Annotated in this window: 109 protein-coding genes and 5 tRNA genes (1 of these 114 only partly in view); 59 read left to right on the top strand and 55 right to left on the bottom strand. The window is 67.1% G+C overall.

Annotated elements, in window-relative coordinates:
- Positions 1–264: the beginning of an MBL fold metallo-hydrolase gene (locus Q0044_RS13895; protein WP_298163043.1), read on the bottom strand. 450 nt of this gene lie to the left of the window's left edge; 264 of the gene's 714 nt are visible here — the first part of the coding sequence; its start codon is at positions 262–264; the stop codon falls past the left edge of the window.
- Positions 265–443: 179 nt separating this feature from the next.
- Between Q0044_RS13895 and tig the strand changes: the two genes are divergently transcribed.
- The 4 genes from tig (at position 444) to Q0044_RS13875 (ending at position 3,904) form a co-directional block, all read left to right on the top strand.
- Positions 444–1,787 (top strand): trigger factor, encoded by a 1,344-nt coding sequence (gene tig, locus Q0044_RS13890; protein ID WP_298163041.1) that lies wholly within the window; start codon positions 444–446, stop codon positions 1,785–1,787.
- 62 nt (positions 1,788–1,849) lie between these two features.
- Positions 1,850–2,752 carry a hypothetical protein gene (locus Q0044_RS13885; RefSeq protein ID WP_298163040.1) on the top strand — a complete coding sequence of 301 codons (903 nt, stop codon included), beginning with the start codon at positions 1,850–1,852 and terminating at the stop codon, positions 2,750–2,752.
- A gap of 112 nt (positions 2,753–2,864) precedes the next feature.
- On the top strand, positions 2,865–3,506 hold the full coding sequence (locus tag Q0044_RS13880; RefSeq protein WP_298163039.1) for an ATP-dependent Clp protease proteolytic subunit: 642 nt from the start codon (positions 2,865–2,867) through the stop codon (positions 3,504–3,506).
- A 77-nt stretch (positions 3,507–3,583) separates the two neighbouring features.
- Positions 3,584–3,904, top strand: a complete 321-nt coding sequence (locus tag Q0044_RS13875; protein WP_298163038.1) for a hypothetical protein — start codon at positions 3,584–3,586, stop codon at positions 3,902–3,904.
- Here the strand turns inward: Q0044_RS13875 and Q0044_RS13870 are convergent.
- Positions 3,901–4,557, bottom strand: a complete 657-nt coding sequence (locus Q0044_RS13870; RefSeq protein WP_298163037.1) for an HAD-IB family hydrolase — start codon at positions 4,555–4,557, stop codon at positions 3,901–3,903. The genes Q0044_RS13875 and Q0044_RS13870 overlap by 4 nt on opposite strands.
- A gap of 186 nt (positions 4,558–4,743) precedes the next feature.
- Here Q0044_RS13870 and clpX point away from each other — a divergent pair, with 186 nt between their 5' ends.
- The 6 genes from clpX to Q0044_RS13840 all read left to right on the top strand — a co-directional run bounded on the left by clpX (position 4,744) and on the right by Q0044_RS13840 (position 10,721).
- The gene (gene clpX / locus Q0044_RS13865; RefSeq protein WP_298163036.1) at positions 4,744–6,009 is read left to right on the top strand and encodes an ATP-dependent Clp protease ATP-binding subunit ClpX; all 1,266 of its coding nucleotides are present in this window, start codon (positions 4,744–4,746) and stop codon (positions 6,007–6,009) included.
- A gap of 70 nt (positions 6,010–6,079) precedes the next feature.
- The gene (locus tag Q0044_RS13860) at positions 6,080–6,643 is read left to right on the top strand and encodes a cupin domain-containing protein (RefSeq protein WP_298163035.1); all 564 of its coding nucleotides are present in this window, start codon (positions 6,080–6,082) and stop codon (positions 6,641–6,643) included.
- Positions 6,644–6,665: 22 nt separating this feature from the next.
- Positions 6,666–7,514 (top strand): AraC family transcriptional regulator, encoded by an 849-nt coding sequence (locus Q0044_RS13855; protein WP_298163033.1) that lies wholly within the window; start codon positions 6,666–6,668, stop codon positions 7,512–7,514.
- A 180-nt stretch (positions 7,515–7,694) separates the two neighbouring features.
- Complete coding sequence (gene lon, locus Q0044_RS13850; RefSeq protein ID WP_298163032.1) at positions 7,695–10,097, top strand: endopeptidase La; 2,403 nt, start codon at positions 7,695–7,697, stop codon at positions 10,095–10,097.
- A gap of 98 nt (positions 10,098–10,195) precedes the next feature.
- Positions 10,196–10,272, top strand: a tRNA-Val gene (locus Q0044_RS13845).
- Positions 10,273–10,352: 80 nt separating this feature from the next.
- Positions 10,353–10,721, top strand: a complete 369-nt coding sequence (locus Q0044_RS13840; RefSeq protein WP_298163030.1) for a hypothetical protein — start codon at positions 10,353–10,355, stop codon at positions 10,719–10,721.
- 6 nt (positions 10,722–10,727) lie between these two features.
- On the opposite strand, the gene Q0044_RS13835 is transcribed toward Q0044_RS13840, so the two are convergent.
- Complete coding sequence (locus Q0044_RS13835; protein ID WP_298163028.1) at positions 10,728–13,931, bottom strand: autotransporter outer membrane beta-barrel domain-containing protein; 3,204 nt, start codon at positions 13,929–13,931, stop codon at positions 10,728–10,730.
- A gap of 197 nt (positions 13,932–14,128) precedes the next feature.
- Between Q0044_RS13835 and Q0044_RS13830 the strand changes: the two genes are divergently transcribed.
- The 8 genes from Q0044_RS13830 (at position 14,129) to Q0044_RS13795 (ending at position 22,638) form a co-directional block, all read left to right on the top strand.
- Positions 14,129–15,025 carry an SPFH domain-containing protein gene (locus tag Q0044_RS13830; protein ID WP_298163026.1) on the top strand — a complete coding sequence of 299 codons (897 nt, stop codon included), beginning with the start codon at positions 14,129–14,131 and terminating at the stop codon, positions 15,023–15,025.
- Positions 15,026–15,055: 30 nt separating this feature from the next.
- Positions 15,056–15,211, top strand: coding sequence for a type II toxin-antitoxin system antitoxin (locus tag Q0044_RS13825; RefSeq protein ID WP_298163025.1), 156 nt, complete (start codon positions 15,056–15,058; stop codon positions 15,209–15,211).
- A 112-nt stretch (positions 15,212–15,323) separates the two neighbouring features.
- Positions 15,324–16,574, top strand: coding sequence for a glycosyltransferase (locus tag Q0044_RS13820; RefSeq protein WP_298163024.1), 1,251 nt, complete (start codon positions 15,324–15,326; stop codon positions 16,572–16,574).
- A 348-nt stretch (positions 16,575–16,922) separates the two neighbouring features.
- A complete protein-coding gene (locus tag Q0044_RS13815; protein WP_298163023.1) occupies positions 16,923–17,948 on the top strand; it encodes an NAD-dependent epimerase/dehydratase family protein in 1,026 nt (341 codons plus the stop codon).
- 52 nt (positions 17,949–18,000) lie between these two features.
- Positions 18,001–19,158, top strand: a complete 1,158-nt coding sequence (locus tag Q0044_RS13810) for a glycosyltransferase (protein ID WP_298163021.1) — start codon at positions 18,001–18,003, stop codon at positions 19,156–19,158.
- 182 nt (positions 19,159–19,340) lie between these two features.
- Positions 19,341–20,642: an O-antigen ligase family protein gene (locus Q0044_RS13805; RefSeq protein ID WP_298163020.1), complete on the top strand. Its 1,302-nt coding sequence runs from the start codon at positions 19,341–19,343 to the stop codon at positions 20,640–20,642.
- The gene (locus Q0044_RS13800) at positions 20,632–21,795 is read left to right on the top strand and encodes a glycosyltransferase (RefSeq protein WP_298163018.1); all 1,164 of its coding nucleotides are present in this window, start codon (positions 20,632–20,634) and stop codon (positions 21,793–21,795) included. The genes Q0044_RS13805 and Q0044_RS13800 overlap by 11 nt, the downstream gene beginning before the upstream one ends.
- 81 nt (positions 21,796–21,876) lie before the next feature.
- Positions 21,877–22,638, top strand: coding sequence for an O-methyltransferase (locus tag Q0044_RS13795; protein ID WP_298163017.1), 762 nt, complete (start codon positions 21,877–21,879; stop codon positions 22,636–22,638).
- Here the strand turns inward: Q0044_RS13795 and Q0044_RS13790 are convergent.
- Together Q0044_RS13790 and Q0044_RS13785 are read right to left on the bottom strand one after the other, a co-directional pair.
- Positions 22,635–24,137 (bottom strand): MBOAT family O-acyltransferase, encoded by a 1,503-nt coding sequence (locus Q0044_RS13790; RefSeq protein WP_298163016.1) that lies wholly within the window; start codon positions 24,135–24,137, stop codon positions 22,635–22,637. The genes Q0044_RS13795 and Q0044_RS13790 overlap by 4 nt on opposite strands.
- Positions 24,138–25,052 carry a hypothetical protein gene (locus Q0044_RS13785; RefSeq protein ID WP_298163014.1) on the bottom strand — a complete coding sequence of 305 codons (915 nt, stop codon included), beginning with the start codon at positions 25,050–25,052 and terminating at the stop codon, positions 24,138–24,140.
- Between the two features lie 258 nt (positions 25,053–25,310).
- Between Q0044_RS13785 and Q0044_RS13780 the strand changes: the two genes are divergently transcribed.
- The 4 genes from Q0044_RS13780 (at position 25,311) to Q0044_RS13765 (ending at position 29,949) form a co-directional block, all read left to right on the top strand.
- Positions 25,311–26,507 carry a glycosyltransferase family 4 protein gene (locus Q0044_RS13780; protein WP_298163013.1) on the top strand — a complete coding sequence of 399 codons (1,197 nt, stop codon included), beginning with the start codon at positions 25,311–25,313 and terminating at the stop codon, positions 26,505–26,507.
- Positions 26,504–28,018, top strand: a complete 1,515-nt coding sequence (locus Q0044_RS13775) for an oligosaccharide flippase family protein (RefSeq protein ID WP_298163012.1) — start codon at positions 26,504–26,506, stop codon at positions 28,016–28,018. Before Q0044_RS13780 ends, Q0044_RS13775 begins: the two co-directional genes overlap by 4 nt.
- A 40-nt stretch (positions 28,019–28,058) precedes the next feature.
- Positions 28,059–29,216, top strand: a complete 1,158-nt coding sequence (locus Q0044_RS13770; protein ID WP_298163011.1) for a glycosyltransferase family 4 protein — start codon at positions 28,059–28,061, stop codon at positions 29,214–29,216.
- A 73-nt stretch (positions 29,217–29,289) separates the two neighbouring features.
- On the top strand, positions 29,290–29,949 hold the full coding sequence (locus tag Q0044_RS13765; RefSeq protein ID WP_298163010.1) for a class I SAM-dependent methyltransferase: 660 nt from the start codon (positions 29,290–29,292) through the stop codon (positions 29,947–29,949).
- A gap of 17 nt (positions 29,950–29,966) precedes the next feature.
- On the opposite strand, the gene Q0044_RS13760 is transcribed toward Q0044_RS13765, so the two are convergent.
- The 6 genes from Q0044_RS13760 to Q0044_RS13735 form a co-directional block, all read right to left on the bottom strand.
- Entirely contained in the window at positions 29,967–30,620 is a 654-nt protein-coding gene (locus Q0044_RS13760; RefSeq protein ID WP_298163008.1) for a class I SAM-dependent methyltransferase, read from the bottom strand.
- A 252-nt stretch (positions 30,621–30,872) separates the two neighbouring features.
- Positions 30,873–31,538, bottom strand: a complete 666-nt coding sequence (locus Q0044_RS13755; RefSeq protein ID WP_298163006.1) for an OmpW/AlkL family protein — start codon at positions 31,536–31,538, stop codon at positions 30,873–30,875.
- A 104-nt stretch (positions 31,539–31,642) separates the two neighbouring features.
- A complete protein-coding gene (hemN, locus tag Q0044_RS13750; RefSeq protein WP_298163004.1) occupies positions 31,643–33,025 on the bottom strand; it encodes an oxygen-independent coproporphyrinogen III oxidase in 1,383 nt (460 codons plus the stop codon).
- A complete protein-coding gene (cydX, locus tag Q0044_RS13745) occupies positions 33,009–33,158 on the bottom strand; it encodes a cytochrome bd-I oxidase subunit CydX (protein ID WP_298163002.1) in 150 nt (49 codons plus the stop codon). The genes hemN and cydX overlap by 17 nt, the downstream gene beginning before the upstream one ends.
- A 19-nt stretch (positions 33,159–33,177) precedes the next feature.
- Positions 33,178–34,326, bottom strand: a complete 1,149-nt coding sequence (gene cydB / locus Q0044_RS13740; RefSeq protein ID WP_298163001.1) for a cytochrome d ubiquinol oxidase subunit II — start codon at positions 34,324–34,326, stop codon at positions 33,178–33,180.
- Between the two features lie 21 nt (positions 34,327–34,347).
- Complete coding sequence (locus Q0044_RS13735) at positions 34,348–35,946, bottom strand: cytochrome ubiquinol oxidase subunit I (RefSeq protein WP_298163000.1); 1,599 nt, start codon at positions 35,944–35,946, stop codon at positions 34,348–34,350.
- Positions 35,947–36,066: 120 nt separating this feature from the next.
- Here Q0044_RS13735 and cydD point away from each other — a divergent pair, with 120 nt between their 5' ends.
- Together cydD and Q0044_RS13725 are read left to right on the top strand one after the other, a co-directional pair.
- A complete protein-coding gene (gene cydD, locus Q0044_RS13730) occupies positions 36,067–37,689 on the top strand; it encodes a thiol reductant ABC exporter subunit CydD (RefSeq protein ID WP_298162999.1) in 1,623 nt (540 codons plus the stop codon).
- Complete coding sequence (locus tag Q0044_RS13725) at positions 37,689–39,350, top strand: amino acid ABC transporter ATP-binding/permease protein (RefSeq protein WP_298162998.1); 1,662 nt, start codon at positions 37,689–37,691, stop codon at positions 39,348–39,350. The genes cydD and Q0044_RS13725 overlap by 1 nt, the downstream gene beginning before the upstream one ends.
- A gap of 2 nt (positions 39,351–39,352) precedes the next feature.
- Here Q0044_RS13725 and Q0044_RS13720 read toward each other — a convergent pair whose 3' ends face one another.
- Positions 39,353–40,090, bottom strand: coding sequence for a cyclic nucleotide-binding domain-containing protein (locus Q0044_RS13720; RefSeq protein WP_298162997.1), 738 nt, complete (start codon positions 40,088–40,090; stop codon positions 39,353–39,355).
- Positions 40,091–40,130: 40 nt separating this feature from the next.
- On the opposite strand from Q0044_RS13720, the gene Q0044_RS13715 reads away from it, so the two are divergent.
- From Q0044_RS13715 to Q0044_RS13700, 4 genes are all read left to right on the top strand, one after another.
- On the top strand, positions 40,131–40,622 hold the full coding sequence (locus tag Q0044_RS13715; RefSeq protein ID WP_298162996.1) for a hypothetical protein: 492 nt from the start codon (positions 40,131–40,133) through the stop codon (positions 40,620–40,622).
- 58 nt (positions 40,623–40,680) lie between these two features.
- Entirely contained in the window at positions 40,681–40,806 is a 126-nt protein-coding gene (locus tag Q0044_RS13710; RefSeq protein WP_298162995.1) for a hypothetical protein, read from the top strand.
- A gap of 87 nt (positions 40,807–40,893) precedes the next feature.
- On the top strand, positions 40,894–42,426 hold the full coding sequence (gene scpC / locus Q0044_RS13705) for a succinyl-CoA:acetate CoA-transferase ScpC (RefSeq protein WP_298162994.1): 1,533 nt from the start codon (positions 40,894–40,896) through the stop codon (positions 42,424–42,426).
- On the top strand, positions 42,423–43,109 hold the full coding sequence (locus tag Q0044_RS13700) for a hypothetical protein (RefSeq protein WP_298162993.1): 687 nt from the start codon (positions 42,423–42,425) through the stop codon (positions 43,107–43,109). The genes scpC and Q0044_RS13700 overlap by 4 nt, the downstream gene beginning before the upstream one ends.
- A 68-nt stretch (positions 43,110–43,177) precedes the next feature.
- Here Q0044_RS13700 and Q0044_RS13695 read toward each other — a convergent pair.
- From Q0044_RS13695 to tipF, 3 genes are all read right to left on the bottom strand, one after another.
- Positions 43,178–43,253, bottom strand: a tRNA-Thr gene (locus tag Q0044_RS13695).
- Between the two features lie 227 nt (positions 43,254–43,480).
- Positions 43,481–43,915: an HIT family protein gene (locus tag Q0044_RS13690; RefSeq protein WP_298162992.1), complete on the bottom strand. Its 435-nt coding sequence runs from the start codon at positions 43,913–43,915 to the stop codon at positions 43,481–43,483.
- A gap of 10 nt (positions 43,916–43,925) precedes the next feature.
- Positions 43,926–45,200, bottom strand: a complete 1,275-nt coding sequence (gene tipF / locus Q0044_RS13685; RefSeq protein ID WP_298162990.1) for a flagella assembly cyclic-di-GMP phosphodiesterase TipF — start codon at positions 45,198–45,200, stop codon at positions 43,926–43,928.
- A gap of 109 nt (positions 45,201–45,309) precedes the next feature.
- Here tipF and Q0044_RS13680 point away from each other — a divergent pair, with 109 nt between their 5' ends.
- Together Q0044_RS13680 and Q0044_RS13675 are read left to right on the top strand one after the other, a co-directional pair.
- A complete protein-coding gene (locus Q0044_RS13680; RefSeq protein WP_298162988.1) occupies positions 45,310–46,080 on the top strand; it encodes an SDR family NAD(P)-dependent oxidoreductase in 771 nt (256 codons plus the stop codon).
- The gene (locus Q0044_RS13675) at positions 46,070–47,002 is read left to right on the top strand and encodes a lysophospholipid acyltransferase family protein (protein WP_298162987.1); all 933 of its coding nucleotides are present in this window, start codon (positions 46,070–46,072) and stop codon (positions 47,000–47,002) included. Before Q0044_RS13680 ends, Q0044_RS13675 begins: the two co-directional genes overlap by 11 nt.
- A 4-nt stretch (positions 47,003–47,006) precedes the next feature.
- On the opposite strand, the gene Q0044_RS13670 is transcribed toward Q0044_RS13675, so the two are convergent.
- From Q0044_RS13670 to xseA, 4 genes are all read right to left on the bottom strand, one after another.
- On the bottom strand, positions 47,007–47,540 hold the full coding sequence (locus Q0044_RS13670; RefSeq protein ID WP_298162986.1) for a response regulator: 534 nt from the start codon (positions 47,538–47,540) through the stop codon (positions 47,007–47,009).
- Between the two features lie 86 nt (positions 47,541–47,626).
- Positions 47,627–48,487 carry a M23 family metallopeptidase gene (locus Q0044_RS13665; protein WP_298162985.1) on the bottom strand — a complete coding sequence of 287 codons (861 nt, stop codon included), beginning with the start codon at positions 48,485–48,487 and terminating at the stop codon, positions 47,627–47,629.
- Positions 48,484–48,678: a DUF2093 domain-containing protein gene (locus Q0044_RS13660; protein ID WP_298162984.1), complete on the bottom strand. Its 195-nt coding sequence runs from the start codon at positions 48,676–48,678 to the stop codon at positions 48,484–48,486. The genes Q0044_RS13665 and Q0044_RS13660 overlap by 4 nt, the downstream gene beginning before the upstream one ends.
- Before the next feature lie 39 nt (positions 48,679–48,717).
- On the bottom strand, positions 48,718–50,310 hold the full coding sequence (gene xseA, locus Q0044_RS13655; RefSeq protein ID WP_298162983.1) for an exodeoxyribonuclease VII large subunit: 1,593 nt from the start codon (positions 50,308–50,310) through the stop codon (positions 48,718–48,720).
- A gap of 26 nt (positions 50,311–50,336) precedes the next feature.
- On the opposite strand from xseA, the gene Q0044_RS13650 reads away from it, so the two are divergent.
- Together Q0044_RS13650 and purD are read left to right on the top strand one after the other, a co-directional pair.
- Positions 50,337–50,528, top strand: coding sequence for a hypothetical protein (locus Q0044_RS13650; protein ID WP_298162981.1), 192 nt, complete (start codon positions 50,337–50,339; stop codon positions 50,526–50,528).
- Between the two features lie 47 nt (positions 50,529–50,575).
- The gene (purD, locus tag Q0044_RS13645; RefSeq protein WP_298162979.1) at positions 50,576–51,853 is read left to right on the top strand and encodes a phosphoribosylamine--glycine ligase; all 1,278 of its coding nucleotides are present in this window, start codon (positions 50,576–50,578) and stop codon (positions 51,851–51,853) included.
- 3 nt (positions 51,854–51,856) lie between these two features.
- Here the strand turns inward: purD and Q0044_RS13640 are convergent, their stop codons facing one another.
- Positions 51,857–52,537: a murein L,D-transpeptidase catalytic domain-containing protein gene (locus Q0044_RS13640; protein WP_298162978.1), complete on the bottom strand. Its 681-nt coding sequence runs from the start codon at positions 52,535–52,537 to the stop codon at positions 51,857–51,859.
- 128 nt (positions 52,538–52,665) lie between these two features.
- On the opposite strand from Q0044_RS13640, the gene Q0044_RS13635 reads away from it, so the two are divergent.
- The gene (locus Q0044_RS13635) at positions 52,666–53,985 is read left to right on the top strand and encodes a metal-dependent hydrolase family protein (RefSeq protein WP_298162977.1); all 1,320 of its coding nucleotides are present in this window, start codon (positions 52,666–52,668) and stop codon (positions 53,983–53,985) included.
- Here the strand turns inward: Q0044_RS13635 and lpxK are convergent.
- The 5 genes from lpxK to Q0044_RS13610 form a co-directional block, all read right to left on the bottom strand.
- Positions 53,970–54,977 carry a tetraacyldisaccharide 4'-kinase gene (gene lpxK, locus Q0044_RS13630; protein ID WP_298162976.1) on the bottom strand — a complete coding sequence of 336 codons (1,008 nt, stop codon included), beginning with the start codon at positions 54,975–54,977 and terminating at the stop codon, positions 53,970–53,972. The two genes, Q0044_RS13635 and lpxK, sit on opposite strands and share 16 nt — an antisense overlap.
- Positions 54,974–56,260: a 3-deoxy-D-manno-octulosonic acid transferase gene (locus tag Q0044_RS13625; RefSeq protein ID WP_298162975.1), complete on the bottom strand. Its 1,287-nt coding sequence runs from the start codon at positions 56,258–56,260 to the stop codon at positions 54,974–54,976. Before Q0044_RS13625 ends, lpxK begins: the two co-directional genes overlap by 4 nt.
- Positions 56,257–56,943, bottom strand: coding sequence for a lysophospholipid acyltransferase family protein (locus Q0044_RS13620; RefSeq protein ID WP_298162974.1), 687 nt, complete (start codon positions 56,941–56,943; stop codon positions 56,257–56,259). Before Q0044_RS13620 ends, Q0044_RS13625 begins: the two co-directional genes overlap by 4 nt.
- Before the next feature lies 1 nt (position 56,944).
- Entirely contained in the window at positions 56,945–58,774 is a 1,830-nt protein-coding gene (locus Q0044_RS13615; RefSeq protein ID WP_298162972.1) for an ABC transporter ATP-binding protein, read from the bottom strand.
- 69 nt (positions 58,775–58,843) lie between these two features.
- Entirely contained in the window at positions 58,844–59,407 is a 564-nt protein-coding gene (locus Q0044_RS13610; protein ID WP_298162971.1) for a COG3650 family protein, read from the bottom strand.
- Positions 59,408–59,490: 83 nt separating this feature from the next.
- Between Q0044_RS13610 and Q0044_RS13605 the strand changes: the two genes are divergently transcribed.
- Positions 59,491–60,156, top strand: a complete 666-nt coding sequence (locus Q0044_RS13605; RefSeq protein WP_298162970.1) for a protein tyrosine phosphatase family protein — start codon at positions 59,491–59,493, stop codon at positions 60,154–60,156.
- 3 nt (positions 60,157–60,159) lie between these two features.
- Here Q0044_RS13605 and Q0044_RS13600 read toward each other — a convergent pair whose 3' ends face one another.
- The 17 genes from Q0044_RS13600 to folE all read right to left on the bottom strand — a co-directional run bounded on the left by Q0044_RS13600 (position 60,160) and on the right by folE (position 73,162).
- A complete protein-coding gene (locus tag Q0044_RS13600; RefSeq protein WP_298162969.1) occupies positions 60,160–60,372 on the bottom strand; it encodes a hypothetical protein in 213 nt (70 codons plus the stop codon).
- Positions 60,369–60,617, bottom strand: coding sequence for a hypothetical protein (locus Q0044_RS13595; protein WP_298162968.1), 249 nt, complete (start codon positions 60,615–60,617; stop codon positions 60,369–60,371). The genes Q0044_RS13600 and Q0044_RS13595 overlap by 4 nt, the downstream gene beginning before the upstream one ends.
- 72 nt (positions 60,618–60,689) lie before the next feature.
- Positions 60,690–60,935, bottom strand: a complete 246-nt coding sequence (locus Q0044_RS13590; protein WP_298162966.1) for a DUF4170 domain-containing protein — start codon at positions 60,933–60,935, stop codon at positions 60,690–60,692.
- 22 nt (positions 60,936–60,957) lie between these two features.
- Positions 60,958–61,752, bottom strand: a complete 795-nt coding sequence (locus Q0044_RS13585; protein ID WP_298162965.1) for a 3'(2'),5'-bisphosphate nucleotidase CysQ — start codon at positions 61,750–61,752, stop codon at positions 60,958–60,960.
- The gene (locus Q0044_RS13580) at positions 61,749–63,095 is read right to left on the bottom strand and encodes a TldD/PmbA family protein (RefSeq protein ID WP_298162963.1); all 1,347 of its coding nucleotides are present in this window, start codon (positions 63,093–63,095) and stop codon (positions 61,749–61,751) included. The genes Q0044_RS13585 and Q0044_RS13580 overlap by 4 nt, the downstream gene beginning before the upstream one ends.
- A 39-nt stretch (positions 63,096–63,134) precedes the next feature.
- Positions 63,135–63,557 carry an MAPEG family protein gene (locus Q0044_RS13575; RefSeq protein WP_298162961.1) on the bottom strand — a complete coding sequence of 141 codons (423 nt, stop codon included), beginning with the start codon at positions 63,555–63,557 and terminating at the stop codon, positions 63,135–63,137.
- Positions 63,541–65,400, bottom strand: a complete 1,860-nt coding sequence (locus Q0044_RS13570; RefSeq protein ID WP_298162960.1) for a M14 family metallopeptidase — start codon at positions 65,398–65,400, stop codon at positions 63,541–63,543. The genes Q0044_RS13575 and Q0044_RS13570 overlap by 17 nt, the downstream gene beginning before the upstream one ends.
- A 46-nt stretch (positions 65,401–65,446) precedes the next feature.
- On the bottom strand, positions 65,447–66,064 hold the full coding sequence (locus Q0044_RS13565; RefSeq protein WP_298162958.1) for a hypothetical protein: 618 nt from the start codon (positions 66,062–66,064) through the stop codon (positions 65,447–65,449).
- 31 nt (positions 66,065–66,095) lie between these two features.
- Positions 66,096–67,625, bottom strand: coding sequence for a UbiD family decarboxylase (locus tag Q0044_RS13560; RefSeq protein WP_298162956.1), 1,530 nt, complete (start codon positions 67,623–67,625; stop codon positions 66,096–66,098).
- A gap of 51 nt (positions 67,626–67,676) precedes the next feature.
- Complete coding sequence (locus Q0044_RS13555; protein WP_298162954.1) at positions 67,677–68,327, bottom strand: helix-turn-helix domain-containing protein; 651 nt, start codon at positions 68,325–68,327, stop codon at positions 67,677–67,679.
- 386 nt (positions 68,328–68,713) lie between these two features.
- Positions 68,714–69,379, bottom strand: coding sequence for a Pr6Pr family membrane protein (locus Q0044_RS13550; protein WP_298162952.1), 666 nt, complete (start codon positions 69,377–69,379; stop codon positions 68,714–68,716).
- Positions 69,379–69,627: a helix-turn-helix domain-containing protein gene (locus tag Q0044_RS13545; RefSeq protein ID WP_298162951.1), complete on the bottom strand. Its 249-nt coding sequence runs from the start codon at positions 69,625–69,627 to the stop codon at positions 69,379–69,381. The genes Q0044_RS13550 and Q0044_RS13545 overlap by 1 nt, the downstream gene beginning before the upstream one ends.
- Before the next feature lie 39 nt (positions 69,628–69,666).
- The gene (locus tag Q0044_RS13540) at positions 69,667–70,512 is read right to left on the bottom strand and encodes an aldo/keto reductase (protein ID WP_298162950.1); all 846 of its coding nucleotides are present in this window, start codon (positions 70,510–70,512) and stop codon (positions 69,667–69,669) included.
- Positions 70,513–70,574: 62 nt separating this feature from the next.
- On the bottom strand, positions 70,575–71,441 hold the full coding sequence (locus Q0044_RS13535; RefSeq protein WP_298162949.1) for an alpha/beta hydrolase family protein: 867 nt from the start codon (positions 71,439–71,441) through the stop codon (positions 70,575–70,577).
- Between the two features lie 52 nt (positions 71,442–71,493).
- Positions 71,494–71,835: an MmcQ/YjbR family DNA-binding protein gene (locus Q0044_RS13530; protein WP_298162948.1), complete on the bottom strand. Its 342-nt coding sequence runs from the start codon at positions 71,833–71,835 to the stop codon at positions 71,494–71,496.
- 87 nt (positions 71,836–71,922) lie between these two features.
- The gene (locus Q0044_RS13525) at positions 71,923–72,363 is read right to left on the bottom strand and encodes a biopolymer transporter ExbD (RefSeq protein WP_298162946.1); all 441 of its coding nucleotides are present in this window, start codon (positions 72,361–72,363) and stop codon (positions 71,923–71,925) included.
- 184 nt (positions 72,364–72,547) lie between these two features.
- A complete protein-coding gene (gene folE / locus Q0044_RS13520; protein WP_298162945.1) occupies positions 72,548–73,162 on the bottom strand; it encodes a GTP cyclohydrolase I FolE in 615 nt (204 codons plus the stop codon).
- Between the two features lie 156 nt (positions 73,163–73,318).
- Between folE and cysS the strand changes: the two genes are divergently transcribed.
- Positions 73,319–74,728, top strand: coding sequence for a cysteine--tRNA ligase (gene cysS, locus Q0044_RS13515; protein ID WP_298162944.1), 1,410 nt, complete (start codon positions 73,319–73,321; stop codon positions 74,726–74,728).
- A 170-nt stretch (positions 74,729–74,898) separates the two neighbouring features.
- Here cysS and Q0044_RS13510 read toward each other — a convergent pair whose 3' ends face one another.
- Complete coding sequence (locus Q0044_RS13510; protein WP_298162943.1) at positions 74,899–75,978, bottom strand: ABC transporter ATP-binding protein; 1,080 nt, start codon at positions 75,976–75,978, stop codon at positions 74,899–74,901.
- A 248-nt stretch (positions 75,979–76,226) separates the two neighbouring features.
- Positions 76,227–78,356 carry a DEAD/DEAH box helicase gene (locus Q0044_RS13505; RefSeq protein WP_298162942.1) on the bottom strand — a complete coding sequence of 710 codons (2,130 nt, stop codon included), beginning with the start codon at positions 78,354–78,356 and terminating at the stop codon, positions 76,227–76,229.
- A gap of 220 nt (positions 78,357–78,576) precedes the next feature.
- Between Q0044_RS13505 and Q0044_RS13500 the strand changes: the two genes are divergently transcribed.
- The 4 genes from Q0044_RS13500 to Q0044_RS13485 all read left to right on the top strand — a co-directional run bounded on the left by Q0044_RS13500 (position 78,577) and on the right by Q0044_RS13485 (position 84,727).
- Positions 78,577–80,979, top strand: coding sequence for a pre-peptidase C-terminal domain-containing protein (locus Q0044_RS13500; protein ID WP_298162941.1), 2,403 nt, complete (start codon positions 78,577–78,579; stop codon positions 80,977–80,979).
- Between the two features lie 30 nt (positions 80,980–81,009).
- Positions 81,010–81,390 (top strand): hypothetical protein, encoded by a 381-nt coding sequence (locus Q0044_RS13495; protein ID WP_298162939.1) that lies wholly within the window; start codon positions 81,010–81,012, stop codon positions 81,388–81,390.
- 46 nt (positions 81,391–81,436) lie between these two features.
- Positions 81,437–82,981 carry a methyltransferase regulatory domain-containing protein gene (locus tag Q0044_RS13490; RefSeq protein WP_298162938.1) on the top strand — a complete coding sequence of 515 codons (1,545 nt, stop codon included), beginning with the start codon at positions 81,437–81,439 and terminating at the stop codon, positions 82,979–82,981.
- Positions 82,982–83,089: 108 nt separating this feature from the next.
- Entirely contained in the window at positions 83,090–84,727 is a 1,638-nt protein-coding gene (locus Q0044_RS13485) for a M28 family peptidase (RefSeq protein ID WP_298162937.1), read from the top strand.
- Between the two features lie 84 nt (positions 84,728–84,811).
- Here Q0044_RS13485 and Q0044_RS13480 read toward each other — a convergent pair.
- The 3 genes from Q0044_RS13480 to Q0044_RS13470 form a co-directional block, all read right to left on the bottom strand.
- A tRNA-Val gene (locus Q0044_RS13480) sits at positions 84,812–84,886 on the bottom strand.
- Positions 84,887–84,949: 63 nt separating this feature from the next.
- Complete coding sequence (locus Q0044_RS13475; RefSeq protein WP_298162936.1) at positions 84,950–86,239, bottom strand: dicarboxylate/amino acid:cation symporter; 1,290 nt, start codon at positions 86,237–86,239, stop codon at positions 84,950–84,952.
- Positions 86,240–86,347: 108 nt separating this feature from the next.
- Complete coding sequence (locus tag Q0044_RS13470; RefSeq protein WP_298162935.1) at positions 86,348–87,094, bottom strand: SDR family oxidoreductase; 747 nt, start codon at positions 87,092–87,094, stop codon at positions 86,348–86,350.
- Between the two features lie 106 nt (positions 87,095–87,200).
- On the opposite strand from Q0044_RS13470, the gene Q0044_RS13465 reads away from it, so the two are divergent.
- On the top strand, positions 87,201–87,602 hold the full coding sequence (locus Q0044_RS13465; protein WP_298162934.1) for a winged helix-turn-helix transcriptional regulator: 402 nt from the start codon (positions 87,201–87,203) through the stop codon (positions 87,600–87,602).
- Between the two features lie 197 nt (positions 87,603–87,799).
- Here Q0044_RS13465 and Q0044_RS13460 read toward each other — a convergent pair whose 3' ends face one another.
- On the bottom strand, positions 87,800–88,516 hold the full coding sequence (locus tag Q0044_RS13460) for an HAD-IA family hydrolase (protein WP_298162933.1): 717 nt from the start codon (positions 88,514–88,516) through the stop codon (positions 87,800–87,802).
- A gap of 66 nt (positions 88,517–88,582) precedes the next feature.
- On the opposite strand from Q0044_RS13460, the gene glmU reads away from it, so the two are divergent.
- Together glmU and rpiA are read left to right on the top strand one after the other, a co-directional pair.
- The gene (gene glmU, locus Q0044_RS13455) at positions 88,583–89,932 is read left to right on the top strand and encodes a bifunctional UDP-N-acetylglucosamine diphosphorylase/glucosamine-1-phosphate N-acetyltransferase GlmU (RefSeq protein WP_298162931.1); all 1,350 of its coding nucleotides are present in this window, start codon (positions 88,583–88,585) and stop codon (positions 89,930–89,932) included.
- Complete coding sequence (gene rpiA, locus Q0044_RS13450; RefSeq protein WP_298162929.1) at positions 89,929–90,612, top strand: ribose-5-phosphate isomerase RpiA; 684 nt, start codon at positions 89,929–89,931, stop codon at positions 90,610–90,612. Before glmU ends, rpiA begins: the two co-directional genes overlap by 4 nt.
- A gap of 9 nt (positions 90,613–90,621) precedes the next feature.
- Here the strand turns inward: rpiA and Q0044_RS13445 are convergent, their stop codons facing one another.
- The gene (locus tag Q0044_RS13445) at positions 90,622–91,602 is read right to left on the bottom strand and encodes a hypothetical protein (protein ID WP_298162927.1); all 981 of its coding nucleotides are present in this window, start codon (positions 91,600–91,602) and stop codon (positions 90,622–90,624) included.
- A 334-nt stretch (positions 91,603–91,936) separates the two neighbouring features.
- On the opposite strand from Q0044_RS13445, the gene gor reads away from it, so the two are divergent.
- The 4 genes from gor to Q0044_RS13425 all read left to right on the top strand — a co-directional run bounded on the left by gor (position 91,937) and on the right by Q0044_RS13425 (position 96,364).
- Positions 91,937–93,316 (top strand): glutathione-disulfide reductase, encoded by a 1,380-nt coding sequence (gor, locus tag Q0044_RS13440; protein ID WP_298163051.1) that lies wholly within the window; start codon positions 91,937–91,939, stop codon positions 93,314–93,316.
- Positions 93,317–93,356: 40 nt separating this feature from the next.
- Positions 93,357–94,727, top strand: a complete 1,371-nt coding sequence (locus Q0044_RS13435; RefSeq protein WP_298162925.1) for a class II 3-deoxy-7-phosphoheptulonate synthase — start codon at positions 93,357–93,359, stop codon at positions 94,725–94,727.
- Complete coding sequence (locus Q0044_RS13430; protein ID WP_298162923.1) at positions 94,724–95,311, top strand: prephenate dehydratase domain-containing protein; 588 nt, start codon at positions 94,724–94,726, stop codon at positions 95,309–95,311. Before Q0044_RS13435 ends, Q0044_RS13430 begins: the two co-directional genes overlap by 4 nt.
- 282 nt (positions 95,312–95,593) lie before the next feature.
- Positions 95,594–96,364: a chorismate mutase gene (locus tag Q0044_RS13425; RefSeq protein WP_298162922.1), complete on the top strand. Its 771-nt coding sequence runs from the start codon at positions 95,594–95,596 to the stop codon at positions 96,362–96,364.
- Position 96,365: 1 nt separating this feature from the next.
- On the opposite strand, the gene Q0044_RS13420 is transcribed toward Q0044_RS13425, so the two are convergent.
- On the bottom strand, positions 96,366–96,866 hold the full coding sequence (locus Q0044_RS13420) for a cytochrome c (RefSeq protein WP_298162920.1): 501 nt from the start codon (positions 96,864–96,866) through the stop codon (positions 96,366–96,368).
- 65 nt (positions 96,867–96,931) lie between these two features.
- Positions 96,932–97,786: a pantoate--beta-alanine ligase gene (panC, locus tag Q0044_RS13415; RefSeq protein WP_298163050.1), complete on the bottom strand. Its 855-nt coding sequence runs from the start codon at positions 97,784–97,786 to the stop codon at positions 96,932–96,934.
- 111 nt (positions 97,787–97,897) lie between these two features.
- Between panC and Q0044_RS13410 the strand changes: the two genes are divergently transcribed.
- From Q0044_RS13410 to Q0044_RS13375, 8 genes are all read left to right on the top strand, one after another.
- Entirely contained in the window at positions 97,898–98,542 is a 645-nt protein-coding gene (locus Q0044_RS13410; RefSeq protein WP_298162918.1) for an SPOR domain-containing protein, read from the top strand.
- Between the two features lie 226 nt (positions 98,543–98,768).
- Entirely contained in the window at positions 98,769–99,602 is an 834-nt protein-coding gene (locus tag Q0044_RS13405; RefSeq protein ID WP_298162917.1) for a division plane positioning ATPase MipZ, read from the top strand.
- A 13-nt stretch (positions 99,603–99,615) separates the two neighbouring features.
- The gene (locus Q0044_RS13400; RefSeq protein WP_298162916.1) at positions 99,616–100,035 is read left to right on the top strand and encodes a J domain-containing protein; all 420 of its coding nucleotides are present in this window, start codon (positions 99,616–99,618) and stop codon (positions 100,033–100,035) included.
- A gap of 222 nt (positions 100,036–100,257) precedes the next feature.
- Complete coding sequence (locus Q0044_RS13395) at positions 100,258–101,850, top strand: carboxyl transferase domain-containing protein (protein WP_298162915.1); 1,593 nt, start codon at positions 100,258–100,260, stop codon at positions 101,848–101,850.
- Between the two features lie 14 nt (positions 101,851–101,864).
- On the top strand, positions 101,865–102,764 hold the full coding sequence (locus Q0044_RS13390; RefSeq protein ID WP_298162914.1) for an enoyl-CoA hydratase-related protein: 900 nt from the start codon (positions 101,865–101,867) through the stop codon (positions 102,762–102,764).
- Positions 102,765–102,993: 229 nt separating this feature from the next.
- Positions 102,994–104,994 carry an acetyl/propionyl/methylcrotonyl-CoA carboxylase subunit alpha gene (locus tag Q0044_RS13385; RefSeq protein WP_298162913.1) on the top strand — a complete coding sequence of 667 codons (2,001 nt, stop codon included), beginning with the start codon at positions 102,994–102,996 and terminating at the stop codon, positions 104,992–104,994.
- Positions 104,995–105,167: 173 nt separating this feature from the next.
- On the top strand, positions 105,168–105,566 hold the full coding sequence (locus Q0044_RS13380) for a DUF1489 family protein (protein ID WP_298163049.1): 399 nt from the start codon (positions 105,168–105,170) through the stop codon (positions 105,564–105,566).
- 209 nt (positions 105,567–105,775) lie between these two features.
- Positions 105,776–107,125 carry an MATE family efflux transporter gene (locus tag Q0044_RS13375; RefSeq protein WP_298162912.1) on the top strand — a complete coding sequence of 450 codons (1,350 nt, stop codon included), beginning with the start codon at positions 105,776–105,778 and terminating at the stop codon, positions 107,123–107,125.
- 289 nt (positions 107,126–107,414) lie between these two features.
- On the opposite strand, the gene Q0044_RS13370 is transcribed toward Q0044_RS13375, so the two are convergent.
- Positions 107,415–107,783 carry a bleomycin resistance protein gene (locus tag Q0044_RS13370; protein ID WP_298162911.1) on the bottom strand — a complete coding sequence of 123 codons (369 nt, stop codon included), beginning with the start codon at positions 107,781–107,783 and terminating at the stop codon, positions 107,415–107,417.
- Between the two features lie 84 nt (positions 107,784–107,867).
- On the opposite strand from Q0044_RS13370, the gene metG reads away from it, so the two are divergent.
- Both metG and Q0044_RS13360 read left to right on the top strand, forming a co-directional pair.
- A complete protein-coding gene (gene metG / locus Q0044_RS13365; protein WP_298162910.1) occupies positions 107,868–109,571 on the top strand; it encodes a methionine--tRNA ligase in 1,704 nt (567 codons plus the stop codon).
- A complete protein-coding gene (locus Q0044_RS13360) occupies positions 109,568–110,281 on the top strand; it encodes a 2OG-Fe(II) oxygenase (protein ID WP_298162909.1) in 714 nt (237 codons plus the stop codon). The genes metG and Q0044_RS13360 overlap by 4 nt, the downstream gene beginning before the upstream one ends.
- Here the strand turns inward: Q0044_RS13360 and Q0044_RS13355 are convergent, their stop codons facing one another.
- The 3 genes from Q0044_RS13355 to rlmB form a co-directional block, all read right to left on the bottom strand.
- On the bottom strand, positions 110,282–110,734 hold the full coding sequence (locus Q0044_RS13355; RefSeq protein ID WP_298162908.1) for a hypothetical protein: 453 nt from the start codon (positions 110,732–110,734) through the stop codon (positions 110,282–110,284).
- A gap of 112 nt (positions 110,735–110,846) precedes the next feature.
- Positions 110,847–111,653, bottom strand: coding sequence for a TerC family protein (locus Q0044_RS13350; RefSeq protein ID WP_298162907.1), 807 nt, complete (start codon positions 111,651–111,653; stop codon positions 110,847–110,849).
- A gap of 28 nt (positions 111,654–111,681) precedes the next feature.
- Positions 111,682–112,596: a 23S rRNA (guanosine(2251)-2'-O)-methyltransferase RlmB gene (gene rlmB, locus Q0044_RS13345; RefSeq protein ID WP_298162906.1), complete on the bottom strand. Its 915-nt coding sequence runs from the start codon at positions 112,594–112,596 to the stop codon at positions 111,682–111,684.
- Between the two features lie 147 nt (positions 112,597–112,743).
- Between rlmB and Q0044_RS13340 the strand changes: the two genes are divergently transcribed.
- The 3 genes from Q0044_RS13340 to Q0044_RS13330 all read left to right on the top strand — a co-directional run.
- A tRNA-Tyr gene (locus Q0044_RS13340) sits at positions 112,744–112,827 on the top strand.
- 88 nt (positions 112,828–112,915) lie between these two features.
- Positions 112,916–112,989 (top strand) — tRNA-Gly (locus Q0044_RS13335).
- Positions 112,990–113,041: 52 nt separating this feature from the next.
- On the top strand, positions 113,042–113,160 hold a 119-nt coding region (locus tag Q0044_RS13330; protein WP_293345763.1), incomplete at its 3' end, for a GTP-binding protein.

The following is a 113,160-nucleotide window of genomic DNA, read 5'->3' as shown; positions in this document are numbered from 1 at the left end:
GATGATCGGCGCCCCCGACTTCTCCGCCATCTCCGCCGCACCCGCGGCATGATCGAGATGACCGTGGGTGATCCAGATCTGGTCGAGGGTCAGGCCGCGGCGCGCCACCTCGGCGATGATCTGGTCCACCGAACCGCCCGGATCGATCACGGCCGCCTTGAGGGTAGCAGTGCACCAGACAGTGGTGCAGTTCTGCTGCAACGGGGTCACCGGCGTCACGAACACGCCGACGGGGGAGGGGGCCTGGGAGGCGGACTGGGTCATTCCTCCGACATAGCGAGCCTGTGCGTCCGGTCAAACAGCCTCCGCGTTGACCTTTGGAGCCCATCTCGACATAAGGGCGGGCTTCGAGGCGCCGCTCCGGAAGGGGCGGCCCTTTCTGCATTTCCCATCTTCGCGTGCGCCGACCTTCCGGCGCCGCCCCAGAGCGTCAGATACGTCCCATGCAAGTCGTCCAAAACACCACCGAAGGCCTGAGCCGCGTCATCACCGTGACTGTGCCGGTCGCCGAACTGAACGCAAAGCTGGACGCCAAACTGGCCGAGATGGCCCCGAAGATGAAGCTGAAGGGCTTCCGTCCCGGCAAGGTGCCCGCCTCGCACGTCAAGAAAACCTTCGGCCGCGACATGATGGGCGAGATCGTCAACGACGCGATCAATCAGTCGAGCCAGGCCGCCCTGGACGAGATCAAGGTGCGTCCGGCCGCCCCGGCCGACATGAAGCTGACCTCGGACATGGAAAAGGTCCTGGCCGGTTCCGACGATCTGGCGTTCGAGATGGCCCTGGAAGTCATGCCGGACTTCACCCCGGTCGACCCCAAGACCCTGAAGCTGGACCGTCCGGTGTATGAAGCGTCGGACGAGGACCTCGACGAGGCCCTGAAGGAACTTGCCGGTCAGGCCAAGTCCTATGAGGACAAGAAGGGTAAGGCCGTGAAGGCCGCCGACGGCGACCAGGTCACGATCGACTACCTCGGCAAGCTGGACGGCGTCGCCTTCGACGGCGGCACCGCCGAAGACGCCGACCTGGTCATCGGCTCGAACCGCTTCATTCCCGGCTTCGAGGAGCAGCTCAAGGGCGCCAAGGTTGGCGAAGAGAAGACCATCGAGGTCACCTTCCCCGAGAACTACCAGGCCGCCAATCTGGCCGGTAAACTGGCGACCTTCGACATCAAGGTGAAGGCCATCAAGGCCGAGGCTGAAAGCGTCGTCGACGATGAGTTCGCCAAGCGCATTGGTCTCGAGTCCCTGGACAAGCTGAAGGACCTGCTGCGTCAGAACCTGAACCAGCAGTATGCCGGCGCCGCCCGCTTCAAGCAGAAGCGCGCCCTGCTGGACCAGCTGGATACGGCCCACAGCTTCGACCTGCCGCCAAAGATGGTCGAGGCCGAGTTCGACGGCATATGGAAACAGGTTGAGGCCGACAAGGAAGCCGGCAACCTGACGACGGAAGACGCCAAGAAGTCCGAGAAGACGCTCAAGGAAGAGTACCGCAAGATCGCCGAGCGCCGCGTCCGCCTGGGCCTGGTGCTCGCTGAAATCGGCCGGACCAATAACGTCGGCGTGACGGATCAGGAACTGAACCAGGCGATCATGGCAGAGGCCCGCAACTATCCGGGCCAGGAGCGTATGGTGCTGGACTTCTACCGCCAGAACCCGAACGCCGCCGCCCAGATGCGTGCCCCGATCTATGAGGAGAAGGTCGTCGACCTGATCTTCGATCAGGCCACGGTGACCGATACGCCGATCACCAAGGAAGAGCTGCTCAAGGAAGAAGACGAGGAGTAATCCTTGCACGCGCGACCGGCGGATCGGTAGCGTCTCTGCGCGTATAGGTAGTGAGGTTTCGCGTGCTGGTATCGGCTCTCTCGATCGCTCTGATGCTTGCGGGGGCCGGGACCCCGCAGGCGCAGGGGCAGGACTCTTCAACGGCATTGCCGACGATTGAGGTCCAGGGGCAGCGGCGCACGGCCTATGAAGCCGCTCGCGCCTTCACCAATGAAATTCTGGTCATGCCGCCCCGGCGCGGCATTGCCCGCTGGCGCACGACCGACGCGATCTGTCCGGGCGTCGTGAACATGCAGCGGGAGGTGGCGCAGGCCCTGGTCGACCGTATCGTCGACCGGGTGATCGAACTTGGCCTGCAGGCCGGCGAGCCCGGTTGCAAGGCCAATGTGATCATCGTCGGCACCGACGACGGGGCGGCCATGGCCAGCAGTCTCATCGAGGCCCGACCGAGGGCCTACATTACGGGGATCGCAGGGACTTCGCTGACCTACCGCGCCCTGAATGCCTTCCGCACCTCCGACGCCCCTGTGCGCTGGTGGATGCTCACCCTGCCGCTCGATGCCCGAACCGGCGAACTGACCGTTCGAATTCCAGGCCAGGAGCCGCAGCGGCGCGCCATTGACGGCGCCAGCCGGCTGCGCACCCAGGACATCAACGCCATCTCTCGGGTCATGGTCATCGTCGACGTGAACCGCATCGGCACGGTCGATGTCAGACAGCTCGGCGACTATATCGCCATGGTCAGCATGGCCCAGGTCGATCCCGAATCTGACGTCTCAAGCTTTGAATCCGTCCTGAACCTTTTTGACGACCCGGGCGGCGTCCCGGGCATGAGTGACTGGGATCTGCTCTATCTGCGCGAACTCTATTCCGCAGAGCTGAGCGCTCTGCAGGTCTCGCGTCAGGTCGGCGCGATCGCCGGCGGCATGGCCCGCCAGGACGATGAGGATCAGGGCGAACAGTAGGGATTGAGCGGGTTTCCAGACCACGCCCGCTTGTATCGCTTGCGCCGGACCGCAATATGAGACCGGAACCGCGATCGACCTGAGTCGCGGGCCCCTGCATCAGCGAGATTCCATGCGCGACCCGATCGACTACATTTCCTCGAACCTCGTTCCCATGGTGGTGGAGCAGTCCAGCCGTGGCGAGCGGGCCTTCGACATCTTCTCCCGCCTGCTGCGCGAGCGGATCATCTTCCTGACCGGCCCGTTCGAGGACGGGATGGCCAGCCTGATCTGCGCCCAGCTGCTGTTCCTGGAATCGGAAAATCCGAAGAAGGAAATCAGCATGTACATCAACAGCCCCGGCGGCCAGGTGACCTCGGCGCTCGCGATCTACGACACCATGCAATACATCAAGTCGCCGGTCTCGACGGTGGTCATGGGCATGGCTGCGTCGGCCGGCTCGCTGATCCTCACGGCCGGCGAGGCGGGCCAGCGTATCGCCCTGCCGAACGCCCGCGTCATGGTGCACCAGCCCTCGGGCGGCTTCCGGGGCACGGCTTCGGACATCGAGCGTCACGCCGAGGATATCATCGCCACCAAGCGCCGCCTGAACGAGATCTACGTCCACCACACCGGCCGGACCTATGAGGAAGTCGAGCGCACCCTGGACCGCGATCACTTCATGACTGCCGAGGAAGCCAAGGCCTGGGGCATCGTCGACCACGTCTACGACAAGCGCACCGAGGCCGAGGCCGACGGCATCAAGACCGTCTGATCGAACCCGCCGACGATTGAACAGGGAAGGGCGCGTCGGGATCGGCGCGCCCTTTTCGTTTGTGCTATCAGCGCCCCATGCAGCACACGCGAGACCTCAAAGGCGTCGTCCAGGTCGACGGCGAAGACTATGAATGGGAGGTCCGCCGCCAGCCCCAGCGGACCACGGGCAACAATTGGGACGGCATCGGCATCGCCCTGAAGCTGGTCGAGGGCCAGCGTGAAGCCATCGTCCTGTTCCCCATGGTGATGCGCGCCAACGGCACGCCGAATTTCGAACGCCAGCGGATCAATATCGAGAGCGTCAGGAACGCCGTCGCATCCGCCATCGCAGCCGGCTGGGACCCGACTTCGCGCGGCAAGGCCGTGGTCTTCGATGTGGACGCGAACGGCCACTAGATCCGCGCGGGGCGTCCCTTGAACACGCGGAAGCCCGGCAGTTCCGCGATCGCGAGCATTTCGGTGTCGCCCGACGTATCGCCATAGGCCGCCGCCAGCTTCAGATCGGGACCAAAGGCCTCGTGCAGGCGGCGCACCTTCTCCTCGCCGCGACAGTTGGGACTGGAGAAGGCGCCGGTGATCCGGTCCTGGTCGTCGAAGGTCAGATGGGTTCCCAGAAGATCCTCCGCACCAAGTCGTCGGGCGAACGGAGCCACGGTGATCTCGGGCGATGCGGTCACGATCACGCGATGAGCGCCCCTGCTTCCCCAGTCATCCCAGACCTTGAGCGCGTCGGGCCGCATGAATTTGTCCCAGTTCGCATCGGCGAACCGGGCGGCGTCTGCCTCAAGCGCGGTCCGGGTCACGCCTTTCAGGAAGACCTTCACTGATGCGGCCTTGATCGCCCCCCGGTCCCGATCCCGCGCATAGGCTGTCGTGGCCTTGCCCATCCTGACCAGTCCAAGCGCCCAGCCGCCTGCGCCCGCCCGCCAGCGCAGGAACTGGGTGAAGCTGTCGCGAACCGTCAGAGTACCGTCGAAATCGAACGCGACGATGGGCCGCGCAGGGTCATCGGACTGGCGAAAGCCCGCCGTGGCGCCCATGTCACCCATTCGCCGTGATCTCCATCCAGCCTGAACAGTCCACGTGAGTCGCACTTCGCCGGTCGTCGGCGGGGTTGTGGCGAGCGTTCGGATGGGTGATTGTCATTTTTTGAATATCTTCGCGTCCATAGTGGTGGAATCAACGCGTGGAAAGCGCGCCCGTCTCCCAGAACGGCGCGAGAGTGAGAAGGGTCTATGACCAAAGCAGCCGGCACCGACGCCAAGTCGACGCTCTATTGCTCGTTCTGCGGCAAGAGCCAGCACGAGGTGCGCAAGCTCATCGCCGGACCGACCGTGTTCATCTGCGATGAATGCGTCGAACTGTGCATGGATATCATCCGCGAAGAGCACAAGATCGGCTTCGTGAAATCCAAGGACGGCGTTCCCACGCCGAAGGAAATCCGCGAAGTCCTCGACGACTATGTGATCGGCCAGAGCCACGCCAAGAAGGTGCTCTCGGTCGCAGTCCATAACCATTACAAGCGCCTGAACCACGCGACGAAGAACAACGACGTCGAGTTGGCCAAGTCGAACATCATGCTGATCGGGCCCACGGGCTCGGGCAAGACGCTGCTGGCACAGACGCTGGCCCGCATCATCGACGTGCCCTTCACCATGGCTGACGCCACCACCCTGACCGAAGCCGGTTATGTGGGCGAGGACGTCGAGAACATCATCCTGAAGCTGCTCCAGGCCTCCGACTACAACGTCGAGCGGGCCCAGCGCGGCATCGTCTACATCGACGAGATCGACAAGATCTCGCGCAAGTCCGACAATCCCTCGATTACCCGCGACGTCTCGGGCGAGGGCGTGCAGCAGGCCCTGCTGAAGATCATGGAAGGCACGGTCGCCTCCGTGCCGCCCCAGGGCGGCCGCAAGCACCCGCAGCAGGAGTTCCTGCAGGTCGACACGGCCAACATCCTGTTCATCGTCGGCGGCGCCTTCGCCGGGCTGGAGAAGGTTATCTCGGCGCGCGGAGCGGGCGCCTCGATCGGCTTCGGCGCCAAGGTGTCGAACGTCGACGAACGCCGCACCGGCGACATCCTGAAGGGCGTCGAGCCCGACGACCTGATGCGGTTCGGCCTGATCCCGGAGTTCATCGGCCGTCTGCCGGTTCTGGCGACGCTGGAAGACCTGGATGAAACAGCCCTGGTCACCATCCTGACCGAGCCGAAGAACGCCCTGGTCAAGCAGTACAGGCGACTGTTCGAGATGGAGAACGTCAATCTGACGTTCACCGACGACGCTCTTAATGCCATCGCCAAGAAGGCCATCACGCGCAAGACCGGCGCGCGCGGCCTGCGTTCCATCCTGGAAGGCATCCTGCTGGAGACGATGTTCGAACTGCCGACCTTCGAGGGCGTCGAGGAAGTCGTCGTCAATGCCGAGGTCATCGACGGCAAGGCCCAGCCCCTTCTGATCTACGCCGAGAAGAAAAAGGCGGCCGACGGAGCCGCCTGACGTCCGATCCTTACCAACCGGTCTTCCGGACCGGGTCTAGACTTTCCGCCACCAACAGATGGAGGCGGACATGGATCGTAGACAGTTTTCGGCATTGCTGGTGGGCGGGGCTGTCGGCTCGGCGGGCGTCTCCGCGGCAGATGCACGCGAAGATGCCGGCAAGGGGTTCGTCACCGCTGCCGGAGAGGGGCGGTTTCGCGAGCGGACCCGCCTTTTCGGCGGCACCAGTCCGAACGACATCAAGGTGTCGGGGCGCGACACCGGCGGGCGACTGGCTGTCTTTGAGTACGTCGGCCACGTCCCGGGCGGCCCGCCTCTGCACGTCCATCCCGATCAGGACGAAATGTTCTATATCCACGGTGGCGACTATCTGTTCCAGGTCGGAACCGAGCGGCGGCGTCTGCGGGCGGGCGATACGATCTTTCTGCCGCGAGGGGAGCCCCACACCTTCGCCCAGTTGAGCGACATCGGCCGGATGCTGTTCATGTTCACCCCGGCGGGCGACATGGAGAATTTCTTCCGCGCCATGGCAGAGCTGGCCGGCCCGCCGTCGGAGGCCGAAGAGGCGGCGCTCTTCGCCGCCCACGGCATGAGGCGGCTTGGACCGGGGCTCGATCCGATCGAAGGTGTTTGACCAAGGTCGAAAGGACATCACCGTGAAGCCAGTGTTTCGGGACGCGCTGCCTGCGCCGGCCCTTCGGGGTTGGGTCAGCCGTTACCAGATCATTCAACTGGATTTCCGCTCGGTCGCGGCGGCGCCGGCTAAGGCCTATTGGCCACGTCCCGCCTGCGCGCTGGCCTTCTATCCGCGCGACCCGGAGATCGTGAGCCGCCCGAGTGCGGGCTTGTCGGTGACCAAGCCCAGAGCGGTCCTGATCGGACAGGCGACGGCGATGGAGTACCGTTGCGGCGGACGGGATTTCTGCGTCTTCCAGGTCGAATTCAGGCCGGGAGCCCTTTTTCGTCTGACGGGCGGTCTCAGGTCGGTAGAGCTGACCGATGGCTTCGTAGATGCCGAAGTCGTGCTGGGCCGGGACGTGGCATCCGCCGCATCGGCGCTGTCGGCCGTTGATACCGCTGACGCCATGGTTCCGATTGTAGATGAATTGATGTCCCGGCTTGTCGCGCGAGCGGAACAACGACGACGCATCGATGGGCACGCGGCCGATTGGGCGGCCCATCAGCTGGGTGTGGGGGCGACGGGATCGTTGTCTCGACTGGCGGATCGAGCCGGTTTGAGCACTCGCCAACTTCACCGCAGTTTCCTCGACCGGATCGGCGTCGAGCCCAGCGTTTTCGGGCGGATCGCACGCTTCGATCGCCTGTTACGGGCCCGCAATACGCACCACGACTGGGACTGGCTCAGCCTGGCGCTGGACGCCGGCTATCATGATCACCGTCACATGGCCCGGGATTTTCAGGCATTCACCGGCCTGAGCCCGAGCGCCTTCTACCGGCAGGAACTGGAGGCGCCCGAAAGACATTTCGGGCACCTCGAGATGTGAATCGCCCCCCAGCCCGGACGTCAGACCCGTTCGCCAGCGCACCGCTTGAACCCGGGGGCCAAGGGGCCACATACTCACTCGAACGCCGTCGGAATCGACGGGCCTCTCCAGGGTGTCGCTGCATATCGCGGGACGTCGGGGGCGGCGGGCCGGAGATCGTCAATGGCCCAGGAGCGCATAATGTCCGAGAGTAAAATTCTGCCCGTCCTGCCTCTGCGGGACATCGTCGTCTTTCCCCATATGGTCGTGCCGCTCTTCGTAGGGCGCGAGAAATCCGTGCGGGCGCTCGACGAGATCATGAAGGGTGAAAAGCAGATCCTGCTGGCCACCCAGAAGAACAGTGTCGACGACGATCCGTCGCCGGACGCCATCTATCCGGTCGGCGTGCTCGCCACCGTGCTGCAACTGTTGAAACTGCCCGATGGCACCGTGAAGGTCCTGGTCGAAGGCAAGGGCCGCGCGCGCCTGACCCGGTTCACCGATCGCGCGGACTATTTCGAGGCCGAGGCGGTGGAGATCGAGGACGACCTGGGCGAGCCGGCCCAGGCCGAGGCCCTGCTGCGCGCCGTGGTCGAACAGTTCGAGAGCTATGTGAAGCTGAACAAGAAGGTGCCGCCCGAGGCGCTGTCTTCCATTCCCCAGATCACTGACGCCTCGAAACTGGCCGACAGCGTTGCAGCCCATCTGTCGGTCAAGATCGCCGACAAACAGGCCCTGCTGGAAACCATCGCGGTCCCCGCCCGCCTGGAGAAGGTCTACGGCCTCATGGAAGGCGAGATCTCCGTCCTGCAGGTCGAGAAGAAGATCCGCTCGCGCGTGAAGCGCCAGATGGAGAAGACCCAGCGCGAATACTATCTGAACGAGCAGATGAAGGCGATCCAGCGCGAGCTGGGTGAGACCGACGACGCGCGCGACGAGATCATGGAGCTGGAGAAGCGCATCCGTAAGACGCGCCTGTCCAAGGAAGCCCGCACCAAGGCCGAGGCCGAGGTCAAGAAGCTGCGCAACATGAGCCCGATGTCGGCCGAGTCGACGGTGGTCCGGAACTACCTCGACTGGCTGCTATCCATCCCGTGGGGCAAGACCAAGCAAAAGCCGATCGACCTGAACAAGGCCGAGGCCATCCTCGAGGAGGACCACTACGGTCTCGAGAAGGTCAAGGAACGCATCATCGAGTATCTGGCGGTGCAGGCGCGCACCAACAGCCTCAAGGGCCCGATCCTGTGCCTCGTCGGCCCTCCGGGCGTCGGCAAGACCTCGCTGGCCAAGTCGATCGCCAAGGCGACCGGGCGGGAATACGTCCGCATGTCTCTGGGCGGTATGCGCGACGAGGCCGAGATCCGCGGTCACCGCCGCACCTACATCGGGTCGATGCCGGGCAAGATCATCCAGTCGATGAAGAAGGTGAAGACGACCAACGCCTTCATCCTGCTGGACGAGATCGACAAGCTGGGGGCCGACTGGCGCGGGGACCCGTCCTCGGCGCTGCTGGAGGTGCTGGATCCGGCACAGAACAACGCGTTCGGCGACCACTATCTGGAGGTCGACTACGACCTGTCGAACATCATGTTCGTCACCACCGCCAATAGCTTGAACATGCCCCAGCCCCTGATCGACCGGATGGAGATCATCCGGGTCTCGGGCTACACCGAGGACGAGAAGGTCGAGATCGCCAAGCGTCACGTCCTGCCCAAGGTCACGACCGACAACGGCCTGACGCCGGCCGAGTTCGTGGTGCCCGACGAGCAGATCCGCAACCTGATCCGCTACTACACCCGCGAAGCCGGTGTGCGGTCGCTGGAACGGGCCCTGGGCGGCCTGGCCCGCAAGGCCGTGCGCGAGATGTCCAAGCAGAACCTGCTCTCCATCACCGTCGACGAGGCCAAACTGGCCGAGTACGCGGGGGTGAAGAAGTTCCGTTATGGTGAGACGGATGAGGAGGATCAGGTCGGAATCGTCACCGGCCTGGCCTGGACCGAGTTCGGCGGCGACATCCTGACCATCGAGGCGATCAAGATGCCGGGCCGCGGTCGCATGACCGTCACGGGCAACCTGAAGGACGTGATGAAGGAGTCCATCTCCGCCGCCGCCTCCTACGTCCGGGCGCGCTCGCTCAGCTTCGGCGTCAAGCCGCCGGTGTTCGAGAAGACCGACATCCACGTCCACGTGCCGGACGGCGCCACGCCCAAGGACGGGCCGTCCGCCGGCGTCGCCATGACCGTGGCCATGGTCTCGGTCCTGACGGGCGTGCCGATCCGCAAGGACATCGCCATGACCGGCGAGATCACCCTGCGCGGCCGCGTCACCGCCATCGGCGGCCTGAAGGAGAAGCTGCTCGCGGCCCTGCGCTCCGGCGTGAAGACCGTGCTGATCCCGCAGGAGAACGAAAAGGATCTCGCCGACGTGCCGGACAATGTGAAGGGCGCGCTGGAGATCATCCCGATCTCTACAGCGGACGAGGCCCTGAAATGGGCCCTGACCGGCTCCCTGACCGCCGTGGAGTGGGATGAGGTGGCGGAGCCGCTGAACCCCGCTCCGCAGGCCCCTCCGGCCCCCGACGGATCGACCGTCGTCAGCCACTGACCGGAACAGCCTCCCCGCCCACCGGCGGGGAGGTTTTCTTTGAGCTGAAGCGGCTTGAACCGACGAGCGTGTGAGGGCACAACCCGCGTCCGTGGTGAGGGCGGCTAGCTCAGCTGGTCAGAGCATCTCGTTTACACCGAGAGGGTCGGCGGTTCGAACCCGTCGCCGCCTACCACCCCTTCGCTGGTTGACCGAACGCTGTTTTCATCCTCTTCTTTCCGCGCGCTGTCGTGCGCAAGTGGGAAGGGGACTGTGATGATCCATCTGGTTGCGGCAATGACGCTGATCGGCGCCGATGAACCGGCGACGCCGCCGCTCGATCCGTCGTGTTTCGCTGCGGTCGCATGGGTCGTAGATCCGGCGGCCGAACCCATTCAGATCTTCGGCTGTCGCGAGAGCAAGGACATTCCTGCTCCCAACGCTCAGGGCTGGGTGACCTATGAGCCCACAGACGGTGGCTTCGTCTGGGGCAGGCTGGATTCCATCAGCCCGTCGGGCGAGTGGAAATTCCACGTCATGTACAACGGAGGCGGCTCCGGCAATTTCGAGTACATCGTCACCGGCGAGCCTGACATGAACGGCATCATCCAGTCGCCCAAGGTCGAGGCCCTTCCGGGCGACTGACCCCTATCAGAACCGGAAGCTCGCCCGCAGCAGCAGGGTGTAGCGGACGTAGTCCTCGATCATTTCGGCATCGGCGCTGATCGAGATCTTGCCGAGATCGTTGCCGACGCTGAGGTGGAAGCCCGCGATCGGGCCTCCGCCTTCGATCGAGTCCGGCGTCAGGGTGAATTGCGAGCCGCCCGAGGCGAAGCGGGCGATGGTCTCGCCCGGATCGACCGAGAAGTTCTGGCGCCAGCCGAGGCGGACCTCGGGACGGATCCAGCCGTTCTCGCCGAAGCCGTAGCCGATGTTCACGGCGGCGACACCGGAGAACATGTGGCCGTTGCGGTCTTCGATGTTCAGGTTGAAGCCGGGTTCGACGCCCTCCTCGGTATGGGCGTCCTCGTTCAGCGAGAAGTACTCGGCATAGGCTTCCGGGCGGATGCTCAGGCGACCGAAATTGCGCTCGTAGGAAGCGCCGCCGCCCAGCGACAGGGTGAACCCGTTCCAGCTGGAGGTGTTGATGAGGTTGATGTTCTGGGTCACCAGCTGGCGCGTCGAGTCGAAGGTGGCGTAGCCGCCCGCAGCGCGCGCCCAGGTGCTCCAGGCCTGGCCCTGGGCCCGCCAGTAGAGACCCAGCTCGACCAGGTTGGCCGACAGGATTTCCTCGGCCTCCGCTTCGGGATCCTCGATATCCGATGAGGTAAAGGCGAGGGAGACGCCGACGGCGCCGAGGCCCGTGCCTCTTTCGACGCCGCCGGCGACGCCGAAGCCCTCGGACCGGAAGCCGTAGGTGTCGGTCTTGTCCTTGTCGGCGTAAAAATTGATTTCCTGCAGCCAGGCGCTGGTCTCGCCCGGTTCGACCGTGGCGTTGCGGCCGGTCAGGGCGCGGGTGACGGCGTCGACGCCCGAGGCCAGCGAGAGCAGCGGTCCGCCCGAGTGGTCCGGCAGAAGCTGCTCATAAAGCTCAATGAAGCCTTCACGGCCGGTCTGGGAGATGAAGGCGTTGCGGAGCGCCGTGCTGGAGCTGAGTGCGCCATAGAAGGAATCGAAGATCTGGGCTTCGACCGGGATCAGGCTGGCCTCGGCCGCCGTGCGGCGACGGGCATCGATATAGACGTCGCCAGCCGCAACATCGGCGCCGGCGCTGACCACGTACAGATAGGGCGAGTTGGCCTGTACGGCGGTCTGGTCGATCGTCCCGATGGTCAGGGTATTGGCGTCGATGACGGTGAAACGCTGGGGGCCGGTGATCAGGGAGTTAAACCGCACGCCGAGGCCCGCCCCGGTCGCGAGACTGGCCGCTCCGTTGACGCGGAACCCGGCGTTGGTCGAGGTCGCAGGATCGACCGTAACGATCAGATCGCCGGCTGCGCCGACGTTCAGGCTGGTCACGTTCGTGCGGGTCAACTGGCGCGCATCCAGCGTGCCGTTGGTCACATTGATGTCCAGGCGGCCGTCGCTGTCGGTGATCGCGCCGGTCAGTATGCCGCCACCCGTGATGTTCAGCCGGTCTGCGCCCGCGCCGAACGACACGTCGCTGTTCATGAAGCCGTTTTCCAGGCTGATCAGGTCCGCGCCCGATCCGAAGCGGATGGCTCCGACAAGAGCCGGCTCGTTCGAGTCGGTGACCCCGTCGCCGTCGGTGTCGGGATCGCTGGTGGAGGGCGTGCTCGTCTCGCCGTACTGGCGATAGGTGACGCCGGTGGTGTTGGCCGAGACGTCGATGGCCGTGACCGTGCCGGTGAGCGGATCGCCGGCCGCATTGGCGAGCAGCGACACCTGGATGGCGCCTGCGTTGTTGATCGACCTGAGAGTGCCGGACAGATCGCGAATGCCTGTGACGTTCGACACGCCCCCGCCTGCCGTGGCGAGGATCGACCCGTTATTGAAGATGTTGGGCAGGTTCGCACCGGCCGCGATGTCGATACCGATCGCCGGAGAGTTCGCAAGCGTGCTCGAAACACCCGCCGTGATGTTCGAGATGTTGTCGAACCGGTTTGTGGTGACCCCGGCCCTGATCGAGACGGCCGTCGCGCCTCCGTTGCGGCCGATCGCGGTGATTGCGCCCTCGTTGCGAACGCCGCCGTTGATGGTCACGCTCTGGCCGCCGGCGACGCCGAGCTGCATGCCCAGGCCGTTGACGTTGTTGTAGACGCCGTCGGCGTTGATCGTGCCCCGGTTGATCAGGCCGTAGTTGGTAGTCGCCGTGGTTCCAGCGACACCGAGGGTGACGCTGCGAGTGCTCGAACCGACGGTCAGGGCCGCGCCCCCGCCGTAACTGTTGATAACGGAGTTGCTCTCGGACGCATCGGCGACGCCGTCCCCGTCCTCATCGGTCGTGGTGGTGTTGCCCGTCACGTCGGTGATCAGATCGGCGGGGCGGATATCCAGGACCACGCCGCCGGCGACATTGCCGCCGATGACGACGGCTGAACCACCCTGAAGCAGGTCGTCGGCATCGAGCAGCGCCAGGGCGGTGTCGCCGGGGCGGGTCGTATAGCGATAGCCGGTTGCGGCGATGTCGCCCTGGAGCGTCAGACGTCCGCCGATGTCGCCCTGGATGTTGACGGCGTTGGCGCCAAGGCCCTGTGCCGTGATGGGGCCGCCCAGATTGACCGCGCCCGAAACGTTGCCCGCCTGGGAGTAGGCGATCGCATTGTCGCCGACTGCGCGTAGCGAGCCGTAGGTGGTGACGTTGCCGGTCAGGGCGCGTTCGATCGAGATGGCGCGTGCGTTGGCGCCCTCGGCCAGGATGGCGCCGGTGTTCTCGACCAGGATATTGCCGGTCAGGGCTGTCGTGCCGACCAGGCGCAGTCCGTATCGATTGGCGCCGGCCGCGATCGGACCGTCCAGATCGCCGTCGTTGTCCGAGTCGGTGTAGGTATCGATGTTGTCCTGGACCGAGATGGTCCCGCCGATGATGATGTTGGCAGCCGTGGCGCTGGGCCCGACCAGGATCGCGGTCGATCCATCGGCCGAACTGGCCATGGTGATGTTGGTGCCGCTGTCCAGATCGATGTTGTTGTTGGAATCGACCGTGATCGCCGCGCCGGTGTTCACGGCGATGGAGCCGCCTGTTCCGATACGGATGTCGTCGCGTGCCGTACCGGTCGCGAGAGAGGTGACGATGGGCGTCGTGCGGGCGGTCGAAATCACGACCTCGGCATGCGCTCCTGCGGCCATCATGAGAGGGGCAAGCGCTACCGCGGTCGCAAGCAGTCTACGCATTCGGAAATTCACCCCAAGTGGACACGCGCACGGGCGCCGGGCGCCTTCTAACAGGGGCGTCGCGACCTGTCTCAAGTTTCGCGAATTTGAGGCGAATGCAAGGCCGAAAGCGATGTGTCGGATGACCGGAGGTCGCCGAAAGCGTTGCAGGGCGCTCTCAAAAGTGATATCACTTTCATATCGAAATGGAGGGCGCGATGACCGACCAACGCACAATCTCACAGGAACGGCCTGCAACGACGACCAACGGCATACTGATGTTGCTGGTCGGTCTTGGGCTGATCATCCTGGGTCCTGTAGGAGTCGCGCAAAGCCCCGATACGGCGCTGTATGTCGTGGGAGGCATCTTCCTCGCCATGGTCGGCCTGTTCCTGCTGTGCGGACTCTATGCGCTGCAGCCGAACGAGGGCGCGGCCATCATGCTGTTCGGCGCCTACCGCGGTACAGACCGGACCACGGGCCTGCGGTGGGTCTTGCCCTGGTACACACGGAAGAAGATTTCGCTCCGCGCGCGGAATGTCACCAGTGACAAGCTGAAGGTGAATGACAAGCGGGGCAGCCCCGTCGAAATCGCCGCCAATGTCGTCTGGCGGGTCGAGGATTCGGCCCAGGCGTTGTTCGACGTCGACGACTACCAGGCCTTCGTGAACATCCAGATCGACACCGGCCTGCGCGATATCGCGTCTCACTACGCCTACGACCACGGCGAGGAGCAGGACGGCGTAGAGCAGGAGCTGACCCTGCGCGCCGACGCAGAGGACGTCGCCGGACGTCTGCGCGATGAGCTGGCCAACCGGGTCCGGGTGGCGGGCGTCGCCATCGATGAGGCGCGGCTGGCTCATCTGGCCTATGCCCCTGAGATCGCCGGAGCCATGCTGCGACGCCAGCAGGCCGAAGCCATCCTGTCGGCGCGCCGCCTGATCGTGCGCGGCGCGGTCGGCATGGTCGAGAGCGCGCTCAAGGATCTGGGCGAGCGGGAGGTTGTTCATCTGGACGAGGACCGGAAGGCCGCCATGGTGTCCAATCTGCTGGTCGTGCTGTGCGCCGACCGCGAGGCCCAGCCTGTCGTCAACACCGGCACCCTCTACGGTTAGGGCGTGGCGAGGGTTCGCAAACCCTTTCTGATGCGCGCGTCTGCGGGCGTGATGACGGCGGTCGAGCGGCTGGCGTCGGCGGAGCTTCGTTCCGTCAACGCCCAGCTGGAGATTCTGCTGAGGGAATCGCTGGAGCGCCGGGGTATCCGCATCCCGCCGCCCGGCGATACCGATGATGAGGCTTGAGCTTCATTGTCGGCGGGCGTAGGGGCGCTTCATGGCCCGGCCCAAACCGTCCGCACGCATCCCTAAGTCCCGGACGCGCGTTCAGCCGCAGCAGTCCCCGGAGCACGACGCCATGAGCATGACGGACCTCGACGTTCACGAAGGTGAGTTGCGGCTCATTCCTGGGTGGGACGAAGAGGTCGCCGAGACGCTCAGAGTTCTGAAGGCTTCCACACAGGATCCGCGCCCCCGCATGGTGGACACGACCATGCTCTATGCGCCGCGCTCCGGCGGCGTGAAGCGCTACCTGTTGTCCAAAAAAGCCTGGCTTGAGGCGAACCGTCCGGGGGTGGCCCACTCCTTGGTCGTGCCGGGCGCCCAGCACAAGGCAGGGCGCGATGGCGTGATCCAGCTGCACGCGACCAAGTTGCCTTTCGGCGACGGCTATCGCTGGCCCAGTTCGGTCAAGCGTTGGGGCGCCTGGGTCGCGTCAATGAAACCTTCGCTGATCGAGGCGGGCGATCCCTATACGCCGGGGCAGGGCGCTCTCGAGGCGGGCCAGAGGGCGGGGTGTCCGGTCGTCGGATTCTGCCACTCAGATCCTGCAGGCCTTGCTGCATTGCATTTCGGCGAATGGGCCAAGAAGCCGGTCGAGAAGCGCTGGGCCCGTCTGTTCGGCCAGTTCGACCGCGTCATCTCGCCGAGCCGTTTCATCGCGCGCCGCCTCGAAGAGGCCGGCATCCGGGACATCGTCATCCGTCCTCTGGGCGTGGAGATCGACACCTTCCGTCCGGATCGCCGCGACCGTGACTGGCTTTTGAAGAAGCTCGGCCTGCCGGCCAGCGCTCGCCTGCTTTGCTTTGCCGGTCGACCGGCGCGCGAGAAAAACATCGACGTCCTGATCGAGGCCGTCCAGAAGCTGGGCGCGCCCTATCACCTCGTACTCGTCGGGGCGGGGCAGGGAATGCCGGCCGAAGATCGCGTCATCGCCCTGCCTTATGAGCGTGATCCGAGGGCCGTCGCCCGGATCATCGCCAGCTGCGACGCCTTCGTGCATGCCAACGACAAGGAGCCGTTTGGCCTGATCGTGCTCGAGGCCATGGCCTGTGGCCGCCCGGTCGTCGGCGTCAACGCCGGCGGGGTGGCCGAGACCGTCAACGACAGCGTGGGCCAACTGTCGCGTAGCGCCGATCCTGACGACTACGCCCAGGCCATTGAGGCCCTTTTCGCTCGCGATATCGAGGCCATCGGGGCAGCGGCGCGGGTCCACACCGTCGAACGGTTCTCCTGGAACCGCGTGTTCGAGGACCTGTGCATGACCTACGGCGAGGTCAGCGGCCGGGCTGAGTTCGTCCAGTCGGGCGACGAACTGGCGGTTCACTAGGCGGCGCGCTGCACGATCAGGACCTGACCTGATCTCCACTGCTCTTCGCCCGCAGTCTGAAAGCAGGCTGCCACCGGCTTCGCACGGGTTGCGCTCGTCCTTGGTTGACGTGTGACTGCTTCAGCAGTCGCCTATCTACCCGGCGGCAAGGCCTTGGCAGTCCGGCGCTTGGTTCATGGTCGGAAGGGCGGCGGAACGTTGTTCCGTGGTCTGAGATAAGTAAACTATTTCAGCGCATTGTCGTTGGTAGAGGGGCGCCGATCTCAGGACCGGAAGAAGGCGCGCCTCGCTCTGCCGTTCTTAGCGACCCGTGATCCATATTCTGTTGCAACGCAACATATTGTCGGTATGTGTTTCCTGAACGCTTTTGATGCGCCCGCCTTTCGCATCGCCTGCGTCAGCGCCGGGGGGAGCATGGACGGGACGATTGTCGTGTTCGGAGGGAGCGGGTTTATCGGGACCCATTTGCTCCGAAGGTTGGCCGTCGATCATCCTGGCGGGCTGGTCAGCGTCGATCGACGCCGACCAGGGACTGAAGTCGCGGGCGTTGACTACGTGGTCGCAGACGTTCGAGATTTGTCACGGCTCGCAATCGAAGGCCCGATTTCGACGATCTACAATCTGGCTGCGGTACACACGACGCCGGGCCATCCCGAACACGAGTACTACGAGACGAACGTCGGGGGCGCGACAGCGATCACCGCGTTCGCTCGACGTTGCGGCGTGCGAGATATCGTCTTTACCAGTTCCATATCGGTCTACGGTCCCGGCGAGGATCCGAAGCTTGAAGGGACGCCGCCGGCTCCCGAGTCCGCCTATGGCTGGTCCAAATGGCTGTCAGAGGCGATCTTCCGCGCCTGGCTGGATGAACAGGACGACCGCCGGCTCGTGATATGCCGTCCCGCCGTCATCTTCGGCGCGGGAGAGGGCGGCAACTTCACCCGCCTGGCGAAGCTGATGCGGGCAGGACTGTTCGTCTATCCGGGCCGAAAGGACACCGTGAAGGCCTGCTTCTACGTGGAGGACCTCGTCGAAGCGCTGCTCTATGCCCATGGCGAGCATGAGAGGTACGTCCTTTTCAACGGCTGCTATCCGGACCGGTATACGCTCGAGCAGATCGTAGAGGCGTTTGCCCCTCATTTCCCGAAGATGCGCACCATGACCCTGCCGCGGGCGGTCGTGAATGCTGCCGCAGCGGTCCTGACGCCGATCTCGGCGCTCAACCTTGGCATCCATCCCGACCGGGTCACCAAGCTCGTACGCTCGACCGACATCCGGCCCGGATGGCTGATGGAGCATGATCGGGCCAGGGAAGGCCAGCTCGCGCCGGCTCTGTCCAGATGGGCGGAACAATCCGGGGGACTATGGGCATGATGCCTCCGCCTGACGGCCGGCTATGCCGCCACAAGAGCGGAGCGGGTTTCGGATGCGGGCCGTCATCATGATGATCGTTCATGTGATGACCCGACTCATGCGCGGCGGCGCGGAAGAGAACACGCTCCGAAGCTGTCGAGCCCAGATGGCAGCAGGGCACCGGGTCGTCCTTGTGCATGGCGCCGAGTATGATCCGGCGGCGCGCGAGGAAGCCGCCGGGGTGGTCGAGGTCCGCACCGTCGAACGCATGTTCCACCGCATCTCGCCTGCGGACGATATCGCTGCCGTTCGCGCGCTTCGTGACCTCTATCGGGAAGTCGGGGCAGACGTCGTCCATACTCACCAGAGCAAGGCCGGCGTCCTCGGGCGGCTTGCGGCCAGGCTGGCCCGGACGCCAACGGTCATTCACGGGATCCACATCCTTCCGTTCGTCAACGTCGGCCCGGTTGAGGAGGCGGTCTACGTCGCGGCCGAATGGATCTGCGCGCCGATCACGCACGGCTTTATCAGCGTCAGCCCGTCGGTTCGCGACGAGTGTGTCAGACGAGGCCTCGGGCGACCCGAAAAGCATTTCGTGGCCATGAGCGCGATGGATGTCGAGCGCTTCAAGACTGCCGCGCCGCCTGCCGACTGGCGAACGCTTCTCGCCTTGGCGCCCGGGCAGGATCAGCCTCCCACGGCCGTCATGCTGGCGACGTTTGAGCCGCGCAAACGGCAGCTTGAGTTCATCAAGGCGGTGCCGGACGCCTTCGCCGGAGTACCGGACTGGCGCATCCTGTTCGCAGGCAGGGGAGAAACCTTGGACGAAGCGCAGGCTTTGGTCGAGGAACTGGGTCTGACCCATCGGATCAGGTTTGCGGGCCATCGCCCTGATCCAGAAGCGATAATTGCGATGGCAGACATCGGAGTCCTGACGTCGCTGAGAGAAGGCCTGCCTCGCGTGCTTGTCCAGTACGCTGCAGCCGGCAAGCCGGCGGTCGTCTCCTGTCTGCCGGGTATCGGGGATGTCGTGACGGATGACGTCAATGCGATCATCACTCCGACGGACGACATAGCCGCAGCCGCCAGGGCGGTTGCCCGGCTACTCGGAGACGTCGTGCTGCGCCAACGCCTGTCGGCGGGAGCCCTGAATGTGGACGTCGACGCCTGGTCTCCGGAACGCATGGATGCGGCCGTGGACGAGGCCTATCGGCGGGTTCGAGCCGCGTGAGCTGACGGCTCTCATGTTCCTGTGGCTGTGCGGCAACTCCTGATACCAATGGTCTTCCGGAATGGAATCTTCGTTGCGCTGCAATATGAGCCGGGGTCTAGATCGGGACAGCGGCGAGCGGGGGTTGAAGTGAGGAGTGATCGCTGCGCCGCCGATGGTGAGGCCCGCTCGGGACCAATGCCGTGAACAGCATCGTCTCGCTGGCCCTTCTCAGCCTCTTCCTGCCGCTGAAGATGATCCTCGGGCCCGTTCAACTGAGGCCGTTTGACCTGATGGTCGTGGTCCTCTGCGCGATGACGGCCGTGATCGCGCCGAGGCTCCCTGCGCGTCCCCGACCTGTCGCAGGCTTCTACCTGTTCTGCGCCTATGCGGCCTGGCACGCGTTCTCCGCCTTTCTGGTCTCGTCCGGGAACGGGATCAGGGAGTTGCTGCAGGTCACGATCATCCTGGCCTTCGGCGGATGCGTCATCGCCCTGCTTCCGGTCCTGAATCTCAAGCGGATCGGCATGTTTCTGCTCATCGGTATGGCGGCCGTGACCGCGTGGAGCATCGTCTGGCATCTCCAGCACGGGTTCCTGACCGGCTGGAAGCGCCTCGATGACCCCAAGACGACCTTCACCTTCCTTCCGACGGCGCTCGGTTGCGCGCTGCTGTTCGCCGCCCGGAACCGGAAGCGCGTCTATATCGGGCTTTGGGGGCTGCTGGGCGTGATCATCCTCCTCTCGGGTGAGCGAAAGGCGCTGGGAATCTACGTGCTGATCACGGCTGCCTTCCTGGCCAGGGGACGGTTCTCGCCGGCGCCGATCCTGCTCGTCGGTGCGGCCGCTGCGGCCTCGATCTCCCTGCTCGCCGCCAGCAACGCCTATATGGCCACCCAGCTTCAGTCGTTCATGGATCCCTTGGACTCCCGAAACAGCTTTGAGTCCGTGGTCCGGGGAGGGACGCCGCAGTCCTTCAGCAACTCCCAGCGACTGTTCGCCGTCAATCTGAGCAGGCAGTTGATCGCCGAGAGCCCGATCATCGGCACAGGCACCAACGGCTATACCGACCGCCTCGCACAGGAATTCTACTACGTCCCTGCGTTCTTGCGGGTGAACATCCACGGCGAGCCGCTTCGTGTGCTCGTGGAGAACGGTCTTGTCGGGCTGCTGCTGTATCTCTCGTTCTGGATCGTCAGTCTTCGCGCGACTCTGAGGAGCTGCCGTCAGCTGATCCATGCCTGGCCGCTTCCGCCAGCCTCGGCATTCATCCTTCTCGCGATCCTTGTGGCTCCCCTGGTGTTCTACGCCCTCTTCGAAGGCAGCGGGACCCACATGTTCATCGTCGGCTTGCTGGTGACCCTGTATCCGGCGCTGATCAATGAGATGGCCGTCCGGCGCCGGCCCGACCTGTTGCGCGCCTTTTCGGCAAGCCGTCCCGTGGGGAGTTCGTTCCCGCGCCAACAGCCGCCGGGCTTCCGCCGAGGGCGTGGACATGTCGCCTGACCCCTCCGGAACCTGGACCGGGCGCGAGACCTGCCCCGGGGACAAGACGGACCGGCGCAGGGTCGTGTGGCTCATCAACGATTTCGATCGTGGCGGTGCGCAGCAGGGTCTCGTCACCCTTGCCCGGAACGGGGCTTTCGCGGGCGTGGCTCTGACGATCGTCCCGGTCGTTCGCGGCTCCGGCGCCTTCGTCAAGGACCTCGAAGGTCCGGATATCCGGGTCCTGGCGCTGGACGATGCCGAACGGATGAAGGTCATCCATCTGGTGTCCGGAGCATGGCGCCTGTGGCGCCTGCTGGGCGCAGTGCGACCGTCTGCGCTCATTCTGTCCCTGCCGCAGGCCAACATTATCGGTCGGATCGTCGGGCGACTGAGAGACGTGCCGGTGATCGCCTCGTTCGAGCACAACACTCATCTGGCCAAGCCGGTCTATGAGCTGGCCTACCGTTGGACGTCACCCCTGGTGGACTGGACTCTGGCGGACTGTGACGCGACGGCGGACGAGGCGACGCGGCGCCTCTACGTCCGGAGGGCGACGCGTAGAACCATCCTGCCGCTCGCCAGCTTTTCCATCGAACCCCCCACGTCTGAACCGGAAGCGGCAAGGACTGGGCCCTTCCGGATCGTGAATGCCGGACGGCTCACGGCCGTCAAGAACCAGACCGCCTTGATACACGCCGTCCGACTGCTGCGGGATCGAGGCCATGACGTCTCGCTCCGCCTCTACGGTGAGGGCAGGGAACGCCAACGGTACGAGGCCCTCGTCCAGAAACTGGCGCTTCAGGATCGCGTTCATTTCATGGGGCATGTGACCGGCTGGTGGACGCAGGGTGCCGATCTGTTTGTGCTCTCCAGCCGTCACGAGGGTCTCTGCATCGCGCTGCTGGAGGCGATGGCCGCCGGCATACCCGCGGCGGCCCCCCTTGTTGGAGGCGTGCGGGACTACGGGGCCGACGGGGCCGTGGACATCCTGGAGGACGTCCTGCCTGAAACCATCGCCTCGGCGATAGAAGGCCTTATGGCCGCGCCGGAACGAAGGCTGGAATTCTCCAGGCGAGGCCGTGCGGTCGTGGTTGAACGTTTCGGGGATGAGGCCATTGGGGCGCGATACAAGGCCTTTGCAGCCGAACTGCGAGCCCTGCCATGCCGCTGACTCTCGACCGGGATCTGCTGAGGAAACGCCGATGACTGTGACCGACGCCCAGTGCTGCCGACCATGCGCATGGGGGTTCCAATGAAGGCTCTGCTCAACACGCTGAAGTTTGCGGTCCGCAACGACGGATGGCGGGTGATCGGCCAGAAGCTGAGGGCCAGGATGAGCTCGGCCAGCGAGGCGCGCGACCGGGCCGAGGTGCTGGAGTGGTGTCGCTCGATCGCCGAACCCTATGCCGAATGGGCGGAAAGCGTCTCGCCCGAGCTGTGGGCCGAGGCTTCGAGGTTCGGCGAGGATCTCGTGGCTCGTGCGACCACTGAACTGGCCACAGCGAAGACGCGTTTCGGGGGAGGCGGGGCCTATGCGCTGCTCTACTTCATGGTCCGGCTTCATCGCCCGTCGGTAATCGTCGAAACCGGCGTCGCCGCCGGCTGGTCCAGCACGGCCTTCCTGTCGGCCCTTGAGGCGAACGGCCACGGGGAACTCTGGTCGAGTGACCTGCCCTATTTCCGGCAGGGCGCGAAGGTTGAGGAAATCGGGGTTCTGGTGCCCGAGTCTCTTCGGGGCCGGTGGCGCCTTTTCGTCGAAGGCGACCGGGTCAACCTGCCCAGGATCGTGGACCAGGTGACCGGCATCGATCTCTTCCACTACGACAGCGACAAGACCGGAGCGGGGCGTGACTACGCACTGGAGATCGTGTCACCGCTGCTGTCGGAGGACGCGACTGTCCTGTTCGACGACATCCTGGACAACGGCCATTTCCGCGATCTGGCCCTGCCCGGCAAGCGGGTGCTGAGCGATCATCGTCGGTTTGTGGGCATGGTCAGTCCCGGTCGGCGCTAGAACTGGAAGTAGATGAATTCGCTGTAGCCGCCGATGCTGCGCGCCGCGACCGCGAAAAGAACACCAAGTGCGATCGCCCAACGCCAGGTCAGGCGAACAGAGATCGCCGGCACCCGGCCCACGGTCTCGTAACCGGGGGACTGCAGTCCCATCCTGAAGCGACGCATCAGCTCCTGGCTGTTGGGGGCGAGCGCCGCCAGCACCAGTGCCGTTCCAATCAGCAGAAGGTCCGGGACGTCGAAGCGGATCTGATCCGGAACGATGTGCAAGGCCTCATAGACGGGCGAGAGCGGGCCGAGGGCCGGGAAGGAGAAGCCGCTCACGCCCAGCATGCCCGCCCACAGGGTGGTGGCGATCTCCATGGTCGGCGCCCGGAACGGCACCCAGGCCATGACGACCAGAAACAGCGTCAGGGCGTAGCTGAGGACTGGCGGCACCCGGGGCATCCGGAGATCGCGCCAGCTGTGGGCGAGGGCAAGAGCGGCCCCGTGGATCGCGCCCCAGACCAGGAAGGTCCAGCCCGCTCCGTGCCACAGCCCGCCCAGAACCATGGTGACGGCCAGATTGAGATACCTGCGGGCCTTGCCTTTCCTCGATCCCCCGAGGGGGATGTAGAGGTAGTCGCGCAGGAAGCGCGACAGGGTGATGTGCCAGCGCCGCCAGAACTCGACGATGCTCCGGCTCTTGTAGGGAGAGTTGAAGTTGTACGGCAGTCGGATCCCCATCATGCAGGAGATGCCGATGGCCATGTCCGAGTAGCCGGAAAAGTCGTAGTAGATCTGACCCGTATAGGCGAGGGCTCCGACCCAGGCAGAGACGAACTGCACCGGTCCTAACTCCGCTGAAGTGAAGATTTCGGAGGCTATCCGCCCGCAAGGATCGGCCAGAAGGGTTTTCTTCGCCAGCCCGACGGCGAACATTCCGACACCCGCATAGAGGCGAACCGGCAGATGGGTGACGCGCCCCCGCATGAACTGGGGGACCATCTCACGATGATGAAGGATCGGCCCGGCGATCAGGTGCGGGAAATAGGTGACGAACAGGCCGTATCGGACGGGATCTGTCCTGTCGGCGTGGCGAGCGTAGCAGTCACAGAGAAAGGCGATCTGGGTGAAGGTGTAGAATGAGATCCCGATGGGCAGCGACAGGCCGGGATCGGGAATCTGCACGCCCGACAGCAGATTGATCTGGCTGACAAAGAAGCCGGAGTATTTGAAGGCGAACAGGACCCCGAGATTGGCGACCAGTCCAAGGATCAGCCAGGGCCTTCGTGTCCCGGGGCCCGCGCCCAGAATGGCGTGGCCGACCAGGAAGTTGAACGCGATCGAGACGAAGATCAGCCATTGATGGCTGTGTTCGCCCAACAGATAGAAGGCCACCGAAAACGCCAGGGCCACGGCCGACGCGGCAAACGGCCCGGCCATCCTCATCGCCAGGAGATAGGCCGCCACCGCCAGGGGCAGGAAGGCGAATATGAAGGCGTAGGAGTTGAACAGCACTCAGTTCACCAACACGGCTCTGGTTGTCGCAGTGACGGCGAGCCGGCCGGACTCCGACAGGTGCCCACAGGCGCACCATCGATCCGCAAACTGCTCCGGGCCGAACGGGCCGATCTCGGTCATCACCACGCCGAGTGCGGCGGCCCGCCGGACAATCTCGGCACGCCGGGCGTCGACCTCCGCTGCCAGCCCGGCGTCGAGTTCACGCAGGCCGGCCATGTCGTTCGGCAGGAAGATGACGACGAGCCGCTTGCCCCGCGCGGCGGCCTGCCGCTGGAGATCCCCGATGTCTTCCAGCAAGGGCCAGAAGGGCTCCGGCCGCACCAGATTGGTCCAGAAATTGGCCTCGATGAACCGCAGGTCCTGTCCCAGTGTCTCGGGGCAGCCCTGCCTCGCCTTTTCATCGGCGAACCAGGTCATCTGGATCTGGTCGTAGGCGGGATAGTCGATGCCCTTGTATTGAAACGGAAGTCGGGCTGTTGCAGGGCCAGGCAAGATCCCTGTTCCCCGTGAGAATCGAGCCCACAGGTCGTTCACGCGACGCGGTCCGGCGACCAGTCGCAGGAAGGCGGTTGTCTGCACGTCGTTGGGGTCAGGATTGGCCAGAGACCCCTGACCGAGATAGAGAACGACCGTGCTGATCCCGGCTTGCTGCAGTGCAATGGAAGCGTAGCTGATCGACTCCGCCAGCGGCTCCCCGCCGTAGCTCAAGTCCACAACCTTAGATTCAAGCGTGTCCTGCAGTATCGCGGGTATGCCACGCCGATCGACGTCACACTTTGAAACGTGGGTGACGACGGAATTGCCGACAACGGCCAGCTCGGCGTCGCCGGCTCCGAGAGCGGCAAGGGTGACCTCGCCAACCCTCTGTCGTGGCACAGGAAACAGGAAAACTACGCAGAAGGAGGCGGCCATCAGAAGGACCAGCCACCGCCGTCGCGATCCGATTTTCTTGTCCCCCATGGACCTCACCCGACCACCCCCGCCAAGCTATGGCAACGACCGCCCAAAGATCAAGTCAAGGTTCAACCTGTGGCAGTTTTGTGAAACCCGCGATGCGAAGCCCCATGCGGCCGGATTTTCCGGAAAACAGGGTTGCGGCGCCGCAGCATTTGCTGCCTGATCAGATCGCACCCTCACGCGGAAGTTCCGGGGGCAAAGGCGCTTTCCAGAGTGGTTGGATCCAGGGTGGACGTCGGCATGGAGGGGGAGGGCAGGGACCGCGCAGTCCACGGGACGATCTGTGTTTTCACGCGGAGCTGGCGATATGCCACCGGCCCCTTCGCTCAGAAGCTCGCTGACTCCATCGCCCTGCAGGGGGTGACGACTTTCCTCGTCGCGCCTCCACCGGAGACCGCCGGGTTTATCGCCCGCCATCCCAATGTGGTTCAGAGGCGGACACCCCGGGGATTGGCAGGGCAAGGCTCGCTGGCGGCAAGGATCGTCGCCACGGTCCGGCGGATGGGATCGGGCGTCTTTCAGGTCCTGAGGGCCCGTTTGCACACCCGGCGTTTTGTCATCACCGCGCCGGAAATCCTCCCCGTCACCCTGCCACTTGTCGTCCTGCTTCGGTTGAGTGGGGGGCGGGTCGTGCTGGTCGTGCACGATCCGACGCCTCACCGCCGTCGCAACGCCCTGATCGGTGCGCTTGAACGGCTCATGCTCAACGTCCTGTACGGCCTCGCCTCGGAGTTGGTGGTGCTCAGCGAGTCCACCCGCCGGGCTCTATCCGACAGCTATCGGCTGCGGCTGAAGACGATCAGCGTCATTCCGGAGGGGATGCCGATCCTCGACGCGCCGCCACTGAGCGGTTCAGGGCGGCTGCTCCTGTTCGGAACGATCCGCGCCAACAAGATGGTCGCCGAGGCTGTCGAGGGCGTCGAGATGGCCCGGAACACAGGCCTGGATGTCCAGTTGACGATCGCGGGGTCGGCCTCGGAGGGCGAGGAAGACTATTTCGCGGCCATCGCCGAAAGCGTTTCAGCCAAACCTCACGTCCGGGCTGAGCTCGGCTATGTGGACGACGCCAGACTCCCCGGGCTTTTCGCGGAGTGCGACGCGCTGTTGCTGCCCTATCGAAATTTCGAGTCTCACAGCGCCGTGGCCCTGCTGGCGGCCGCCGGGCGACGCCCGATCATTGCCACCGCCTCCGGCGGAATAGCGGACCTGTTCAGGGAAGGGATCGCAGGCGTCGAGATCGAAGAAAACACGCCCGAAGCCATCGCCAGGGCGATCGAGAGCTTCTTCGGCCACCCGATGTCCTGTTGGGTCTCACACGCGGAGAAGGCGAAGGGCGAGCTGGAAGGAAGGTACAGCTGGGCCGCAGCGGGCGAACGATATCTGGCCCTGCGGAGCATGAGAGCGGGGTGAGCCGCTTTCAGGACAGCGAGCAGACGCAAGAACCCGGCGAGGGCAGTCACATGCTGACCGGCGTGCGCTGGCTCGTGTTCGGCCGCCTGTTGGTCATGGCCCTGTCGCTGATCGGGACGGCGGTTCTCAGCCGCCTCCTGACCCCGCTGGAATTCGGCATGATGGCGGCCGCGCTTGCCGTGATCGGCTTCGCCGATTCCATGTTCGAAGGCGCATTCGGCCTGAACCTGATCCACGCGCAGGGGATCGACGAGGATGATGTCGCAACGTCGTTCTGGTCGGTCTTCGCGCTGTCGGTGGTTCTCGCCGCGGCGATTGTCCTGTTCGCCCCGCTTATCGAGCGCTTCTACTCAACGAGTGGGATCGCGGTCACCATCGCCTTCGGCAGCCTGGTGGTCGTGGCGCGGGGGATCGGCGCCATCCCGCGCGCGGTCATGCAGCGTTCCGGCGACTTTCGCGGCCTGGTCGGCTCCAACACCGTCGCCTATCTGATCGGCCAGTTCGCCCTGTCCATCGGGCTGGCCCTTCTGGGCTTCGGCGTCTGGTCCCTCGTGTGGGGCAGTGTCGTTACCGGAGCCATCGAAGCGGGGCTGAACCTCGTCCAGTCCCGTATCAAGCCGTGGCGGCGGGTATTCCCCGGAGCGGCCGTCGCCCTGGTTCGCGACAGCAGCCCCTATGCCTTGTCCCAGCTGCTGAGCTGGGCCGCCAACAACGGGGCCAATATCGTGGTCGGACGTACTCTGGGAATCGTCTCCCTGGGCCTGTTCAGCCGGGGTTGGCGGTTGGTCGAGATCATCAACGCCCTGGTCTCGACGCCGCTGCAACGCGTGCTTTTTCCCGCCTTTGCGACTCTGAGGGGCGATAGCCGTCGTGCCGGAGCCGTCATGGCGAGCGCCTTGCGATCAGGGCTTCCGGTCTTCGGGCTGGCCGCCGTGGCCGCGGCTCTGCATGCGTCCGCCATTGTGCGGCTCCTGCTGGGACCGGCCTGGGTCGAGGTGATTCTGATCCTGCAGCTGCTGGCGTTGGGCCTGCTGCCCCGGTGCGCCTACAAGGTGACCGAAAGCGTTGCCTTCGGGATGGGGAACTCGGCCGGGACGGCTGTGCGATCCGCCATCCAGGCCGTCTTGCTGGTGGGTGCCGCCTTCGTGGGTGGCATGTTCGGCCTGCTGCCCGTCGCCGGCTTCCTGTCAGCGGCGATGTGGATCTACTACCTGATTTCCCTCGGCTACGCGGCCTCCTTGGTCATTGCTACGGTGGGCGATCTTCTTCGCCTTCATGCGAAGGCGATGTTGCCGGTTGCTGTTTTCGCGATCGCCGACAGCCTGGCGGCGAGCGCGGTCCCTGAAGCCTGGTTCTGGATCAGTCATTTCGTCGGAGGCGGCGCCGGGCTGTTGGCCGTCCTCCTGTTCATGGCGCTCGTTCCGAGGACCTGGCTCGGTCCCGAATGGTCCACCGCCCGGGATCATCTGACGCGCCCTGTCGTCGGCGTTTTCCGCCGTCCGGGCGCGTAGACATGTCCCTCGAACCCCTTCCTTCCGGGAGCGACCGACCATGCATATCGCGCTGATCGTTCCTGGCAGTCTTCGGGAAAACTACGGGGGAGCGGAGCGACAGGCCGAGCTTCTGGCCGGCGCAATGGCGGCTCAGGGCGTCCGGGTGACCATCGTGGCGCCGTGCAGGCTGTCCGGGTCCGCTGAAGTCGAAACGGAGTTCGGCGCGAACCTGACCGTGAAACTGCGGGACTACCCCAATTTCGGGGGCCGTCGCATGGGGTCCACCCTCGCATGGACCGCCAGGGTGTTGGCCTGGCTGCGGCGACGCCACGACATCGACGCCGTCTATGTGTTCCACGCCCGCCTTCACACCCTTCCCGGGCTGATGGCCAGGATGGTCCTCGGCAAGCCCCTGTTCATCAAGCTTGGAGGCGGCGGAAAGGTCGGTGATTTCAGGGCGCTGGAGTCAAAGACGGGCGGCTACGGGCGTGTGGTCGCGCGTCTGATCCGCGCGCGCGCCGACGGATTCGTGGCCAACAGTCGGGAAATTGTCGCCGATCTGAAGGGCTATGGCGTGCCGGTCGAAAAGATCATCGAGATCTCCAACGGCGTCCTGGCGCCGACGCGGGAGCAGTTCGAGGCGTTCCGGGCGGCAAGGTCGGGGTACAGGTTTCTGTATACCGGCCGCATCGAGCCGGACAAAAACGTGCCGGTGCTCGTCGAGGCCCTGGCGCTGTGTCTTGCACAGGGAGCCGTCGCCGATCTCACCATCGTCGGCGACGGCTCCGATCTTTCGAATGTGGCGGAACGCGCCTCGCGTCTGGGCATCTCGGCGTTCGTTCACCTGCCCGGCAGGCAGGACGATGTTCGGCCCTATCTGACGCAAAGCGACTTCTTCCTGTCGGCGTCCCAGGCCGAGGGGCAGTCCAACTCGCTGCTCGAGGCCATGGCCTATGGGCTCATCCCCATCGTTGCCGAAGCGAGCGGCGTGCGGGATCTGGTCTCCGACGGCGAATGGGGCTTCGTCGCTGCGTCGGCGGATCCCGCAGAACTGTCCGTGTTGATGCTGCGTGCCCTGGCGGTTCCGGAAGCCGGGCGCGGGACGATGGCGGCGAAGGCCCATGGCTACATCGCGAGGCAATTCGGGATTGACCACGTGGCCAGGCAGACGATCGACGTCATTTCCGCGCGCCTGCGTGCGACGCAAAACGGTTGAAGACCGTGGGTCTCTGAACACAGCCGGGGCGGCCGATATGGCCTATGCTGGCGCAATTTTTGGGGACTGGATCATGTCGGTCGCAATAGAGCGCTACACCGGGTCCGGCGGGGCCGACTATCATTCGCGCAGGGCGGCCGGACGGTCAGCCGCGGAACAGCAGGTCCGTGCGGTCTATTTCGAAGGGGTCACCACGGCCTCCGATGTCGTCCTGGACTTCGGCTGCGCGACAGGCGGTATCCTGTCGTCCTTGCCGGCCGCGATGCGGATTGGCGTCGAGGTCAGCGAGGTGTCCAGCGCGGAAGCGCGCAAGGTTCTGGATCGGGTTGTCGCCCATCTGGACGAGATCGAGGACGCCAGCATCGATGTGGCGATCAGCTTCCATGCGCTGGAGCATGTCCCCAACCCGCAGGCCGTGCTGCTCGGCCTCCGTCGTGTCTTGCGTCCCTCAGGGCGGCTCCGTCTCATTGTGCCTTATGAAAATGTGCTGCTGAACCGCCAGCATCGCCAATGGTCGGCCGGCGACCCCGATCAGCACCTGTTCGCCTGGACGCCCATGGCGCTGGGCAATCTTCTGTCGGTCAGTGGCTTCAGGGTCGAGCAGGCCAAGTGCACCCACTGGGCGCGACCGGGTAGACTGGGGCGGCTCGTCGGCGCCGAGCAGGCCCGATGGTTCAAGGCCATCCGGGCCGGGCGGCTTCAGGTTGTCGCGGACGCGCGCTGCGCGGGGTAGCCCATCGGCTTTCGGGCCTATGGCTTTTGAAGAACTGCGACCGACACCTGATAGGGTCTGAAGAGGAATGTCAGTCGGTGAAGCCGCGAAAGGCTCTCTCTCCAGCCGCCCCGGAGCAGCAGGACGCGGGCTAGTGACTTCAGGACCCCGACAGGCCTCCGGTCGAGGTCGGTCCAGAACGAGCCACCGGTCACGCGTTCCGCAACCTGGACCCTGTAGCCCGGGAACAGATCGACCAGCTCTTGCGGCGCGGGCCGATACATCGTGTCGATAGGGTCGAGGTGATACGGGTAGCGGCAGGGGACGCTGACGATCATGAATCCGCCCGGCTGCAGGATTTGGTCGCAGATCGATGCGAAACGCGATCGGTCGGACACGTGTTCGAAGATGTTGCAGCAGAGAACGGTTCTCGCGCCCAGCGCCGTCAGACGGTCCTGGACATCCGCCGTGTAGATGTCGCCGCTGACGTCTATGCCGTCGCCGTCCCTAAGGTCCGTGTGAACGACCTCGACGTCACGCACCCGCAGGGGCGCATGGATGAACCGGTCGATGTGAGGTTGTTGAACCGTGCGGAACGAGGCGGTTGACGAACCCAGCTCTATGACAGGGCCGATCTCCCCTGGAAGCTCCGCCAGCAGCCGGCCGATTGTTTCGGCTTCTTCATGGCGCATGACCAGGCCTTCCTGAACGGCGGAAGCGTAGACACACGCTCCAGCAGTGTGAGACGGTGCCGCGATCGGTGCGTCGGCGTCACAATTTCGCACTGCTCCAAGCAGTCTGTATAACGTCTATATGCAACCATGGGAAGGTCTTCTCTCCAGCGCGCGCACTGGTTGTCCGTCCGGGCTGATGGTCGTCAGACAGGGAGATCCCGGCAGCCGCTGCGCCGTTCCAGATGCGGAACGACGCAGCGTTCGCGATGCTCAGAACTTCCTGCCGAGCCCGAGCGAGATGACCCAGGGGTCGAGGTTGACGTCGCTCTTGAGCGTCCCGCCGTTGATGTCGGCGTCAGTGTTGAACCAGACCTTCTTGACGTCGAGGTTGACGGTCCAGGGGCCTGACACGGCGATATCGGCGCCCGCCTGCAGGGCATAGCCGAACCCGTTGTCCAGATTCACGTCGAAGCCGTTCCGGTTGTCGCCGTTGAAGAACACCATGTAGTTCAGACCGGCGCCGACGTAGGGACTGACCCGTGCTTCGGGCGCGGGGCGATACTGAACCGTCACGACCGGGGGCAGGACCCAGGTTTCGTGAACGGCGAGGTCGGTGGCCGGCCCCTGGGCCCGGATCTCGTGCCGGGTGGCGCCCAGAATGGCCTCCACCGAGATGTGATCCGTGACGAAATAGGTGAAGCCGAGGGTCGGCATCACGCTGTCGCCGACATCGACGCGCAGACCTGTGGCCGCGCCGGCTGCGGTGGTGATGGCGTCATCGGCCCCCGAGGCCACATCGGTGACCCGGCCCGTGACAATCCAGTCTCCCTTGCGGGCGACCTGCCAGTCCTGCGCCGACGCAGGCGCGGAAGCGAGGGTGAGGACAGCGAAGCCGGCCCCGAGGGCGGCGATCCGGGAAGAGGGGTTCAGGCGCATCTTGGTGGTCCACGACGCGGTCCGGCGGCGGGATGCGGCCGGTTGGAGGCGTCATGGAGGGTGTGGTCCCGATGACGCCGCCCGGCCTTGATCCAGCGCAATTCTCAGATCAATCGCCCATGTCTCGATGGCGAGGTCGAGAGAGTTGTATCGAACGCGGCGCAGACCAGACGGACGAACGGCCGACCGGCGTCGGTCACTCCGACGACGTCTCCGTCGCGTCGCGCCAGCCCGTCATCCACCAGCGGCTGCAGTCTGGCGAAGGCCGCAGAGAAGCGATCCGGAGCCGGGCCGTGTTTCCGGTCGATGTCCTGGAGGTCGACCCTGAAGTCGCACATCAGACGTTCGATGATATCAGCGCGCCGGCGATCGTCCGTCGTCAATCCGAGGCCGCGCGCGACCGGCAGACGACCTTGGCCGACCGCCGCGCGCCAATCGCGTTCAACGGTGTGGTTCTGGACGTACCCCTCGCGGGTGCGGCTGATCGACGAGGCGCCGAGGCCGATGAGGGTTTCGGCGACGTCCGTGGTGTAGCCCTGGAAGTTGCGGTGCAGCCTCCCGGTGCGTGACGCGATCGCGAGGCTGTCTGTCGGCAGGGCGAAATGATCCAGTCCCACAGCCGCATAGCCCTGATCGAGCAGAAAGGCCGAAGCCGCCTGGCTCTGGGCGAAGCGGTCTTCCGGCCCCGGCAGATCCGCCTCGTTGATCAGCTTCTGATGCGGCTTCATCCATGGAACATGGGCATAGCCGAACAGGGCGATGCGCCCGGGACGCAGGGTGGTCACCTGGTCCAGGGTCGCCAGCAGATCATCGCGGGTCTGAAGTGGAAGGCCGTACATGAGGTCGAGGTTGAGAGACTTCACCCCGGCCTGCGATAACCAGTCGGCGGCCTGGGCCACTGTGGAGAAGGGCTCGATCCGGTTGATCGCCTTCTGCACCTGCGGCGACAGGTCCTGAACCCCGAGGCTGGCCCTGTTGAGCCCATGATGCGCCGCCCGCTTGACCCAGGCGTGCGACAGGCTGGCCGGGTCCAGCTCCGCCGCGATCTCGATGTCCGGGGCGAAGTCGAAGACGTCACGCAGGCCCGAGAACAGTCGATCGAGGTCGTCCGGGGACAGCATGTTCGGCGTGCCGCCGCCCAGATGCAGCCGGGCGACCCTTTGGCGACGGCCCAGCCGATCCGCGACGAGACCCGCCTCGGTCAGCAGCAGATCGACATAGGTCCGGATCGTCTCGGTGCGGTTCACCGCTCGCGTGTTACAGGCGCAATACCAGCAGAGCGTTCGGCAAAACGGGACGTGGACGTAGAGTGAAACCGCCTCGTCCGCCGCGACCGCCTCGAGCCACCGTCCTCCGTCCTCGGGACCCACATCCGGGGTGAACCGGGCCGCGGTCGGATAGCTGGTGTAGCGGGGGACGTTGCTGTCGTAGCGCCGGATTAGCGCGGCCGTTCTCACCAGACGGCGGGTCTCAGCGCAGGCCGACATCGGTCGCATCGGTCTCTGGCGCCGACAGGCCCTGGTCGCCTTCGTCGGAGAGGTGGAACTCGTGCCAGAGGCCGTTCAGCACGCCGAAGCCGACGGCGAGGCCTACGCCCAGTATCCAGGTGAAATACCACATGGGTCAGGTGTCCTTCGGATCAGTAGAGATCGGGATTGGTCTTGAGCGCGGTCGTAGACGTCCGGCCCCACAGCACGCGGTAGACCCAGGCCGTGTAGATCAGGATCAGGGGCAGGAAGACGATGGTGACGCCGAGCATGATGAACAGGGTGGTCTGGGTCGACGAGGCGTTCCACACCGTCAGGCTCGAACCCGGATGGATCGAACTGGGCAGGATGAAGGGGAACATGGACAGGCCCACGGTCGAGATGATCCCGACAACTGCGATCGAGGAGCCGGCGAAGGCCAGGGGCTCGGACCGGCGCCACAGTCCCAGCAGGGAGATCACGGTCCCCACGAAGCCCAGCACGGGCGCCACGATCATCCAGGGATAGGCGGCGTAGTTGTCGAGCCAGGCGCCCGGAGCGGCGACAACGGCGGTCCGCAGCGGGTTGGAGAAGCCCGACGGATCCACGGCCCCGACGATGCGGTAGCCGAGATCTCCGAAGGCCACGAACAGGCCGCCGGCCGCGAACAGGACGAGGCTGAGGAGGGCCGCGATGGTGCCGAAGGTCCGTGCCCGACCCTGGACCGGCCCAAGCTCGGCCTTGAGGCCCAGCCAGACCGCGCCGTGCAGCACCAGCATCGAGACGGACAGCAGACCGCAGAGCAGGCTGAACGGGGTGAACAGACCGAGCAGCGTTCCCTCGTAGAAGGACCGCAGATCACCATCCAGGCGGAAGGGCGCGCCCAGCAGGACGTTTCCAACCGCCACGCCAAACACCAGGGCCGGGACGAACCCGCCGATGAACAGGGCCCAGTCCCAGGCCGAGCGCCAGGTCTTGCCGGGACGTTTCGAGCGATATTTGAACGCGACCGGCCGGAGGATCAGCGCGGACAGGACCAGGAACATGGCCAGGTAGAAGCCCGAGAAGCTGACGGCGTAGACAAAGGGCCAGGCCGCGAAAATCGCGCCGCCGCCGAGGATGAACCAGACCTGGTTGCCTTCCCAGGTCGGGCCGACGGTGTTGATGACCATCCGGCGCTCCTCGTCGGTCCGGGCGACGAAGGGCAGAAGCGCGCCGACGCCCAGGTCGAAACCGTCGGTCAGGGCGAAGGCGATGAGCAGCACGCCCAGCAGTCCCCACCAGATCAGGCGGAGGGTGGCGTAGTCGAGGGGGATATCCATCTCGGTTTCCTAGCGATCAGGTCAGGCGAGGGCGGGAGCGACAGCGGGCGGGGTGTTGGGAGCGTGAGGACCAGGCTCGTCGGCAGGGCGATCCGCGAACTCCTCCTGCTCGGCGAACGGGCCGCGCTTGATCGTCTTCAGGATCAGCCCGACCTCAATCACCGCCAGCCCGCCGTAGAGGGCCGTGAAGCCGATGATCGTCGCCCACAGCTGGGGCACGCTCAGGCTTGAGGCGCCCAGGAAGGTGGGCAGGATGCCGTCCACAGCCCAGGGCTGACGCCCGACCTCGGCGACGATCCAGCCCAGCTCTGCGGCGATCCAGGGCAGGGGTATCGCGAGCACGGCCAGCCAGAGGAACCAGCGGGTTTCATGCTTGCGCAGGGTGGACAGGATGAAGGCCGTGGCGAACAGGACGATCATGGCGAAACCGATCGCGGCCATGAACCGGAAGGTCCAGAACATCACCGGCACGTTGGGCACGGTGTTCCAGGCGGCGACGACAATCTGGTCGGGGGTGGCCTGGCGCGGGTCGGCGACCAGTTGCTTGAGCATGAGGCCATAGCCGAGGTCGTTGCGGTGCAGCTCGAAATCGCCGCGCGCCACCGGATCGTTCGGGTTCGCCTTGATCCGCTCGAGCGCGTCATAGGCCAGGACGCCGGATTCGATGCGGGTCTGGGCCGTGGCGACCAGGGGCAGGATGCCCTCGACTTCCCCGTCCAGGCTTCGCGTCGCCATCAGGCCGAGCGCCCAGGGGATGGTCACCGCAGCCTCAGTGCGATGCGTTTCCATGTTGGGGAAGCCGAAGGCCGTCAGGCCGGCGGGCGCCGCTTCGGTGTTCCACATGGCCTCGATCGCGGCCAGCTTCATTTTCTGGTTGTCGGTCAAGGTGTAGCCGCTCTCATCGCCAAGGACGACGACCGACAGTGAAGCCGCCAGCCCGAAGGCGGAGGCCACAGTCATCGAGCGTCTGGCGAAGGCCCGGTGCCTGCCCTTGAGCAGGTAGAAGGCGGACACGCCGAGCACGAACACCGAGGCGATGACATAGCCCGCGCTGACGGTGTGGACGAACTTGGCCTGGGCGACCGGGTTCATCAGAACGGCCATGAAATCCGACACCTCCATTCGCATGGTGTCCGGATTGAAGGTCGCGCCGACCGGGTTCTGCATCCAGCCGTTGGCGATCAGGATCCAGAGGGCCGACAGATTGGTGCCGAGCGCGACCATGAAGGTCACGAACAGGTGGGCGACCCGGCTCAGCGTTTCCCAGCCGAAGAACATCAGCCCGACGAAGGTCGCTTCCAGGAAGAAGGCCATGAGACCTTCGATCGCCAGGGGGGCGCCGAATATGTCGCCGACGTAGTGGCTGTAGTAGGCCCAGTTCATGCCGAACTGGAACTCCATGGTGATGCCGGTCGCGACGCCCAGCACGAAGTTGATGCCGAACAGGGTCGCCCAGAAGCGGGTGATGGTTCGCCAGATCGGCCGGCGGGTCATCACATAGATCGACTCCATGATGACCAGCATGAAGGACAGGCCGAGCGTCAACGGCACGAACAGGAAGTGGTAGAGGGCTGTCAGCGCGAACTGCAGCCTGGAGAGGTCGACGACCGCCAGGTCCATGGGAAAGCTCCGGATCGCCGGTCCCCACGACCGACGAGACCCTCCGTCTAGAGACCGGCCCGTGGACCGGCTTTGATCTCGATCAAAGCCGGTCCAACGGCCTCCCCTTATGGCTGCGGCATGACGCTCGCTCCCCTCACAGGGCAGATCACCCTGCCTCCCGAACGTCGGCTGGCGCTGTGGGCGCGGTCACACCGTCGCGGGCGGACGCTGGCGGACCTGCTGACCGTCCTGGATGCGACTCCCGCCATCGGCTTCGCTGCGGGATTGGCCGGGGCCTTGGGGCAATTGGCCAACGGGGAGGGACAGATCGGGCTCTGGCTTGCGCTGGCGCTGCTCAGCCTGGGCGTCAGGGCAGGGCTCGCCCAGATGGCTGTGCGCGTCTCCGCGTCGACGGCGATGGGGGTCAAGCGCGGCGTGCGGCATTCCGTGCTTGAGGAACTGTTCGCGGGACGGCGCGACGGAGCGGGCGGCGTGTCGTCGGCGGTCGAGGGCGTCGAAGCCCTGGACGGCTATTTCGCCAGGTTCACCACCCTGCGGAAGGCCGCGGCGATCGCCCCGTTGCTGATCATTGCGGCGGTCGGTTTCGCCAGTCCCGTGGCGGCGGGCATCCTGCTGTCCACCCTCGTGCCGTTCGCCGTCGGCATGGCCCTGGCCGGGATGGCCGCCGCCGCCGAGAGCCGGCGTCAGTTCGAAGCGCTGCAGCGACTGTCCGTCCTGTTTCTTGATCGCATCCGGGCCTTGCCGGTCCTGATCGCGTTCCAGGCCGAGTCGCGGACGGTCTCGGAGATCGGTCGCGCTTCGTCGGAGCTGGCCCATCGCACCGGACGCGTCCTGAAGGTCGCCTTCCTGTCCTCAGGCGTGTTGGAGTTCTTTGCGGCTCTGTCGGTCGCCCTGGTGGCTGTCTACTGCGGGTTCAATCTCCTTCGTCTGCTGCCGTTTCATGCGCCGGAGACGCTGACGCTCACACGCGCCTTCTTCGTCCTGGCCCTCGCACCCGAGGTCTATGCGCCGCTCCGGCGGCTGGCTGCCGCCTACCACGATCGTCAGGCGGCGGAGGCGGCGGTTCCCGCGCTCGTCGGAGACGCGGACCAGGGGCCGCGGCGGCCCCATGCCCGGATCACCTGGGCCGAGCCGCCCATGATCCGGTTCAGGGACGTCGAGATCCGCTACGAAGGCGGCGCGGCGGTCCTGAGCCGGTTTGATCTCGATGTCCCGGCGGGCGCTGTCGTCGCGATCACCGGCGCGAGCGGGTCCGGCAAGAGCAGTCTGCTGCATCTTCTGCTGGGCCTTGCGCCGCTGTCGGCAGGCGAGGTCGAGATCGGCGCGCAGCGACTGTCGGAAGTCGGGGACTTCGCGGGCTCGGTCGGCTGGGCCAGCCAGGCGCCGATCGTCATTCCCGGGACCCTGGGCGGGAACGTCGCCCTCGCAAGGCAGGGCGCATCGTCCGGGGCGATCCTGCGCGCCGCCGGCCGGGCCGGGTTGCACGGTGATCTTGCGCGGACGCTCGACGAGCGGGGCGGGGGACTGTCGGGCGGGGAACGGCGCCGACTGGGTCTCGCCCGCGCCCTGCTGTCGGAGTCGCGGGTTCTGCTCTTCGACGAGCCCACAGCCAACCTCGATCGCGACACGGAGACGGCCTTGATCGGTGCCCTGCGTCAGGCCTGCGAGGGCCGCACCGTCCTGATCGCCACCCACTCCGAAGCAGTTCTGGCCTTCGCCGATCATGTGGTGCGGCTCTGATGACAGGACGTCTTCGGCTTCACGCCTTGCTGGCCGGCCAAAGGCGCGCCCAGCGCGTCAGCCTGGCGACGGCGGCGGCGTGCGCGGTCGTGGCGGCCGCAAGCGCGGTGCTCCTCCTGGGTCTCTCGGGCTGGTTCATAACCGGGGCCGCGCTGGCGGGACTGGCAGGCGTGGGCGCGGCGCAGACCTTCAACGTCCTTCTGCCGAGCGCAGCGATCCGGCTGCTGGCCATCCTGCGGACCGGGGGCCGCTACCTCGAACGGGTGAGCGGCCACGACGCGGCGCTGAAGGCCCTCGCGTCCCTGCGGCCGGCCCTGTTCGCGGAACTGGCCTCCGCCGCGCCGGACAAGGCCCTGGCGCTGTCCAGCGGAGAGGCCTCTGCCCGGTTCGTCCAGGACGTGGATGCGATCCAGACCCTCTTCGTGCGTCTCAGCGGCCCCTGGGGCGCGGCGGCGGGGGCCGTGGCGGCCGTCGGTCTGGCGGGTCTGGCCGATATCAGGGCCGGGATCGTCGTAGCGCTCGGTCTGACGATCTCGGTGGCCGGATCGCTCCTCATCGGCCGCCAATGGATCGATCCCGCGGGCCGTGAGGTTCAGGTCGCCGTCGGTCGGCTGAAGGATCGTCTGTCGTCGCTACAGGCCTCGGCCGCTGAACTGCGCGCCTATGGTCTGGAGTCCTGGGCCGTCGACGAGACCGATCGCACCGCATCCGCCCTCGATCAGGCGACGCGCCAGGTCTCGATCGCCGGAGGCAGGATCGCGGCCTGGCAGACGCTCGTCATGGGCGTCGCCGCTGTCGGCGTGTTCGCGGTCCTGATTCACCACCCGCCGGCGCTTGTCGCCCTCGCCGTGCTCGCGGCCGTCGCGTCCCTGGAAGCCGCCTCATCCCTGTCTGTGCATTTCCGATCCGCGGGTGCGGCGGATCAGGCGCTGATCCGGCTGTCGGAGCTTGTCCCTGATCCGGCGGTTCCTTCGCTGGATGTCCTGCGTATGGGATCGGTCTCGAAGCTGGGGTTCCGGTCCGTCGCCCTGGGTCTCGAGCCGCCTCAGCGACTGGCCGTCACGGGCGCGACGGGCCGCGGCAAGACCACCTTGATCGAACGGCTGATGGGCCTCCGTCCCTGTCCGGATCGGAGCCTCACAGTGGCCGGAGTCCCCTCCTGCGATCAGGACCGCGCCGTGCTTCGCCGACAGTTCGCGTACGCGGCCCAGGAGGTCCGGCTGCTCGACGGCACCATTCGCTCCAACCTCCGCGTCGCCGATCCGGAGGCCCGCGATCAGGACCTCTGGGGCGCACTTGGAGACGCAGACCTCGCGGACCGGGTTCGTCTTTCTCCCCTCGGCCTCGACATGCCGCTGGGCGAGAACGGCGCCTGTCTGAGCGGCGGAGAGCGGCGGCGCCTCGGCCTCGCCCGCGCCTACCTTCGCAGCGCCCCCTGGCTCGTTCTCGACGAACCGACCGAAGGTCTGGACGCGGCCTGCGAAGCCCGCGTGATCGAGGGCTTGAGGCGCCGGCTCGACCGCAGCGGGCAGGGCCTGATCGTGATCAGCCACAGACCTGCCGTCCGATTGCTGTGCGACGCGTCCATCGAAGTCATGGGCCTGCAGGCGAGCGGAGAGCTTGTGCTGACGACAGGCTTACGGCGCGCTGTCGCCGCCTGAGATCAGGCTTCGCCTTCCGCCATGGCCTTGAGCACGGCGGGCTGTTCGATCCGCAACTCGGTCAGGGACAGCAGACGGATGACGCCGCTTGTCTTCAAACGTGTCAGCACGCGACTGACGGTTTCGATGGTCAGCCCGAGATAGTCCGCGATTTCGAGGCGGGTCATCGGCAGATGAACATGACCGGCGACCGTCGCGCGGACCGGATCATGGTCCGGCAGATCCAGCAGGAAGGTCGCGACCCGTTCAAGGGAGGTCTTCCGTCCAAGCAGCATCATCTGGTTCTGGGCCGCGGCCAGCTCGTGGTTGGCGCGATCCAGCAAGGCGGCTTCCAGCGCCGGCGTCTCGCGGATCAGGGTACGATAATCGCTCTTTCGGAAGCGGCAGGCGGTCGCCGGCTCGATCGCCTCGGCGGAGAAGACGTAGGTCTCTCCGGTCGCGAGGCCCAGGAAATCGCCGGCGAAGAGGAAGCCGGTGATCTGACGCCGACCGTCGGAGAGCAGCTTGTAGACCCGAACCGAGCCAGAGGTGACATTGAACACATGCCGCGCCGGGTCGCCTTCGCGGATCAGGGCTTCGCCCGGTTGCAGGACGAGGTGCTCCGCCAGGGCGTCGAGGCGACCCAGATCAGCGTCGTCGATGTTGCCGCAAACGCTGAACGGACGTGCGCCGCAACCGGCGCAGGCGTTGCTGCGGCGACGGTCTGCGCATCCGACGGGAAGAGCCTTGAGCTCGAGCATGATCTTGTCCTGACCGGGGCGATCCTAAGGCGTGCGACCGGTGACGGCAAATGTCGAATTGATCGAGATCAAGGCGGATCGCGATGGCGTGACCCTAGGCTGGGCCATGACCGAGGTGCGCGTTCATCCTCTCCGTGAGGCCGATCTGGACGAGGCGGTCGTTCTTGCCAGCCTCGGATCCGGCGCACTTGATCCTGATCACTGGCGGCTCGGCGCTCTGACGCGGCTGCAGGACCCTGCGAAGGGAGGTGTTCTGGTCGCCAGCACCGGTTCGGGGCGACTGTGCGGACTTCTGACCTATCGAATTATCCCCGGCGGCGAGGCCAGGCCGAGTCTGGAGGTCGAACGGCTTGTGGCCTTCGATCTGATTCATCCTCGCGCGATCGCCGACGCCCTCATCGCCGAGGTCGTGGTTCTGGCTCGGGGGCAGGACTGCGACAGCCTGCGCCTGGTCCGGCCGTTCGATCCGCCCGCCGACACGACCGCGTTCGTGCTCGCCTCCGGGGTCGGCGATCTGCACAGCGTGTTTTGATCTCGATCAAGGCGGTGGCGGCGTCATGGGTCCATCAAGGTCCGCAAGGAGAAACACCATGCCCCTGGACGCCATTCCCTTTGTCGGAGCGGTCATCGCCGCCTTCGCCCTGTTCATCGTCTCAGTCGGCGGCGCCGCCGCCTGGACTGCTTTTCCGCGACGCGACCCGCCTCTCGAGCGCTGAGCGCCCCCGACGAGGCATTGATGCGGATCAATGTCGGCTTCCGCCTGAGGCTTCAGACTGCCCGATAGCAGGGGCAAGGGCGACTTCATGACGGACAGACGGATCGCGAGCCTCGGCCACCGGACCAGGGTCATGCCGGCGGCGGCGGCGGCGGCCCTGATCGCGCCGAATACGACCATAGGTCTCAGCGGCTTTACCGCTTCCGGCTATCCGACCGCCGTGCCCTTGGCCCTCGCTGCGCGGATTGAGTCCGAGCATGCTGCGGGCAGACCCTTCAAGCTGCGGATCTGGACCGGCGCCTCGACAGGACCCGAACTGGACGGCGCCCTGGCCAAGGCCGACGGCATCGAGTTCAGACTGCCCTACAACTCCGACCCCACATGCCGCGACAAGATCAATCGCGGGCAGATGGAGTATTTCGACATGCACCTCAGCCAGGTGGCGCCCGCCGCCTGGCAGGGCATCCTCGGGCCGCTCGACACGGCGATCATCCAGGTGACCGGCATTCGCGAGGACGGGGGGCTGATCCCTGCGTCCTCCGTCGGCAACAACAAGACCTGGCTCGACCGGGCGGGACAGGTGATCCTGGAGGTCAACCGCTGGCAGAGCCCCGAACTGCTGGGGATGCATGACATCTACTATGGTGCAGCCCTGCCGCCGAACCGCGTGCCGATCCCCCTGATCCGCCCCGGCGACCGGATCGGCGAGCCTTGTTTCCGCTGCGATCCTGACAAGATTGTCGCCATCGTCGAGACCGATCGACCGGATCGCAATGCCGGCTTCACGACCCCTGGGGCGGACGATCTGGCGATCGCCGGCCATCTGCTGGAGTTCTTCGAACACGAGGTGAAGAAGGGGCGGCTGCCCCCGTCGCTGCTGCCGCTGCAGTCGGGTGTGGGCAACACCGCCAACGCCGTGCTCACGGGCCTGATCGACGCCCCGTTTGAAAACCTGAGCGCCTATACGGAAGTGATCCAGGACGGGATGCTGGCCCTGCTGGACAGCGGCAAGCTGAGGATGGCGTCCTCCACCGCGCTCAGTCTCAGCCCGGACCTGAGCGAGAGCGTCAACCGGCGTATGGGCGAGTATCGCGACCGCATCATCCTGCGCTCGCAGGAGATCACCAATCACCCGGAACTGATCCGCCGCCTCGGCGTCATCGCCATGAACGGGATGATCGAGGCCGACATCTACGGCAACGTCAACTCGACCCATGTCATGGGTTCGCGGATCCAGAACGGTATCGGCGGCTCGGGCGACTTCGCCAGAAACGCCTACATCTCGATCTTCATGAGCGCGTCGACCGCCAAGGGCGGGACGATCTCGACGATCGTCCCGCACGCGTCCCACGTCGATCACATCAATCAGGACGTCCAGATCATCGTCACTGAACAGGGACTGGCGGATCTGCGCGGCCTGTCGCCGAAACAGCGGGCGAAGGTGGTCATCGAGAACTGCGCCCATCCAACGTACCGACCGGTCCTGGCCGACTACTACCGGCGGGCGCTGGCCGGTTCGTTCGGGCTGCAGACGCCCATGCTTCTCGATGAGGCCCTGTCCTGGCATTCGCGATATGTCCGCACCGGATCCATGGCGTCCGGACCGGGAAGCGCGGCATGACCGGGCCCGCTCCGATCCAGGCGCGTATCGAAGAAATCGCGTCCGAGATCGTCCGGCTTCAAAGCGAACTGGATCGGGAGATTTTCCGCCGTCGCGAGGCCCTCGGCTGGCGGCTTCACGAGGGGCTGGTGGAGTTCGAGCACGGGGTCGTGGCGGAACACCGACGCCTGAAGCGGGGCGCCGCTGCCTTCATCGCCGGCGCGCCGCCAGCGACGGTGCTGACCGCCCCGGTGATCTATTCCCTGATCCTGCCGCTGGCGCTGATCGACCTTTGGGCCTCGGCCTATCAGGCGATCTGCTTCCGCGCCTATCGCCTGCCTCGTGTCCCCCGACGCGACTATATGATCTTCGACCGCGAAGCCCTGGCCTACCTCAACTGGATCGAGCGCCTGAACTGCTGGTTCTGTGAATATGCCAACGGGGTCGCCGCCTATGTCAGCGAGATCGCCAGCCGGACCGAACAGTACTGGTGTCCCATCAAGCACGCGCTCAAGGTCACCAGTCCCCACCAGCGCTACCAGGCCTTTGTCGAGTTCGGCGATGCCGAGGGTTACCGGGATCGTCTGGGGCGATTGAGGGCGAACCTTCGGGCCGAGCCGAACGGGAGCATGCTGGGTGTTTCGACCCGCTCGCCAGACGCAGAGTCGGGCGGGTCTCCGCCGCCAGTTTCGCCGGACCGTTGACGCGCCGCCACGCCTGCGAGCGCCCGCTTCCGGGTGACCCGCCATCGTCAAAAGGCAATCTGAAATGATGGTGCCGGCTGCAGGAATCGAACCCGCGACATCCAGTTTACAAAACTGGCGCTCTACCAACTGAGCTAAGCCGGCCCAGATACCCCCTGGAGGGGTGATCAGGCGCGGGGTTTAGCTGGCGTGAGGGCGAGCGCGCAAGCCATCAAAACACATGCCGAGCCCGACCTGCATCCTGCCTGTGGCCATGCTGGTGCTGCCGAAGGACTTCGCGTTGAGCGCGCCGGGCGCGAAGCTGACGTGACACACGCCTGCCGCTTCGCCCTGATCTTCGCCGGCGCGTGGTTCGTGTTCCTGGGCTCGTTCTAGAGGGCGGCCGCGATCCTCGCCGCCGTGGCCTTCAGATCCTCGACGTCGGCCATTCCGGCCTGGCCGTGGCCCTTCAGCGGTCGGTCGGCCCAACGCGGAATGACGTGGAAATGCAGGTGGAAGACGGTCTGGCCCCCGGCCTCGCCGTTGAATTGCATGATCGAGAAGCCGTCGGGAGACAGGGCCTTCTCGACCGCCCGGGCGATCCGCTGAGTTGCGGCGGCGAGGGTCGCCAGGGTCTCGGGCTCGACCTCCAGCAGATTGCGTGCGGTGGAGGTCTTGGAAATGATGAGGACGTGGCCCTCGGACTGGGGGAAGACGTCCATGAAGGCGAGGACGGCGTCGTCCTCCCACACTTTCACGGCGGGGATCTCCCCGCGCAGGATTTTGGCGAAGATGTTGGACGGATCGTAGGGGGCGTGCAGGGTCATGAGGCTCGGCCTAGGCGTAGCGCCTGCGCTTCTCGGCCGAGATCAGCGTGGACCGCACGAAGTCGGCGGGCGGATCGGTTTCGGCCAGCACGGCTTCCTTGATGGCGCGGGGTTCGCCGAACAGATGGCCCTGGCCCATGGAGATGTCGAGTTCGAGAATGTCGACGATCTGGCGCTCGCTCTCGCACTTCTCGGCGATGACCTCGATGCCGTAACGGCGGGTCAGCTGGGCGAAGTCGGCGGCCTGGATATCGCGCAGGGACGGGATCGGCGAGCCGCCGTCGAGATCCAGCAGCTGTTCGATCAACAGGTCGGCAGAGACCTTCACGAAGCGGACATCGGAGCGTTGCAGGTCGTTGAAGTCGAGGTCCAGGGTCTGGACCTTGTCGATCGAGAAGCGGAAGCCGAGGTCGGCCAGCTTGGCCATATTGCGCGCCTCGACGGCGCCGCGGGCGTCGAACGTCGCCTGACCCAATTCGAAGATCAGGGCCTGGTTCAGGTCGCGGTTCTCGGACAGGAACTCGAGGAACTGGGGGAAGAAGGTCTCGTCGCCGAGGGACGACAGGGCGACGTTGCAGAAGACTCCGACCTTCCTGTCCTGACGCGCCAGACGACGCACGATCTGGGCGCAGCGGAACAGCAGCAGGTTGTCGATGGCGGGGACCAGACCCTCGCCCTCCGCGATCGACAGATACTCGGCCGGCATCATCACCCGGTCGGTCGAATCGCGCAGGCGGGTGAAGCTTTCGTAGAAGACCGTCCGGCGCTGGGGCAGGGTAACGACGGGCTGGAGGTACAGGTCGACGCGGTTCTCGCTGAGCGCGTCGTGGACGGTCTTGAGCAGCAGGTTCGACTGATGGTGACGTCGTGCCTCGGCGCTGTCCGGAGCGACCATGGGCGCGACCTTGAGCCGTTCGTCGATCGAGACGCTCATCTGCTGGATCAGGTCTTCCAGCATCCGGACTTCTCCGGTCAGTTCGTCGGTGCGCGACAGGGCGCCCGCCTCGATGGCCGTGGCCAGGTCGCCGAGCGCGGACTGGGTCTGTTCCATGGCGTCCGCGAGCAGGCGGTGGGCCTCGCGGACCTGGCCGATCTCGGCGCGCAGGGCCCTGCGTTCGCCGATGCCGGTGAAGATGGCGTGGATCGCGGTCAGGACGCCGAGAACGCCCAGCGTCGCGGCCACGCCCGGACCGATGCCGAGGCCCGCACGCCACAGGAAGGCGCCGACCGTCATCGCCAGGAAGACGTAGCCGAAGAACAGGAAGCCGTTGGTCAGTGCGCGCATGGGAACGGTGAAGTCCGACTTCCCGGATGGAATCGTTTCAGTATCGGGGTATCAGGGCGAAACAGCTAGGGTGTGCGGAACAGAAAGCACGCCGAAACAGGGGATACGCATGGAATTGTTCGATCTGGGCGGCAAGGTCGCCGTCATCACGGGTTCGTCCAAGGGCATCGGCAAGGCCATCGCCGAGCGGATGGCCGAGCATGGCGCGAAGGTCGTGATCTCCTCGCGCAAGGCCGGACCCTGTGAAGAGGTCGCCAACGAGATCAACGGCAAGTACGGCGAAGGCCGGGCCATGGCCATTCCAGCCAATATCGCCTCGAAGGAAGACCTGCAGAGGCTGGTCGACGAGACCAACGCCGCCTGGGGCAAGATCGACATCCTGGTCTGCAACGCCGCCTCCAACCCCTACGCCGGTCCGATGGCGGGGATCGCCGACGAGCAGTTCGAGAAGATCTTCCACAACAATGTGCTGGCCAACCACTGGCTGACCCAGATGGTCGCGCCCCAGATGCTGGAGCGGAAGGACGGGGCGATCGTGATCATCTCGTCGATCGGCGGCCTGCGCGGCAACGCCCTGATCGGCGCCTACAACGTCTCCAAGGCCGCGGACATGCAGCTGGCGCGCAACCTTGCCGTCGAGTGGGGGCCATCGAACGTCCGGGTCAACTGTATCGCGCCCGGCCTGATCCAGACCGACTTCGCCCGCTATCTGTGGGAGAATGAGGAGGTGTTGAAGGTCACGGTCGAGCCGAACCCGATGAAGCGGATCGGCCAGCCGGACGAGATCGCGGGCACCGCCGTCTATCTGTGCTCGAAGGCGGGGTCCTATGTGAACGGCCAGACCCTGGTGGTGGACGGCGGACTGACGATTGCCTGGTGAGGCGGCCAGACGCCCGGGCTTCCGCCAGGACCTGATCTGGCGGCTGGAGGCGGCGGCGTTCGCGGGCTTCATCGGCCTGATGCGCCTGATCGGGCTGGAGGCGGCGTCGAACTTCGGCGGCCTTGTGCTGAAGACGCTCGGGCCGGTCACCGGAACGCAGAAGACGGTGCTGCGCAACCTCCGCATCGCCTTCCCCGGGATGAGCGAGGCTGAGCGCAGCATTCTGGCTCTGGCGCAGTGGGAGCAGACGGGGCGGACCTTCGCCGAAACGGCGGTGATGGACAGACTGACCCCCGCGTCCGGGCGGATCGACATCGTCGGGGCCGAACGGCTGGAGGCGATCCGCGCCTCCGGCAAGCCGGTCGTGTTCGTGTCCGGCCACATGGCCAATATCGAGACGATGGCGGCGGTTCTGGTGGCCTCGGGCGTGCCGGTGCAGGTCACCTACCGCGCGGCCAACAACCCCTATGTCGACGCCCAGATCATTGCCGCCCGGGCGCGCTACGGGGTGAAGCTGTTCGCCCCCAAGGGCGGAGACGGCGCCCGTGAACTGCTGGCCGGGATGGCGCGGGGCGAGAGCGTCGCCCTGATGAACGACCAGAAATTCTCCGAGGGGCCGGAGGTGAGCTTCTTCGGTCAGCCGGTGAACGCGGCGCCGGGGCCGAGCCGGCTCGCGCTGAGATTCGGGACCGTGCTGCAGCCGATGTCGGTCGTTCGGCTGCCTGGCGTGCGGTTCCGGGTGACGGCGCACGAGCCGATTGAACTGGCCAGCACCGGCGACAGAAGCGGAGATATCGCTCGCGGGGTGCAGGCGATCACCACCTTCATCGAGGAGAGGGTGCGCGAGCATCCGGTGGACTGGTTCTGGGTCCACAGGCGGTGGCCGGACCGGGTCTACAAGGCTCTGGAGCCGGAGGCCTGAGCGATCAGGCGTTGCGGACGCCGTCTTTGCCGGTTGAAACGTCCTCGGCCACATCGCTCGCACGGCGGCGCGGTCCCTGGTAGTGATTGGCCGCCGATGTTCGCCTGCGGTCCGGGCCGAAATAGCCGTCGGTCTTCACGAACGGACGCGGGCGCAGGATGACGGCCTGGATGCGGTCGAAGACGGCCTTGGCGGTGATCGGCTTGACCACGAACTCCGTCACCCCGGCGTCACGGGCCTCGACCACGCGATGCTTCTCCGAATGACCGGTCATCATGATGATCGGCAGATAGGGGTTGGCGCTGTCAGGACTGTTCCGGACCAGGCGCGTGAACTCCACCCCGTCCAGCGGGAACATGTTGAAGTCGACAATGGCCAGATCGATCTCGTGATCGCGCATGACGTCGAGCGCCATGGCTCCGTCCGAGACCTCGCGGATCTTGCGGATGCCGGCCGACTGCAGGATCGCGGAGGTGATGGCTCGCATGTGCTGGTTGTCGTCGACCAGCAGAATGTTGAGCGTTTGAAGGGCGGACATGGAGTGACAGGCCGAGACCACCCCGTCGGCGGTCTAATACTCAATTCTAGGGTGAAAGCGCTGCAAGGTCCACGCGGAACCGCAGGCTAGCGGGTCCGGTAACCCATTTCCGGAGCCGATTGCCCCACCATCAGCGATGGATCGCAGTTCCGGTCTCTCCATTTCATGCGCCAGCACAGGTGCGGACCAGTGGCGCGGCCGGTCATTCCGACCCGGCCGATGACGTCGCCGCGCGTGACGCGCTGGGTCGGAACGACCTCGATCCGGGATTGATGAAGATAGGCCGTGATCAGACCCTGGCCGTGATCGATCAGGGTCAGGCCGCCCTCGAAATGCATGCCTTCACGGGCGAAGGTGACGACGCCGTTCGCGGGAGCCCGGATCGGCGACCCGGCCGGTGCGGCCAGATCGATGCCGAAATGCGGCCGGGCGGGCGTGCCGTTGAGGATCCGCTGTGAGCCCCAGAGACTGGTCACGCGATAGGTATCAAGCGGCCAGCTGAAGCCGGACTGGAAGTCGTCGGCGTCGACGCGGCTGGCGAACCCCTCCGTCTTGAGCGCGATCTCCTGCTGGATGCGGGCGAGAAGAGCGGGGTCGGAGGGCTCGACCGTGGACTGGGGCAGGCCGTTGATCCGGGTCGAGGGGAAGGTTCCCCGGTCGATGGTCAGGGATCGTCGGGCGACGCGGTTCTGGCTGCGGACCTCAAGCTGAACCGAAGGCGGGGCGTCGCGGTCGAAGCCGACGATGAACAGTCCGGCTGCAGAGGCCGTCGTCAGGGCTTCTCCGTCCACGAAGACCATGGCGCGTGGCGCAGACCGGCCCATGGCGAACCCGCCCTGGATGAAGCGACCGTCGAGGGCGAGGCCGTCGTCAGTCCCGGCGAAGACTGAACCGCCCAGCGTCGCGGCGCCGGCGCCCAGAATCAGGCCGCGCCGCGAAGGGCTCACGGATCGACCATCCGCGACAGGGACTCGGTCGGACCGAAATAGGGCTCCTGATGCTCGACGGACCAGTAGCGCAGGGTCTCGAGCGGGATCGGGCGGCCGGAGACGGCGCACAGGACGAAGGGGCCGGGTTTCAGGACGGCGAACTCGCCGTCGCCGTAGTGGAGCGTCGCGGGGGAGGGGGCGGAGGTCATGGGGTGAGATTAGCGGCTTCGTCGGTTGCAGACCACTGACTAGAACAGATCGCCCTGCGAGGCGGGCGATGGTCTCGGCCGGGCGACCGGCCGGGGTCGCGGCGCGTCTTCGCCTTCGATCCGCGCGCCCTTTGAGCCATCGGGGAACACCAGCGTCACTGCCTGCCCGGGCGACAGCAGAGCAGCGGACGAAACCATGGCGCCGGTCTCGTCGTCGATACGGGCGAACCCCGGCTTGGGGCGTTTCGGGTCGAGCGTGGCGAGGGCGCGGGCAAGGGCGGCTAGGCGGGTCTCCGCGCGCTCCAGCGCCTGCGGTACGGGTCGGGACAACCGGTCGGAGACGGTCTCCATGCGGGCGGCGCGCTGGTCGAGGCGGCGGTGGATGGAGTCGAGGGACAGTCGGCCGGCGATGCGCAGCAGGCGGCGCTCGTGCACGGCCGCGTTGGCGCCCAGCCCGGCCGCCAGACGGCTGGACTGGCCCTCCAGCCGCGCCGTCCGCTGTTCGATCGCGCGGTCGAGCAGGGCTGGAGCGAAACGGCCGACGACACCGACCAGACGCCGGTGATGCAGTTCGGTGTTGCGGCCCAGACCGGAGGCCAGGCGGCTGGAGGCATGGTCGAGGCGTTGCTGGGCCAGGGCGACCAGGTCCTCGGGACGCGAGGGCAGGCCGCGCGCGACCGAGCGCAGCCGGACTCGTCGGTCTTCCAGCAATCGCGCACCGGCACGGTCAAGCCGGCGTTCGAGGTCGGTGATGAAGGCGCGAAGGTCGGCGAGGACGGGGGTGGCGAGTTCGGCGGCGCCGGTGGGCGTGGGCGCCCGGCGGTCCGAGACGAAGTCGATCAGTGTCGTGTCAGTCTCGTGCCCGACGGCCGAGAGGATCGGAATGGTCGCCGCCGCCACTGTGCGCGCCAGACCTTCGTCGTTGAAGCACCACAGGTCCTCGACGGACCCGCCGCCTCTCGCGACGATCAGCAGGTCGGGGCGGGGGATCGGCCCGTCCGGGGTCATGGCGTCGAAACCCCGGATGGCCGCGCTGATCTGACCGGAGGCGGCGTCGCCCTGGACCACGACCGGCCAGACGACCACCCGACAGGGCCAGCGTTCGGCGATCCGGTGCAGGATGTCGCGGATCACGGCGCCGGTCGGGCTGGTGATCACCCCGATGGTCCGGGGGTAGAGGGGGATGGCCTGTTTGCGGCCTGCGTCGAACAGACCCTCGCCGCTGAGTTTGACCTTGAGACGTTCGAGCTGGGCCAGGAGGGCGCCGGCGCCGGCCGCCTCCATCGATTCGATGACGATCTGGTACGACGATCGGGCCGGATAGGAGGTGATCTTGCCGGTGACGATGACCTCAAGGCCGGTTTCCGGCTGGACGCCGAGGCCGCGGACCGAACCTTTCCAGACGACGCCGTCGATCGCGGACCTGTCGTCCTTCAGCGTCAGATAGATGTGGCCGGAGGCGTGGCGATTGACCTTCGACACCTCGCCCCGCAGTCGCACATGACCGAACCGGTCCTCGAGCGTGCGCTTCAGTGCGAACGACAGCTCGGAAATCGACAGGGGCGGATTGTTGTCGCGCGGGACGGCCGGCTCGGGGTCGGCGGGGCCTGCGAAGACGTAGTCGTCGGTCATGACGCGACTGTAGCGGCGCCGGGGGGGTGCGGAAACCGCTGCATTCGGCCTATACCTTCGAGATGAGCGACGATCGCATTCCCCCGCGCGACGAAGAGAACCCGGACGAGCGCGCGCTTTCGCGCCGCAGTGGTGACTCGGCGGTCAGTATCTGGGCGATCCTGGGCCTGATCTTCATGCTCGCCGCCCTGGTCTATGTGGTTTCCGCCCTGCTCTGAGCGTCTGCGGTCTTGACCCGCAGGGCCGGCGCGGCCATTCCGCGCGGATGGATATCCTGCTGGTCGGATCGGGAGGGCGCGAGCACGCCCTGGCCTGGAAAATGCGGCAATCGCCGTTGGTCGACCGCCTGTTCTGCGCGCCCGGAAATCCCGGCATCGGCAAGGTCGCCGAATGCGTGCCGGACATCCGCGCCGACGACGCCGAAGGCCTGGCCCGGCTGGCGCGCGAGCTGAAGGTCGGTCTGGTCGTCGTGGGACCGGAGGTCGCCCTGGCGGCTGGATTGGCGGACAAGCTGAACGCAGCCGGCATTCCCTGTTTCGGTCCCAGCGCCAAGGCGGCGCAGCTGGAGACGTCCAAGGCCTTTTCCAAGGCCTTCCTCGAACGGCACGAGATCCCGACCGCCCATTACGGCGTCTATGATCGGGTCAAGGACGCCAGGGAGGCGCTCAAGGTCTTCAAGCCGCCCTATGTCATCAAGGCCGACGGCCTGGCCGCGGGCAAGGGCGTGGCCATCAGTCCCGATCGCCACGACGCCGAGGCCGAGATCGAACGGATGCTGGGCGGCCGCTTCGGCTCGGCCGGGTCACGCGTCGTGATCGAGGAGTTCATGGAGGGCGAGGAGGGGTCCCTGTTCGCCCTGTGCGACGGCAAGCGCGCCGTCCTGTTCGGCGGCGCCCAGGATCACAAGCGCGCCTTCGACGGAGACCTGGGGCCCAACACCGGCGGCATGGGCGCCTATTCGCCGGCGCCGGTCTTCGACGAGGCCCTGGTCACAGCCGCCAACCGCCTGATCGTGCAGCCGACCCTGAAGGCGATGGCGGCCGAGGGCGCCCCCTACAAGGGGGTCCTCTATGCCGGGCTGATGTCCACCGACGAAGGTCCGAAGGTCGTCGAGTTCAACGCCCGCTTCGGCGATCCGGAATGTCAGGTCCTGATGATGCGGATGGCCGGAGACATCGTGCCCTATCTGCTGGCCTGCGCACGGGGGGACGTGTCGCGCCTGCCGGATCCGGAATTCAAGCCGCAGACGGTGATCTGCGTGGTCATGGCGGCCAAGGGATATCCGGACAGCCCGCTGGAAGGGTCAATCATCCGGGGCGCGGACCAGGACTTCGGTCCGCACGTCCAGGTCTTCCACGCCGGTACGAGGCGGCGCGAGGACGGCACCCTGGTCGCTGCGGGCGGGCGGGTGCTGAGCGTCTGCGCAGAGGGTGACGACATCGCCGAGGCGCGCGAGCGGGCCTATGCGGCAGTCCGCAAGATTGACTGGCCCGGCGGCTTCAACAGGACGGACATCGGCTGGCGCGCTCTGGAGCGCGGCTGAACCTCAGGCGTAGGCGAACAGCAGACGTCCTTCGCCCATACGCTCGCGCAGCATCGGCAGGTCGGTGTGGGCGGTCGAGAAACAGCCGTAGCTTCGGCCCAGCTTGCCCTCGCGCGCAAGGAATTCCGGGTCGGCGTAGTCGGCGCCGTGGACGATGATGGCCCGGTCGCGGGCGAGGTTGTTCGAATACTCCAGCCCGTCGAGCAGCACGTTGGGGCCTTGTTGCGAACCCCAGCCGGCACCGGCGGTCGCATAGGCACCGACCGAGGACATGTAGCTTTCCGGCGTATTCGAGAACCGACGGGCGAACCCGGAGTGTTCGGGATCCGAGCCGCGGCCGTGGCTGGTACGGAATGCGGTGACGCGGCCGCCGATCAGGTCGACCTCGAACATGCGGGCGTCGCCCGAGAATTTCTGGAAATCGACCAGATACATGCGATCGCGCAGGGTAATGCGGTGGCTGTGCACATCCAGGGCCGCCATGGCGCGGCTCATCAAATCCGGCCGGACCAGGCGACGGGGATCAAGCGGCGGCGGCGTGATCTGGGGGATGGGCGGCAGGGGCGGCGGCGGCGGGGCGGCGGCCAGCACGATCGGGGTCTCGACGACGGCGGCAGGTGCGGTTGCGCAGCCGGCGAGCATCGCCGAACCACCCAGAATCAGACCCCGTCTCGATAGCCGCATGCGACGCCCTTCGTAGCGGTTATGCCGAAGCCACGACTTGTTTCACAAATGCACCGCCGGTTTCAACCGAAGCCTTGGCCGAGGCTCGCCGACGCGTATGGTGAAGGCATAGTATCCGGGAGAGGTTTATGAAGTTCGTCGCACTGGCGGTCGCCGCCGTTTTCGCGCTCGCCACGCCTTCGCAGGCGCAGCAGGGCCCCGCCTCACAGGCTTTTCCCGCGAACGGGGAAACGACGTTCGTTCAGGCCGGGCGGCTTCTTGCGGACCCCGCGACCGGTGTTGTGCTGCGCGATAAAACTCTCGTGATCGTGGGGAACCAGATCACGGAAATCCGCGACGGCTTCGTCGGTGAGGGCGCCAACGTCGTCGATCTCCGGGATTCCTTCGTCCTGCCGGGGCTTATCGACAGCCACGTTCACCTGACCTCCCAGCAGAATCCGAACGCCCGTCTGCAGGCCGTGACGCGCGACGCCGCCGACAGCGCCATGGTCGGCGCCGGCTATGCGCGGCTGACCCTGATGGCCGGCTTCACGACGGTCGCCGATCTGGGAGCCGCCAACGATGCGATCTTCGCGCTGAGGGACGGGATTGCACGCGGCGACGTGCCGGGGCCGCGTGTCATCGCCTCCGGTTCCGCAGTGTCGATCCACGGCGGGCATGGCGATGTGAACGGCTATACCGACGACATCATGCACCTGCTGTCGTCCGAGAGCGTCTGTTCGGGCCCGGAGGACTGCATGCGGGCGGTGCGGACCCAGGTCCGGTCGGGCGCCGACATCATCAAGATCACCGCCACCGGCGGGGTGTTGTCGAACACGGCGGCGGGCCTGGCCCAGCAGTTCACCGACGCCGAACTGGCGGCCATCGTCGAGGTCGCGCACCGGATGGGGCGTCAGGTGACGGCCCACGCCCACGGCGTCGACGGGATCAATGCCTTCCTAAGGGCCGGCGGAGACTCGATCGAGCACGGCACCTATCTGGACGACGAGTCGATCCGCCTGTTCCGGCGCGAGGGCGTCTATCTGGTGCCGACCCTGCTGGCCGGAGACTTCGTGGCCCGGGTGGCGTCCAGCCCGACCAATTTCTTCACGCCCGCCCAGACGGCCAAGGCGCTGGAAGCCGGGCCGAAGATGCTCGACATGGCGCGGCGCGCTCACGATGGCGGGGTTCGGATCGCGTTCGGCACGGACACGGGCGTCTCGGCGCATGGCGACAACGCCCAGGAATTCGCGCTTCTGGTGCAGGCGGGAATGACGCCGCTGGAAGCCATCCAGGCAGCGACCGTGGTGGCGGCCGAGCATCTGCGGATCGCCGATCAGGCCGGCCTGATCGCGCCGGGCCGTCCGGCGGACATCGTGGCGGTCGAGGGCGATCCCCTGACCGACGTCACGGCGCTGGAGCAGATGGCCTTCGTGATGAAGGGCGGGATCGTTTACCGCAACGACTGAGCCAGGAAGGCGGCGAACGTCGCTTCGTTCTCGAACCGGGCGGCGACGGGCCAGGAGACTACACGGGTCCGCCAGTCGGGCGGCAGGCGGACCCAGTCCTTTTCGGTCGTGACCAGACCGGCGTCGAAGACAGCCGCGCGGTCGGCGAGGAAGGCGAGGTCCTCCGGCCGGTACTCGGCGTGGTCAGGGAAGGGCGCGAAGTCGATGAGGTCGGCTCCGGCGGCTTTCAGCGCGCGCTCGACCTTCCACGGCTTGGCGATCCCGGCGAACCCGACCTGGGGGCCGGGCGGGGGCGGACCGGCGGGCTCCAGCCGGGCGATGAACGTGGGCAGGGCGCCGAAGACTGCGAGCAACTCACGATCGACAGGCGGGGCGTCGGCGGGAAGCAGGACGATGACCGCGTCGGTACGGGCCAGCCCTGCGGCCAGGGGTTCGCGCATCGGACCGGACGGGAAGACCGAGCCGTCGCCGAACGGCCATTCGTCCTCGCGCGTCTCGCCGTCGACGACGATCAGGCTGAGGGTTTTCGTCAGGGCCGGGTTCTGGTGGGCGTCGTCGAGGATGAGGGCCTGAGCTCCGGCCTCGACCGCCGCGCGGGCGCCGGCCACGCGGTCGGCGGAGATCCAGGCGGGCGCATCGCCGGACAGCATCAGGGGCTCGTCGCCCACGTCGGCGGCGGTGTGACGGGCGGGATCGACCTGAAGCGGGCCGGTCAACCGTCCACCGTAGCCGCGCGACAGGGCGTGGGCGTCGACACCGCTCCGCTGCAACAGCCGCAGGACCTCGCGCGCGACCGGGGTCTTGCCCGATCCGCCGACGGTCAGGTTGCCGATCGAAATGACCGGGACGCCGACATCGACCGGCGCTGCGCGGGCGATGCGCCGGGCGGTGGCCGCGGACCAGACCCACGAGACGGGCTTCAGCAGGGTGCGGGCGACGCGGCCATGGCGACCGTCGCGTTGGTACCACCAGCGGGGGGTCGAGAGTTTCATCGGGGCGCCGCTGGAGGCAGTAGCGGCTGGAGCCCGTCCCACAGGCGGTCGAGACCGGCCCCGACGTCGGCGGCGGCGCGGCAGGCGCGTTCCCCCATGGCCCGGGCGGCCGCAGGAGTGTCGAGCAGGGGGGCGATGACGCCAGGCAGGTCGCCCGGCGTGGCGACGAGGGCGAGGCCTCCGGCACGGACAAGGTCGTCGGTTACGGCCAGCCAATTGGACGCGTCGGGCCCGGCGACGGCAGGCTTGGCCAGGCGCGCGGGCTCCAGCGGATTGTGCCCGCCCCAGGGCTCGCGCCCGAGGAAGGACCCGAACGAGCCGCCCATGACCACCACATCGGCCAGACGCAGGAACAGGCCCAGTTCGCCGAGGGTGTCGGCGACATAGATGTCGGTTTCGCCGGTCGGCTGGCTGCCGCGCGACCGCAGGCCGAAGCGATAGCCGTCCCGGGTCAGGGCGGTGGCGATCTCAGGCCCGCGCTCGGGGTGGCGAGGGACGAGGATCAGGCACAGGCGTTCGGCGATATGGTCAAGAGCGCGGACGATGGCGATCTCCTCGCCCTCGTGGGTCGAGGCCGCGACGACCACCGGCCGGTCGCCGATGGCGGCGCTGAGCGCGGTGAAGGCCGAGGCGTCGTGGGGAAGGGGCGCGCCGGAGAGCTTCAGGTTCACCTGGCCGTCGACGCGCGAGCCGAGACTTTGCAATCGGGCGGCCGAGGTGTCGTCCTGGGGCATGACGACCCGGAAGGCGGACAGCAGTTCGCGGGCGGAAGCCGGGAACCGCGCCCAGCCGGCCGCTGTCTTTTCGGTGATGCGGGCGCTGACGAGGGCCAGCGGAATCGCCCGGTCGCGGGCGGCGAGAATGAGGTTGGGCCAGATCTCTGACTCGACGAAGACACCCAGCGACGGGCGCCAGTGGTCGAGAAAGGCGGCGACTGCACCGGGCGCATCGACGGGCGCAAACTGATGGATGACGCCGGGCGGCAAACGGCGGGCCAGCAGCTCGGCCGAGGTGACGGTCCCGGACGTGACCAGCACCGTCAGGTCGGGACGGGCCTTCACGAACCGCTCGACGACGGGGAGCAGGGACAGGGTCTCGCCGACGCTGACGCCGTGCAGCCAGATAAGTTCGCCGTCCGGCCGGGCGACCCCGGCGACGCCCAGGCGTTCATCGACGCGGACGGGATCTTCCTTGCCCTGTTTGACGCGGGCATCGAGGAGACGGGGCACCACGGGCTCAAGCGCCCGTGTCAGCAGGCGATACGCGACGAGGGGCAGGGTCACAGCCGCTCCAGCCCCGTGATCGCGTCGGCGCGCGCCTCGACGGCGGTCAGCAGTTCCGTCCACGGGCCGGTCACGTCGGCGAGGTCGGCGCCGTCCGGATAGCGGCGGACGTCATAGACGATGGCGCCCTTGCCGAAGGGCAGGGGCAGGACAGCGCGGTCCCAGCTGCCGAGCCGGATCGCCGGATTGCAGCTCATGCCGATGAACAGGACGGGCGCGCCCGACATGCGGGCCATCAGCGGCAGGCCCTCGGCCATGACGCGACACGGGCCGCGCGGACCGTCCGGCGTGATGGCCAGAGCACCGATCTTCAACTGCTTCAGACCGTCGCGAAGCGCGCGGGAGCCGCCCTTGGCCGCGTCGGCCTTGTCCTTGTTGGCCGAGGAGCCGCGTACGGCGGGGAATCCCTGGAGTGCGACAGCCTTGGCGATGAACTGGCCGTCGGGACTTAATGAAATCAATGCCTTGGCGGGTTGAGCCAAGTCGAGCGGCCAGCAGGCGGGCGAGAGACCGATGCGGGAGTGCCAGAAGACGCACAGGACTCCGCCGCCGTCGGCCCAGACCTGTTCGGCATGCTCGCGGCCCTCCCAGGTCCAGCGGATGGTGGCGAAGCAGAATTTCATCCAGGCGGCCAGCACGGATGAAAGTATGGTCTGGATGACCGGGTTTCGAAGCGGCCTCACGTCAGGCGACCGTGGCGACGGCGGGCGTTCCGTCCAGGGACTGCTGCTTCGCCAGCCGACTGTAGAGCCCGCCCTTGCGGACCAGCTGCGCATGGCTTCCGCTCTCGACGATACGGCCGGCCTCCAGCACCACGATCCGGGTCGCATGCCGGACGGTGGACAGTCTATGAGCGATCATCAATGTTGATCGCCCCGCCATCAGCCGCTCCAGGGCCGTCTGGACCAGGGCCTCGCTCTCGGTGTCGAGGGCGGACGTCGCTTCGTCCAGGAGGAGGATCGGCGCGTCTTTCAGGAAGGCGCGAGCGATAGCGATCCGCTGGCGCTGGCCGCCCGAAAGACGCATGCCGCCCTCGCCGGCGCGGGTCTGGTAGCCTTGGGGCAGGGCCGTGATGAATTCGTGGGCGGCGGCCGAGCGGGCGGCCTCTTCGATCTGCTCGGATGTGGCATCGGGCCGGGCATAGGCGATGTTTGCGGCGATGGTGTCGTCGAACAGGAAGGGTTCCTGGGTCACCAGGGCGATACGGGCGCGGAGATCCGAAAGTGACAGGTCGCGAAGGTCGGCGCCGTTGACGGTCACCTTGCCGGAGGTCACGTCGTAGAAGCGCGGCAGGAGGCTGAGCAGGGTCGACTTTCCGCCGCCGGACGGACCGACCAGGGCGACGGTCTCTCCCGGCGCGACGGTGAGCGAGACGCCCGAGATCGTCGGGGCCGCTGCGCCGTAGCTGAACGACACGTCGTCGAACACGATCGTTGCGGAACCGGGCGGCAAGGCTTTCGGCGACGCGGCCTCGCGGATCTCGGGGTCGATGTCGAGCGCATCGAACAGGCGACGGGCGGCGGTCAGGCCCTCGGCGATGACGGTCTGGAGATTGGTCACCTGGCGCAACGACTGGCCGGCGGACATCAGCAGACCGACATAGGCCGCGAACGCGCCCACCGTCATCTGCCCGTGACGCGCCTGCCACCCGGCATAGGCCATGACCGCGGCGACCACGAGCATGGCGACCAGGTTCGAGAAGGGGCCGGCAAAGGCTCTGGAATCGGCGGACTTGATCACGTGGCGCTGGCGGCGGCCGACCACCTCGGCGACGCGTGCTTCCTCGGCCGCCTCACGGTTCTCGATCTTGATCAGACGGACGCCGTCCAGGTTTTCCATCAGGGCGGTGGAGAGGTTCTCGGTCTCGACCATGGCGCCCGTCGTGGCCTTGCGCATCCGCTTGCCGAAACGCTGGATGACATAGGCGATCAGCGGCGCGCCGAGCAGGACGATGGCCGTCAGCCGCCAGTCCGACCAGGCCATGAAGAGGAGAACCGCGATCAGGGTCAGGCCGTGCTGGGTGTAGTTGACGACGCCGCTGGTGAAGGCTTCCCGCACCAGGTTTGCGTCGAACAGGACGCTGGAAACGAAGGCCCCCGAATGCTGGCTTCTCAGCCGGGCGAGGTCGGCCCGGATCATGGAGCCGAATAGCCGCACCTGGATGTCGCCGACGATGCCGTGTCCGAGGCGGTTCACGAGTGCGGCCTGGCCGAGCGAGGCCGCCGTCCAGATCAGGCCGATTCCGACGATGATGGCCGGTATGGCGACCAGCGCATGATGCGGCGGCACCACGAACAGACCGGCGACCTTGACCGGCTGGCCGAGGAACATGCCGTCGATGGCGGGCTGGAGCAGTTGCAGCACCGTGGCGGCGCTGAGGCCCGCGACCGCGGCACAGATCATCGACAGGACCAGAACGGCCCTGCGACGGGACAGGTAGTCGCGCCAGATGCGGCCGATCAGGGGACGCGAGGCGGCGTCCTCCTGCGGTACGGGCGATGCGGGCGAAGTCATCCGCACGAGGTCGGATGCTCCGCCCCTCAAGTCAAGGGATCACTCGACCAGGCTTCACTCGGCCAGGCTTCACTCGGAAGGAGGCGGAAGGTCGTCGTCGGTGATCACCACGGTTCCGTCGGCCCCGACCAATGCTTCGTCCGACGGGAAGCGCGGATAGGACTGGCCGTCGAACGAGACCCTGGCCTCATAGGGGGCTGGACCGCCGCCGCCGGAGACCGTCACGCCGATGTCGGGCAGGCCATTGCTGGAGGTGGTGAGCAGGCGCACCGGATTGCTGACGCGCGCAACGTTTCCGACCTCCTCCCAGCCGGCCGCGCCGGGCCGCAGGATCAACAGGCTGCAGCCGCCGGACCCGCACCAGTTCATGCCGACGAGGTAGACCAGGGCGACCCGGCCGGGACCCTCGCCGACAATCCGAACGACGGTGCGCGTTGAGGCGGCGTCCTCGCCGAGAGTGTTTGCGATGGCTGTAGCGAGGGCGGGGTCGGCAGCCGGGTCGGCAGAAGCTGCGGGCGCGACATGCAGGGCGGGGGCCACCGCTTCGGTCGGAGCGGAGGTCGGCTCCTCGGCGGCGGAACAGGAAGCGAGCGCGAACGGCGCGAGGATCAGGGCGAGGGGAATCAGGCGCACGGGGGCCTCCACAATGACACAGGTCGGTCGACGCGACCCTGCACGGGATGACTGTGGCTGTCGCCCCCTCTATGTCTGACGGGATGACGCGTTTTGATGTGAGCACGGAGGCCGGGCGGCGCGCGGCGGAGCGGGACTTCTTCTGGAACGACCACGCCTTCCTGCGTCTGGCGTTTTCCAATGCTCACTGGCTGGGGCCGGACCTCGTTCGGACCAACCAGCCGTCGCCGCGTCAGCTGGAGGGCTGGGCGAAACGGGGGATCAGGACCGTCATCAACCTCCGCGGCGAACGGGACGAGGGCTATTACTGGCTGGAAAAGGCGGCGTGCGAGCGGCTGGGCCTGACGCTCATTGATGCGCCGCTCGATTCGCGCGACCCGCCGGGCAAGGACCGGGTACGGCGGGCGCGAGACCTGTTCCGGTCGATCGACTATCCGGTGCTGATCCACTGCAAGTCCGGGGCGGATCGGGCGGGACTGATGGCGGTCTTCTACCGCCACTTCCATCTCGGCGAGCCGATCTCCACGGCGATGCAGGAACTTTCGAAAAAGTACCTTCACAGCCGCGAGGGCCTGACCGGCGTGCTCGACCATTTCCTCGAGACCTATGTGAACGAGGTCGAGCCCACAGGGATGGGCTTCATGGAATGGGTCGAGTCGGACGCCTACGATCCCCAGGCCATGCGCAAGGACTTCCGGGCCAACTGGTGGGGGACCCTGCTGACCGAGAAGCTGCTGAAGCGGGAATAGGCGTCAACCCCAGGGGCCGGTGCGGTCTCGCTTCTGATCCTGCGCCGCTCCGGTCTCGGCATCGAGGCGGGCCTTGCGGTCGGCCTCCCATTGCCGGAACCATTTCGCATAGCCGCGCTCCCGGCCCAGAACGATCAGCCACAGGGCCAGCGTGGCCAGCAGCCCCACGAGGCCGGCGATCTGGGCGCCGTCGAGCGTTGTGCCGAACAGGGTCACGAAGCGCGCTCCTCGGGTCTGACGTCCGCCGGAGCAGGCTCGGTGGCCAGGGACGGGGTCAACACAGGCGCGTGGGCAAACGGGTCGGCCACGATCGGGGCGATGTTCGCCGCGATGGTCGGGTCCGCCCAGGCCACATCGCTGTCGACAATGACGTCCTGTCGGGTGGACGGGCGCCGGGTGGCGAAGGCGACGATGCCGACGCCCAGCGCCAGCAGGCCCAGAACGATCAGGGTCGGGATCATGGAGCGCTCCTTTCGCGAGCAGCCTAGACCGTTACAGCGCGAGCGTCGCCGCGACGGTTCCGCCTGCGACGATCAGGCCTCGCCGCGGGGGTCGATCATCCGGTGGGCGTGCAGGATGAAGAAGCGCATGTGGGCGTTGTCGACCGTGGCCTGGGCGCGGGCCTTCCAGGCCGCCTTGGCCTCGGCATAGTTCGGGAAGGCGCCGACGAATTCGACCTTGGACAGGTCGCGGAAGACCGGAGCGTCGAGGTGGCGCAGCTCTCCGCCGATCACGAGGTGAAGCAGCTGGGGGTCGGAGCTATCGGGGGCATCGGTCATGGGGCGGGTCCGCAGAGGGGGATCAGGTCGCCAGCGGGATAGGCGCTGTACGCCTCAGGATCAACGGGTGCAGGGCCGGTGCGGCGCAGACGAGGCTGGCCTGACGCGGGTCGGGCCGGTTGAACAGCCACGGACGACCGTGGTGATCGCTGACCGCGGCGCCGGCCTCGGCGGCGATCAGGGCCCCGGCGCAGACGTCCCAGTCCCACTTCGGCGTCAGGGCGATGGCCGCATCGAAGGCGCCGGACGCGACCAGGGCCATGCGATAGGCGAGAGCGTTGCGCTTCTCGTAGCGCATCGGCGGCCAGGGCTCGGGCCAGTGCGGCCCCTCCATCAGCCGGGCGTCGGCGAGCACGGCGGCGTCGTCCAGCGCGTCGACGTCGGAGGCCGCGATTCGCCGGCCATTCAGACGCGCGCCGCCGCCCAGGGTCGCTTCATAGGTCTCGCCGGTGGAGGGCACATGGATGACGGCCGCGACGGGCCGTCCGTCATCGACCACGGCGATCGGCACGCACCACCAGGGCTGGTTCTTGAGGAAGGCCACGGTCCCGTCGATGGGGTCGACCACGAACAGGCGGCGGCGCGACAGGCGGTCAGACGTGTCGGCGGTCTCCTCCGACAGCCAGCCATAGTCCGGGCGGGCCGCCAACAGCCGGTCCTTCAACATGGCGTCCACGGCGATGTCGGCATTGGTGACGGGCGAGCCGCCGTCCTTGTGGGTGATCTTCAGTCCGCGATCCCGCTCGGCCTCGGCCAGGGCGCCGCCCGCGAGAGCCGCAGCCTTGATCAGGGCGAGGTCGGCGGCGAGATCCATCATTTGCCCGCGATGGCCACGCCGTCGAACAGCAGGGACGGGCTGTTGAACCCGCCCCGGAACTCCAGATCCGAGCCGGGCACGAGACGCATCCACAGGTCGGCGAGGTTTCCGGCGACGGTGATCTCGCTGACGGGATAGGCGCGCTCGCCGTTTTCGAACCAGTAGCCCGATACCCCGGCGGACCAGTCGCCGGTGTTGGCGTTCAGCGAGGGACCGAACATGGAGGTGATGACCAGGCCGGTCCCCGCCTGGCCCATCAGGCCGTTCAGGTCGGCCTCGCCTGGCGTGAGGTGCAGGTTGTGGGTCGAGACGCCGGAGGGGCCGACGAGGCCGCGCGAGGCGTGGCCGGTGGACGCCAGGCCCAGCTGGGCGGCGGCGGCGGTGTTCAGCAGCCAGGTGGTCAGGATCCCGTCGTCCACCAGGTTGCGGCGTTCGACCGGCGAACCCTCGTCATCGAAGGGGGTGGAGGCCATGCCCCGGACGCGGAACGGGTCATCCACGAGGCTGAGACCCCTGGGCAGGACCGGCTGGCCCATCCGGTCCTTCAGGAAGGACTGGCCGCGCGCGATCGAGGGGCCGGAGATGGCACCCAGCAGGGGCGACAGGACCTGGGTCGCGACGCGGCGCTCGAAGATGACCGGGGCGGTGGTCGAGGCGATCTTGCGGGGGCCGAGTTTCTCGATCGCACGGCGGCCGGCCTCGGCGCCGATTCCGTCGGGTCCGGGCAGGTCGGCGAGCCAGCGGGTCGAACGGCTTTCGCCGCCTCGCTCCATGGCACCGTCCTTCTCGGCGATGACGCCGACACCTAGCGAATATCCCGTCGAGGCATAGGCGCCGTCAAAACCTTCGGAGGTGACCAGCCGCCAGCGGCTGGAGGCGGTGCTGGCGTGACCGCCTTCGGACCTGGAAACCCCGGAGACGGCGAGGGCATGGCCTTCAGCCTCCCGGGCGACCTGTTCCAGCTCGGCGGCGGTCCGTTCGGCGGTGTCCGCGAGCTGCAGGTCGGGGAAGGGACCGCGCGCCAGTCCCGCGGCGGGGACCAGGCCGGCCCAGGGATCCTCCGGGGCCAACCGGGCCATCGCGACGGCGCGCTCGATCAAACGCTGGCGCGTCGCGGCCGAGAGGTCGGAGGCGGATACGGTCGCCTGACGCTTGCCGATGAAGACCCGGAGGCCAAGGTCGCGGCTCTCCTCGCGCTCGACGTCTTCCAGGGCGCCGTTGCGGACCCCCACGGACAGGGAGGCGCGTTCGGCGGTGGCCGCCTCTGCGGCATCAGCACCGGCCCTCAGGGCGGCGGCGACGATCTCGTGGAGGAGGTCGGTAGCAGGGAGGCTGTCAGGCATGGCCCGATATGGCGGACCCGGACCTCTCCCGCAACGGGCCTAGCCGTGCGGCGTGCCGACGAAGGCGTGGACGATCAGCATGGCGCCGGCCGCGATCAGGGGAGTCCAGGTCAGGACCATGCCGACGATGCGGCCGGCAGTGACCTTCTTGTTGCTCAGACCGAGGCCGTGGATCAGCCGGCCGAGAAACAGCAGGCCGCCGAGGACGTGCAGCACATAGGACGGCATCCCCAGCAGGGTCAGGACGGCGAGGGCTCCTATGGCGATGGGCGTGTATTCGGCCGCATTGCCGAACACGCGGCTGGCCAGCAGAACGGTCGGATTGGAGCCGTCGCCGAGAAGGACCTTGTTGCTGCGCCGGGCCAGGGCGACCTGTATGCCCAAATAGACAAGCCACAGGATCATCAGGCCGCTCCAGAGAGCCGTCGCCTGGGCCGAAGTCATCTCAGTGAGCATATCCATTTTCTGGTTCCTCCCGTCCGACCGGATAGAGTCGGTAGCGGTCATCATAGAACGGGGTTCGCTCGTAGAACCACGCCAATCTGGAGTCGCCGTTGGCGGCGAACGCGGGCTCGGCGGCGAGTTTGGCCTCGAACTCCGCCTTCAGCGCCGGATCGGCGGCCATCATGGCCTCGGCCAGAGGCGCGATGGCGTAGCCCTCGATATACTCGACCCGGCTGAGAACCTCCGGGAACAGGCCCCAGGCGAAGAAGCTCTCTGACGACTGCGGCTCCAGCAGGAGGACGGCGATGTCACCCAGCGGCTGGTCTGTCGGCACCCGCACGGACCCAGGAGCGTAGGTCCAGTCGCGACGCTCGGGCGTGACCTCGGTCACGCTCGCCTGGACGTGACCCTCGTTGGTCCGGGACGCGAGGGTCGGGTTGCCCAGACGGAGCATCTCGACCGAAACCGTGCGGGGTGTGTCGAGCGTTTCCATGGTCAGGCCGTGGATGCGCAGACGCTCGATCAGGTCCGTGCGGTAGGCCGGGACCCAATAGGCCGCCGGACGCTGCAGGCGGATACCGGGGCGCGAACCATAGTAGGGCAGGTGCCACAACTCCGGGTCCGGGCGGCCCAGCCAGCGGACCTCCTGACGGCCGGAGGCCGGGCTCGCATAGGTCTCGTAAAGCACGCCCCTGAAGGCGCGGGTCTGGTGCGGGACCGGATCGGACTCAAAGTTGGCGAGCACCTCCGTCGGCCGCAGGGCCCGATCGGCGGCAATAGCGGCGCGCAGAGGGGCGGCATTGGCGGCGAGGATGCGCATCGATGCTTCGAGGAAGACGTAGGTCCCCAGCACCCGCTGTTCATAGGGCTTCAGGCTGTGGTTCTCGATCAGGATGGTCGGGACATGGGCGGCGTCGCCCCAGCCGTTCGAGAACCGTTCGCCGAGCCCGCCGTCATTCAGGCCCGCGCGGGGGTTCTGGTCGTCGATGCCGAACACGAGCGGACCGGGGATATGGCCCTGATCCTCCAGCGCCGCGTTCATGGCGGGCTTGAACACTGTGTCCAGCCAGCGGGCGCTGGACGGCGAACGGCTGAAGGCGTCGAACTCGCCGTTGAAGCCGTAGGTGACGTCGTACTGGTAATCCATGCCGTCGGTGACGTGGATGTCGAGATAGAGGTCCGGCTTCAGGCCGTTGATGAAGGTGCGCAGGGCGCGCATCTCGGGCTGGTCCAGCTTGAGGAAGTCGCGGTTCAGGTTCTGGTTGGTGCCGGTGTTGCGCCAGCCCTGGATGCGGGGACCGCGCTGGTTCGGACGGCTGTAGGCCGAGGCCCGCTCGTGGCCGTCGACCGACAGGATCGGGATCAGCACGAAGTTGGCGTGATCCAGAAGGTCGCTCTTGTCGCCAAACGCCAGGTCGCGCAGCAGCATCATGCCCGCGTCCTTGCCATCGATCTCGCCCGGATGGATGCCGGCCTGGGCCAGCAGAACCGGCTTGGCGGGGTCCAGCGTCGCGCCGTCCTTTGACGCGAAGACGGCATAGATCGGGCGGCCCTCGGGCGAGACGCCGAACTGTTCGATGCGGATCAGGTCGGACGCGGCGTCCAGCCGGTCGAACCAGGCGCGGGTGGCGGCGTAGTCGGGGCTGAAATCATGCGCCGGATCGCGTTCGAACTCGGTAATCCACGGGTTCGACGGATCCGCCAGAAGGGCGCGGCTGGCGCCGTTCCACTCCAGAGCCGGCGGCAGGAAGGGCTGGTCCCACGGTGCGGTGTTCGACACGGCCCGGACTTCAGAATTCTGGGACATGGCAGGACTCGAGGACAGGGCGGCGAGGGCCGCGAACAGAAGGGCGGTGCGCATGGCCCTTCGTCGTCTCATAGGGTCGATCTTGCAAGCCTTGGCGGCGTCAGACAGGCGGTGACCAGGCGCCCGCCGCGATCAGCTGCGAGCCTGCCCGCACCATGTTCCAGAGGGTATAGGCAAGGACCACGATCAGGGCCCCGATCACCACGCCCCGCTGCGGTGCGAACGCGGCGGTCGCATTGCAGACGGCGAACAGGATGACCCCGAAGATGAGGCGCGGCGACCAGAACGCGGACCAGGCCGGATCGGCAAGCGCCAGAAGCCCCAGCAGCGCCCAGACCATGGCATTGGCGGCCAGAACGCAGCCGAACACCACACGCCGATGGCTCCAGAAATGGTCGTCTAGGTCGATGCGGGTCTCGCCCCCCTCGGCCGTGACGCGCGGGAAGGTCACGCTGGCGGCGATGTAGAAGGTGGCCGCAATGACCAAGCCGACCAGGAGCAGGGCCGGATTGAAGGGAGCGTCTCGGAAGAAGCGCCAGGCCTGGTTCCAGAATGTCGCCAGGTCGAGGGCCACGAACAGGGCCAGCAGCGGTGTCAGCCAGCCGAAGCGCACCCGCTGGCGCTCATGCAGGACGCGCGAGAAGCCGCCGACCAGCTCAGCGACGGACAGGCCCAGTAGCAGGCCGTAGAAGCTGAAGAAAAACTCGAAGTCGCTCACATCGGCCCCCCGGCGGCGTTGTAGGCAGACGCTACTTCCAGATCGGCGTCCCGTCGCCCGGCAATCCGAGGCGATCCCACATGGCCGAGACCCGGTCGACGACCTGGCGATCCATCTGGATTTCCTCGCCCCATTCGCGCTTCGTCTCAGGCGGCCACTTGTCGGTGGCGTCGAGGCCGATCTTGGAGCCCAGGCCGCTCTCCGGGCTGGCGAAGTCCAGATAGTCGATCGGAGTGTTCTCGATCAGGGTGATGTCGCGGGCCGGGTCCATCTTGGTAGCCATGGCCCACATGACCTCTTTCCAGTCGCGGGCGTCGATGTCGTCGTCCACGACGATGACCCATTTGGTGTACATGAACTGGCGCAGATAGCTCCAGACGCCCAGCATCACCCGCTTGGCGTGGCCCGGATAGGCCTTCTTCATCGACACCACGGCGATGCGGTAGGAGCAGCCCTCGGGCGGCAGCCAGAAGTCGGTGATCTCCGGGAACTGGGCCCGCAACAGCGGAATGAAGACCTCGTTCAAAGCCTCGCCCAGCACACTCGGCTCGTCCGGCGGGCGGCCGGTGAAGGTGGTCAGATAGACGGGGTCGCGGCGCATGGTGATGGCGCTGACCTGAAACACCGGGAAGGTCTCGACCGAATTGTAATAGCCCGTGTGGTCGCCGTAGGGGCCCTCTGGCGCGTGCTCGTTCAGCAGCACATGACCCTCCAGCACGATCTCGGCCTGGGCCGGCACCATCAGAGGCACGGTCTTGCAGGCCACGAGCTCGGCCTTGGCCCCCCGCATCAGGCCGGCGAACTGGTATTCGCTGAGGGTGTCGGGCACCGGCGTCACGGCCGCCAGGATCGTCCCCGGATCCGCGCCCAGGACGACAGCGCAGGGCAGGGGCTCGGTGGGGCGCGCCTTCCTGTGCCGGGCATAGTGCTGGGCCCCGCCACGGTGGGCCAGCCAGCGCATGATGGCGCGATCCTTGCCCAGCACCTGCATGCGGTAGATGCCGAGGTTGAAGTCGTCCTCGCGGTCGTCGGACGGACCCTTGGTCACCACCAGACCCCAGGTGATCAGGGGGGCTGGCTCGCCGGGCCAGCAGGTCTGGATGGGCAGTTTGCCGAGATCGATCTGGTCGCCCTTGAGGACGATCTCCTGAACCGGCGCGGACTTCACCACCTTCGGCCGCATGGCGAGCACCGACTGGGCCAGGGGCAGCATCTCCATGGCGTCGCTGAGGCCGCGGGGCGGGGTGGGGTTCTTGAGGAAGGCCAGCAGTTCGCCGACCTCGCGCAGTTCGGCGGCGGTGGTGCGGGACTTCTTGTCCAGCGTTACGCCCATGGCGACCCGCTTGACGGTGCCGAACAGATTGGCCAGCGCCGGGATCGGGCTGATCGAGCCGTCGGGCATGACCGGCTTCTCGAACAGGACCGCCGGGCCGCCGTTGCGCAGCAGCCGGGTCTGGATCTCGGTCATTTCCAGCACGGTCGAGACGGGCTCGGTCACCCGGACCAGCTCGCCCGAGGCCTCCAGTTGGGCCATGAAGTCGCGCAGGGATTTGTAGGCCATCGGTCGCTCCGGTCTGGGCGACGCCTTAGAGCAGATTCCGTCGCTGGAACATCACCGCCCGGTCGATGCGAGCTCGAGGGTTCTGGGCTCAGGGGGCCGGTGTTCGCGCTGCATGACGGAGGTCGGGCGATAGGGGACGTCGGCGGCGCCGTGGACCCCGACCTGGGTGATGGTCGCGCAGGCCGAAACCGCGGCGTCATAGACCTCGGCCTCCGAACTCTTGCGCTCAGCATAGGCCACGAGCACCCGGCAGAGTTCGAACACCGGCTCCATCACATCCTTCCAGAGCGGCAGGTCCCGGCGCGCCTCGACCTCTGCGACAACATGCGCCCCGAAGCGGTTCAGGCGCTTGGCAGGAAAGTCGCCGGGTCTCAGCGACGACATGGGCGGGTCGCCGGGATTCGCGCCGTGGGCGACCTCGATGGCCTGTTGTGCATTGCGCCAGAGCTCGTCCCGGTCAGCGGTCGGATCGTCGTGCCCGGCGACCAGGGCCTCCAGGGTCTCCAGAAGAATCGGCGCGGCGCGGGTCAGAGCGCTGTCGACCGGGGGTGGTGTGCCCATGGCGGCGCGCCACAGGCTTTCCTTGTCCGGAAAGTGCGCGAAGACGAGGCCGGTACTGCGCCCCATCGATTCAGCGATGCTTCTTATGGTTGTTGATTCATACGGCACGGTTTCGAACAACGCTCGTGCGGCAAATATCAACTCCTGACGCGATTTCTGTTTAACCTGCGATCGCTGCAACGCACAAATCTCTCATACCGGCGGTATTCACAATCCTGACTGCTTCATGGTCGATCTGGATATTCACGAATGATCGACGCAGAATAAGGAACAGTACACGGAAAAACACTGTTGTTGAAATGAGAACCTTAAAGGGAGCAAAATGAGTCCGAGCAACCGTTGGTTTGGTCGGCCCCGGCTGTTTGGATTGCTTCTGGCTGTCGGTTTTTCAGCAGTTGTCTGGGTATTGATCTATGTGGCCGTCAACGGCTTGCCGCAGCCGCAGCCGGCCGCATCGAACCCGTCCACGGTCAAGGTTCAGCCGCAGCCCGACCCCGGATCCGCGCCGGCGCCCGTGACGGATGCTGTCAGGACGGAGTGAGGGTGCTGTCGCCCTTTCCCAGGGCCGCCAGACCCCGATCCAGGGCTGCGACAATCAGGCCCAGGACGAGGAAGAAGGCCAGCAAGGCTGCAAGGTTCACGGCCGCGCGACCCCAGCCGAGCGCGCCGATATCGACGAACCAATAGGGATACCAGCCGATCAGTTGACCGTGGATCACGGTCCAGAGGCCGTAGAGCAGGGGCCAGGCCAGCCACTTCACCGGATCGATCCAGCGCAACCGGCCCTTGGGCACGAACAGCAGCCAGTCCAGCACGAAGGCGATCGGCATGACGGTGTGCAGGACCTGGTTGACATAGAACAGCAGCCCCTCGGGGCTCCACGTCGCGTCGAGCAGGGCATGATAGATCAGGCCGACCACGGCGATGTACATGGCCACGGCGGCGCGAACCCCTTCGGTGGCGGTCCAGCGGCCGAGGCGGCTGTCCGGGAACAGGGCCGGGGCGGTCAGGGCCAGCGCGACCAGCACATTGGTCAGAACGGTGAAGTAGCTGAAGAAGATCACGGTCGAGCCGAAGACGGATCGGGTCCCCGCCTCCAGCGACAGGGCGTATTGGGCGATGAGAGCGGCCCAGCCGATGACGGCGAAGAGGATCCGCCAGCCACGCGCCACGCCGTGCATCTTCCGGTTCATCAATAGGCCGGACCGTCTGACACGAGCGCCCACATCGGCAGGCGCAGGCGATGGGTGGCGGCCGCAATCTGGAGCGCGGTCAGGTGGGCCCGGCCGGCTTCGGCCCGACGTTCCTCTTCCGGGGTGATCTTCAGGGCGGCGGCGACGGCGTCGACATCGACTCCCCGCTGTTCCCGCCAGTGTTTCAGGCGTGCTCCGACGGCCGCGTCATGCGGATCGATTGCGGGAAAGCCGAGAACAGAACCCATGGGCCGCCTCCTCGGGCCGCTTTCGTGCAGCGTCTGCGGCTATTCCTGGTCCCATGTGAAGTCCTTGTCGAGCCAGTCGCCGAGGCGACCGTCGGGGCGCGCAAGGGCGTGGATGAGCGCCATCTCCTCGTCCGTGAGACGGAAGTCCCAGATGTCGAAATTCTCGGCGGCGCGGTCGGGCTTGACCGTGCGGGGGATGGCGATGACCCCCTGCTGCACCAGCCAGCGCAGGGTGACCTGGCCGCCGGTCTTGCCGTGGGCGCGGGCGATTCCGGCGATCACGGAATCGTCGGCGATCTTGCCTTGGGCGAGGGGAGACCAGGCCGTGATCGAGGAGCCGAGGTCCGCGGCCGTGGCGCGCAGCGTATTGAGCGACAGGTACGGGTGGTATTCGACCTGGTTGGTGATCAGGCGGGCCGGTGACAGGCGCTGCGCCTCGCGGAACTGGCCGGACGGGAAATTCGACAGGCCGATGGAGCGGGTCAGACCCCTGTCCTTGGCCGCGTTCAGCGCGCCCAGGGTCTCGGCGAAGGTCGGGGTGGTCTTGGGCCAGTGCAGCAGCAGGAGGTCGGGGGTGAAGCCGAGGCTCGCCGCCGATTCCTCGGCTTGCCGCAGCAGGGCGTCGTGCTCGAAATGGGCGACCCAGATCTTGGTGGTCAGCCAGATGTCTTCGCGCGCCACCACACCCGCCTCGATGGCGTCGCGGATGCCGTCGCCCACGGCGGTCTCGTTCTTGTAGATCCAGGCCGTGTCGATGTGCCGGTAGCCGATGCGCAGGGCTTCCGCGACCATGCGCCGCGCATCCGCAGGCTCCAGCTGCCAGGTGCCGAATCCGAGCTGTGGGATGGTCAGTCCGTCGATGGTCAGGGACAGGTGTTCGGACATCGGGCGGCTCCGGCCAGGGTTCGGGGGAGGCCGGATATGGGTGGTGAACCCACCGGCGCCAGCTACCGGTCGGTCAGCCAGTCTGAAATCTCGTCCCAGAGCGGCTCAAGACCGCGCCGGAATGCGCCCTCATGGGCGATGCGGGCGACGCCATAGTCGGCCGGGTCGCGGACCACCAGCTCGCCGGGCGCGTTCGGATAGACCTCCAGCATTCGCGGCGCGGTCTTTCGATTGGCGATGGGGTCGTCCGTGAAGATCCATGACCGGATCGGCGCCGTGACCTCGGCGAAATGATTGGGCTGCAACGTCTTGCCCAGCCGATCCGCGAAATAGCGGGGATCGTGGCACCAGCGTCGCCAGGGCAGGAAGACGCCGCGCGGCAGGTCGGCGCCGCGCCAAAGCCCGCCGCCCTTGATGTATCCGTGCCGCGCCAGGCTCCACGGGCCATAGATCCACCAGAAGAAGATCTCGATCGGGTTGTAGCTGCGGAAATGGTCGACCCAATAGCCCGAGCCGACGGCGACGAAGGCATGGCGGGCAATCCTGACGTGGTTCGGCATGAAGCCGGCGAAATGGCCGCCGACACTATGACCGACGTGGGAGACCTCCAGGGCCGGAAAGGCTGCGACCAGCGCCTCCAGGGCGGCCGGCATGTCGAGACGCCCCCAGTCCTCATAGGTCATCTGCAGGGCCGCCAGATCGTCGGGCCGCGACCCGCCGATCCCGCGCATGTCATAAAGCAGGACCGCGGCGCCTTTCGCGGCCAGATGGCGGGCGAACCGGTCGTAGAAGCCCATCGGAAAGCCGGTGCCCGAGGTGACGAGCACCGCATGGACGGGGTTCGCCGGCGCGATCAGTCTCAGCGCCAGCCGATAGCCGTCCGCTGCTTCGGTCGTCAGATCGCGTGCAATGAGCTCGGGAGGGTTCACGACCAGTCCGTCCTGTTTGGAAACGAACCTGGCACGTTGACGTCGCGTCAGGTCAAGCGGCGGGGGTGTAGGTCTTGGACACCGACTTCGGCACGATCTTCAGCCAGCGCTTTTCCAGGGTCTTCCTGAGCCAGACCGGATCCACAGTAGACAGTCGGGCCAGGACGATCGGATAGCCCCGATAGTGGTCGGTGATGTGGAAGGTCTCGGGCTCGGCCTCCATCAGCATGTCGCGATGGTCCTCGCTGTCGACATAGACGACGACGCTTTCGTCTTCGGACCGGAGCCGGGTGAAGAACCGTCCGGCGGCCTTGAACGACGGCCGGCCGTGAGTCGTCCCCACCTCCGTTGCCGGGAAGGTCAGGACGAGGGCGCGGAGGTCGGCGGGGGTCATGGCTTTGAACCTAGGCCGGATGGCGCAAATGAAAAGGGCCGCGTCTCTCTCGAGACGCGGCCCTGATCGGTGCGAAGAGGCGTGGGCCTATTCGATGTCTTCGTTGAGCAGGCCGACCTTGTAGAAGCCGTTCTTCTGCAGGTCGTTCATGACTTCCATGAAGGCGTTGTAGCGGACTTCCGGCTGGGCGCGGACGAACACGCGCTCTTCCTGGCAGGCCGGCGAACCGCCACCCAGGGCGGCGCAGACGTCCACGGCCAGGGTTTCGATCGTCGTCTGCTGTTCGGCGATGAAGATCGAGCCGGTGTCCTGGATGGTGATGTAGACCGGTTCCTTCGGCTCTTCGCCGGTCGGCGGCGTTGCCGGCGGCAGGTCGAGGCGGATGGACACGGTGGCCAGGGGCGCGGCGACCATGAAGATGATCAGCAGCACCAGCATGATGTCGACGAACGGCGTGACGTTGATGTCCGCGTTCTGTTCGATGGTCTTGCCACCCTGTCCGGCGGGACCTGCGAGCTTGGAGCCCATGCGTTGATTCTCCATGGAGGCTCGGGCGCGGGGGCGCGAGCGACGCGTTACGGTTCGGACGGTTTCTTGGCGTCTGCCGTCGGGCTTGTAAAGCGGTCTCGGACGGAACTCGGTTCCCCGGGCGCGGTTTTCGCCCGGACGGGGAGAAATCCTCCTCCGCGGCAGGCGAAGGAGGATTTATCGATCAGCCCTTGGCCAGCTTCAGGAAGCGTTCCACGAGCGAGGGGTCCGACTTGAAGGCCCCGGTGAAGCGGGTGGTGATGGTCGAGACGTGGCGGTGATGGACGCCCCGGGTCGTCATGCACTGGTGTTCGGCGTCGATCAGGACCGCGACGCCAGCCGGGTTGAGGTTGTCCTCGAGCGCCTTGGCGATCTCCTGGGTCAGTGTCTCCTGGGTCTGCAGACGTTTGGAGAAGATCTCGACCACGCGGGCGATCTTGGAGATGCCGACGACCTTTTCGGTCGGCAGATAGGCGACATAGGCCTTGCCCAGGAACGGAGCCATGTGGTGCTCGCAGTGGCTCTCGACCTCGATGTCGCGCAGCAGCACCATGTCGTCATAGCCCTGCACGTCCTCGAACGTGCGGCTCAGCTCCTTGGCCGGATCGGCCGCATAGCCCTCGAACCATTCACTGTAGGCGTCGACCACCCGTTTGGGCGTGTCCAGCAGGCCCTCACGGTCGGGATTGTCACCCGACCATGCGATCAGGGTGCGAACGGCGGCCAGGGCCTCCTCGCGGGTCGGGCGGGACAGATGATCGTTGCCGACGAGGGTCGGCCTGGAGGCGTTGGCGTCCATGAAGTGTTTTCTAAGCGACCAGTAGCGCCGGAACGAAGGTTCCGGTTTGACGCGCGCCGCTCTCCCTTTTCGATGACGTCGGCTATTCGCCGCGTCGACACGGCTATATGGGACGCGGGGCCCGTCCCGCAAGAAAACCGACTGCACCGCGATCAAATGACACTGTACCTGCACGACACCCTGCGCCGCGAGAAGCGCGCCTTCGTCCCCCGGGACCCGGAACGGGTGACGCTCTACGTCTGCGGTCCGACGGTCTATGACTACGCCCACATCGGCAATGCGCGCCCTCCGGTGGTGTTCGACGTGCTCGTCCGGTTGCTGCGTCGCGAATACGGGGCCGAGAGCGTGATCTACGCCCGCAACGTCACGGACGTGGACGACAAGATCAATGCGAAGGCGCATCGGGAAGGTGTGCCGATCGGCGAGGTCACGGCCCGCTACGAGGCCGCCTATCTGGCCGACATGGGTCTCCTGAACGTCTCGCCGCCGGACATCGCGCCCCACGTTACGGACCATATGGATGCGATCATCCGGCAGATCGGCGAGATCGTGGACCAGGGCTGCGCCTATGCCGCCGAGGGCCATGTGCTGTTCGATGTGTCGTCCTACCCGGCCTACGGTGCCCTGTCGGGCCGGAATCTGGATGACATGATCGCGGGCGCCCGGGTCGAGGTCGCCCCCTACAAGAAGAACCCCCACGACTTCGTCCTGTGGAAGCCGTCCAAGGCCGACGAACCGTCCTGGCCCTCGCCGTGGGGCGACGGCCGGCCGGGCTGGCATATCGAATGCTCGGCCATGATCGAGAAGACCCTGGGCTTGCCGATCGACATCCACGGCGGCGGCATCGACCTGGTCTTCCCGCACCATGAGAACGAGATCGCCCAGGGCGTCTGCGCCCACGGCCATGCGCATGGCGAGGCGGCCCATGACGAATACAGCCGCTACTGGATGCACAACGGTTTCCTGACCGTCGATGCGGAGAAGATGTCCAAATCGATCGGCAACGTCCTGTTGCTCCACGACCTGGTCAAGGCGATCCCGGGCGAGGTGGTCCGCTGGGCCCTGCTGAGCGCCCACTACCGCCAGCCGCTGGACTGGAATCAGGGGCTCCTGGAACAGTCGCGCAAGAACCTCGACCGGCTGTACGGCGCCCTGCGTCGCGCCGAGGGCGTCGAAGCCCTGGGCGACATGCCGTCACCGGAATTCCTTGAGGCCATCTCGGACGACCTGAACACTCCGGGCGCGATGGCGACGATGTTCGCCCTGTCCAGCGAGATCGAACGGGCCATGACGGCGGGCGACCATCACGCGGTGGGCATCGCCAAGGCGGAACTGATGGCGTGCGGCCGGATCCTCGGTGTTCTGCTGTCGTCTCCCGATGCCTGGTTCGAAGGCGGTGCAGACGACGCCCTGAAGGCCGAGGTCGAGACTCTTCTGGCCGAACGGGTCACGGCGCGGGCCGACAAGAACTGGCCCGAGGCCGACCGCATCCGCGACCGGCTGACGGCGCTGAACGTCGTGGTCATGGACGGCCCGACCGGAGCGACCTGGCGGCTGAAGGAATAGCAGGTCTTCCTTCTCCCCTTGCGGGAGAAGGTGGCAGCCGAAGGCTGACGGATGAGGGGTCACGCCGGCGGTCGGTGTCTGGATCAGCAGCGCCGACCTTTGACGTCAGCGTGACCCCTCATCCGACCTCGCTTCGCTCGGCCACCTTCTCCCACAAGGGGAGAAGGAAATTACAGCCTCCTGAACGCCTCGCCGTCTGCGTCGAACAGGTGAACTTTGTCGGCTGGAACGCCCAAGATCATCACATCGCCGTTGCCGAGGTCAGCTCCGCCCGAGAGCTGGACCGTCAGTTCGGTGTCGCTGTATTCGACGTAAACGTAGGTCGCGTGGCCCAAGGTTTCGACGAAGCGAACCTTGGTCTTGATGCCTATAGTGCTGGACCATCCGAGGTGCTCGGGTCGAATGCCCACCGTCACGGATTGACCGACCTTTGCGTGATCAAACCTGCCGCATCGAAGCACATCGCCTGCTTGGGTGCGCACCGAGACCCAGCCGCCTTCGTCGATCTCGATCACCTCGGCCGGGATCAGGTTCATCTTCGGACTGCCGATAAACTCGGCGACGAAGCGGGTGCGGGGGTGCTCATAGAGCTCCATCGGCGCTCCGACCTGTTCGATCACCCCGCCGTTCAGGACCACGATCCGGTCGGCCAGGGTCATCGCCTCGACCTGGTCGTGGGTGACATAGACCATGGTCGTCTTCAGCCGCCCGTGCAGGGCGGCGAACTCGTAGCGCATGCGCACACGCAGGGCGGCGTCGAGGTTGGACAGGGGCTCGTCGAACAGGAAGACCTCGGGCTCGCGCACGATGGCCCGGCCGATGGCGACGCGCTGGCGCTGGCCGCCGGACAGGGCCTTGGGCTTGCGGTCGAGGTAGTCGACGATGTTCAGGGTCTCGGCCGCGGCCATGACCCGCCGGTCGATCTCGGCCTTGTCGGTCTTCGCCAGGGTCAGGCCGAAGGCCATGTTCTGGCGCACGCTCATGTGCGGATATAGGGCGTAGGACTGGAACACCATGGCGATGCCGCGGTCGGACGGCGACAGGGCGTTGACCACCCGCCCGCCGATCGAGACCTCGCCGGCATCGGCCTCTTCAAGCCCGGCGATGACGCGCAGCAGGGTGGACTTGCCGCAGCCGGAGGGGCCCACGAAGACCACGAACTCGCCGTCGGCGATGGTCAGATCGACACCCTTCAGAACCTCGGTCGCGCCGAAGCTCTTGCGAATGCCGCTGAGTGCGACGTCGGCCATCGTGTCTCCTGTCCCTGAACGCCTGTTCTTTTGCAGCCGTTGTAAGCGGTTACGCGGAGGCGGAGAAGGAGTTTCGGTCGCGTCCTTCTCCCCTTGCGGGAGAAGGTGGCAGCCGAAGGCTGACGGATGAGGGGTCGTACCGGCGTCTGGAGTGGCGGATCGCGCACGGACGGCGGAGGTCGGCATGACCCCTCATCCGACCTCGCTTCGCTCGGCCACCTTCTCCCGCAAGGGGAGAAGGACGTCCGTTACCCGTTCGGCTTCTTCTTGGCCTTGAACGGCTTCTTGTCGCCGGCCGGCTTGCCGTGCGCGTCCTTCGCGGCCCAGGGGCGGTCGCCGCCCTTGGGCTTGCCCTTCCAGGGCTTCTCGCCGGGCGCGGCGGGAGCCGCGTCGGAAGCGGGCGCCCAGGGCTTCTTCTCGGCGAAGGGCTTCTTCACCCACGGCTTCTTGCCTTCGGGCGTCGGGGCGTCCGGCGTGCGCTTGACCCATTTGGGCCGTTCGCCGTCGGCGGCCGGGGCGGCGTCGCGCTTGACCCAGGGCTTCTTCTCGCCGGCCGGCTTGTCCTCGCGCGGCTTCCAGGCGGGCTTGTCGCCGTCCTCGCGCGGTTTCCAGGCCGGCTTGTCGGCACGGGCAGGGCGGGCGCCCTCGGTCTTGTTGGCCCACGGCTTGCGCTCCGGGCGATCACCGGCGTCTCCGGCCGGCTTCTTGTCCCAGCGACTGGCGGGGCGTTCCTTCGGACCAGGCGCGACGGCGTCGGAGACGGTCACGCCATCCTCTGTCCCGGCCGCGATCGCGGCGCGGAACCTGGCTTCGGCGGCCGTCGTGATCTCGAACTTGGTCTCGCGGTCGAAGATCTTGATCGAGCCGATGTCGCCCTTGGTGACATGGCCGAGGCGGCACAGGGTCGGCAGCAGCCATTTCGGATCGGCGTTCTTGTCGCGTCCGATGTTGATGCGGAACCAGACCATGTCGCCGCCGCGGGCGAAGTCGCGCAGGGGGCCGTCGACCTGGCCGCGATCGTTCACGCCGTTGACCTGGGCGCGCTTCATGCGTTCGTCGTCATAGACCTCTTCCGGGGCCGGCAGCTTCTGCCGGTAGAGGCGGATCAAGGAGGCGGCGACCTGTTCGGGCGTGGTCCGCTCGAGCAGCAGACGGCCCAGTTCCAGAGCCTCCTCGTCCTCGACCGGCGCGGTCAGGGCGGGATCGGCCAGCAGGCGCTCGCGGTCCTTTTCGAGAATCATCTCGGCCGACGGCGGGCCCGACCATTCGGCGACGATCGAGGCTGACTGCAGCATCAGCTCGACCTTGCGGCGGCGGGTGTAGGAGACCAGCAGGACCGAGACGCCCTTCTTGCCCGCGCGTCCGGTGCGGCCCGAACGGTGCAGCAGGCCGGCCTTGTTGACCGGAATCTCGGCGTGGATGACCAGGCCCAGGTCGGGCAGGTCGAGGCCGCGCGCGGCGACGTCGGTGGCGACACAGACCCGGGCGTGGCCGTCGCGCAGCGCCTGCAGCGCCTCCGACCTCTGGCTCTGGGTCAGTTCGCCCGACAGGCCGACGACGGAGAAGCCGCGCTCACGAAGGCTGGACGTCAGGTGCTTCACCCGCTCGCGCGTGTTGGCGAAGACCAGGGCGCCGGGGGCCTCGAAATAGCGCAGCACATTGACGACGCCGAGTTCGATCTCGTTCGGGGCGACGCGGATGGCCTTGTACTCGATGTCGGCGTGCGACTTGTTGCCGGCGACGGTGTCGATACGGACGGCGTCGCGCTGATAGGTCTTGGCCAGCTGGACGATGTCGCGCGCGAGGGTGGCCGAGAACAGCAGGGTCCGGCGTTCGGGCGGGGCGGCGTCGAGGATGAAGGTCAGGTCCTCCTGGAAGCCCATGTCCAGCATCTCGTCGGCCTCGTCGAGCACGACGGCGCGGGCTTCGGACAGGTCGAGGGCGCCGCGTTCCAGATGGTCGCGCAGACGGCCGGGCGTGCCGACGACGATATGGGCGCCGCGTTCCAGCGCCCGCCGCTCGACCTTCGGATCCATGCCGCCGACGCAGGAGACGATCCGCGCCCCGGTCTGGGCATAGAGCCACTGAAGCTCGTTGGAGACCTGCTGGGCCAGTTCACGGGTCGGGGCGATGACCAGGGCCAGGGGATTGCCGAAGTCTGTGAACTTCTCCGCATCGCCCAGCAGCGTCGGGGCCAGGGCCAGGCCGAAGGCCACGGTCTTGCCTGATCCGGTCTGGGCCGAGACCAGCAGGTCGCGGCCCGTTCCGTCCTCGGCCTGGGAGGCCTCCAGCACCGCCGCCTGGACGGGCGTGGGCTCGGCATAGCCGCGTTCGGACAGGGCGCGGTCGAGCGCGGGATGGCTGGCAGGGAAGGGCATGTCGGTTCCGTAGGGCGCCGGGCCCGGATTGGCGAGCGGCGCGGGGCGTTCGTTTGGGCCGCGCGGGGATTTCGCGGGGCGGGGCTTTTGGGCCGCGATCAAGGCCGAATGAGGGTGATACGGCGGGAAGATGTCGAAATCTGACCCTCGTTCCGCGAGCCCGTGACATCAAGCCGGACAGCGGGCAATGTCCCGCCGTCTTTCGGGGGTTAGAGTCGTCATGCGCAACGTCCTGTTTTCCACGGCCCTTTCGCTGTCGATGGCGGCCACGCCCCTGCTGACGGGTCCGGCCATCGCCCAACAGCGGCTGCAGCCGGGCGGATCGGTCCAGGGCGAGCTTTCGCGTGGCGACAATCAGCTCGATACCGGCGAGTTTCTTGACGTTTATGAGGTTCAGGGTCGGGCGGGCCAGCCGCTTTCGGTGGTCATGCGCTCGGACGATTTCGACGCCTATCTGATGATTCGCGGTCCGGGGGACTTCGAGGAAGACAACGACGACTCGGGCGATGACGGCACCAATGCCGGCCTCGACGTGCGCCTTCCGGCCGACGGGACCTACCGGATCACGGCGACCAGCTATGAGCCCGGCGAGAGCGGCCGCTACAGCCTGTCGATGAGCGGCGGGGCCGGAGCCGGTCGCGGGGGGGCGGGGGCCTATGCCCAGGCGTCGGGCGGCGGTCGCGTCCAGCAGAACGCCGGGGGCGGGGGCCTGCAGCCCGGCCGCTCCGCGTCCGGCGCCCTGGCCCGGGGCGACCGCACGCTCACTTCCGGGGAGTTCGCCGACGACTGGCAACTCCAGGTCCGCCGCGGCGAGACCTATACGGTCAGTCTCGATGCCAGCGATTTTGACGCCTACCTGATGGTGCGCGGCCCCGGCGGTCTCAGCGAGGACAACGACGACGACCCCGGTCAGCGCGGCGGCCGCAACAGCCGACTGACCTTTACAGCCGTCGCCGACGGCGTCGTGACGGTCGCCGCGACCAGTTTCGGTTCCGGCGAGACCGGCCGCTACCAGATCCTCGCAGAGCAGGGCGGACGTGCGCCCTACGCCGGGGGCGGGCGTCCGCCGCAGCAGTCCTACCAACCGCCGGCGCGTCAGGCCGACGGCTCGATCCAGGTCGGTCAGACCGTCAACGGCAACCTCGGGCAGGGCGCCCGCCAGCTGGACAGCGGCGAATACATCAACACCTACACCCTGCGCGGGCGTCGCGGTCAGCAACTGGACCTGCGCCTGTCGTCCTCCGCCTTCGACCCCTACATCGCCATCCAGGGGCCGGGCCTGTCGGAGTTCAATGACGACGATCCCGACGGCGACGGCGCGCTGGACAGCCGCCTCTTCGTCACCCTGCCGCAGGACGGGGATTACCAGATCACCGCCACCAGCTACGCCTCGGGTGAGGCCGGAGCCTATCGGCTGGGCGTCTTCCCGGCCGACGGTCGCGCCTCTCAAGGTCGTCCGCGTCAGGACTCCTATGTGGAGGACCGGGGCGGGCGTCAGGAGGTCGAGGGCGGTTCGATCTCGATCGGCGACACGGTCGGCGGCGCGCTGCAGTCAGGCGACGACCAGCTCGACAGCGGTGAATACGTCGACACCTTCACCTTCACCGGCCGTCGCGGCCAGCGGGTGGCCGCAGAGCTGACCTCCTCGGCGTTCGACGCCTATATCATCCTGACCACGCCTTCGGGCGAACAGCTCGACAACGACGACGGCGAGGACGGCACCAACAGCCGCCTCGACACGGTCATCCAGGAGGACGGCGAATATCAGGTGAGGGTCACCTCCTATGCCGCCGGCGAGACGGGCTCCTACCGGTTTTCGGTCGTCCCCAGCCAGGGTTCGCCGCGTCAGGCCTCGGTTGAGGGTGGTCCGCGCGTCTTCGCCATCATGGTCGGCATCTCGGACTACGGAGATGTCGCCAACGATCTTCCGTATACGGACGAAGATGCCGAGAAGCTGGCCGAGACCCTCCAGCGCGGCGGCGTTCTGAACCCCTCCAGCGTGGTCCTGACAAATGCCGAGGCCACGGTCGGCGGCGTGCGTCGCGCCTTCCAGGATGTCGCGCGCCAGGCGGGACCGGACGACATGTTCCTGTTCTTCTTCTCCGGCCACGGCAGCCAGGAAGACGCCGCCGCCAGCGCGCTCGAGCCGGACGGCCGCATGGAATCGATCGTCCTGCGCGACGGCGAGATCACCGATCAGGACATGGCCCAGATGTTTGACGGCCTGAACACGCGTCTGTCACTGCTGGTGCTCGACAGCTGCTTCTCAGGCGGCTTTGCCCGCAACGTCGTCGATCGCCCGGGCGTGATGGGTCTGTTCTCGTCTGAAGAAGACCTGACCAGCGCCGTGGCCGACAAGTTCGAGGCCGGCGGCTATCTGTCCCACTTCCTGCGCGCGGGTCTGGGCGGGGCGGGCGATGTCGACGGCGACGGCATGGTCACCGCCGGCGAACTGGCCACCTATCTGCGTCGCCAGTTCGTGGCCGAGGTCGAGAACGTCGAGTCCGAAACCATTGACGGCCAGCGCAACTATCAGAACCTGGTCATCGACCGGGGCGGGGTCCAGGTCGACGACGTGGTCCTGCGCCTGGCGTCAAGTGGATACAACGCCGGTTCGCATTGAGCCGTTTCCGAACCCCGCAGGAGTAGAGTCATGACCGTCCGTCGCACGACCGCCTTCACCGCCGCCGTCCTTGCGCTCGGCGCCTGCCAGCAGAAGGCCGAGGCTCCGGCCGCACCGGCGACGCCCCTCGCCGAGGTCGTCAGCGGTGCGACCGGCGTCGACCAGGCGGTCGCCTGCATGGCCTATCTGGCGCTGAAACAGACGGCGCTGGAGGCCCGGACGCCCGCCGGAGACGTCACGGCGGTGCGCGCGGCTCTGAACGACTGGGAGGGCCTGGCGCTTCAGTCGATGACTGCGGACGAAGTGGCCCAGTACTTCGCCAGCTCGGTCGCCGTTGAGGACGACGCCTCGCCGGAGACGATCGAAGTCACCGCCGCCTGGTGCCTCGCCAACAAGCCCGCTGCCGCCTGACGAACGGGTCTCGCCTCGCGGGCCCCGTCTGGTGCAAGAGGTCGGGATGAGCGCGTCCCGAGGCCCACAGTCCCGACACTATGCCGAGCTGGAATACACGGCCGGCTACTACCACGAGCTCGGACCGGCCCATCTGCGGTTCTGCGGCCTGGTCGCGGGCGTGGACATCTCCGTGCCGGAGGCCCCGACCTGCCTCGAACTCGGCATGGGGCAAGGGGTTTCGCTGGCGTTGCACGCCGCCGCCAGCGACGGCGACTTCCGCGGCGTCGACATCAATCCGGCCCATGTCGAGCACGCCCGCGCACTGGCGACGTCGTTCGACGGCGCCGTGCAACTCTACGCCGAGGATTTCGGGACATTCGCAGCGAGGGACGACCTGCCGCAGTTCGACATCATCACCCTGCACGGGGTGTGGAGCTGGGTCTCGGACGACAGCCGTCGGGTCATTGTGGCGCTGTTGCGGGACCGGCTGAAGCCCGGCGGCGGCGTCTATCTGAGCTACAACTGCCAGCCGGGCTGGGCCTCCCGGTCGCCGGTGCGCCACCTGCTGAAACTCGGCCACACGGCCCGGCCGGCCGGGGCGCCCGAGGCCCGGATCGAGGGCGCGCTGGAGTTCACGGAGGATGTCGCCGCCGCCGACGGCCGCTTCTTCGCCGAGAACCGCCCCGCCGCCAGCCATGCCGCGTCATTGCGCAAGGTCGGCGCCCAATACCTGGGCCACGAGTATCTCAACGCCGACTGGCACGTGCCGTACTTCTCGGAAGTCGCCGGGGCGCTGGCGGACGCCGACCTGCGCTTCGTCACGTCCGCGCGGCTGTTGGACCGGGTCAACGCACTCCACCTCCCGCCCGCCGGAGTGGCCCTGCTGGACCGGCAGAAGGACCCGGTGCTGCGCGAGTCCGTCCGCGACTTCCTCGTCAACCAGCAGTTCCGGCCCGACGTCTTCGCCAAGGCCGCCCGGACCCTGTCGCCGGCGGAACAAACGGCGAGGCTGGACGCCCAGGCCTTCGTCCTCGCCTGCGGGCTCGACGAGATCGACTTCCAGCTCACGGGGGGCCAGGGCGAGCTCGTGCTGCCCGAGGCGACCTACGGGCCGCTTGCGATCGCCCTGGCGAGCGAGGACTTCCGCCCGAAGACCACGACCGCACTCATGGCCGCGCCCGGCGTCTCCGGCCTGAGGCGCAGCGACGTGATTGCCGCCCTGATCAACCTTGTCGGCATGGGCGTGTTGCGCCCGGCCCAGACCTTCACCCCCGAGATCCGCGCGCGATGCGAGGACTACAACCGTCTCGTCCTCGACCGCGCCGTCACCGGCCCCCACCTGAACCATATGGCCTCGCCGACGACCGGAGGCGGCATCCTGACGCCGCGCTCGGCCCAGCTGTTTCTGCGCGCCTGGCTGGCCGGCGCGCGCTCGACGGAGGAGATCGCCCTGTCGGTCTGGGACGTGTTCCAGACAACCGATGAGCGCGCCTTCCGAAATGGCTCCGGGATGGTCACCCGCGAGGACAATTTATCCGCGCTCGGCGACATGGCACGCCGCTTTCTTGACCAGACCGTCCCGCTCTATCGCGCGCTGGCGATCCTCTAGATCCGTCCCACGACCCACTCGGTCAACTCCGGTCCACCGCCTTCGCTCGACAGCGCCGGGCCGGTGGGTCAGGGTCGATCTCCCGCCGTCCGTGAAAGAGTGTCGCCCGTGTCCGTCCGTGTCAGCCTCGCCGTCCTCGCCTTCGTCCTGTCCGCCTCAGGCGCCGCAGCCCAGGCGGGCCGCATCGACCCGGACCGGCTGAACGCCGCGGTCGCCGTGCTGGCGGGCGATGATTTCGAAGGCCGCGCCCCGACCACGGCGGGCGAGGAGCGCTCGGTGACCTGGATCGCGGACCAGTTCCGGGCCCTCGGCCTCGAACCCGCAGGCGACGACGGCACATATTTCCAGACCGTGCCGATCAACCGCTTCGTCCAGGACGGACCGGCCGTCATCACGGCCACGGCCGGCAGCGAGACGATCACGCTCCAGCGCGGCGCCGACATTATCGCCAACAGTCACCGGCCGCAGAACCACATCACCATCTCCGACGCCCCGGTGGTCTTCGTCGGCTATGGCGTCTCGGCGCCCGAACGCGGCTGGGACGATTTCAAGGGCGTCGACGTCCGGGGCAAGGTCGTCCTGATGCTGGTCAACGATCCGGACTTCGAGGTCGCGGCCGACAGCCCCACGGCCAACCGCTTCGACGGCCAGGGCATGACCTGGTACGGGCGGTGGGTCTACAAGTTCGAGGAGGCGGCCCGGCGCGGGGCGGCGGCCGTCTTCGTCATCCACGAGACGGCGGGGGCCGGCTATCCGTGGAACACCCTGCAGAACTCCTCCACCGCTCCCGGCCTCGACATCGTCCGCGCCGATCCCGAGCGCGAGCGGGTTCAGGCCCAGGGCTGGATCCAGCAGGAACAGGCCGCGCGGCTGATGACGGCGGCGGGCCTCGACTATGCGACGCTGAAGACGGCGGCCCAGTCGTCGGACTTCCGCCCGGTGGCGCTGGACGGGGTGACGATGTCGCTCGACTTCGGCCAGACCTTCAGCCGCCTGACGACCCGCAACGTCGCGGCCCGCCTGCCCGGGCGGCGTCATCCGGACGAGACGATCCTGTACGGGGCCCACTGGGACGCCTACGGGCGCGCCGTGGCCAATGCGGCGGGCGACGACATCTATAATGGCGCCGTGGACAACGCGACGGGCGTGGCGGCCATCCTGGAACTGGCCCGCCTCTATGCCGAGGCGCCGAGCACCGACCGGTCGATCCTGTTCGTCTCCTGGGCGGCGGAGGAGGCGGGGCTGCTCGGCGCCTACCACTATGCGGCCCATCCGCTGGTTCCGCTGGAGACCACGGTGGTCAACATCAATATGGACAGCCTTCTGCCCGGCCCGGCGTCGTCCGAGATCGTGGTCATCGGCTTCGGCAAGACCGACGCCCAGAACCGGCTGGCCGATCTGGCCTCGGAAGAGGGGCGGTCCCTGATCCCTGACCCGGCGCCCCAGGTCGGTGCCTTCTATCGCTCGGACCACTTCCCCCTGGCCAAGATGGGCGTCCCGGCCCTGTTCGCCGCCGCCGGCTTCACCGGGGCGTCCGACGCCAGCCGCGCCTATGTCCGCGACCGCTATCACCAGCCCACCGACGCATGGTCCTCCGACTGGTCGATGGAGGGCGCGGCCCAGGATTTGCAACTGCTCTATCGCGTGGGCCGCGACCTGGCCAACAGCCGCGACTGGCCCGCCTGGATCCCGGGCAACGAGTTCGAGGCCGTGCGCGAAGCGAGCGCGGCGTCACGTCTGGAATGAGGGAGACGGGATGAGGAGTGAGGCGCAGGTCTCGAACCGAAATCCCGCGGGCAGGGTTGGTGTGGCGGCTGCCCGCCAGAAAAATGGTGGATGCTGCAGGGATTGAACCTGCGACCCCCTCGGTGTGAACGAGGTGCTCTCCCGCTGAGCTAAGCATCCATCTCGGGCCCGCCAGAAGCGGGGAGGCGGGGACATAGCCCGCTCCCCGTCCGGAGGCAAGCCTCAGATGCCGGCCGCCCGCACGCCTTCGGGCGTCTCGGCGTCGGGATCGCCCGGCAGCCAGGCGACATGGCCGTTATAGATCCCCTCGTTCAGGATGCCTTCCTCCTTGGCCACCAGTACGGGGACCAGCATCTGGCCGGTTACATTGGTCGCCGTGCGCATCATGTCGATGATCCGGTCGATGGCGACGATGTAGCCGATCCCCTCCAGCGGCAGTCCCGCCGTGGACAGGGTCAGGGTCAGCATGACGATGGAGGTGCCGGGCACGCCGGCCGTGCCCAGCGACCCCAGAACCGCCGTCAGACCGATCAGGACGTACTGGGTGATTGAAAGCTCGATCTGGAAATACTGGGCGATGAAGATGGCCGCGATGGCCGGGTAGATGGCGCCGCAGCCGTCCATCTTCACGTTGGCGCCCAGAGGTACGGCGAAGGCGGCATAGGCCTGGGGCACGCCGAGCCGCTCCACCGTCTGGCGCAGGGTGATGGGCAGGGTGCCCAGCGAGGAGGAGGTCGCAAACGCCGTCTGCTGCGCCGCGAAGGCGCCGCGGAAAAAGGCCGTCGCCTTCAGTCCGTGCAGTTTCAGCAGGCCCGAATAGACAATCAGGATGTGGAACAGGCAGGCCGCATAGATGGCGAGAATGAACTTCCCGAGCGGCAGCAGGGCCTCCCATCCGTAGCCGCCGACGACCGAGCCGATCAGGCCGAAGACGCCGAAGGGCGTCAGCTGGATGACCCAGCGGGTGATGCGGAAGACGATGGCCGCGCCCTCGTCGACGAACCGCCGCGCCGTCTGGGCCCGGTCCCCCAGCGCCACCAGCGCCGCCCCGACGAGCGCCGAGAAGAAGATGATCTGAAGCACCTTGCCTTCGGCCAGGGCGGCGAACGGATTGGTCGGGACGATGCCGATCAGCACCTCCAGCGGCGTCGGGATCTCCCGCTCCCGCACCTCGCCCAAGGGCAGGTTGGCCAGACCCACGCCGGGATTGATCAGATGTCCGAAGGCGAACCCGACCAGAACGGCCAGCAACGACGTGATCGCGAACCACAGTATGGTCCGCGCTCCCAGCCGGATTGCCCCGGCGCCTTCGCCCAGTTTCGCAATCGACGAGGCGATGGTGAACAGCACCAGGGGCGCCACGACCATGCGGATCAGGTTCAGATAGATGTCGCCGATCGGCTGAAGCCAGACCTCGGCCTGGTCCCTGAGGATCAACCCGGCGATGATGCCCAGGGCGAAACCCGCTGCGGTGCGCTGCCACAACGGGATGGCGAAGAATCTGGCGAACATGCAGGCGGCTTTCGGGGAGGGACCCGCAACATGTTCGGCCTCGCCGCGGTTCGCAACCGCGATGGGGTCTCAGGAAATCTGCAACGGCGTTTAGATTTCCTGACAAACTCAGTGCGCACCGTTCAGCATCCCGAACACCGAAGCATAGTCTCCCCGCCGCTCCGCCTCGCTGAGGAACCGGACCCGCTGCACCTGAACCTCGTCGTCGCCGGCCTCGAACAGGGCCAGGCTCTCGGCAGTGAAGTCCGCCAGCGGCATGGAGTTGGGGTTCTCCGCATGGCCGGGCATCAGGTCGGTCGCCACCGCAGGCGGGGCCCATTCGATCACCCTGACCGAGGTGCCGGCCAGCTGGCTGCGCAGGGACTGGCTCCAGGAATGGATGGCCGCCTTGGTCGCCGAATAGGTCGGGGTCGCCGCCAGCGGCACGAAGGCCAGGCCCGACGACACGGTGACGAAACTGGCCGAGGGCTTCGTCAGCAGGTGCGGCAGGACCGCCGCCGCCAGCCGGATCGTGCCGAGCAGGTTGATGGCGACCGTCTCGTCCACGACGCCCATGTCGAACGTCCCGCCCGACAGGCTCTCGGCCTTCATGATCCCGGCGTTCGAGATCACCGCGTTCAGGTCCGGATGGGCGGCGATGACCCGTGCGGCCAGGGCGTTGATGGACGCGGCGTCGGCGACGTCGACCGTCTCGAACGCCATGCCGGGGTTGGCGGCGCAGACCTCTTGCAGCACCCCGGCTCGGCGGCCGGCGATGATGACCTTTGCGCCCTTCGCGTGCAGGGCCTCGGCGAAGGCGCGGCCGATGCCGGTGCCGCCGCCGGTGATCAGGACGGTGTCTCTGGCGGTATCCATGGGGTGTCTCCAAAACGGATGTGAACCGATGGAGGATCCGCTATACCAGTCACTCTCCATCGGGAAGAAGGCACCCGAAGGTTCTGTACGCACCTGCGAGTAAGAAATGACCACCGCTGCCGTTCGGCCCCCGATTTTCGATCACCCGCCCGTGGATCCCCGCGTCGAAGCCCTCGTCACCGAGGTCATCGGCCGGGTCGCCGACAAGTGGACGATGATCGTGCTGGAGGTCCTGGTCGAGCACGGCGAGCTGCGGTTCACCCGCCTCGCGGCCCTGGCCGACGGCATCAGCCAGAAGATGCTGACCCAGACCCTGCGCCAGATGGAACGCGACGGCCTCGTGATCCGCACCGTTCACCCGGTGATCCCGCCCAGGGTCGAATACCGCCTGACCGACCTCGGCTTCAGCCTGGCCGAAGCCTTCTGCGGAGTGTGGCTGTGGGCTGAAAAGAACCTGGAGCGGATCGAGGCGTCGCGCGCAGGCTTCGACGCGGCAAAGGCCGGCTGAGGCGTCCCTGCCTCTGAGTTCGATCAGCCGATCAGTTGAACGACGGCGACAAACGTCACGATGAGCGTACCGGTCAGCGCCACACGATTGTGTCGATGCAGGTAGGTGAGAACTTCTCCGAACACAGGCTTCTCCTTTTCGGGACAGGAAGCTTGGCAGGAAGGTCTGAAGATCGGGTTAGGCCGTCGTTCGCCGCCTCAGGTCCCCGAAAGCGCCCGCGCGACATAGTGGTCGACCACGATCATATCGACAGCCTCCTCGATGTCCTCGAAGGCGTCGACGATGACGTCGGGCTCCAGATCTTCCATCGGGACCGGTGTATAGCCGAAGGTCACGCCGATCGACGGCACGCCGGCATCCTTCGCGCAGCCGATGTCCGGCGCCGCGTCACCGACCATGATGGCGCGTTCCGGATCGCCACCGACCGACTTCACCGCCTCGACCAGATGAAGGCCCGAGGGCTTTCTCGCGCTGACACGGTCCGGTCCCACGATGGCGGCGAAATGCCTCGTCAGGTCGATCTTGCCGAGCAGCAGTTCCGACAGGTCCGACCGCTTGTTGGTCACGACGACAAGGGTCGCGCCACGCTCGGCCAGGGTCTCCAGCGTCTCGACTACGCCCTCGAACGGGGCCGAATGGTCGGCGATATGCTCGATGTAGTCGGCGATGAAGGCGTCGAACAGGGCGGGGTCCTGAGCCTCTTCGACCGGCGCTCCGGCCAGTTCGAAGCCGTGCGTCAGCAGCGCACGGGCCCCGCCGCCGATCAGCTTTCGCGCGCTCTCCATCGGCGCGGGCGGCAGTCCCTTCAGCACCAGCATCCGGTTCAGGGTGCCGACCAGATCCTGATGGGTCTCGACCAGGGTGCCGTCCAGGTCGAAGGCCAGGGTCCAGCCTTCAAGGTCGCGTTCGATCATGGCCGTCTCCCGTCCGGCCCGCCGATGGGCTAGACCACGGCGCGTGACTAGACCCCGGACCGATTCATGACCACCCATCCCAGAGCCGCCATCATCCTCGCCGCCGGCCAGGGGACGCGGATGAAGTCTCCCCTGCCCAAGGTGCTGCACCCGGTCGGCCACCGCGCCATGCTGGATCACGCCATCGACGCGGCCGAGGCCCTCGGCTGCGAACGGATCGTCGTCGTCGTCGGCGCCCACTCGCCGGAGGTGCGCGCCCATGTCGTCGGGCGGCTGGGCGAGGACGCCGTGGCGGTCCAGGACCCGCCCCTGGGCACGGGCCACGCCGTCCGCGCCGCCGAGGCCGTGCTGGGTGACTTCATCGGTCAGGTCGTGGTCACCTATGGCGACGTGCCCCTGCTGCGCGCCCACGACATCGAGGCGGTGTTCGCGCATCACGACGGCGTCACCGTCATCGGCTTCGAGGCCGCCGACCCAGGAGCCTACGGACGTCTGCTCATGGACGGCGATACCCTCTCGGCCATCACCGAGGCCAAGGAGGCCTCGCCGGAGGTTCTGGCCATAACCACCTGTAATTCCGGCGTCATGGCCGCGCCGGTAGGTCTGCTCTTCTCCCTCCTGGCCGAGGTCCGGAACGACAACGCCAAGGGCGAATACTACCTGACCGACGTGGTTGAGCTGGCCCGCAGGCGCGGCGAGCCGACCCGGGTGACCATGGCGTCGGAGGACTCGGTCATGGGGGTCAACGCGCAAGGCGAACTGGCCCAGGCCGAGGCCCTGTTCCAGAAGGTCCAGCGCGAGACCTTCCTCGCGGCCGGCGTCACCATGCCGGCTCCGGACACGGTCCATTTCGCCTGGGACACCCGGGTCGGCGCCGGATCTTTCATCGAACCCTTCGTCGTCTTCGGCCCGGGCGCAATCATCGCCGAACGCGCCCGTATCCGCAGCTTCAGCCATGTCGAGGGCGCGACGGTCGCGTCGGGGGCAGAAGTCGGCCCCTATGCCCGCCTGCGTCCCGGCGCGGACCTGGGCGAGGATGTGAAGGTCGGAAACTTCGTTGAGGTGAAGAACGTCCGCATGGAGGCGGGCGCCAAGGCCAGCCACCTGTCCTATCTCGGGGACGGTTCGGTTGGGGCGGGCGCCAACATCGGCGCGGGCACGATCTTCTGCAATTACGATGGGTACAACAAGGCGAAGACCACGGTGGGCGAGGGGGCCTTCGTCGGCTCCAATACTTCGCTGGTCGCGCCCGTCACCATCGGGGCCGGGGCCATCGTCGGCTCGGGGTCGGTCATCGTCGAGGACGTGCCGGCCGATGCGCTCGCCCTGGCGCGCGGGCGTCAGGTCAACAAGGACGGCGCCGGCGCGGCCTTCCGCGACAAGGCCAGGGCGAAGAAGGCGGCGAAATCGAAATGAGCGATCTCCAGAAACAGATCTCGGGAGAGGCTGCGGCCCTCCGTGTCGAGGCCGGCATGGTCGTGGGCCTGGGCACCGGCTCCACCGCCGCCTGGTTCGTCAAGGCGCTCGCAGCGCGCAACCTGACCGGCCTGCGCTGCGTCCCGACCTCGGAGCGGACGGCCGACCTGGCCCGCGAACTCGGCCTGCCGCTCACCACTCTGGACGATGTGTCCCGCATCGACCTGACCGTCGACGGCGCCGACGAGGTCGGCCCCGGCCTCGCCCTGATCAAGGGCGGCGGCGCGGCCCTGCTGCGCGAGAAACTGGTGTGGGAGGCTTCGGACCGCTGCATCGTCATCGCCGACGCAGCCAAGGTCGTGCCGGTGCTTGGCGCCTTCCCCCTGCCGATCGAGGTCGTCGCCTTCGGCCACAAGGCGACGGCGAACCGGATCATGGACGTCCTCATCGACCACGACATCCAGATGCCGGCCCGCCTGCGTCAGGCGGATCGCGGCGTGGTCCGCACCGACGGCGGCAATGTCATCTATGACGCGAAATGCCAGGCCATCCACGACCCGGTCCGTCTCGCTGACGATCTGAAGCTGATCACCGGCGTGGTCGAGCACGGCCTGTTCCTCGACCTCGCTGACGAGGCGATCATCGGTGATGACCAAGGGGTCAGGGTACTGGCTCCGTAGCGTCTCGGGTCAGTCGGTGTCAGGCACGACAGTGGGCTCGCGTTCGCGCAGCAGCCGGTGCTCGCGACGGATCGCGTCCACGATCTGGGACCGGCCTGCGCGCCGGTTGATCTGGTTGTGTTCGGCGCCATACAGCCCGCCGAGATAGGCGAGGTCCCAGTCCGTCAGGCTCTGGCTGCCTTGCGGATCGTCGAACACGTTCAGAATGGAGGCGTAGCCACTGGTGTCGGCGTCGGGATCGATCTGGGCCAGGGAGACCATGGCGATATAGTCCGCCAGTTGCAGCACCGAGAGATCCGAGACCTCATCGACGTCCACAATCACCACCGCCCGGATCAGATTGTCCACGATCTGGGTGCGGAGGCGCGACGCAGCGAAGATGTTGACAACGGGGGCGTAGTCCAGCGGGCTTGCGCATGGGTCCCGGCACTCCCCCGGCAGTCTGACGGCCAGAAGACCGGTCTCGGAGTCGACCGGCGCACTCATCTGCCACCACCGCACCGGTCTGTCCGTTGCGACGAAATCCCGAAGGGCCGCGCCGCCGCGATCCATTCCTGTGCCGCCCATGCGGAAGGCCCGAACCCGGTCTTCCACGAGGTTTCCGGCCAGAGTACTGCCGTCAGCCGTCGCGACCACCAGGAGGTTCGGCCGGCATCCGGCCTCGCCGACCTCGAGCCCCAGGTCCCCGGCGACCGTGGAGACCCGATCGGCGATATAGCCGGCGACCTCACCGCGGAGATTGATGACCCCCACACAGACACTTTCCCGCCAACGGGCAAGGCCGCGATTGTTGTTGGGCTCGGCAACCTCACCAACGAAATCGAGGATCATCCTGTCGAGCGACCGGCCGCTGACCACCACATCCTCAAGCTGAACCGGTTCACCCGTCTGGGCGACCTGCGGGGCGACCTGGATCGGTCGAATTGAGGCATGGGCGTCACCCTCGATCGACAGGGTGGCCATGACGGCCAGGGCGGCGAGCGTAAGCATGACGGCATCTCTCCCGAACAGGTCCCGGAGACGAGGTTAACACTCATCTTTGGTTGTTCAACTGCGGCGGATTCAACGCACTCGCGGTGACGAGCAAGCGGCAGGTGCGATCGGCCATCAGCGGACGCCGGGCCCCGACACAGTTCCGTTCCGGCCCTGCCATCGGGGAGGGAGAACGGGGAGAGGAACCGGGGACCTGGCTTTGAAGGGGGTGGGGCGCTTGTCCCGACTGTCAGCGGCGCCTAAATCCGTCCGCCGACGCCGCCCGCGACCCCGGCCTCTCCGGACGCTTCGGACGCTTCGGACTGTGTTTTCCGTCCGGTTCGAGATCGCCATGGCCGACTACGACTACGACCTCTTCGTCATCGGCGCCGGCTCGGGCGGGGTCCGTGCCGCGCGCCTGACGGGGCTGGGCGGCAAGAAGGTCGCCATCGCCGAGGAGTTCCGCGTCGGCGGGACCTGCGTCGTGCGGGGCTGCGTGCCCAAGAAGTTCATGGTCATGGCCTCGGACTTCGCCCACCAGTTCGAGACCGCCGAAGGCTACGGCTGGACCGTCGAGGCCAGTTTCGACTGGCCGAAATTCATCCAGGCCAAGGATGTCGAGATCGCCCGCCTGTCCGGCATCTACGCCGCCAACCTCGGCAAGGCAGGCGTCGAGCTGATCCACGGTCGCGCCGTCCTCAAGGACGCCCACACTGTCGAGATCGTCGGCAAGAACCAGACCATCACCGCCGAACGCATCCTGATCGCCACCGGAGGCCGGCCCTGGTTGCCCGAAAACCTCCCGGGCATCGAACATGCCATCAGCTCTGAAGAGGCCTTCCACCTGCCGGAGTTGCCGAAGCGCATCCTGATCGCGGGCGGCGGCTATATCGCGGTGGAGTTCGCCGGCATCTTCGCCGGCCTCGGCGTCGAGACGACCCTGATCTATCGTGGCCCGAACATCCTGCGCGGCTTCGACGACGACGTGCGCGCCCACCTGGCCGGAGAGATCGAGAAGCGCGGCATCAAGGTCATCCTGGGCTGTCAGCACGCGGAGATCAGAAAGACCGCGACCGGCCTGATGAACGTGCTGGAGAACGGCATGGAGATCGAGACCGACGTCGTCATGTTCGCCACCGGCCGCGTCCCGCATGTCAGGGATCTGGGGCTTGAGGCAGCCGGCGTTGCGCTGAACGAAAAGGGCGCGATCAAGGTGGATGCCCTGTCGAAGACCACCGCCGACAATATCTGGGCCATCGGCGACGTCACCGACCGGATGAACCTGACCCCGGTCGCCATCCGCGAGGCCGTCGCCTTCCACGAGACCGTCTATCGCGACAATCCACAGCATTTCGACTACGAGGCCGTCGCCACCGCGGTCTTCTCGCAGCCTCCGGTCGGCGTCGTCGGCCTGAGCGAGAGCGAGGCGCGGCACACCTGCAGCAAGGGGGTCGACGTCTACGTCACCCGCTTCCGGCCGATGAAATACGCCTTCACCGGCTCGGACGAACGGGTGCTGATGAAGCTGGTCGTCGATGCCGACACCGACCGCGTCGTGGGGGTCCACATCGTCGGTCCCGAGGCCCCGGAAATGATCCAGCTGGCCGCCATTGCCGTGAAGGCCGGCCTGACCAAGGCCCAGTGGGACGCCACCTGCGCCGTCCATCCGACCATGGCCGAGGAACTGGTGACACTGAAGGTCAAACAGTCGCAAGACGTCAGCGCGGGTTAGATTTGTTGTTTCGCAACCGCGAGAGGCCTATCCTTCGACAATGACCAAGCGCTGGACCCCTGAATCCTGGAGAAACAAACCCGTCGCGCACATGCCGATGGATTATCCGGACGCGCACGCGCTCGCCGCCGTCGAGGACGAGCTGCGCGCCATGCCCCCGCTCGTGTTCGCGGGCGAGGCCCGCAGCCTGACCGCCAAACTGGCCCAGGTCGAACGCGGTGACGCCTTCCTGCTCCAGGGCGGGGATTGCGCCGAGAGCTTCAAGGAGTTCTCGACCGACAACATCCGCGACACCTTCCGCCTGATCCTGCAGATGGCCGTGGTCCTGACCTTCGCCGGCCGCAAGCCCGTGGTGAAGGTCGGCCGGATCGCCGGCCAGTTCGCCAAGCCGCGCTCCTCGCCGGTGGAAGAGATCGACGGCGTCGAACTGCCCTCCTACCGCGGCGACAACATCAACGGTTCGGCCTTCACGCCTGAGGAGCGGATCCCCGATCCCCAGCGCCTGCTCAAGGCCTACAACCAGTCGGCCTCGACCCTGAACCTGCTGCGCGCCTTCGCCGGCGGCGGCTATGCCGACCTCTACAACATCCACCGCTGGACCCAGGGCTTCGCCGACGGCGGCGTGGGCGCCCAGTATCGTGAGCTGGCCGAAAAGATCGCCGAGGCCCTGGCCTTCATGGAGGCCGTCGGCGTTACGCCCGAGACCCATCCCGACCTGAGCCGGGTCGAGGTTTTCACCTCCCACGAGGCCCTTCTGCTGAACGTCGAAAGCGCCCTCACGCGTCTGGACGGCGGCTCCGGCGAATGGTTCGACACCTCGGCCCACATGCTGTGGATCGGCGAGCGCACCCGTCAGCTCGACGGCGCCCATGTCGAGTTCATGCGCGGCATCAAGAACCCGATCGGCGTCAAGTGCGGCCCGACCATGGAGCCGGACGATCTTCTGCCCCTGATCGACGCCCTGAACCCCGAGAACATTCCGGGCCGCCTGACCGTCATCGGCCGTTTCGGCCACGACAAGGTCCACGACCGCCTGCCGCGCCTGATGAAGGCCGCCAAGGCCCACGGCAAGAAGGTCATCTGGTCGATCGACCCGATGCACGGCAACACCCTGAAGGCATCCAACGGCTACAAGACCCGGCCGTTCGACCGGATCCTCGGCGAGGTGAAGGGCTTCATCGAGGTGGCCGAGCACGAGGGCGTCCACCCCGGCGGCGTCCATCTGGAGATGACCGGCCAGAACGTCACCGAATGCCTGGGCGGGGCCCAGGCGGTGTCGGAGGACGACCTGTCGAGCCGCTACCACACCCACTGCGACCCGCGCCTCAACGCCGACCAGGCTCTGGAGCTGGCCTTCCTGGTGGCCGAGCGTCTCAAGTCCGGCCGCCTCAACAAGTCGAAGGCGGCGTGACAGCCGGCGCGATCGGCAGACCCGCAGGCGACGACCGGGGAGGGCGCACGGCCTTCCAGGGCGCGCCGGGTGCCTTCAGCCACGAGGCCTGCGTCGAGCTGCGCCCCTGGGATGTGCACGTGCCGTTCGACACCTTCGCCGAGGCGATCGCGGCGGTGAAATCGGGCGACTGCGACTGCGCCCTGATCCCGATCGAGAACTCGACCATCGGCGCCGTAGAGCCGGCCGCGACCCTGGTGGCCGAGTCCGGCCTGATCGTCGTCGGAGACGTCTGGCGAACGATCCGCATGACGTTGATGGCCATCGAAGGCGCGACGATCGAACAGGTCCGCACCGTGGCCAGCCATCCCATCGCCCTGCGCCAGTGCGCGAAGACCCTGGCCGCGATGGACGTCGAGACCGTCGAGGTCTTCGACACCGCCGGCGCCGCGCGCGAGGTTGCGGAAGGGGGTGACCGCAGTCGGGCCGCCATCGCCCCGGCGGCCGCCGCTGAGGCCTATGGGCTGACGGTTTTGCGCAACGACCTTCAGGATTCCGACGATAACCGCACGCGATTTGTTCTTCTGGCCGGCGAACCGGGTTGACGTCGCACGATCGTTGCGTGTCTTAAGGGGTCAAGGATCGCCAAAGATCCGAACAACCGGTTCGACCCATGTCCCCGCTGCGCGCCTCGCTTTCGACCCTTTCGCTCCGTTCGCGCGCGGCCGCCCTCTATTTCGGCTTTTATTTCTTCGGCTTTCGATACGCCGGCTGAGGCCTCGAGCGACCCCCGCTCCTGACAGCCTCGCCGGCGACCGCCCTCAACCAGGGCGGCGGCGCACCCATTCGCCCTTCATCGAAATGCATCCCGTGAAAGCCCAGAATCCATGCCCAGATCGAACCTCCAGCAAGTCTGGCCCGACATGAATCCCGAAGAGATGTCGCCCGAGCAGATGGCCCTGGCCGCCCTGCGTCACGAAATCGATCTCGTCGACGACGAGCTCCTCGCCCTGTTCCAGCGCCGGCTCGCCATCGCCGCCAAGGTCGGCCTGGCCAAGGACGCGCCTCACGGCCCCCACACCAAATTGCGTCCCGACCGCGAACAGACCGTGCTCAGCCGCGTCATGGCCCGGGCCGAGCCTGAAAACCTGCAGGCCGTCGAGGGTCTGTGGCGCGAGATCGTCGGCTGGGGGCTGGCGCGTCAGGGCCAGCTTCATGTCCAGGTCTGGGCCCCCACTGATCCCACCCGGGCCTTCGACGGTGCCCGGCGTCGGTTCGGGACAGCGGCCTCCATCCGCATGGTGCGCGATCCGCAGGGCGCTCTCGCCTTTGCCGCCGAGGGCAAGGGCGTGGCCGTGCTGGCCGTGAACACTGACGATTCCTGGTGGGTCGGACTGCGCCGTGACTGGTCGAGCCTGAGCGTATTCGACGGCTTCGGGTCCGCAGGCGGTCAGCCGACCTCCCTCGCCGTCGGCAAGATCGATCCGGCCGCCCTGCCGAAGGGGCGTCGCGTCGTGGTCTCGGCCGGTGGCGACGCCGGCGACGGCGGCGGCGCGCGTCGCTGGGGCCTGAACACCCACCACGGCTGGACCCTGGCCCTGACCGACGCCGAGTTGATCCCCGGCGACGCCGAGGGCTGCGTCGGGGCGATCGGCTAGGTCAGACGGCCGGAGGCGTCGTCGGCGCCGTACCCGGCGGCAGAGGGGGCGGCGCAGGCTGGCCCGGATCGCCGGGCATTGACTTGATGTAGCGATAGACGGCGCGCTTGTCGGCATCCGACATGGCGCGGACGCTTGGCCACGGCATGGGCGGCAGACTGCTGCCCGTGCTCAACAGTTGCACCCACTCGTCCTCGGAATGCCCGGCGACGGTCAGGCGCAGGTTCTTGCCGTAGCTCGTGCCCCACGGTCCGGTGTGGCCCTCGTTCGAGCCCTGCAGCCACTCGCTCTCGGGCGGCTGGGCCCCGCCGGTCACGGCGTACTGCGGCGTGTGGCAATCGTTGCAGCCGCCGATCAGGACGACATAGCGTCCGGCCTCGATGTCGCTCGCGGCGATCACCTGAGGCCCGGCGGAGCTGTCCGTCACCGTCACGCTGGCCTGCTGGCAACCCGACAGCAGGGCGGCGCCGACGCCTGCGACGGCGATGGTCGATCTGAACATTTCGAATTCCCCCGTTCTTTGACGAGGGAACATGCACCGGTGTTCGCGGTCAAGCCGTGGGCTGCTCAGACCGCCATGTTGTCGATGAGCCGGGTCTTTCCGAGCCAGGCGGCGGCCAGAATCCGCCCTGGCCCCTCGATCACGCCGTTCGGAAAGACAGCCAGGTCATCGGCCCGCCGCACGGCCACATAGTCGACCCGTTCGAACCCGGCCCTGAGCAGGTCGGAGTAGGCGTCGCGTTCCACGGCCGCCAACGGCCGCCGGTCCGCCGCCTTGATGGCCGCCTCGGCCAGCACACCGTTCAGCCTGCGGGCGATCTCCAGCTCCGCCTCGGCCAGGTAGGCGTTGCGCGACGACAGGGCCAGTCCATGCCGGTCCCGCTCGGTCGCCGAGCCAACGATCTCCGTCGGGATGTCCAGGTCCCGCGCCATGCGGCGCACCACCATGAGCTGCTGGTAGTCCTTCTCGCCGAACACGGCGACGTCGGCCTGGACCTGGTTCAGCAGCTTGGCGACCACCACCGCTACGCCGCCGAAGAAGTGCGGCCGGAAATCCGTCTCGAGGCCCTGGGACGGCCCACCCACGCTGACCGAGGTGACGAAGCCTTCAGGGTACATCTCATCGACGGTCGGGGCGAACAGAAGGTCGCAGCCGGCGCCGGCCAGCAGGCCTGCGTCCTCCGCTTCACGACGAGGATAGGTCCCCAGGTCCTCATGGGCGGCGAACTGGGTCGGGTTGACGAAGACGCTGGCCACGACCTTGTCCGCCCGCCGACCGGCCTCGCGCACCAGGGTCAAATGCCCTTCATGCAGCGCGCCCATGGTCGGCACGAAGCCCACGGCGAACCCTTGTCGACGCCACTCGCGGACGGTCGCACGCAACGCTTCGACGGTTCGCGCGATGGGAAGGGGAGGAGCGATCTCAGTCATGCTTACCGGGTTAACCGTTCGACTTAAGGCTGTTCGTGCACGGGGCGGAAAAACCTGCCGGGCTAGGGTCGGCTTATGACGCCCAGCAGAATGCTTCGTCCAGTGCTCCTTGGTCTCGCCGGTATCGCGACGTCGTCGTGCAGCCTGGTCGAGGGCGACCCGCACCGGTTCGAGTCCATGGCCCAGGCCGTGGCCGAGATCCCGCTCGACGGGGAGGCCCGCCCTGTCCGCACAGCCGCCGAGCAAGGCCTCCGCCCCGCGCTCGCCTCGACCGAAACGGTCGTGAATCCCGGTGCCCTTCGCGTCGAGGTCATGGACCCTCACGACCTGTGGGACGCCCGCGACGCCGGCCTGCGCGGCGCGGTCGAACGCGCGTCTCCCGCTCTCATTGAGGCCGCCGCCCCGGTGGTCGCCGAGGCCGTCGTGCAGCAGGTCTCCGACCGGATCCAGCCGCGTCGCGTTGAACGCAGCGAGGTCCGCGCGACGCCCGCTGCCGTGCCTCCGCCCCCGGCTTCACCCACGACCCTGCAACTCGGCGCCTTCTCGAGCCCGGCAGCCGCGCGCGCCGCCTGGACGCGGATCGCCTCAGCCGGCCGTGCCGTGGCCGAACTGTCTCCGACCTTCGAGCCGGTCGAGGTCGATGGCCGCCGCCTGACCCGTCTCAAGGTCATCGCCCCTGCCCACGCGGCCCGCGCCGTGTGCCGCGCCGCCGATGCCGCGCAGCTCGGATGTCTGCGGCGGGGCTGAGCCCTCCATCGCGCTCAAGCAGCGAGACGCTGCGCGTCGAGCGTTGGCGCCCAGATCCGCGCTCAAGCAGCGAGACGCCGCGCGTCGAGCGTTAGCGCCCCAAGAAGAAAGCCTCCACAGGCGTCGCTTAACCTTTCGTTGACGGAAGGGGCGGCTCCCCCGATTCTGGCGAACCATGAGGACCGGCGAGTGAGTCGGTCGTCGCCAGCTTTCGGATCATCGGATCATGACGCAGCCCCAGGTCATCGTCGTCGGCAATGAAAAGGGCGGGGCGGGCAAGTCCACCCTGGCCATCCACATCGTCTGCGGTCTGCTGCATGCCGGCCGGCGCGTCGCGGTCCTGGATCTGGATCTGCGTCAGCGGTCGATGTCGCACTTCTTCTCCCACCGCGCCGCCTGGACCGCCGCCAACGGCGTGACCCTGCCCATGCCGTTCGAGCCCGATCTCGGCGAGGGCAAGGCCCTGGCGAAGGCCGACGAGGCCGAACAGATCGCCCGCTTCGAGGCCGCCTTCGCCGAAGCCCAGGACGCAGACGTGATCCTGATCGACACCCCCGGCGGCGACACCGCCCTCTCGCGCGCGGCCCACGCCCGGGCCGACCAGATCGTCACCCCGATGAACGACAGTTTCGTCGATTTCGACATGCTGGGCACGGTCGATCCGGTGACCCTGGACCTGCTCAAACCCTCGACCTATTCCGAGAGCGTCTGGGAGGCCCGCAAGCATCGTGCGATCAAGGACGGTCGCCAGGCCGCCATCGACTGGGTGATCATCACCAACCGCCTGGCCGTCGCTGAGGCCCGCAACCGGCGGCGCCTGGAAGAGAAGATGCAGAAACTGGCCAAGCGGGTCGGCTTCCGCGTCGGTCCGGGCCTGCGCGACCGGGTCATCTACCGCGAGCTGTTCCCGTTCGGCCTGACGGTCGCCGACCTGTCCAACGAGGTGCGCCCCGTGGCCGTGTCCCTGGCCCACGTCGCCGCCCGTCAGGAGATGCGCAACCTGATGCAGTCTCTGGGTCTCGACGCCGTTGCCCTTCCGGCCCTGGACGCGGCGGCCTGACCCGGGTCTCGCCATGGGCCTGATCTGGCTGGTGCTGGTCGGCATCGGCGTCTGGGCCCTGGTCCGGCTGGGCCGTCAGACCGAAGGCCCCCGCCGTGGCCAGTGGCGCGTCGCCGCCACACTGATTTCCGCCGTCATGCTGGCCGGAGGGGCGCTCGCCCTGTCGAAGGGCGCATGGATCAGCGGCGGAGCCCTCGTCGGCGCGGCCCTGTGGCTGACCGTGGCGTCGCGCATCCGGTCCGTGCCGGGGAAGCGTGAGAGTCTCGGCGACGCCGAGGCCCGCTCCATCCTCGGCGTTTCCGCCGACGCCACCCCTGAAGCCATCAACGCCGCCTGGCGACGTTTGATGGGCCGCGCCCATCCCGATCAGGGCGGCACCGAGGGTCTTGCGGCGCGGTTGAATGCGGCAAGAGACCGGTTGCTGAGAAAATGACCCTCTCCCCCTGCGGGAGAGGGAGGCGGCGCACGAGAGCGCAGCGATCGTTCTTGCGCCGGCGGGTGAGGGGTCAAACCGACGCCCATCGGTCACTCAGCAAAACCCCTCACCCTTTCGGCTAAAGACGCATCGCTCCGCTCTGCGAGCCTCAAGCCCTCTCCCACAAGGGGAGAGGGTCCGCCTTTGCCTTCCGTCGCGACCGCTCGTAAACCTCGCCCCATGCCGAAGCTGTCCTCCGCCATCGACCCGCATTCGCCGAGCTTCAAGGCGCTGCACGCCCACAACACCGCCCTGAACGCGGACCTGCGCGAACGGGTCGCGAAGGCGGGGCGGGGAGGCTCCGACGCCAGCCGCGACCGGCACGTCTCGCGCGGCAAGCTCCTGCCCCGCGACCGGGTCGAACGCCTGCTCGATCCCGGCTCGCCCTTCCTCGAGATCGGCCAGCTCGCCGCCAACGGCATGTACAATGACGAGGCCCCCGGCGCGGGCATGATCTGTGGTGTCGGCCGCGTCTCGGGCCGCGAGGTCATGATCGTCGCCAACGATCCGACGGTGAAGGGCGGCGCCTATTTCCCGATGACGGTGAAGAAGCACCTGCGCGCCCAGGAGATCGCCGAGCAGAACAACCTGCCCTGCGTCTATCTGGTCGATTCCGGCGGGGCCAACCTGCCGCACCAGGCCGAGGTCTTCCCCGACCGCGACCATTTCGGCCGCATCTTCTTCAACCAGGCGCAGATGTCGGCCAAGGGCATCCCCCAGATCGCCTGCGTCATGGGCTCCTGCACTGCGGGCGGCGCCTATGTCCCGGCCATGTCGGACGAGACGGTCATCGTCCGCAACCAGGGCACCATCTTCCTGGCCGGTCCGCCCCTGGTGAAGGCCGCCACCGGCGAGGTCATCTCGGCCGAGGAGCTGGGCGGCGCCGAGACCCACGGCCGCCGCTCCGGCGTGGTCGACTATGTCGCCGAGACCGACGAACACGCGCTGGAAATCGTGCGCGACATCGTCGGCCATCTGAACAGCGTCAAGCGCGTGGACATGGATGTCCGCGAGCCGAAGGAGCCCGTCCTCGACCCGCAGGAGCTCTACGGCCTGATCCCCGACGACGTCCGCGCCCCCTATGACGTGCGCGAGGTCATCGGCCGCATCGTCGACGGCTCCGAATTCGAGGAGTTCAAGGCGCTGTACGGCACCACCCTGGTTTGCGGCTTCGCCCGGATCTGGGGCTATCCGGTCGCCATCCTGGCCAACAACGGCGTGCTGTTCTCCGAGAGTGCGCTGAAGGGCGCCCACTTCATCGAACTGGCCTGCAAGCGGAAGATCCCGCTGGTCTTCCTGCAGAACATCTCCGGCTTCATGGTCGGCGGAAAGTACGAGGCCGGCGGCATCGCCAAGGACGGCGCGAAACTGGTCACCGCCGTCGCCAGCGCCTCCGTGCCCAAGTTCACCATCCTGATCGGCGGCTCCTTCGGCGCCGGCAACTATGGTATGTGCGGCCGCGCCTTCGGCCCGCGCTTCCTGTTCACCTGGCCCAACTCCCGGATCAGCGTGATGGGCGGCGAACAGGCGGCCGCCGTGCTGGCCACCGTCCACCGCGACGCCGACAGCTGGACCCCGGAACAGGCCGAGGCCTTCAAGGCGCCGGTCCGCCAGAAGTACGAGGACGAGGGCAATCCCTACCACGCCACCGCGCGTTTGTGGGACGACGGCGTCATCGACCCGACCCAGACCCGCGACGTCCTCGGCCTGGCGATTTCCGCCAGTCTGAACGCGCCGATACCCGACACGACCTTTGGCGTGTTCAGGATGTGATTGAGGAGTCTTCCATGACCGACAAACCCGACGAATCCGACCTGAACGCCCTGGACATCACCGACGCCGAGGCCGCGGAGATCAATGCGATCGCCCAGCCCCTGGTGCCCGACCCCGCGCCCGACGCCAATGACGACCTGGTCCAGGTCGACGGCACCGCCGACGGCGTGGTGTTCGTCACCATCAACCGGCCGCACAGGAAGAACGCCTTCGACGCCGCCACCGTCGCCGCTCTACACGAGACGTTCGAGACCCTCGGCGGGGCCGACAATGTGCGGGTGGTCTTCATCCGCGGCGCGGGCGGCACCTTCAGCGCCGGCGGCGACCTGAACTGGATGCGCGACGCCATCGACTGGTCCGAGAGCGACAATCGCGACGACGCCATGATGCTGGCGAAGATGCTCAAGGCCCTGCACGACATCCCGGCCCTGACGGTCGCCCTGGTCGAGGGCGCGGCCATGGGCGGCGGCGCCGGCATCGTCTGCGCCTGCGACATGGCCGTGGCCGTGGAGGGATCGCGCTTCGCCTTCTCCGAGGTCAAGCTGGGCCTGATCCCCGGCACCATCGCCCCCTATGTGATCGAGGCCGTCGGCGCCCGCCGCGCCAGACAGCTGTTCCTGACGGCCAACATCTTCGACGCGGACTATGCGGCCCACGCCGGGATCATCGACATGGTCCTGCCCGAGGGCTCGATCGACGAGTTCGTCTCCATGCTGACCGACAGCCTGAGCCAGAACGCCCCCGGTGCCATGGGCGAGGCCAAGCGGCTGGTCCGCGACGTCGCCGGCCGTCACATCGACCACGGCCTGATGGAGGAGACCGCCAAACGCATCGCCCGCGCCCGCGTCTCGCCCGAGGGCCAGGAGGGCGTCCGCGCCTTCCTCGAAAAGCGCCCGGCCCGCTGGGCGGAGTAGGGATTCACGTCTCCTCCCTGTTCGCCGCTTGGCGAATGGGGAGGTGGATGCGAGCTCTTCGCGAGCAGACGGAGGGGGCGACCCGGTCTCGACGGGCGAGCACCATCAGCCCTCGACCCACACATCGCGTCGCCCCCTCCGTCACGGCGCTGAAGAAGCGCCGCGCCACCTCCCCATCGCTGCGCGACGGGGAGGAGACAACCGCTCCGGGCCGCTCTAAACCGGGTCCATGTTCAAGTCCGTCCTGGTCGCCAATCGCGGCGAGATCGCCTGTCGCGTTTTCCGCACCGCCAAGCGGATGGGGATCCGCACCGTCGCCGTCTATTCCGAGGCGGACGCCGACGCCTTGCACGTGCGCGAGGCCGACGAAGCCGTCCTGATCGGCCCGGCGGCGGCCCGGGAGTCCTATCTGGTCGCCGACAAGGTCCTGGCCGCCGCCCGGTCCACGGGCGCCGAGGCCATCCATCCCGGCTACGGCTTCCTGTCGGAGAACGCCGAGTTCGCCGAGGCCGTCATGGCCGCCGGGATTGTCTGGATCGGCGCTCCGCCGGCCTCGATCCGCGCCATGGGCCTCAAGGACGCGGCCAAGACCCTGATGGTCGAGGCCGGCGTGCCCGTCACCCCCGGCTATATGGGCGAGGACCAGTCGCCCGACCGGCTGAAATCCGAGGCCGACGCCATCGGCTATCCGGTCCTGATCAAGGCGGTCGCGGGCGGCGGCGGCAAGGGCATGCGGCGCGTCGATGCGAGCGAGGCCTTCCTCGACGGCCTGGCCTCCTGTCAGCGCGAGGCCGCCTCCAGCTTCGGCGACGACCGGGTCCTGATCGAGAAATACATCCTGTCGCCGCGCCACATCGAGGTTCAGGTCTTCGGCGACAGCCACGGCGAGGTGGTCCACCTGTACGAGCGCGACTGCTCCCTCCAGCGCCGCCACCAGAAGGTCATCGAGGAGGCCCCGGCCCCCGGTATGGACGCGGCGACGCGCGAGGCCGTCACCTCGGCGGCCGTGAAGGCGGCCAAGGCCGTGAACTACATCGGCGCCGGCACCATCGAGTTCATCGCCGACGCCTCCGACGGGCTCAAGGCCGACCGCATCTGGTTCATGGAGATGAACACCCGGCTCCAGGTCGAACACCCGGTCACGGAGAGCATCACCGGCGTCGACCTCGTCGAATGGCAATTCCGTGCCGCCGCCGGCGAGCCCGTCCCGCTGAAACAGGTCGACATCCCGATGAACGGCTGGGCCATGGAGGCTCGCCTCTATGCCGAAGACCCGGCCAACGGCTTCCTGCCCTCGATCGGCAAGCTCGACCATTTCGTCCTGCCCGACGACATCCGCATCGACACCGGCGTCGAACAGGGCGGCGAGGTCAGTCAGTTCTATGACCCCATGATCGCCAAGCTGATCGTGCATGAGGATACGCGTGAGGCGGCGGCGGCGGGGCTGGCGGAGGCGTGCGGCGCGGTCGAGGTGTGGCCGGTCCGGACCAATGCCGGGTTCCTCGTGCGGTGCCTGGAGCATCCGCGGTTCGTGGCGGGGGATGTGGATACGGGGTTCATCGCGGCGGAGGAGGAACACCTCGTGGCCGCCGAGGATGGTGAGCGCGACTTGGCAGCCATCGCTCTCTTCGCTCAGCACACTTACGAGCCCGAAGGTCAGCTTCATGGGAACGACTTCTTTGGTGCCTTCAACCCGCTCAGTGGAGCCTTGGGCTTCCGGCTCAATGGCGGTCCCAAGTCAGTCTTTGTGGCATCGGTGAACGGCCGCAAGGTTGTGATGAATGCGGTCTCCGCCCAGTCCAGTGACTCGACCTGGATAATCGGTGACGGAGCCGACCAGCGCGCCGTCCGCTACGACTATGGCGATTGGGGCCATGGCGCTGTCTGGGTGGGCGACAAACGATTTGGGCAGAACAAGATTGGCGGTGACCTGGTGTTGTTTGCCGGCGGCGACGCTCTGCTTGTGGCCAAGCCCTCGTATGCTTCCGGATCGGGCGGCACCGCCTCGGACGGCTCCCTCCGCGCCCCCATGCCCGGCAAGATCGTCGCCACCCCCGCCAAGGCCGGCGACACGGTGACCAGGGGCCAGCCGGTCATCGTCCTGGAAGCCATGAAGATGGAGCACGCCCTGACCGCCCCCTTCGACGGCGTGGTCGGCGAGATCGGCTACGCGGTCGGGGATCAGGTGACGGCGGACGCGGTTCTGGCCCGGGTTACGGAACAGTCTTGATCCCGCTCATCCCCGCGACCCGCAGGGCGGCGTGAAACAGCCAAAGCGGGGACCCAGTTCTTTTGTGAGGCACAGGCGTCGGGGATCAACGGCAGGGCCCAATTGGTGAGACATCTCGCCCAAAACACTGGGTCCCCGCTTTCGCGGGGATGAGCGGAGAGTATATGGGCGACATGCCTCTCCACATGATCAAGCTCTGCGTCGGCGTTTCAGAGGTCGAGACGCTGGAGCGTCGCGCCGCGAAGAATGAATGGCTGATCGTCCACACCCGGATGACGCCCAAGCGCGCCGCCGAGATCGAGGACGGCGGCTCCCTCTACTGGGTCATCAAGGGTTCGGTCGCCTGCCGCATGCCGATCACCGACATCACGACCGAAGGCGAGGGCAAGACGTCCCGGTGCCGGATCACCCTCGCGCCCCGGGTCATCCGCACGGCGCCCCTGGCCCGCCGCCCCTTCCAGGGTTGGCGTTACTTCGACCCCAAGGACGCGCCCGCCGACCTGTCCTCCCTCGACGCCGGCGACATGCCCGAGGACCTTGCGAAACAGCTGCGCGAGATGGGGGCGTGGTGAAGAACGCCTTCTCCCCTTGCGGGAGAAGGTGGCCGAGCGAAGCGAGGTCGGATGAGGGGTCACGCTGACGTTTGAAGTCAGCTTTGCCCGCCCTTACTCCAGCCTCCGGTACGACCCCTCATCCGTCAGCCTTTGGCTGCCACCTTCTCCCGCAAGGGGAGAAGGATCGGGTTGACCCCACCGTCGGACCGTGGTCTGCGCCGCCTCCCATGACCTTCCTCTCCCCCGCCACCCGCGCCGCGACCCGCGAGCTCCTGACCCTGGCCTGGCCGGTGGTGCTGGCGCGCATCGGCATCATGACCATGGGGCTGACCGACGCGATCGTGGTCGGCAATTACGCCTCGCGGGAACTGGCCTTCCATTCCCTCGCCTGGGCGCCTCATTCGATCATCGTCGTCACGGCGGTCGGCCTGCTGTTCGGCGTCCAGGTCATGACGGCCCGGGTGCTGGGCGAGGGACGCCGCGCCGAGGTCGGGGCGGTGCTGCGGCGCGGTTTTGTCTATGCGCTCCAGCTCGGCGTCGCCGCCTGTATCGCCCTGATTTTCTTCGGCCCCTGGCTCCTGCGCCAGATCCATCTCGAAGCCGGTCTGGCCGAGGGCGCGGGTCCGGCCCTGATCGTCCTCGCTCTGTCCATGCCCGCCTACCTCGTCTCGGTCGCGGCCCAGTTCTTCCTCGAGGCCCTAGGCAAGCCGAAGCCCGGTATGGTCGCCATGTGGGTCGCCAACGGGGTCAATCTCGCGCTCAATCTGCTGCTCGTCCCCGACATGCTCGGTCTCGGAATCCATGGCGCAGAGGCGTCCTGCTGGGCCACCTTCGCGGCGCGCGCGGCCCTGGCGATCTTCCTCGTCGTCTACATCGTCCGCCTGCCGGAGGCGCGGGCCCTGGGCGTCTTCACCCGACCCCGTCCCGATCCGGTCGCCGCTGCCGAACAGCGCCGCATCGGCTATGGCGGAGGCTCCTCCTATTTCATCGAGGTCGCGGCCTTCGCGGCCATGACCTTCATCGCGGGTCAGCTGGGCGCCAACGAGACAGCGGCCTGGGCGGTGGTGCTGAACGTCTCGGCGATCGTGTTCATGGTCCCCATGGGCCTGTCGTCGGCGACGGCCGTGCTGGTCGGTCGCGCCTATGGGGCAGGGGACAGTAAGGGGGCGTTGCGGGCCGGACTGGTCGGGATCGGGGTCGTCACCGGCCTGACCCTGGTCGTCGCCCTACTGGTCTGGCCCGGCGCGCATCTGCTGGTCGGCGCCTATAACCGGGATCCCCTGCTGCTGGCCATCGCCGCGCCCGCCCTGGTCCTGGCCACCCTGTTCTTCGTGGCGGACGGCATCCAGGTCGTCGCCGCCCAGGCCAACCGCGCGGCCGGCGACGTCTGGTGGCCGACCATCATCCACTTCGCCGCCTATGGCGGGGTCATGATGCCGCTCGGCTGGGTGCTCGCGCACCGGATCGGCGTCGACGGCCTCGTCTGGGCCGTCATCATCGCCAGCCTCGTTTCGTCCACCCTGCTGACCGGCCGGTTCGTCAGGATCGCGAAGCGGCTTCAGTCCGTCGAGGCCTGATCCCGCGTCTTGTCAGGGCAACGGCCGTTACCTCCGGGCCGGACTTCGGTGGTCACGATCATGACCGAGGCGACCGCGAACATCACGGCCGCCATGCTCGCCGAGTCCGCGGATCCGGACCAGACGGTGAAAAAGAGCGCTCCAAGGCCGGCGAAACACCCGGCGAGAGTCCAGCCCAGACCACGCGGCATCGTCTTGCTCCATATCGACGCGCCTTGATGGCGCTTACCCTCATGTAAAGCATCCTGTACATTAGAGGGGGACGATGTGTAAAGTGTCCTAGACACTGTCAGCGCCGGGTGAAGCAGAGCCTGTTGCCGTCGGGGTCGTCGACACAGAACTCCCGCGTGCCCCAGGTCTGATCCGTCGGGCCCTGATGGATCGGCGAGTCCAGCTTGTGTGACCCGTCCAGCCCCCGTGCCTTGAACCGCGCGAACAGTTCGTCCACCTCGTCGACCAGCACCGTGATCGACTGGCCATAGGCTCCGTCGCCGCCATGACTGGACAGGTGCAATTCGTCGCCGTTCCGGGTCAGGATCGAGAAGCCAGGGTCTGCCGGTTCCGGCCACACGCCGACCAGCCGGAAGTCCAGCACCTCGGTGTAGAAGGCGATCGACCGCAGGATCGCGCTGGACCGTACGACGGGGATGATGGGCATGGCAGGCCTCCATCTGGAGCGGCGGGGTGACGCCGCGACCTCGCCACTCTATATCCGTCCGCTCCCCAGAACGACCGGAACCCCATGGCCCGCATCCTGATCACCTCGGCGCTGCCGTACATCAACGGCATCAAGCATCTGGGGAATCTTGCGGGGTCCATGCTGCCGGCCGATGTCTTCGCGCGCTTCAAGCGGGCCCAGGGCCACGAGACCCTCTATATCTGCGCCACCGATGAGCACGGCACCCCGGCCGAGCTGGCCGCCGCCGCCGCCGGTCAGGACGTCCAGACCTATTGCGACGAACAGCATGAGATCCAGAAGGCGGCGGGCGCCGCCTTCGGGCTCAGCTACGACTGGTTCGGCCGCTCCTCGCGCGAACCCAACCGTCGCCTGACCCAGCATTTTGCCGAAGTCCTCGAAGAGAACGGCCTGATCGAGGAACGGGTCGACCGGATGATCTACTCGATCGACGACGCCCGCTTCCTGCCCGACCGCTATGTCGAGGGGACCTGCCCCCATTGCGGTCACGTCGGCGCGCGCGGCGACCAGTGCGACAACTGCGGCCGTCTGCTCGATCCGACCGACCTGATCGCCCCCTATTCCTCGGTCTCGGGCTCGACCAATCTCGAGGTCCGCGACACCCGCCACCTCTATCTGCTGCAGACGAAGATCGAGGGCCGCATCCGCGACTGGATCGAATCGAAGAGCGACTGGCAGACCCTGGCCCGCTCGATCGCGCTCAAACATCTGGACGAAGGGCTGATCGACCGGGGCATCACCCGCGACCTCAAGTGGGGCGTGCCGGTGGTCGATCCCGACGGCGGGCCGCGCCCGGGCATGGAGGGCAAGGTCTTCTACGTCTGGTTCGACGCCCCCATCGAATACATCGGCGCGACCGAGGAATGGGCGGAGGCCAACGGCACGACCTGGCGAGACTGGTGGCGCACGGACGAGGGCGCAGACGACGTCCGCTACGTCCAGTTCATGGGCAAGGACAATGTCGCCTTCCACACCGTCAGCTTCCCCGCGACCATCCTCGGCTCGGGCGAGCCGTGGAAGACGGTCGACACCCTGAAAGCCTTCAACTGGCTGAACTGGTACGGCGGCAAGTTCTCGACCTCCCAGAAGCGCGGCGTCTTCATGGATCAGGCGCTGGAAATCCTGCCCGCCGACTACTGGCGCTGGCATCTGACCGCCTATGGGCCGGAAGGGTCGGACGCGGCCTTCACCTGGGAGCAATTCCAGTCGACGACCAACAAGGATCTGGCCGACGTGCTGGGGAATTTCGTCAACCGGATCGTCAAGTTCGCGGAATCGAAGTTCGACGGCGTCGTCCCCGAGGGCGGTGAACCCGGCCCGCTGGAAGAGAAGCTTGAGGCCGACGTCCGCGCCGGCATCGCCGAGGCCACCGAGGCCTTCGAGGCCATGGAGTTCCGCAAGGCCTGCCAGGCCCTGCGCGCCGTCTGGGTGCTCGGCAACGAATACCTTCAGGAAGCCGCGCCCTGGACCGCCTTCAAGACCGATGTCGACCGTGCCGCCGTCGGCGTCCGGACCGGCCTGAACCTCGTCGCCCTGTTCGCGCGCATCGCGGCGCCCGTCATGCCCGCCTCGGCCGAGAAGATCGCCGCTGCCGTGGGCGAGGCCGACCTCGCCTGGCCCGCCGTCGACGCGCCTCTGCTGGACCAGCTGCCGCGCGGTCAGACCGTCGCCGCCGCCGAGGTGCTGTTCAGGAAGATCGAGGACGTCCAGGTCGCCGAGTGGAGCGAGCGGTTCGGAGGGGCCCAGTGACGCCCGCGCTGGCGGATCATTCGCCGGCGACCCTCCGGGCGGTGCGTTCGCGCCTCGCCGCTACCGGCCGCGCCCAGCTGCACGATCTTCTGGCCGTCCCCTACGCCGAACACCTGAGGGTCGAGGCCGAAACGCCCGACTTCAACGTCGTCACCCGCCGCACGACCGGCCATGTCGACCTGTCGGCCGCCTGGCTGCACTCGCTGGAGCCGCATCAGCGACAGGCGCTCGGACAGGCGGTCCAGGCCGCCGCCACGGACGACTTCCAGTATCTGTTCGACAACCACCCCATCTACGACATGGTCGAGGCCGGGACCGCCGAGCCGGTCTGGGCCGATCTGGTCGCCTTCCTGAACGGCGAGGCCTTCCTGGGCCTGATGCGGGAGGCGACCGGTGAGCCCCGGATCGCCCTCGCCGACGCCCAGCTGACCCGCTTCCGCAAGGGCCATTTCCTGACCGACCACGACGACACGGCCGACGGCAAGAACCGGCTCTATGCCTATGTCCTGGGCCTGACGCCCGGCTGGCGCATCGACTGGGGCGGCCTGCTGGCCTTCCACGACGCCGAGGGCAATGTCGGCGAGGCCTTCACCCCGCGCTTCAACACCCTGAACCTGCTCAAGGTCCCCGCGCCCCATTCGGTGACCCAGGTCGCCCTCTCCGCCGGTGCCGACCGCGTGTCGGTCACCGGCTGGCTGCGCGCCGTCTGACTATTCGAACAGGCGCATCGGCGCGCCGTGCTCGTCCGGCCAGGCCAGATAGGCCACGTCGGTCGGACCGACGACGAAGGTCACCACCCGCCACGTCCCTGCGCTCCGGCGCAGCAGGGCGAAGGTCCCGGGACCGTCGAAGACGCCGTTCTCGAGTGCGCTGGCGTAACGGGTCTTGCTGAAGTCGATCGGCCGGCCGTTCGGCTGCTGGACCGAACCCGCATAGAAGGCCCAGTCGCCCTGGACCCGCAGCCTGTCGACCATGAACTGGACCGGTTGGCCGCCGAGGTCGCGCTGGATCGCCGGCCGCAGGGCGTCGAGGATCGGACGGCGCAGGGGATCGCCGACGGGGACGTTGCGCGGCCCGGCCTGGACGGCTGCAGGCGGCGTGGCCGAGGCCGAACCCGCCGACAGGGGGGCGCCGATCAGGGCGAGGACGAGAAGAAGGCTCATGCGGGTTCCTCCGCGCGGCGACGCGGACCCGTGTCCGACCTGACCGCGCCCTGAGACCCTAGCTTGGCCCCGACGCGACCGAAAGCCGGATCGTGCGCCCGGTCAGGTCGGATCAGGGCTTGGCGATCGCCTGCTGGGCCAGGCAGACCGTCAGCTTCTCGCCCACCTCGGGCCGGCAGGACTTCTGCACCTCATAGGCGGTGATATCGAGGAAGGCCGGGGCCGAGGCGTTGTGCTGTTCGACCGCAAGGGCGCGAACCACGGTGGAGCGGTAGCCGTCCCAGATCATGTGCACCGCGACATAGAGGACGATGACCAGGCCGACATAGCCGATCCAGCGGTATTTGCTCAGCAGCTTGGCGATATAGGTGGCCGCGACGCCCATCAGGCCGATCGACAGAACCAGGCCGAACACCATGATCCACGGGTGGTCATGGGCCGCGCCGGCCACGGCCAGCACATTGTCCAGCGACATGGTCACGTCGGCGATCAGGATCTGCACCAGGGCCGCGCCGAAGGTCTTGCGCTTCAGCCCCATTTCCTCGGGCGAGGGGCCCTTGCCGTGCTCGATAGCGATGGCCAGCTCGAGCTCGGCCTGGGCCTCGGCCTGGTCGTGGGTCGCGGCCTCCTGCAGCTCGCGCCACATCTTCCAGCACACCCACAGCAGCAGCACCCCGCCCGCGATCAGCAGGCCGATGATGGCCAGAAGCTGGACCGTGACCAGGGCGAAGACGATCCGCAGCACCACGGCGGCGGCCAGACCGATCAGGATGGCCTTGCGACGCAGCTCCTGCGGCAGGGCGGCGGCGGCCAGACCCACGGCCACGGCATTGTCGCCGGCCAGGACCAGATCGATGGCGAGCACCTTGCCCAGGGCGGACAGCTGGCTGGCGAGTTCGGGGGAGCTGAGGAATTCCATGGGGCGCTGTTAGGGCAGGCGGTCGGGGTTAATCAAGCGGCCGTTGCTTCCGTGTGGCCTCATACAGGGCGACGGCCGCCGCATTGGACACGTTCAGACTCTCGAATCCGCCCGGCATCGGAATTTTGGCCAGAACGTCACAGTGTTCGGCCACCAACCGACGGATGCCGTCGCCCTCGGATCCCATGACCAGAACGGTCGGCCGGTGATCCAGCGCGTTCTCAAGCAATTCGTCCGACGACCCGTCCAGCCCGACCGCGCGCCAGCCCAGGTCGGCGAGCCGCTCCAGCGCCCGGGACAGATTCGTCACCCGCGCGCAGGGCAGGCGTTCGGTCGCCCCGGCCGAGGCCTTGGCCAGCGCCCCGGCCAGCACCGGCGAATGCCTGTCCTGCACGATGATTCCCTTGGCCCCGAAGGCGAGGGCCGAGCGGAAGATGGCGCCGACGTTCTGGGGATCGGTCAGCTGGTCCAGCATGACGATGAGTCCCTCGGCCGGGTCGGCGAAGTCCTCCAGCGCCACCCCTTCCAGCGGCTGGACCTTGAAGGCCAGGCCCTGATGCACCGCGCCGGCGGGCAGCATCCGCTCCAGAGCCAGCGATTCGATCACCTCGACCCTGTGGCCGTTGGGGATGCCCTCGCGCTCCAGCTCCGCGGCGCGGTCGGCGGTGGCCAGCAGACGGCCCATCCCCTTCCGCGCCGGGTTTTCCAGCGCGGCGAGGACAGGATGGCGGCCCCAGACGAATCCGTCGGCGTCCACCTTGCCCCGACCGGCCCGCGGCGCGGCCGTGCTGAAGCTCTTGGCCGGCGGATTGGGGTTCCAGCCGCCCCGGTCGGGACCGCCCTTCGGGGCGTCGAAAGCCCCGCCCTTGCGGGTTCGATCGTCGGTTTTGCCGGGCGCTTTTTTGCCCGATTTCCGGTCGTTGCGTTCTGGATTTCTCGACACTATAAGACGCCCTCCGATTTGGAGCCCTAGGGCTTTCGGGTCTGGCGCTCCCTCTATCTCAGGCGTGTCCCGACCTTGAAGCCTTTTGTTCCGACACCGGTCGAAAGATCGGTCAGGGACGGTTCGGACGGATCGACAAGGCGCGTTGGGGGAATGTCCCGAGCGGCAAAGGGGGGGGACTGTAAATCCCCTGCGTAAGCTTCGCAGGTTCGAGTCCTGCTTCCCCCACCACGCGCCTTCGATACGGACGACAGGGTTTTCGAAGAGGATCAGCTGCGGAAGTTTCTTTGTGAAAACAAAGGGCTGCCGTGGTTTCCGTGCGGGTATAGTATAATGGTAATACAGCAGCCTTCCAAGCTGAATATGTCGGTTCGATTCCGTCTACCCGCTCCAGGTTTTTGATAGCACCCAGCGCCCCTCAACCCGGGCCATCAGGAGTTTGGCCATGGCCAAGGAAAAGTTCGAACGTAACAAGCCGCACTGCAACATCGGCACGATCGGTCACGTGGACCACGGCAAGACGACGCTGACGGCGGCGATCACGATGACCCTGGCCAAGGCCGG

It is taken from the genome of Brevundimonas sp. (assembly GCF_027484365.1).
In the GTDB taxonomy this organism is placed as follows: domain Bacteria; phylum Pseudomonadota; class Alphaproteobacteria; order Caulobacterales; family Caulobacteraceae; genus Brevundimonas.
The sequence above is the reverse complement of the archived record's forward strand: the minus strand, read 5'-3'. Positions and strand labels throughout refer to the sequence as shown.

Coding starts and splice junctions, on each gene's coding strand:
- tig (WP_298163041.1), top strand. CDS start 444: ATGCAAGTCGTCCAAAACACCACCGAAGGCCTGAGCCGCGTCATCACC.
- Q0044_RS13880 (WP_298163039.1), top strand. CDS start 2,865: ATGCGCGACCCGATCGACTACATTTCCTCGAACCTCGTTCCCATGGTG.
- Q0044_RS13875 (WP_298163038.1), top strand. CDS start 3,584: ATGCAGCACACGCGAGACCTCAAAGGCGTCGTCCAGGTCGACGGCGAA.
- Q0044_RS13870 (WP_298163037.1), bottom strand. CDS start 4,557: ATGGGTGACATGGGCGCCACGGCGGGCTTTCGCCAGTCCGATGACCCT.
- clpX (WP_298163036.1), top strand. CDS start 4,744: ATGACCAAAGCAGCCGGCACCGACGCCAAGTCGACGCTCTATTGCTCG.
- Q0044_RS13860 (WP_298163035.1), top strand. CDS start 6,080: ATGGATCGTAGACAGTTTTCGGCATTGCTGGTGGGCGGGGCTGTCGGC.
- lon (WP_298163032.1), top strand. CDS start 7,695: ATGTCCGAGAGTAAAATTCTGCCCGTCCTGCCTCTGCGGGACATCGTC.
- Q0044_RS13840 (WP_298163030.1), top strand. CDS start 10,353: ATGATCCATCTGGTTGCGGCAATGACGCTGATCGGCGCCGATGAACCG.
- Q0044_RS13835 (WP_298163028.1), bottom strand. CDS start 13,931: ATGCGTAGACTGCTTGCGACCGCGGTAGCGCTTGCCCCTCTCATGATG.
- Q0044_RS13830 (WP_298163026.1), top strand. CDS start 14,129: ATGACCGACCAACGCACAATCTCACAGGAACGGCCTGCAACGACGACC.
- Q0044_RS13825 (WP_298163025.1), top strand. CDS start 15,056: ATGCGCGCGTCTGCGGGCGTGATGACGGCGGTCGAGCGGCTGGCGTCG.
- Q0044_RS13820 (WP_298163024.1), top strand. CDS start 15,324: ATGAGCATGACGGACCTCGACGTTCACGAAGGTGAGTTGCGGCTCATT.
- Q0044_RS13815 (WP_298163023.1), top strand. CDS start 16,923: ATGTGTTTCCTGAACGCTTTTGATGCGCCCGCCTTTCGCATCGCCTGC.
- Q0044_RS13810 (WP_298163021.1), top strand. CDS start 18,001: ATGCGGGCCGTCATCATGATGATCGTTCATGTGATGACCCGACTCATG.
- Q0044_RS13800 (WP_298163018.1), top strand. CDS start 20,632: ATGTCGCCTGACCCCTCCGGAACCTGGACCGGGCGCGAGACCTGCCCC.
- Q0044_RS13795 (WP_298163017.1), top strand. CDS start 21,877: ATGAAGGCTCTGCTCAACACGCTGAAGTTTGCGGTCCGCAACGACGGA.
- Q0044_RS13785 (WP_298163014.1), bottom strand. CDS start 25,052: ATGGCCGCCTCCTTCTGCGTAGTTTTCCTGTTTCCTGTGCCACGACAG.
- Q0044_RS13770 (WP_298163011.1), top strand. CDS start 28,059: ATGCATATCGCGCTGATCGTTCCTGGCAGTCTTCGGGAAAACTACGGG.
- Q0044_RS13765 (WP_298163010.1), top strand. CDS start 29,290: ATGTCGGTCGCAATAGAGCGCTACACCGGGTCCGGCGGGGCCGACTAT.
- Q0044_RS13760 (WP_298163008.1), bottom strand. CDS start 30,620: ATGCGCCATGAAGAAGCCGAAACAATCGGCCGGCTGCTGGCGGAGCTT.
- Q0044_RS13755 (WP_298163006.1), bottom strand. CDS start 31,538: ATGCGCCTGAACCCCTCTTCCCGGATCGCCGCCCTCGGGGCCGGCTTC.
- hemN (WP_298163004.1), bottom strand. CDS start 33,025: ATGTCGGCCTGCGCTGAGACCCGCCGTCTGGTGAGAACGGCCGCGCTA.
- cydX (WP_298163002.1), bottom strand. CDS start 33,158: ATGTGGTATTTCACCTGGATACTGGGCGTAGGCCTCGCCGTCGGCTTC.
- cydB (WP_298163001.1), bottom strand. CDS start 34,326: ATGGATATCCCCCTCGACTACGCCACCCTCCGCCTGATCTGGTGGGGA.
- Q0044_RS13735 (WP_298163000.1), bottom strand. CDS start 35,946: ATGGACCTGGCGGTCGTCGACCTCTCCAGGCTGCAGTTCGCGCTGACA.
- cydD (WP_298162999.1), top strand. CDS start 36,067: ATGACGCTCGCTCCCCTCACAGGGCAGATCACCCTGCCTCCCGAACGT.
- Q0044_RS13725 (WP_298162998.1), top strand. CDS start 37,689: ATGACAGGACGTCTTCGGCTTCACGCCTTGCTGGCCGGCCAAAGGCGC.
- Q0044_RS13720 (WP_298162997.1), bottom strand. CDS start 40,090: ATGCTCGAGCTCAAGGCTCTTCCCGTCGGATGCGCAGACCGTCGCCGC.
- Q0044_RS13710 (WP_298162995.1), top strand. CDS start 40,681: ATGCCCCTGGACGCCATTCCCTTTGTCGGAGCGGTCATCGCCGCCTTC.
- scpC (WP_298162994.1), top strand. CDS start 40,894: ATGACGGACAGACGGATCGCGAGCCTCGGCCACCGGACCAGGGTCATG.
- Q0044_RS13700 (WP_298162993.1), top strand. CDS start 42,423: ATGACCGGGCCCGCTCCGATCCAGGCGCGTATCGAAGAAATCGCGTCC.
- Q0044_RS13690 (WP_298162992.1), bottom strand. CDS start 43,915: ATGACCCTGCACGCCCCCTACGATCCGTCCAACATCTTCGCCAAAATC.
- tipF (WP_298162990.1), bottom strand. CDS start 45,200: ATGCGCGCACTGACCAACGGCTTCCTGTTCTTCGGCTACGTCTTCCTG.
- Q0044_RS13680 (WP_298162988.1), top strand. CDS start 45,310: ATGGAATTGTTCGATCTGGGCGGCAAGGTCGCCGTCATCACGGGTTCG.
- Q0044_RS13670 (WP_298162986.1), bottom strand. CDS start 47,540: ATGTCCGCCCTTCAAACGCTCAACATTCTGCTGGTCGACGACAACCAG.
- Q0044_RS13660 (WP_298162984.1), bottom strand. CDS start 48,678: ATGACCTCCGCCCCCTCCCCCGCGACGCTCCACTACGGCGACGGCGAG.
- xseA (WP_298162983.1), bottom strand. CDS start 50,310: ATGACCGACGACTACGTCTTCGCAGGCCCCGCCGACCCCGAGCCGGCC.
- purD (WP_298162979.1), top strand. CDS start 50,576: ATGGATATCCTGCTGGTCGGATCGGGAGGGCGCGAGCACGCCCTGGCC.
- Q0044_RS13640 (WP_298162978.1), bottom strand. CDS start 52,537: ATGCGGCTATCGAGACGGGGTCTGATTCTGGGTGGTTCGGCGATGCTC.
- Q0044_RS13635 (WP_298162977.1), top strand. CDS start 52,666: ATGAAGTTCGTCGCACTGGCGGTCGCCGCCGTTTTCGCGCTCGCCACG.
- lpxK (WP_298162976.1), bottom strand. CDS start 54,977: ATGAAACTCTCGACCCCCCGCTGGTGGTACCAACGCGACGGTCGCCAT.
- Q0044_RS13615 (WP_298162972.1), bottom strand. CDS start 58,774: ATGACTTCGCCCGCATCGCCCGTACCGCAGGAGGACGCCGCCTCGCGT.
- Q0044_RS13605 (WP_298162970.1), top strand. CDS start 59,491: ATGACGCGTTTTGATGTGAGCACGGAGGCCGGGCGGCGCGCGGCGGAG.
- Q0044_RS13595 (WP_298162968.1), bottom strand. CDS start 60,617: ATGATCCCGACCCTGATCGTTCTGGGCCTGCTGGCGCTGGGCGTCGGC.
- Q0044_RS13590 (WP_298162966.1), bottom strand. CDS start 60,935: ATGACCGATGCCCCCGATAGCTCCGACCCCCAGCTGCTTCACCTCGTG.
- Q0044_RS13585 (WP_298162965.1), bottom strand. CDS start 61,752: ATGATGGATCTCGCCGCCGACCTCGCCCTGATCAAGGCTGCGGCTCTC.
- Q0044_RS13580 (WP_298162963.1), bottom strand. CDS start 63,095: ATGCCTGACAGCCTCCCTGCTACCGACCTCCTCCACGAGATCGTCGCC.
- Q0044_RS13575 (WP_298162961.1), bottom strand. CDS start 63,557: ATGGATATGCTCACTGAGATGACTTCGGCCCAGGCGACGGCTCTCTGG.
- Q0044_RS13570 (WP_298162960.1), bottom strand. CDS start 65,400: ATGCGCACCGCCCTTCTGTTCGCGGCCCTCGCCGCCCTGTCCTCGAGT.
- Q0044_RS13560 (WP_298162956.1), bottom strand. CDS start 67,625: ATGGCCTACAAATCCCTGCGCGACTTCATGGCCCAACTGGAGGCCTCG.
- Q0044_RS13550 (WP_298162952.1), bottom strand. CDS start 69,379: ATGAACCGGAAGATGCACGGCGTGGCGCGTGGCTGGCGGATCCTCTTC.
- Q0044_RS13545 (WP_298162951.1), bottom strand. CDS start 69,627: ATGGGTTCTGTTCTCGGCTTTCCCGCAATCGATCCGCATGACGCGGCC.
- Q0044_RS13540 (WP_298162950.1), bottom strand. CDS start 70,512: ATGTCCGAACACCTGTCCCTGACCATCGACGGACTGACCATCCCACAG.
- Q0044_RS13530 (WP_298162948.1), bottom strand. CDS start 71,835: ATGACCCCCGCCGACCTCCGCGCCCTCGTCCTGACCTTCCCGGCAACG.
- Q0044_RS13525 (WP_298162946.1), bottom strand. CDS start 72,363: ATGGGCTCCAAGCTCGCAGGTCCCGCCGGACAGGGTGGCAAGACCATC.
- folE (WP_298162945.1), bottom strand. CDS start 73,162: ATGGACGCCAACGCCTCCAGGCCGACCCTCGTCGGCAACGATCATCTG.
- cysS (WP_298162944.1), top strand. CDS start 73,319: ATGACACTGTACCTGCACGACACCCTGCGCCGCGAGAAGCGCGCCTTC.
- Q0044_RS13510 (WP_298162943.1), bottom strand. CDS start 75,978: ATGGCCGACGTCGCACTCAGCGGCATTCGCAAGAGCTTCGGCGCGACC.
- Q0044_RS13505 (WP_298162942.1), bottom strand. CDS start 78,356: ATGCCCTTCCCTGCCAGCCATCCCGCGCTCGACCGCGCCCTGTCCGAA.
- Q0044_RS13500 (WP_298162941.1), top strand. CDS start 78,577: ATGCGCAACGTCCTGTTTTCCACGGCCCTTTCGCTGTCGATGGCGGCC.
- Q0044_RS13495 (WP_298162939.1), top strand. CDS start 81,010: ATGACCGTCCGTCGCACGACCGCCTTCACCGCCGCCGTCCTTGCGCTC.
- Q0044_RS13490 (WP_298162938.1), top strand. CDS start 81,437: ATGAGCGCGTCCCGAGGCCCACAGTCCCGACACTATGCCGAGCTGGAA.
- Q0044_RS13475 (WP_298162936.1), bottom strand. CDS start 86,239: ATGTTCGCCAGATTCTTCGCCATCCCGTTGTGGCAGCGCACCGCAGCG.
- Q0044_RS13470 (WP_298162935.1), bottom strand. CDS start 87,094: ATGGATACCGCCAGAGACACCGTCCTGATCACCGGCGGCGGCACCGGC.
- Q0044_RS13465 (WP_298162934.1), top strand. CDS start 87,201: ATGACCACCGCTGCCGTTCGGCCCCCGATTTTCGATCACCCGCCCGTG.
- Q0044_RS13460 (WP_298162933.1), bottom strand. CDS start 88,516: ATGATCGAACGCGACCTTGAAGGCTGGACCCTGGCCTTCGACCTGGAC.
- glmU (WP_298162931.1), top strand. CDS start 88,583: ATGACCACCCATCCCAGAGCCGCCATCATCCTCGCCGCCGGCCAGGGG.
- rpiA (WP_298162929.1), top strand. CDS start 89,929: ATGAGCGATCTCCAGAAACAGATCTCGGGAGAGGCTGCGGCCCTCCGT.
- Q0044_RS13445 (WP_298162927.1), bottom strand. CDS start 91,602: ATGCTTACGCTCGCCGCCCTGGCCGTCATGGCCACCCTGTCGATCGAG.
- gor (WP_298163051.1), top strand. CDS start 91,937: ATGGCCGACTACGACTACGACCTCTTCGTCATCGGCGCCGGCTCGGGC.
- Q0044_RS13435 (WP_298162925.1), top strand. CDS start 93,357: ATGACCAAGCGCTGGACCCCTGAATCCTGGAGAAACAAACCCGTCGCG.
- Q0044_RS13425 (WP_298162922.1), top strand. CDS start 95,594: ATGCCCAGATCGAACCTCCAGCAAGTCTGGCCCGACATGAATCCCGAA.
- Q0044_RS13420 (WP_298162920.1), bottom strand. CDS start 96,866: ATGTTCAGATCGACCATCGCCGTCGCAGGCGTCGGCGCCGCCCTGCTG.
- Q0044_RS13405 (WP_298162917.1), top strand. CDS start 98,769: ATGACGCAGCCCCAGGTCATCGTCGTCGGCAATGAAAAGGGCGGGGCG.
- Q0044_RS13400 (WP_298162916.1), top strand. CDS start 99,616: ATGGGCCTGATCTGGCTGGTGCTGGTCGGCATCGGCGTCTGGGCCCTG.
- Q0044_RS13395 (WP_298162915.1), top strand. CDS start 100,258: ATGCCGAAGCTGTCCTCCGCCATCGACCCGCATTCGCCGAGCTTCAAG.
- Q0044_RS13390 (WP_298162914.1), top strand. CDS start 101,865: ATGACCGACAAACCCGACGAATCCGACCTGAACGCCCTGGACATCACC.
- Q0044_RS13385 (WP_298162913.1), top strand. CDS start 102,994: ATGTTCAAGTCCGTCCTGGTCGCCAATCGCGGCGAGATCGCCTGTCGC.
- Q0044_RS13380 (WP_298163049.1), top strand. CDS start 105,168: ATGCCTCTCCACATGATCAAGCTCTGCGTCGGCGTTTCAGAGGTCGAG.
- Q0044_RS13375 (WP_298162912.1), top strand. CDS start 105,776: ATGACCTTCCTCTCCCCCGCCACCCGCGCCGCGACCCGCGAGCTCCTG.
- Q0044_RS13370 (WP_298162911.1), bottom strand. CDS start 107,783: ATGCCCATCATCCCCGTCGTACGGTCCAGCGCGATCCTGCGGTCGATC.
- metG (WP_298162910.1), top strand. CDS start 107,868: ATGGCCCGCATCCTGATCACCTCGGCGCTGCCGTACATCAACGGCATC.
- Q0044_RS13355 (WP_298162908.1), bottom strand. CDS start 110,734: ATGAGCCTTCTTCTCGTCCTCGCCCTGATCGGCGCCCCCCTGTCGGCG.
- Q0044_RS13350 (WP_298162907.1), bottom strand. CDS start 111,653: ATGGAATTCCTCAGCTCCCCCGAACTCGCCAGCCAGCTGTCCGCCCTG.